The sequence below is a fragment of the Streptomyces marianii genome (assembly GCF_005795905.1).
Lineage (GTDB): Bacteria > Actinomycetota > Actinomycetes > Streptomycetales > Streptomycetaceae > Streptomyces > Streptomyces marianii.
The window spans coordinates 2999804-3115146 of sequence record NZ_VAWE01000001.1; the positions used below are offsets into that span (position 1 = coordinate 2999804).

The window sequence follows — 115343 nt, forward strand, 5'->3', positions numbered from 1 at the left end:
TGGCGAGGCATCGCCACGCGGTACGACAAGACCCCCGACAGCTACCTCGCCGGCCTCCACCTCCGCGCCTCGATGATCTGGCTCAGAGAGCTCACCCGGACCACCTGATGATCACAACCACATACGCTCCCTAGTTCCAGGAGGGTGGTGCCGGGCAGGGGGCGTGGGTCGGGGTCGAAGGCGAGCCACAGCACCGCGCAGCCCGCCGCGCAAAGGGCCGTCATGCGCTCGCCGGCAGCGGCGGCCTCCTCGGGCCGGTAGTAGCCGTCGGAGGCGATCACCAGCAGGCGGCCCGCCCCGGGCATGCTGAGGTCGAGGCCGGCGGTCAGGGCGTCGATGGCCTCGGCGAGGCTGTGGCCGCCGCCGTCGGCGTCGAACTCGGTCACCCGTGTGGGGGTGCGTCCGGGCATGGTGATCGCGGTCAGGGACCGGCGGTAGGCGATGGTGGCGCTGCGTGAGTCGGGGTCGGTGAGGGCTGCGGCCTTGGCGACGATCCAGGCGGCCGAGGCGATCGGCGCGGCGGCGGCGCGCATCGAGCCGGAGACGTCCACCGCGATGCCGCCCCGCAGCGGTGGGGTGGGGCCTTGGCGGCGCTGGGTACGGACCCAGGGCTGGGCGGTGGGGATGGCGCCCGCCGCTTTCTGCGCGTCCCGGGCCAGGGCGCCGCGCATGTTCAGCCGTCCGGGCGGGGCGGCGGAGGCCGTGACGGTGACCGTGCGTTCCCGGTAGGCCGCTGCCCTGAGTGCCCGTGCGAGTTGCCCGGCGGCCGACTTCTCGGCCGGGGTGGGCGCCCGTGTTCCGGTCACCGGGGAAGCGGCCCGGCGGCCCGTGGCGCGTTCGCGCTGGCTCTCGGGGATGAAAGGTCGTGCCCCGGGTGCGAAGACCCGCTCGGCGGTCTGCGCTGCCTGCCGGGCGTGGGCGGCCTGTGCGGCTTTCGCCCGTGTCCTGGCCGTACGGGCCGCCTCGATGCGGACCTGGGCCGTCGCCTGCGCGGCCTCGTTGACCGCCACGGCACCGACCACCTTGCCGATGATGTCGGCCAGTTCGCCCCTCTGGGCGGTGGGGTCGGGGGCGGGTTCCGGGCCTGTGGGCTCGGCTCCGAGTGCCTGGCACCAGGCTGTGGCGTGCCCCAGCATCGCCTGCTCGTCCTGATCGGCTGTGGCGTGGGCGGCCGTCCAGATCCCCGCGAGGATAGCCAGCAGGTCGTGGCCGAGGATGCCGCTGACCATCTGCTCCAGAGGTGCGGTCTCGTCCGGGTCGAGGATTCCGGCGTCCCGGCGGGCCAGGATGAGCCCGGCCGCAGCCGCTGCCTGCCACCGGTCGGTGGGGGTCTGGTCGGTGAAATCGGCCATCACCAGGGTTTGCACGGCGGCCCGCAAGAATCGGCGGTCGCCGGGGCGGCGGCCGAGATGGGCGTGCTCGGCTCGGGACTCCTCCAGCAGCTGGGCGGCCGCGTCCAGGGCCGTGCCGCGGAGCGGTGACGGCATGGTCCAGGCGCTGTGTGCGGCGTGCGCGGCTTCGTGGGTGAACGCGCCCCAGGCGACTGGGTAGTTCTCCTCGTCGCCGACCCGTATCGGGTCGATGGTGGCCGGGTTCAGCGGGGAGAAGAGGCCTGCGTCGATCTCCAGTTGGGCGGTCACGGGGTAGAAGGCGGCCGGGGCGCCGGAGCGGGTGCCGTGCTCGCAGGTGACGATCACGTCTTCGCGTTCGGCGAGTTCCGGGAGCCGCTCACCCAGGGCGGCGGCGATCCGCAGCCACTGTTCGGCCTGCGGGCCGGGGCGGGGCTCGTAGGCGGGGCCGCCGTCGTCCTCCCAGCAGGCCAGGGCCTGTTCGGTCTCGGTCAGGGCGGGCGGGGTGTGCTGGACGTGGGCTTGGGTGTGCGTGGGCATGGCGGATCGATCCCTTCAGGGGGCATGAGCGGGGGTGGTGGCCTGGGGCCGGGTGGGGGCGGGCGGCGTGGCCGCCCGCCGGTGGCGCTCAGAGCTGGCGGCCCAGGGCGAGGGCGGTGACCGGGCGGCCGATGGCCTTGGTGACGATCTCCGCGACCGTGTCGCGGTCCTCCAGCGGGGCGATGCCGACCAGGTTGGCGAAGGCCGCTTCGGTGCCGAGTACGTCGGCGATCTTCTGGAAGGCGATCAGTTCGCGCAGTTGCGGCGCCCATCCGACGTCTCCGGCCTGCTGGCTGGTGGCGAGGTGGCGGGCGATCCGCACCGCCGTGCGGTTGATCTTCAAGGCGGCGGCGAGGTCGTAGTCGGAGCCGACCTGGATCTGCACGCTGAACCGGGAGGCGAGGGCCTCGGTCAGTACCGCCCCGTGCACGCCGGGGTTGTGTCCGGCGATCACGTAGAACCCGTCGGCTGCGGTGACGGTCTCGCCCTTGTGGGCCTTGACCTGGATCTGCCTTCGTCCGTCCATGGCCGGATACAGGGCGGCCAGCACCTTCGGTGAGATCAGGGTTGCGTCGTCCAGGAGGAGGGCGCGGCCTTCCTGCATGGCGGTGACAAGGGGGCCGTAGATGAACTCGTAGCCACCGCTGGCGTCCTGGGTGTACTCGCCGATCAGATCGCCGACCGTCGTGTCCCCGTCCCCGGCGACCGTGATCAGGTCCGGGAAGGCAGCCTCGATCAGCGAGGTCTTTCCGGTTCCCGGCGGCCCATACAACAACACCGCCACTTGTGCCTCCCGCAGCTTGCGCAGTGCCTCCACATCGGGGAGGTTCGCCAGCGCCCTGGGGTGGTACTGCTGCCCGTTGGGCCGGGTGATCGGCGAGGGCTTACCTCTTGGCGGCGGGGGTGCCGCAGACGCCGGAGGTGTGGTCGGGCGCGGCACCGGGGGTGCCTGCCTCGGTCCGGGGAGGGGCGCCGTTGCGCGCTGGGCTGCGGTCGCCGTTGCGGAGGTTGCCCGGTACGTGCGCGGATTCGTGCCGACCCGCTCTGCCTCGCTCCTGCACACCAGCGTCTCGCAGGCGTTGCCGACCGCCCCGCCCGAGTGCCTCAGCATCCTTGCCAGTTCCGTGACGCTGAAGCTCGCCGCCGCATTCGCGGCCAGGACCTGCGCGATCCTCGCGCGCAACTCGCCCGGGCGGGCCTTTCCCGGCCCGGGCGAAGGTGCGGGGGTCCGCAGTGGCGGGGTCGTCGTCGGTCAGCAGCTTGCGGGTGCGGGCGAGTAGGACGCGGACGGGCAGGTGGCAGTGGCCCTGGCCGCCGGCCTGGTCCAGCTCGTGCAGCAGCGCGGCCTGAAGCCGTTCCTCGCTGTGCTTGGGGACGCCGACGGCGAGGGCGATCTTGTCTGCGTTGACGAAGCCGACCCCGTGCACATCCCGGCACAGCCGGTAGGGGCTGCGGCGGACGATATCGATCGGGTCGTCGTCTGTGTCGGCATACGTGGTGTAGATCTTCACCGCGAGCCCGGGCGTGATCCCGAGTTGCTGCAGGAACATCATGATCTCGGCGATGGCCTTCTGTTCCTGCCAGGCCGCCGTGATCCGCCCGAGCCGGATCTCACCGATGTTGTGGACCTCCAGCAGCCGCTCCGGTTCGGCGTCGATGACCTTCAAGGTCTGATCGCGGAAGGTGTCCACGATCGCCGCGGCCAGCGCGGGACCGATGCCGCGGATCATGCCCGAGGCAAGGTAGAGGCGGATCGCCCGCTCATCGGCGGGTACCGTGCGCTCACATCTTCCGGCCTTGAACTGCCGGCCGTAGCGTGGATGGTGACTCCACGAGCCGCGCAAGCGCAGGCTTTCTCCAGGCTTTGCCCCGAAGAGTGCCTTGCCGACCACAGTGATGCTCTCCTCACCGTCCCCCGTCGACGTCAGCCGCAGCACCGTACGCTCGTCGTAACTGACATGCAGCAGGTGATCGACGACGCCCTCGATCACCTCGTCGACTTCAGGGGGAACGTGATGGGCCACGCGCTTATCTCCCAAGGCCAGGGCAGGTACGAAGTCGGAGCACGCCGTGTCGTGGTGCAGCGAGGCCAGCATGAGCCTCAACACGGCAGTCTGTCGTGCAGCGCAAGGTTCTGCTCACCGAAACGAGCGACCGACCTGCACGAGAGGCAGATCAAGGTCCTCGAGCTGATGCGCTTTGCTGGGATCGGCGGAACCCTACGTACGGAGCCGAGCCTTCGTCCGATCCGGGCCCGTATGACGTGGACGTGCTGTGATGCAGTCGCCGGTCGCAGCGTCCTACGCCTTGCCACCCCCGCCCCGCAGGGATGACAGGACCAGGCGCCCATACCGTGTGGTGAGGACTGCGGCTGTGGCGGCGACCGACAGTGCGAGCGCGATGAGCAGGTGTGTCGTGGAGTCGTCATCGAGAACTTGCAGGATGCTGAGGGCCGTGCCGAGTGGCAGGCCGAGAATGGTGAGAACGCCCAGGGCCCCACTGATCTGCTGGCTCTCCTGATTCTGTACGAGCCTGCTGTAGTCGGCCGCTTCGGCCAGGATCTCATCGAAACGTGCGGGCAGCCGGTGCTGGTTCTGGAATGTGAGCAGGAGGTCGTTCGCCGGGCCGTGTGCCGTGAGGTGCTGTCGCCAGTAGGTGCTGCGGAAGACGGCGATGTTCCGCTCCAGCGCGGCGACTCGGCGCGCGAGGCGTGACGAGTTGAACACCTCGGAGAGTTCGTCGGTGAGCTCGTCGATGTGATCTCGCTGGAGCGAGCCCAGGAGCAGGGCGTCGAGATAGACCGTACGGGAGTGCAACGCACCGAACTCGAAGAAGTCGCCCGCACCGGTGTCGGGCCGGTGGCCGAGGAAGGCGGCCCCTTGGCGCAGCACCAGGGCGCTCCAGTCCGCCGAGATTCTTACAGCGTCCTTGAGTTGTTCGCCGGCGGTCTCCGGAGGCAGGGGAAAGTCCTCCGGCGTGGAGCGCGACGCCAGCTGCCACAGCCAACGGTCCGCGGAGGCGGGCAATGCCCCCTCAGCGCCGGCTCGCAGGGCGGGGGCATGCCGCGCAGTGGGCGTCATGAAGGCGATGGTGTAGGGCCGGGCTATGGCGAATGGCGTGTCGGGGCCACGGACGTCGGCGATGCCCGCGAGAAGTCCGGCTGGGTCGAAGGGCCCGGTGAGTGGTTCGTCGGCGGGATTCGGCTGCCGCCCGGCCAGGGCCCGCAGTAGGGGCAGCAGCGGTCTTTCCACGCTGAAGTGCAGGACCACGAGGGCGTGCTCGGGATTGCGAGCGGTGGCCGCGCGGAGAAGTTCCATGCCCAGCAGGTGCAGCCCGTCGTGCTTGACGTCCAGCGGCAGGTGCCAGCGACGCGGCCGTCCGGGCGCCCCGTAGAGTGCGCGTGCGGAGGCAGGGGCGAAGTAGGTGGACCGAGTCTGGGCGTCGGTGCGACGGCTGCCCAGCTCGAACGGAAATGGGCCTTCGGGCCAGTCCGGGACGCGTAGCAACCGCACCGGGAGGACGACGGTCAGCTCCTGGCGTGCCCCTGTGACGTTCTCGAGCAACGGAACTCCATGGATGGTCACCGGTAGTACTCGGCTGGGTCGGGCTGGTCGAGGCGAATGACGAACTCCGCCCGGTCGGGGCTCTCAGCGCTGATGTGAAAGCGGACGCGTTCGCCCGTGCGGATGGTCCGGAATCCCTCGGTCACGATCTGCCGGTAGTCGAAGCCGTAGTACCGATCGTCCTCGTCGTCCCGGACGACATAGGTGCCGAGCGCGCCGCTCAGCCCGCCACCATGCGGACGCCTGTCCACGATGGTTCCGTAACGCGGCCCGCCGCCGCTCATGCCGGCGCCTCCTCCGTCCCTGATGTGTCGAGGTCTTCCACGCACCGGAAGCCGACCGCGTTGCTCCCGCCGCGCTTGCGGTAGATGCCCTTGCTACTGGTCTGCACCGCACGCATCGGGTTGTCGTAGCTGCCACCGCAGATGACGGCCTCGCCGGGGTCGTCCAGGATGGTGGATGTCCATTCCCAGCAGTTGCCCACCATGTCGAGGACGCCGAACGGGGAACGGTTGCCCGGCCGTTCGTCGACGGGTGTCGCCCCGGCCCGCCGAACGGTGTTGCCTGCGAAGTCCCGGTACCACGCCTGATACGTCACGACAGGTCGACCCACCCATGTGTCGGCACAGTTGACACGCATGCTGTCCGGCGTGTCGCCCCAGGGGAAAAGGCGTCCGTCGGTGCCACGGGCGGCGGCCTCCCACTCGAGGGAGGTCGGCAGCCGCTTGCCCTCGAACGCGGCGAAGGCGTATGCGCTCCACCAGTTGACGCAGATGGCAGGGTGAGCGTCGTAGCGCGGATTCTCGTAGTAGTCGGGCCGGCGCAGCCGGTCGGTCCAGGGGCGGTGTGTGGCGTTGGCCGGCTGGTCGGGGTGGTCCCACTCCGAGGTGCCGTCCGTGTCGAGGGCGTCGAGGAAGCGGCGGTAGCGTGCGACGGTCACGGCATGGCCGTCGAAGCGTACGGGACGCTCGACGCGGCGGATCAGCAGCCGTTCGACCGGCCCGACCAGGTACGCCCCGGCGGGCAGCACGCAGTCGTCCGTCTCCGGACTGCCGGGCATACCGGCGAGGAATGCGCGCACCTGCTCGGTGAGGAAGGCACCGCCGGGAAGGTCCGCTGCCAGGTCCTGGTTCGCCGGCTCAGCGAGAAACCTGGCAGCCAGTAGTTCCTGGTACGCCGTGTGCACGAAGGCAACGTGATCGGGGCCGGCGGGCCGCAGCAGCGGAGCGAGGACACAGGCGTCGCGATCGAGGCGCCCGTCCGTGAATGCGTTGGCTCCCAGCTGCCGGTGGATGTCGAGAAGGGAGAACACGGTGCGGTCGGTGAGGAAGGCATGTCCGAACGCGGCGGGCAGCCGCTGCTCCAGGTCGGGCTGCCCACGCTCGGCCAGCGTCCGCGTGATGTGAGCGCCGAGGATGTCCGCGAGCGGCTTCCCCGCGGGAAGATTCAGCGCCGTGGTGAGGCGCGTCTCGAGAGGGGTTGCCTCGGGTTCGGCCAGCCGTACGACGTGGAAGTGCGGCACGCGTGACGGGTCGACGCCGTTCGCGTACATCTGCTCGACCAGCTGCTCGGAGCGGCCCGCGCCGCTGTCCAGCAGCTGACGTACCTGGGGTGAGTCCGCGAGGAAGGACACCCGTGAACTCATGACCACCGCCGATTCGGCGGACAGCACGGCCGCGAGATCGGTGAAGAGCCGCAGGAAACCGGCAGGGCTTGGTACCTCGACGCCCTCGTCGACGGCATCGAGCACGCACAGTGCGGTCCCGGAACGGATGAGGTAGAGGAAGAGTTCGTAGGCACGTGAGCGGTCCGACGTCATGGCCGGGGCGAGAAGGCGGGCCGCGTACTCGGGGAACGGTTCGTCCTTCGGTTTGAGACCGAGGTCGAAGTAGAAGCGGAAGCGGCGGATCTCCGGGTTGACGGCCAGCGAGCGCAAGAGCGTGCTCTTGCCGCTCCCCGGACGACCGGTGACCAGGACGTTCGCACTGCCGCGCACCAGACGCGTCAAGACCTCCGCCGCGTCGCCGCACTGCTCCGTCCTCGACTCACCGGTGCGCGGGTCGGTGGTCAACGCCGCCGCGGCGACAGCGGCCCTCGGATCCTCCGGGTTCACCGCGGAGGTGAGTTCGGCGAGGTGGATGTCGAGATTGACGATGGTGTCGACAAAGCCGTCGTAACGCACGATACGGAAGTCGAGCCCCAAGATATGATGGAGGGCGCCGGGTGCCGCACCGCCGTCTTCGTCCAGGACGACGAATCGGGTGAGCTTGGGCAGCCGGGTGCGTAACAGCTCGCCACCACTGGAGGCCAGGACGGTGCTCAGGTCGTCGGCGTCCCGGGAGAGCATCAACTCCACGTATTCCAGCCGCATCCCCGACTCACGGCAGAACAACTGGTACACCGTGTCCGGGCTGAGGACGAACCGCTTCGCCTGCCGGTAGCCGAGCGTGACGTACAACCCGGCAAGAAACTCGCAGCGGCGCGCCACCTCGGGCGCCACGTCGGGCTCGCCCCCGAGCAGGGCCGCGCTCCCTGTATTGGTGAACCAGACCAGCACGTCCACGAGCCTGCGGACCGCCAGCAGCCCGTCCTCGTCACCTATGTCGTACCCGTCGTGTGTGGACCGGTTGCGCAGCCGACGAATGTCCTCGAGCGCATCCAGAACCGTGCTGCTGCGAATGTACGGCCGGCAGCGCTTGACCAGATCGTTCAAGGCCTTCGTCGAAGGATCGCCCTCGACGCCATGATGGCGCCACAGCTCCTTGAGCAGCTTCTCGGTCAGTTTCCCGACCAGGGCAACCGCGTTCTCGGGATAGCCGTCATTGAGCGACCGTAACGGCCGCTCCAGATCAAGCCCCAACCGATCGGCGATCCGCGAGTGGTCGTCGAGTTCACTCCGTAGGCGCCGCAGCCGTTCATCGACCATGGTGCTCACGCCGACTCCCCACCTCGCCGGCCGAGGATGAACGCGAACCGGTCCGGAAACACGAGCACAGGCTCCGGATGAGCGACCCGCATCTCCTCGATGCCCTTCTCGATCTCGCTGTCGCTGAAGGTGGACAGCAGGGACATATAGCGGGCACGCACCATGCCGAGGTACTTGTCCCGATCGATGCGCAGCTCATGCTCGACATGGCTGAGACCGGCCGACAGCCCGACAGCTCGCAAGTGCCCCTCGATAACGGCCGGGTCCGGCTGCAGTTCCTCGAAGCGCGCGAGGGCCGCCTCGAACAGCGGGTACTGGATGGTGGCCGGAAGCATCACCACCAGCAGCCGGCCTCCGGGCGCCAGCCGGTCGGCCAGGCCGCGAAGCGTGTGCGCCGGATCGGCCACATGATGCACCGACTCTTTCAGCCACATCGCATCGAGCTGCTCGTATGGCAGTCGTGTACGCCCTTCTGCGATGTCCTCGGCAGAAGCAACGATTGGTGTCAGGTCGGCCGGAGGCGGCATTCCGAGCTGACCGAGCATCGCCTCGGAAGGATCGACGCACAGAACGGGACGGTGAGGCTGGAGCCGCTTGGCCACTTCCCTAGCGAACAGGCCCGTACCGGAGCCGATGTCGGCGATCCGGTCCGTGGGGCCGAGCCGCAGCGCCTCAGCGATCCGGCCGGACATCCAGGGAATGTAGTCCGGACCATAGACCCAGTGCTCGTCGTATTCGGCTGCCAACTCCTCGTAGTGCCCTCGCGCGTCGCGCCCCTCCACGATCCCCCTCGCGTGCCGCCGATTGTGCCGTACAGGGCACAGGACAGGCTATCGCGGGTACTTGATCGGCAACAGGCTGTAACTGGACGTTCTGGCCAACATCAGCTCTGACCCCCACGGCCTGTTCTCCCGGCTGCCGGCCACCCGTCACGACGGGCCGCGCGGCAGCCCGGATCGACGATATTGCGGGAAAGAGCGCGCCACGCCACCCCAGTCACCGCCCCAGCCGCCCCGCAGTGGCCCTCTGGCTACAGGTTTCACCGGACCCCGGCCGATCCCACTGACGCCCCGTCAGTCACATCCAGCGCCGATCCAGCAACGGTACGGATGACCAGGGATGACGACAGGTGACGAGACGTCAGGAAATCCAGCACGGATCCAGCACCGGATACAACGACGGGGCCGACCCCGAATGGGACCAACCCCGTCTGACCTGCACGTTTGCCAGATCGCTACATCGATGCTATGGCAGACACTAAACGTTGAAGCGGAACTCCACCACGTCCCCGTCCTGCATCACGTAGTCCTTGCCCTCCATGCGCGCCTTCCCCGCCGCGCGGGCGTCGGCGACCGAGCCGGTGTCGACCAGGTCGGCGAAGGAGACGACCTCGGCCTTGATGAAGCCCTTCTGGAAGTCGGTGTGGATCACACCGGCCGCCTCGGGGGCCGTGGCGCCCTTCTTGATCGTCCAGGCGCGGGACTCCTTGGGGCCCGCCGTGAGGTAGGTCTGCAGGCCCAGCGTGTTGAAGCCGACGCGGGCCAGCGTGGCGAGGCCGGGCTCCTCCGCGCCGACGGACTGGAGGAGTTCCATGGCGTCCTCCTCGTCGAGCTCGGCGAGGTCCGCCTCCAGCTTGGCGTTGAGGAAGATCGCCTCGGCCGGGGCGACCAGTGCGCGCTGCTCGTCCTTGAAGGCGTCGTCCGTCAGCTCGTCCTCGTCGACGTTGAAGACGTAGAGGAACGGCTTGGTGGTGAGCAGGTGCAGGTCGTGCAGGAGTTCCGCGTTCTCCGAGCCCTGGACGATGCCCTGGGAGAAGAGGGTGTCGCCCTTCTCGAGCATCTCCTTGGCCGCCTCGACCGCCGCGACCTTCGGCGCCACGTCCTTCTTGATCCGGGACTCCTTCTGGAGTCGCGGCAGGACCTTCTCGATGGTCTGGAGGTCGGCCAGGATCAGCTCGGTGTTGATCGTCTCGATGTCGTCCTTGGGCGAGACCTTGCCGTCGACGTGGACCACGTTCTCGTCCTCGAAGGCCCGGATGACCTGGCAGATCGCGTCGGACTCGCGGATGTTCGCCAGGAACTTGTTGCCCAGACCCTCGCCCTCGCTGGCGCCCCGGACGATGCCGGCGATGTCGACGAAGTCGACCGTCGCGGGCAGGACCCGCTGCGAGCCGAAGATCTCGGCCAGCTTGCCGAGCCGGGCGTCGGGGACACCGACCACGCCCACATTGGGCTCGATGGTGGCGAACGGGTAGTTGGCCGCCAGCACGTCGTTCTTGGTCAGGGCGTTGAACAGGGTCGACTTGCCGACATTCGGCAGACCGACGATTCCGATCGTGAGCGACACGTTGGCGACTTCCTGGAGTGAGGACTGGCTGGTGGCCGGACCCGGGAGTGGGCCGATCCCCCAGTTTACGGGCGGCCCGACGGAGTACGTCACGCGTGCGATGTCTCGAACTCTTGACCAAGCTCACCCAAAGGGCGTGTCCCGTGACGTACTGATCGCCCATCGCGACCTACGTTTGGTCACGTGGAGCAGCAAAGGACTGGTACCTCGTCGAGGCGGCTGCGGCCGCAGGCCCCTCTTTCGCAGCAGGCCCCCCTCTCCAAGGAAGCCCTCATCGAGGGTGCCTCGGTGTACCGGGTCACTGCCCGGCCCGGCGGGGCGGGGCAGCCGGAAACCCCGCAACGGCCCGGCAAGCGGCCGGGCGCACGGCCCGCGCGCCAGGGCCCCCCGCTGGTGGCCGCCCTGCGCAGACTGCCGAACCCGCGGCTGACCGGGCTCGGCGCCGGACTGTTCGTCTGCGTCCTCATGCTGGTGATCGGCTCGCTCGACCAGCTGCTGTTCGACGGCTCGGCCGTCGTGTACGGGGTGCTGTTCCTGCCGGTGAGCGCCCTGACCGCGTTCTGGGTACGGAGCGCGGACCTGGTCACCGCGCCGATCAGCGTGCCGATCGCCTTCGCCGTGGGGCTGCTACCGATCACGGGAGGTTCGGAGGGGACCGGCGGGTCCGGGGGCATCGGCGTCCAGATCATGGCCGTGGTCACCGCGCTGGCCGTGCAGGCGGGCTGGCTGTACGGGGGCACGCTCGTCGCCGGGCTGATCGCGACCGTGCGGAAGATCCGGCTGATGACGACCCGGCGCCGTTCCCGCCGGCCGTCCGGGCCGCCGCGCCGGGCCTGAGGAGCCGCCGCGCCGGATCTGAGGACCCCGGGCACCGCGCCGGGCCTGAGGGGACGCCCGCGGCACCTCACGGCACCCGACGACGAGGCGCCCGTCACCTGAGTGACGGGCGCCTCCCCGCGTGTGCCGTGCCGTTCGGCCGGATCGCCGGTCGGCGGGCGCGGACCGGCCGTGCTCGTCAGCCGTGCACGGCCGCCGCCGTCATCGCCGCTCCGACGATCCCCGCGTTGTTCTGCAGCTGGGCCGGGACGATCTCCGCCCGGATGTGGTGGAGCAGCGGGATGAACTTGTCCGCCTTGCGGCTCACGCCGCCGCCGATGATGAACAACTCGGGCGAGAACAGCATCTCCAGGTGGGCCAGGTACTTCTGGACCCGGCGGGCCCAGTGCTCCCAGCTCAGCCCCTCGTCCTCCTTGACCTTGGTCGACGCCCGCTTCTCGGCCTCGTGGTGGTTCAGCTCCAGATGGCCGAGCTCCGTGTTCGGCACGAGCCTGCCGTCGAGGAAGAGCGCGCTGCCGATGCCCGTGCCGAGGGTCAGCAGCATCACCGTGCCCTTGCGACCCTTGCCCGCGCCGAAGGTCATCTCGGCCACTCCGGCCGCGTCCGCGTCGTTGAGCACGGTCACCGGCAGGCCGATCCGCTCGCGCAGCAGTCCGACTGCGTCGACGTCGATCCAGTTCTTGTCGACGTTGGCGGCCGTACGGATGACCGAGCCGGTGACCACTCCGGGGAAGGTGACCCCCACGGGGCCCGACCAGCCGAAGTGCCGCACCACCTCCGCGACGCAGTCGGCCACCGGTTCGGGCGCGGCCGGGTGGGGGGTGAGTACCTTGTGGCGGGGCTCGGCGAGGTCGCCGCGGTCCAGGTCCACGGGGGCGCCTTTGATCCCCGATCCGCCGATGTCCACTCCGAAGACGTTCATGGACACAACGTTACGAGGAAGGGCTGACCGTCACTCCCCGACGAGGGGACCTTCTCCGGACTTCCCCAGGTCGCACCGGGGCCCTGCGGAGGGCCCGGCCTCCCGCTCCCGGCCCGGGCCGTCAGTCCTCGACGAGCGACGACGCCTCGGCGCGCAGGTCGCGGCGGAGCTCCTTCGGCAGCGAGAACGTGATCGACTCCTCGGCCGCCTTGACGATCTCGACGTCCTCGAAGCCGCGCCGTGTCAGCCACTCCAGGACCTCCTCGACGAGCACCTCGGGCACCGACGCGCCCGAGGTGACGCCCACGGTCGAGACGCCGTCCAGCCAGGTCTCGTCGATCTCGTGCGCGTAGTCCACGAGGTGGGCGTCGCGGGCGCCCGCGCCCAGGGCGACCTCGACGAGCCGCTTGGAGTTGGAGGAGTTCTGCGAGCCGACGACGATCACCAGGTCAGCCTCGGCACCCATCTGCTTGACCGCGATCTGGCGGTTCTGCGTGGCGTAGCAGATGTCGTCGCTCGGCGGGGAGACCAGCAGCGGGAACTTGGTCTTCAGCCGGTCGACGGTCTCCATCGTCTCGTCGACGGAGAGCGTGGTCTGGGACAGCCAGACCACCCGGGACGGGTCGCGGACCTCGACCCTGTCCACGTCCTGGGGGCCGTCGACCAGGGTGATGTGGTCCGGGGCCTCGCCGGTGGTGCCGATGACCTCCTCGTGGCCCTCGTGGCCGATGAGGAGGATGTCGAAGTCGTCCTTCGCGTACCGCACGGCCTCCTTGTGGACCTTCGTCACCAGGGGGCAGGTCGCGTCGATGGTGGCCAGCTTCCGCTCGGCGGCCTCCTCGTGGACGACCGGGGCCACACCGTGCGCCGAGAACATGACGATGGAGCCCTCGGGGACCTCCTCCGTCGTCTCGACGAAGATCGCGCCCTTCTTCTCCAGGGTCTGCACGACGTACTTGTTGTGGACGATCTCGTGGCGGACGTAGATCGGCGCGCCGTACTGCTCGAGGGCCTTCTCCACGGCGATCACGGCACGGTCCACGCCCGCACAGTAGCCACGGGGTGCGGCGAGCAGGACGCGGCGGGCGTTCGTTGCAGTCATGCCCCCATCGTAAGGGCGCGCCCGACGGCCCAACGATCGCCCACAGGCTGAGGACCGGTACGGGTCCGCGACCACGCCTCGTGATCCCTTCCGAGGGGCGGGACGTACGAGGACGGAGGCTCCCATGACGGACGCCGGTACCGACGCCGGCGCCGACGCCTGTGCCGGGAAGGGCGGGACGCGGGGCGCGGGGACCGGGCCGCACGGGACGTCTCCGGGGCTCGGGACCGGGCCGCACGGGACGTGGCGGTCACGGCCCGGACACGGCCGGGCGCGCTGCCGCCGACCCGGGAGGGGAGGAAGCGGAGCCGTCGCCCCCGGCGCAGTGGGCGCGGTGCCGTCGGCCCGGGCGTGTCGGAGGCTGCCGCTACGCTCGCGGGCATGGGTCTCACTACGTCAGCCGAAGCCCCCCTGCCCGTCGGCGAGGTGTCACGGCTCATCGGGGGGTGGATCGACCGGCTAGGCGCGGTCTGGGTCGAGGGGCAGATCACCCAGCTGTCGCGCCGTCCGGGCGCCGGAGTGGTCTTCCTGACGCTGCGCGACCCCGCGTACGACATCTCGGTCAGCGTCACCTGCTACCGGCAGGTGTTCGACGCGGTCGCGGACGCCGTCGCCGAGGGCGCGCGGGTGGTCGTCCACGCGAAGCCGGAGTGGTACGCCCCGCGCGGGCAGCTCTCGCTCCGGGCCGCCGAGATAAGGCCGGTCGGTATCGGAGAGCTGCTGGCTCGACTGGAGCGGCTGAAGCGCTCCCTGGGCGCCGAGGGGCTCTTCGCACCGGACCGCAAGAAGCCGCTGCCGTTCCTGCCTCAGCTGATCGGCCTGGTCTGCGGCCGGGCCTCGGCGGCCGAGAGGGACGTGCTGGAGAACGCCCGGCGGCGTTGGCCCGCCGTCCGCTTCGAGGTGCGCAACGTCGCCGTGCAGGGCGTGCGTGCGGTGCCCCAGGTGATCCAGGCGGTGAAGGAGCTGGACGAACACGCCGGGGTGGACGTGATCGTCGTGGCGCGCGGCGGTGGCAGCGTGGAGGACCTGCTGCCGTTCTCGGACGAGCAGCTGGTGCGCGCGGTCGCCGACTGCCGTACGCCCGTGGTGTCCGCGATCGGGCACGAGCCGGACTCCCCGCTGCTCGATCTGGTGGCCGATCTGCGGGCCTCGACGCCGACCGACGCCGCGAAGAAGGTCGTCCCCGACGTCGGCGAGGAGCTGGACCGGGTGCAGGCGCTGCGGGACCGCGCGCTGCGGACGGTCCGCGGCCTGCTGGAGCGCGAGGAACGCGGCCTGCAGCACTGTCTGCACCGGCGGGTCATGGAACATCCGCACCGGATGGTGGAGGAGCGCGAACACGAGACGGACGCCCTGGCCGCCCGCAGCCGACGGGTTCTGGGGCACCTGCTGGACCGCGCGGACTCCGAGCTGTCCCACACCCACGCGCGCGTCGTCGCGCTGTCGCCGGCGGCGACGCTGGAGCGGGGGTACGCGGTGCTGCAACGCGAGGACGGCACGGTGGTGCGCGCGGCCGCCGAGGTGGCGGCGGACGAGGAGCTGCGGGCGCGGGTCGCCGAGGGCGAGTTCCGGGTCCGGGTGACGGGCGGCTGAGCGGCACGGTGGGACGTGGCGCGGCCTCCGGCCCCGGGGGAAGCGGCCTGCGCGCGCAGGGCCGGACGACAACAGGCGGAATCGAGGGTGGATCACATGACGGCCAGCACCGACGAGGGCGCGCTCGGCTACGAGCAGGCGCGGGACGAGCTGATCGAGGTCGTACGCCAGCTTGAGGCGGGCGGCACGACGCTGGAGGAGTCCCTGGCGCTGTGGGAGCGCGGCGAGGAGCTGGCGAAGGTGTGCCGCCGCTGGCTCGACGGCGCCCGCGCGCGGCTGGACGCGGCATTGGCGGAGCGGGGCCGACCCCAGGACGGGGCGGCGGGCGCCCCCGGGGCGGGTGCCGGTGGCGGCCGGGACGAGAGCGACGCGGCCGGCTGAGACGCCGACCGGCCACCGCTGGGGCACCTCGCAGGCAGCGGACGCGCCGGACGGCGGGGCGCTGCGGGCTTCACGTCCAGGGGCGGGCATAAGCGCGAACCCGTTTTAGTTGAATGTTGAGTTATTGAAAGTTGAGTGACTTGGCTCACCCGAAGGCCTGAATAGTTGAATCTTAATCTATTCCGGTCCTACGGTGAGGGCTCAGCTTGATCCTCTTTGCTCATCGGAAGGTAAGCAGCATGTCCCTCGTTCTCGACCCCGCCGCCCAGGACCTCCTCTTCCGCGAGGCCCGCACCGCGAACACCTTCACCGACGAGCCGGTGACCGAGGAGCAGGTCCAGGCGATCTACGACCTGGTCAAGTACGGCCCCACCGCCTTCAACCAGTCGCCGCTGCGGGTCGTTCTGGTCCGTACCGCCGAGGCCCGCGCGCGCCTGGTGAAGCACATGGCCGAGGGCAACCGGCCGAAGACCGCCACCGCTCCGCTGGTCGCGATCCTCGCCGCCGACAACGAGTTCCACGAGAAGCTGCCGGAGCTGTTCCCGCACTTCCCGCAGGCCAAGGACGCGTTCTTCGCCGAGCGGCCGGTCCGTGAGCGGTCCGCCGTACTGAACGCCGCGCTCCAGGCCGCGTACTTCATCGTCGGCGTCCGCGCCGCCGGCCTGGCGGCCGGCCCCATGACCGGCCTCGACTTCGCCGGCGTGCAGAAGGAGTTCCTGGACGACGACCACACCCCGCTGATGGTCGTCAACATCGGCAAGCCCGGCGAGGGCGCCTGGTTCCCGCGTTCGCCGCGGCTGGCGTTCGACGAGGTCGTCACCACCGTCTGACCGTCGCGCCGCGCCCGGCGGGACCGTCCGCCGCCACCGGGACACACCGCGGCACCAGGCCGCCGCACCGCTTCGGTGCGGCGGCCTCGCCATGCCCGGGGGACCGGTGCGCGGCCCGAGGAAACCGTGCGCGGCCGGAGCGACCGGTGTCGAGCGGTCCGGGCGGGCGAACCGCCCAGGGGGCGACCCGGGGCCGGGGCGAACGGCGCCCGCGGTCCGGGGCCGGCCCGGTCACCACCGTGCCGATCGGGCCGGCGGCCGCCGTGCGTCCCGGATCACCGGATCAGGAGGCCGGCGGAGTGGGCGACGGCGAGGCGCCGGTCCGCGAGTCGAGCGCCGCGGCCATCTGCGCGAGCCGCTCGTACGAGGCCGTGCCCGTCACCACGGTCGTGGAGCCCTTGTCGGTGCGGACCAGCGCGTCGTACTTGGGGCCCTCCCAGCGCTGCCAGGACTCCCCGCCCACCTGCTGGGTGCGCTCGGTCAGGGCCGCCTGCCGGGTGACCCTCGGGACGTACTTCCGCGGCGGTTCCGTGGACTGCTCGACCGCCACGTACTGCCCGTCCGGGTCCAGGAACCCGATGTGCCAGGCATGGCCGTCCTCCCGCCGGAAGGTCACCGAGGTCGGCTTCCACCCCGCGGGCAGCCCGGCCGGTGCCGCAACCGGGTAGGGTGCCGCCCGGCGTGCCGTCGTGAGCTCCACGCCGTAGTCGACGGGCTGGATCGGGTCCAGGGAGTCGTCGTGCGGAATGAAGAAGTAGATGACGCCTGCGAAGGCGCAGATGACCGTCATCGACTGGATCATTCCGCGCACTGTCTGGTTGCCTCGCTTGCCTGCCACCGCACTATGGTCGCATCAAGGTTGACTGCTCAAACGTGGGCCCCTCTGCTCATTTTGTCGACGTACCGATAGAGTCGCAGCACCCTCTTCAACCGGCCGTCGTCGTACAGAAAGGTGCGCTCCGATGACCGAGAATCATCTTCCGTCCCAGCTCGAGGTCTCGCCCGAGGCCCCGGACCGCAACCTCGCCCTGGAGCTCGTCCGGGTCACCGAGGCCGCCGCCATGGCCGCCGGCCGCTGGGTCGGCCGCGGCGACAAGAACGGCGCGGACGGCGCGGCCGTCAAAGCCATGCGGACCCTCGTCAGCACCGTGTCGATGAACGGTGTCGTCGTGATCGGCGAGGGCGAGAAGGACGAAGCCCCGATGCTGTTCAACGGCGAGCGGATCGGCGACGGGACCGGCGCCGAGTGCGACATCGCCGTGGACCCGATCGACGGCACGACGCTCACCGCCAAGGGCATGCCGAACGCGATCGCGGTGCTCGCGGCCGCCGACCGCGGCACCATGTTCGACCCGTCCGCGGTCTTCTACATGGACAAGCTGGTCACCGGTCCCGAGGCCGCCGACTTCGTCGACATCAACGCCCCGGTCTCGGTGAACATCCGCCGGGTCGCCAAGGCGAAGAACTCCTCCCCCGAGGACGTCACCGTCGTCATCCTCGACCGCCCCCGCCACGAGGGCATCGTCAAGGAGATCCGCGAGACGGGCGCGCGGATCAAGTTCATCTCGGACGGCGACGTCGCCGGCGCGATCATGGCCGTGCGCGAGGGCACCGGCGTCGACATGCTGATGGGCATCGGCGGCACGCCGGAGGGCATCATCACCGCGTGCGCGATCAAGTGCCTCGGCGGCACGATCCAGGGCAAGCTGTGGCCGAAGGACGAGGAGGAGCGGCAGCGCGCCCTCGACGCCGGACACGACCTGGACCGCGTGCTCCTCATGGACGACCTGGTCAGCGGGGACAACGTGTTCTTCGTCGCGACCGGCATCACGGACGGCGAACTGCTGCGCGGCGTGCGCTACCGCTCCGCGACCGCGACCACGCAGTCGTTGGTCATGCGCTCCAAGTCGGGCACGATCCGGCAGATCGACTCGACCCACCGGCTGTCGAAGCTGCGCGCCTACAGCGCCATCGACTTCGACCGCGCCAAGTAGGCCGCGCCCGGGAGGACACCGGACGCGGACACGACGCACGGAGAGGGGTGCCCCCGTTGTGCGGTGGGAGCACCCCTCTCCGCGTGTGCCCGGGTGCCGCGGTCTCCGTCAGGCGGCCGACGCCGCCTTCTTGGTCTCCGTCTCGCGCCGCCGGCGACGGGCCAGGACGACCCTGCGCTCGGCCGCGGTCAGGCCGCCCCACACGCCGTACGGCTCGGGCTGGAGCAGCGCGTGCTCCCGGCACTCGACCATGACCGGGCAGCGGGCGCAGACCCGCTTGGCGGCGTCCTCTCGCGAGAGCCGCGCGGCCGTCGGTTCCTTGGAAGGCGCGAAGAACAGCCCGGCTTCGTCCCGGCGGCACACCGCCTCCGAGTGCCACGGCGCGTCCTGGTCTTCCCGAGCGGCAGAACGCTGGGGCGGAACGGCTACCTGCAGGGACTGATGCGGCAGTTGCAGCACGGTCTACTCCTGACGACGGCTTCGCGAGCGAGAGACGATGCAGCAAGGCCTACCCGCTGTGCGCGCTCCTATGCACTGAGTGGCGCCGGGTTCCGAACGCCGGAACTACGGACGGCCGTTCCCGCCCACCCGCCGGTCAGTGCCCCAGATGCTTGCGCAGCCGGTCGTGGAGGTCCGCGATGCGTTTGCCGCGCTTCGGCTTGGCCTCCACATTGCCGAAAACGGAATAGCCGTTGACGACCACCACCGGGGCCTCCGGGTCGGCCGCCTCCAGGGTGACGACCTCGAAGTTGCCGAAGACGCCCGTGCCGCTGCCGCGCAGCGAGATGTTCTCGGGAACGCGCACCTCCACATTGCCGAAGATCGAGGTCGCGTTGATGACGGTGAGCCGCTGGCCGAACATGGCCTCGGTCAGGTCGATCTCGATGTTGCCGAAGAGCGAGAACGCCTGGGTCCGGGCGCCGACGCGCCAGCGGCCCTTGCGGGTGGAGCTGGAGAAGACGGCGACGAGGTTCTCGGCGGGGCCGGCGGAGGCGTCGGGGTCGTACGCGTACGGGGCGGGCTCCTGACGGGGCGGCCGGTTCGCGGGGAGGTCGCGGACGATCGGCTCCAGCTCGCCGACGGTCTTGGCACGGTAGACCGCGTCGATCCGCTCGGCGTGCTCCTCGGCGTCGAGCCGGCCCTCGGCCAGGGCCTCCCTGAGGATGTCCGCGGTCCTGTCGCGATCCGCGTCGGAGGCGCGGATCGCCCCGGCGGGGTCCGCGGGCTCGGCGGGCACGACCGGTTTCTGGGGCTGTCCGCGACCGGGGGCCGCTGAATCATGCTTGTCGAGGTCCACGGCAACACCCTAGCGAAACGCGATAGATCGCGACTAGTGGCCGCGCGCGGCACCCTCGCGTCCCGTCGCCCGGACCGTCGCCCGGACCGTCGCAGCCGCGCCGGTGCCGGCGTCCGCGCGCCCGCCGTGCATGATCCCGGACCGGGCACCCCGGACCGAGGGCACGGGCCCGGGCGCCGCCGGAGCGGACTGAGCCCTACCTCACAATCCCGGACGGCGGGGGGCGTCTTACGCTTGTGGGCGCGCTGCCAATGGATGCCAGCCGCCGTCTGCCGAGTGAGGAATGGCCGCAATGCCCCCTGTCTCCCGTCCGACCCGCCCTGCGTTCGAGTACACCGATCTGCTCCCGCTGGGCGAGGACACCACGCCCTACCGCCTGGTGACCGCCGAAGGCGTCTCCACCTTCGAGGCCGACGGACGTACGTTCCTCAAGGTCGAACCGGAGGCGTTGCGCAAGCTCGCCGAGGAGGCCGTCCACGACATCCAGCACTACCTCCGCCCGGCGCACCTCGCCCAGCTGCGCAAGATCATCGACGACCCCGAGGCCTCGTCGAACGACAAGTTCGTCGCGCTGGACCTGCTCAAGAACGCGAACATCGCGGCCGCCGGCGTGCTCCCCATGTGCCAGGACACCGGCACGGCGATCGTCATGGGCAAGCGCGGGCAGAACGTACTGACCGAGGGCGGCGACGCGGAGGCGCTGAGCCGCGGCATCTTCGACGCCTACACCGAGCTCAACCTGCGCTACTCGCAGATGGCCCCGCTCACCATGTGGGAGGAGAAGAACACCGGCTCGAACCTGCCCGCGCAGATCGAGCTGTACGCCACCGACGGCGGCGCGTACAAGTTCCTCTTCATGGCCAAGGGCGGCGGCTCCGCCAACAAGTCCTTCCTCTACCAGGAGACCAAGGCGGTCCTGAACGAAGCCTCCATGATGAAGTTCCTGGAGGAGAAGATCCGCTCGCTGGGCACCTCCGCGTGCCCCCCGTACCACCTGGCCGTCGTCGTCGGCGGCACGTCGGCCGAGCACGCGCTCAAGACCGCGAAGTACGCCTCCGCGCACTACCTGGACGAGTTGCCGGAGGAGGGTTCGGCCCTCGGCCACGGCTTCCGGGACAAGGACCTGGAGGAGAAGGTCTTCGAGCTGACCCAGAAGATCGGCATCGGCGCGCAGTTCGGCGGCAAGTACTTCTGCCACGACGTGCGGGTGGTGCGGCTCCCGCGGCACGGCGCCTCCTGCCCCGTGGCGATCGCCGTGTCCTGCTCCGCCGACCGCCAGGCCGTGGCGAAGATCACCGCCGAGGGCGTCTTCCTGGAGCAGCTGGAGACGGACCCGGCGCGCTTCCTGCCGGAGACGACGGACGAGCACCTCGACGAGGGCGGCGACGTCGTGAAGATCGACCTCAACCAGCCGATGGACGAGATCCTCGCCGAGCTGACCAAGTACCCGGTCAAGACCCGGCTTTCGCTCACCGGTCCGCTCGTCGTGGCCCGCGACATCGCGCACGCCAAGATCAAGGAGCGGCTGGACGCGGGCGAGGCGATGCCCCGGTACCTCAAGGACCACCCGGTCTACTACGCCGGTCCCGCCAAGACCCCGGACGGTTACGCGTCCGGCTCCTTCGGCCCGACGACGGCCGGGCGCATGGACTCCTACGTCGAGCAGTTCCAGGCGGCGGGCGGCTCCAAGGTCATGCTGGCCAAGGGCAACCGCAGCAAGCAGGTCACGGACGCCTGCAAGGAGCACGGCGGCTTCTACCTCGGCTCGATCGGCGGCCCCGCGGCGCGCCTCGCGCAGGACTGCATCAAGAAGGTCGAGGTCGTCGAGTACGAGGAGCTCGGTATGGAGGCCGTCTGGAAGATCGAGGTCGAGGACTTCCCCGCCTTCATCGTCGTCGACGACAAGGGCGGCGACTTCTTCCAGGACCCCGCGCCCGCGCCGACCTTCACCACCATCCCGGTCCGCGGCCCCGGCCTGGCCTGAGCCCGGGTCCGGCCCGGTCCGGTCCGGTCCGGTCCGGTCCGGGTTCGGACGACCGGAACCGGAGGGTCCCCGGACCCGCACCACAGCACCCGAGAGGGCCGCGCCGCTCCGCTGCGGCGGGGCCCTCTTCCGTGTCCCGCCCCGCCTCCGGGCCGCTGAGACGCGGCTCCCCGGCGGTGCCGCCTCCCCGGTCCGGTGCCGTCGAGGCCTTCTACTGGCCGGGTGCACGCTCGGGAATACCCGGAACCAGGGGCGTGCTGACCGTGTTCAGGAGGTTTGAGGATGTCCGACGCGAGCGAGACCGCAGGCCGTCACCGGATCGAGTACGACTCCATGGGGGAGGTGCGGGTGCCGGAAGCCGCCAAGTGGCGGGCCCAGACCCAGCGGGCCGTGGAGAACTTCCCGATCTCCGGACAACGGCTGGAACGCGCCCATGTGGAGGCGCTGGCCCGGATCAAGGCAGGCGCCGCCAAGGTCAACGCGGAGCTCGGCGTGCTGGACGAGGACATCGCCCGGGCCGTCCAGGACGCGGCCACGGAGGTCGCCGAGGGCCGCTGGGACGACCACTTCCCCGTCGACGTCTTCCAGACCGGCTCGGGGACGTCGTCCAACATGAACATGAACGAGGTCCTGGCCACCCTGGCGAGCGAGCGCCTCGGCCGCGACGTGCACCCCAACGACCACGTCAACGCCTCGCAGTCGTCCAACGACGTCTTCCCCTCCTCGATCCACATCGCCGCGACGGCGGCCGTGACGAGGGACCTGGTTCCCGCGCTGGAGCAACTGGCGTTGGCGCTGGAGCGCAAGGCCGGGGAGTTCGCCGGCGTGGTGAAGTCCGGCCGTACGCACCTGATGGACGCGACACCGGTGACTCTCGGCCAGGAGTTCGGCGGCTACGCGGCGCAGATCCGGTACGGGATCGAACGGCTGAACGCGTCGCTGCCGCGGCTGGCCGAACTCCCGCTCGGCGGTACGGCGGTGGGCACGGGCATCAACACACCTCCCGGGTTCCCGGCAGCGGTCATCGCCGAGGTGGCGCGGACGACCGGGCTGCCGCTGACCGAGGCGCGCAACCACTTCGAGGCACAGGGCGCCAGGGACGGGCTGGTCGAGACGAGCGGCCAGCTGCGGACGATCGCCGTCTCGCTCACCAAGATCTCGAACGATCTGTGCTGGATGGCGAGCGGGCCGCGCACCGGGCTCGCCGAGATCCGGCTGCCCGACCTCCAGCCGGGTTCCTCGATCATGCCGGGCAAGGTCAACCCGGTCGTCCCCGAGGCCGTCCTCATGGTGGCAGCCCAGGTCATGGGCAACGACACGACGGTCGCGGTGGCGGGCGCGGCGGGCAACTTCGAGCTGAACGTGATGCTCCCGGTGATGGCCAAGAACCTGCTGGAGTCGGTGCGGTTGCTCGCGAGCGCGTCCCGGCTGCTCGCCGGGCGCACCGTGGACGGCATCACGGCGGACGAGGAGCGGGCCCGCGAGTACGCCGAGTCGTCCCCCTCCGTCGTCACCCCGCTCAACAAGTACATCGGGTACGAGGAGGCCGCGAAGGTCGCCAAGAGGTCGCTGGCCGAGCGGAAGACGATCCGTGAAGTGGTCCTGGAGGGCGGGTACGTGGAGCGCGGCGCGCTCACGCTCGAGCAGTTGGACGAGGCGCTCGACGTGCTGCGGATGACCCGCCCCTGAGGTGCTCGCCGGGGCGAACGTTGCCTGACGCGGCACTAGGATCTCTGCATGACGGGATCGGCGGGCTCTGAGCACTGGGCGCCGGGGGAGCAGATCCTCTGGCGGTATCGCGGCAACGGCTCCTCCGACGTGCACATCTGCAGACCCGTGACCGTGGTCCGGGACACCGACGAGTTGCTGGCGGTGTGGATGGCCCCGGGCACCGAGTGCGTGAAACCGGTGCTCGCCGACGGGACGCCCGTGCACCACGAACCGCTCGCCACGCGGTACACGTCGCCCCGGACGACCGTGCGCGCCCGCTGGTCCGGAGCGGGCGTGCTGAAGCTGGCCAGACCCGGCGACGCGTGGTCGGTGTGGCTCTTCTGGGAACAGGGCTGGCAGTTCAGGAACTGGTACGTGAACCTGGAGGAACCGCATCTGCGTTGGTCCGGCGGGATCGACTCCGAGGATCATTTTCTGGACATCGCCGTGCAGCCGGACCGCAACTGGCAGTGGCTGGACGAGGACGAGCTCGAACAGGCGTGCACGGCCGGACTGATGGGCGAGGAAAAGGCGCGGCTGGTGCGTGCGGCCGGGCTGGAGGCGGTCGAGGTGATCGGCGACTGGGGCCCGCCGTACTGCGACGGCTGGGAGGGGTGGCGGCCCGACCCGAGCTGGCCTGTACCGAAGCTTCCGGCCGACTGGAATCGGACCCCCGCACCCACGTCCGCATGACGACGCCGTGAGACCCTTGATGCGCCCCCGGGGTTGAAACGTAGGATCGTCCTCCGCAAGGCCACATGGCATCAACGATTGAGCGCAGTACAAAAACTGACCGTAAGTCATCACAAGGGGGACTGAACCGTGCCGGATGTGCGCCCGGATCTCCCCCGATCTGTCGACGCCCCGCCCGGATTGGGTATGGGCTATATCGACCTTCCAGGGGCGTTGCCGCCCCGGGCCCGGGGCGTGTTGGCCCGATGGTCCCGGGAACCGCGGCGCAGCCAAGATCGTCACCGCCCCCGGAGGCGCACAGCGGCACCCGAGGCGCCGGGACCCGCCGTGCCGGTCATGCCGGTCGTGCCGTGCCCGGCAGGATCGGCAGGACGGTTCCCAGCCTCGCACCACCGGCCCGGACGGACGGAATCCCAGGCGTGACGGAGCACCCCACCTCCCACGAAGGCCGGCAGCCCGTGGCTGCCCGGCCGCAGGAGCGCACCCGGCCGCGGCAGGAGGCCGCCGCCGACGCCCCCCTGCCGGCCGCGGCCACCGCGGTCCCGCCGCAGCCGACCGCGCCCCCGGAGCCGCCGCAGGATCCCGCCGGCCTGGCGCGCCGCGAGGGCGACCGGCTGCGTTTCGTCGGGGCGGCGACCCGGCGGATCGCCCGCGGAATAGACCTGGACGAGATCGTGCTCGGGCTGTGCCGGGCCACGGTGCCCACGTTCTCCGACGCGATCCTGGTGTACCTGCGGGACCCGCTGCCCGTGGGCGACGAGCGGCCGGTGGCGCCGTTCGTGCTGAGGCTCCGCCGGACCGACAGGTTGCGCTTGACCGACGAGGACACCGACGGCGCTCTGATCGGCGGCGCCCAGGTGCCGGTGCTCGGCACCCCGGCGGACGTGGCTCCGGCCGCCGAACTGTGCGAGGTGATCTCCGGCGGTGCGCTCGCGGAGGTGCTGCGGGGTGTGCGCCCGGTCTTCGGCGACTCGGCCGCGGCCCGGGCCGCGCTGCCCGAACTGCTGGGCGACGGCAAGACCCTGCCCGCGGGGCAGCGGGCGATCCTGGCCCCGCTGCGCGGCCGGCGCCGGGTCACCGGCGCCGCGATCTTCCTGCGGCGTCCGGACCGGCCGGCCTTCGAGCCGGACGATCTGCTCGTGGCCGCCCAGCTGGCGACGCACACCGCGCTCGGCATCGACAAGGCGGTCCTGTACGGCCGTGAGGCGTACATCGCGGACGAGCTGCAGCGCACGATGCTGCCCGAGGGGCTGCCGCAGCCGACCGGCGTAAGGCTGGCCTCGCGCTATCTCCCGGCCGCGGAGACGGCCCGGGTCGGCGGCGACTGGTACGACGCCATCCCGCTGCCCGGCAGCCGGGTCGCGCTGGTCGTCGGCGACGTCATGGGCCACTCGATGACCTCGGCCGCGATCATGGGCCAGCTGCGGACGACGGCCCAGACCCTCGCCGGTCTGGACCTGCCGCCGCAGGAGGTGCTGCACCACCTCGACGAGCAGGCACAGCGGCTCGGCACCGACCGCATGGCGACCTGCCTGTACGCGGTCTACGACCCTGTGTCGCACCGGATCACGATCGCCAACGCCGGCCATCCGCCGCCGATACTGCTGCACCTCGGCGGCCGGGCGGAGGTCCTGCGGGTGCCGCCGGGCGCCCCCATCGGCGTGGGCGGGGTGGACTTCGAGGCCGTGGAGCTGGACGCGCCCGCCGGGGCGACGCTGCTGCTGTACACGGACGGGCTGGTGGAGTCGCGGCTGCGGGACGTGTGGACCGGGATCGAGCAGCTGAGGGAGCGGCTGGCCGCGACGGCGCAGCTCACCGGCCCCGACCACCCGCCGCCGCTGGAGGCGCTCTGCGACGACGTGCTGGACATGCTCGGCCCGGGCGACCGGGACGACGACATCGCGCTGCTCGCGGCACGTTTCGACGGGATCGCTCCGAGTGACGTCGCCTACTGGTTCCTGGAGCCGGAGGACTCCGCCCCCGGCCGGGCCCGCCGACTGGCCCGCAGGGCGCTGGCACGTTGGGGCCTGGAGGAACTGTCCGACTCGGTGGAACTGCTGGTCAGCGAGGTGGTGACCAATGCCGTTCGGTACGCGGAGCGGCCGGTGACCCTGCGGCTCCTGCGCACCGAGGTGCTGCGGTGCGAGGTCGGCGACGACTCCCCGCAGCTGCCCCGCCAGCGGCGGGCCCGGGACACGGACGAGGGCGGCCGCGGGCTGTTCCTGGTGAACCGGCTGGCCAGACGGTGGGGGGCGACGCGGCTCTCCACGGGCAAGGTCGTCTGGTTCGAGCTGTCCACTCAGGCGTGACTCTATGGGGACCAATCCTGGATCCGGTCCAAATGTTGCCGACTTCGCATGTGAGGAGTTGACTGGGGCACACGGCCGAAGCGACCACATTCCCCTCGATGGACGGGAGGACGCTCGTGACCGAGTCACCCCCCAAGGCTTCGTACACGACGAGCAACCACGGCATTCCCGTGGAGAGCGACGAGCACTCGCTGACCGTGGGGCCGGACGGCCCGATCCTTCTGCAGGACCACTACCTGATCGAGAAGATGGCCCAGTTCAACCGGGAACGGGTCCCCGAGCGGGTGGTGCACGCCAAGGGCTCCGGCGCGTACGGCTTCTTCGAAGTCACCAACGACGTCAGCCAGTTCACCAAGGCCGACCTGTTCCAGCCGGGCAGGCGCACCGAGATGCTGGCCCGGTTCTCCACGGTCGCCGGTGAGCAGGGTTCCCCGGACACCTGGCGCGACCCGCGCGGCTTCGCGCTGAAGTTCTACACCGGGCAGGGCAACTACGATCTGGTCGGCAACAACACGCCGGTCTTCTTCGTACGCGACACGATCAAGTTCCAGGACTTCATCAGGTCGCAGAAGCGCCACCCGGCCACCGGGTTGCGCGACAACGACATGCAGTGGGACTTCTGGACCCTCTCCCCCGAGTCGGCGCACCAGGTCACCTGGCTGATGGGCGACCGGGGCATCCCCAAGACCTACCGCCACATGAACGGCTACGGATCACACACCTACATGTGGATCAACGGTGCCGGTGAGCGGTTCTGGGTGAAGTACCACTTCAAGACCGACCAGGGCATCGACTTCCTCACCCAGGAGGAGGCCGACGAACTCGCCGGTTCCGACGCGGACCGGCACCGGCGCGATCTGTACGACTCGATCGAGGCCGGGAACGCGCCCTCATGGACCCTGAAGGTCCAGATCATGCCGTTCGAGGACGCCGCGGACTACCGGTTCAACCCCTTCGACCTGACGAAGGTGTGGCCGCACGGGGACTACCCGCTGATCGACGTGGGCCGGATGACACTGAACCGGAACCCGGAGGACTACTTCATCCATATCGAGCAGGCCGCCTTCGAACCGTCGAACATGGTTCCGGGCATCGGCCCCTCGCCGGACAAGATGCTGCTCGGCCGGCTGTTCTCGTACCCGGACACCCACCGGTACAGGATCGGCCCCAACTACGCGCAACTGCCGCCCAACCGGCCGCACGCGCCGGTGAACTCGTACGCCAAGGACGGCCCGATGCGCTACGCGCCGTCCTACGCCGCGCGGCCCTACGCCCCGAACTCCTACGGCGGCCCGGCCGCCGACTTCGCGCGCTTCGGCGACCCCGCGGGGTGGGCGACGGCCGGTGAGATGGTGCGTGAGGCGTACAAGTTGCACCGCGAGGACGACGACTGGGGCCAGGCGGGGACGATGGTCCGCAACGTCCTGAACGACGCCGCCCGTTCACGGCTGGTGTCGAACGTCAGCGGCCATCTGAAGCAGGGCGTCTCACGACCGGTGCTGGACCGGGCGGTGCAGTACTGGCGCAACATCGACAAGGAGATCGGCGACCGGATCTCCAAGGAGGTCAACGGAGGCTGACCGCCCGCCTCCGTGCGACCACACGGAAGGCCCGGCGCTCCGGCGCCGGGCCTTCCCGGGTCTGGCGGCCCCCGTGTCCCGAGGGCTGTCCCACGGTTCCCCCGGGGGACAGCCCTCAGGTGTTCTGGGGCCGGGGCGGCCGCGCGCCGGACGTCGTCCCCGCCGTCGTCCCGTCCGTGGTGCCGGAATCGGTTCCGCCGTCGCTCTCGCCGCCCTCCGTGGTGCCGGAGTCGGTCCCGCCGCCCTCGGTGGTACCGCTGTCGGTGCCCTCCGTGGTGCCCGTCGAGTCGCCCGGCCCCGTGGACTCGTCGCCCGACTGCGACGGATCGGGTGAGTTGCTCGGCCGGTCGTCCGGCTGCTCCGACTGCGACGGCTCGTCCGAGGGCTCCTCCGGCTCCTCGCTCTCGGAGGGCGACCCGCTCGGACTCGCCGGGAGCTCCTCCTGCACCGGCTCCAGGAGATCCAGGTCGAACCGCTCGTCCGAGCCGCCGCCGAGCGCACCGGTCGTGTACTGCTGCCAGATCATGGCCGGCACGCCACCGCCGTTGGCGCGGCCCTCGTTGACGGTATCGGTCAGAGTGACCTGACGACCCTTGGCGTCCTCTCCGAACAGGCCGACGGCGGTCACCAGTTCGGGCGTGTACCCCACGAACCAGGCCGAGCGGTTGTTCTCCGAGGTGCCGGTCTTGCCGGCCGCGGAGTAGTCGCCCTGGGCGTTGCGCCCGGAGCCGTTCCGCACCACGCCGGTCATGGCCTGGGTCACGGTGTCGGCGGCCTCCCGGCTGATGACCCGGTCACCGCCCTCGGGCGCGGCTCCCGCCTCGCGGGTCCGGTGCTTGACGTCCTTCACGATCGACGGCACGACCTGCTCGCCGTGGTTGTCGAGGGTCGCGTAGACCGCTGCCATGTCCCAGGTCGAGGCGCCCATCGTGCCGAGCGACATCGCCGGCCGCACCGGCCAGCCCTCGCCGTCGTGCATCCCGAGGCCGACCGCGGTCTCCTTCACGTCGCCGGGGCCGACGTCCACGATCATCTGGGCGTACACCGAGTTGATCGAGCTGTTGGTGGCTCTCTGAACGGTGACGGGGCCGTAGCTGCGGTCGTCCTCGTTCTCCGGCGCGAAGGGCGTGTCGCTGCCCTCCACCGGGCGCTTGCTGTTGCCGTCGTAGATCGTGCTGAGGCCGATCCGCCGGCCGTCCTGGGTCTCGGCCCCGTTCTCCAGTGCGGAGGCGAGCACGACGGGCTTGAACGTGGACGCGGGCTGGTAGTCGCGCCGGGTGGCGTTGGAGATCCAGTGCTCGGTCGCGCCGACCCCGCCGTACAGGGCGACGACCTTGCCGGTCTTCGGGTCGACGGAGGTCGCCCCCGCCTGGACGGTCGCGTCGCGCGTGTCGCCCTCGCGGTCGAGCTTCTCCTCCAACTGCTCGCCGACGGCCTCGACGAGGGCGTCCTGGCGCTTCTTCTCGATGCTGAGCGTGATCGTCCAGCCGCCGGCCTCGATCTGGTCCTCGCTGACGCCGCGCCTGGCGAGTTCGGCGTTGGCCGCCTTGACGAGGTATCCGGTCTGCCCCTCCATGCCCGGGGCCGCCTTCGGCTTCTTCGGCACGGGGAACGTGAGGGCCGAACGCGCCGACGCGTCCAGCCAGTTCTCCCCGACCATGTTGTCCAGGACGTAGTTCCAGCGCTCGGTCACCAGCTTCCTGCCGGCCGGGGACGCCACCGCCCAGTCGTACTGACTGGGGGCCTGGAGCAGGGCGGCGAGATAGGCGCCCTCGGCGACGGTCAGCTTCTGGGCGTCCTTGCGGTAGTACGCCTGGGCCGCGGCCTGGATGCCGTAGGCGCCGCGCCCGTAGTAGCTGGTGTTCAGGTAGCCGGCGAGGATCTCGTCCTTGTCCTTCTGCTGGTCCACCTTCAGCGAGATCACCAGCTCCTTGAGCTTGCGGGTGACCGTCTGGTCCTGGTTCAGGTAGTAGTTCTTGACGTACTGCTGGGTGATCGTGGAGCCACCCTGCTTGCCCCCGCCGGTCAGGGTGTTGAAGACACCACGCGCGGTTCCCTTCAGGTCGACGCCGGAGTCCTTGTAGAAGGTCTTGTTCTCGGCGGCGACGAAGGCCTTCTCGACCTCGTCCGGGATCTTGTCCAGGCCGACGATCTCGCGGTTGACGGAGCCGGTACGGGCCAGGATGGAGCCGTCGCTGTACTTGTAGACGTTGCTCTCCTTCTCGGCCTGCGCGTTGGCCGTGGGGACCGGCACCAGCAGGTAGACGATGAAGAGCGCGCCCATGCCCAGCAGGCAGAGGGTGAAGAAGGTGCCCAGCAGCTTCCGCCAGGTGAAGAAGCGCCGTATCCCCCCGGCCTTGCCCGCCCGGCGCGCGTCGCGCTGCCGGGTTCTCCGCGCTTCCGCTCGGCCCATCGCTTCTTTACTCCGCTCTCTGTTCCGCGCTCGTCGTCGGTCGTTGGTCGTGCCGTACCCCGGCGTTCTTCGCCAGACCAGCTCAGAAAGCTAACACCGGTCGCACAGACAAAGGACTACCGATCCGGTCTTTTCCGGACGTGACAATCAGCACCCGTCTCACAAGGAACCGACTCATGAGGGGTGCACAGGGTTGCCGGTTGAGATAATGTGTAATCACATTGCTAGCTAGTCGGGCCGCCGGTGCGGCCCGCGGAACGGGGGACGAGAATGCCTGCGACCAGCACATCCCTGCGCCACGACGACGTACCCGAGATGCCCGCGCCGAAGGTCAGGGAGTTCGCCGCGCACAGCATCAGCGGCGGCCTGGCACTGCTGCTCGTGCTGGCCGGACTCGCGGCCGGCGTCGCACTGATCGCGACGGGCCCCACAGCGACGGCGACGGCCGCCGCGGCCGCACTGGTCGTGCTCGGAGTCGTCGTGGTGGGCGCCTCCGCCCTCTCGATGTGCGGACTCAACATGATCGCGCCGGGCGAGGCGCGGGTGGTGCAGCTCTTCGGCCGCTACCGGGGCACGATCCGCACGGACGGACTGCGCTGGGTCAACCCGCTGACCACCCGGACGAAGATCTCGACCCGGATCCGCAACCACGAGACCGCGGTGCTCAAGGTCAACGACGCCTACGGCAACCCGATCGAACTCGCCGCGGTGGTCGTGTGGAAGGTCGAGGACACCGCACAGGCGATGTTCGAGGTGGACGACTTCCGGGAGTTCGTCTCCACCCAGACCGAGGCGGCGGTGCGGCACATCGCGATCGAGTACCCGTACGACGCCCACGACGAGGACGGCCTGTCGCTGCGCGGCAACGCCGAGGAGATCACCGAGAAGCTCGCCCTGGAACTGCGCGCACGGGTCGAGGCCGCGGGCGTCCACATCGTCGAGTCCCGCTTCACCCACCTCGCGTACGCACCCGAGATCGCCTCGGCCATGCTCCAGCGCCAGCAGGCGGGGGCCGTGGTCGCCGCCCGCCGGGAGATCGTGGACGGCGCGGTCGGCATGGTGGAGACCGCGCTGTCGAGGATCGCCGAGGAGGGCCTCGTGGAGCTGGACGACGAGCGCAAGGCCGCGATGGTGTCGAACCTGATGGTGGTGCTCTGCGGGGACCGTGCCGCACAGCCCGTCCTGAACACGGGCACGCTCTACCAGTGACCCCTCCCGAACGGAAGCAGGTGCTTCTGCGGCTCGACCCGGCGGTGTACGAGGCGCTGGCGCGCTGGGCGTCGGACGAACTGCGCAGCGCCAACGCGCAGATCGAGTTCCTGCTGCGCCGGGCACTGTCGGAGTCGGGCCGGCTGCCCGGCGGCGTCAGGCCCATCCCCCGCCGCGGACGGCCGCCGAAGGCACCGCCCGAGGAGTAGCCGGGGCCGTCCGCGGAGGGGGCCCGCCGTTCGGAGACCACCGGCCGGCGAGGCGGCCGCGCGGGAGCCGAGCCCCGGGACGGAAGAGGGGGACGGCACCGGCGGCCGTCGACCGGGCCGCGGCCGCGGCCGCGCCATGACGGGCGTCGGCGCCGTCGTGGTGCTCCCGATGACGCTCCTCAGCCTGCCGTCGCCGCTCCGGCCGATGCGACCTGAAGGCCTGCGGAGGCGGCGAGCCCGCCGTCGTGGACCACGCGCACCGGAAGGTCACCCAGCGCTTCCCGGAGCGCGCCCGCGAACTGCTCGAACTCGCCCTGGCGGGCCGCCCCCGTGCGCATCGCCAGGGCGACGCGGCGGGCCGGGGCCGGGTTCGCGAAGTAGCCGGTGGCCAGGGCCGGATTGCGGCCGGTCTCGACCTGGACTGCGGTGTGCGGGAGGAGGGTGACGCCCAGTCCTCCCGCGACCAGCTGGACCAGCGTGGACAGCCCGGCGGCGGTGGTGGTGACCGGCGCCCCCTCGGCGCGGCCCGCCTCCCGGCAGATGTCGAGGGCCTGGTCGCGCAGGCAGTGACCCTCGTCGAGCAGCAGTAGCGGGAGCTCCCGGAGCGCGTCGCGCGGAATGCCCTCGCGGCCGCCGAGCCAGTGGTCGTCATACGTCACCAGCACGAAGTCCTCGTCGAACAGCGGCAGTTCCGTCACCCCGGGCACCCCGAGGGGGACGGCGAGGAGCAGCAGGTCGAGCCGGCCCGCCGAGAGCCCCTCCAGCAGCGACGACGTCTGCTCCTCGTGGACCTGGAGTTCCAGTTCCGGATAGCGCTCGTGGACCAGCCGCAGCACGTTCGGCAGCAGGTAGGGCGCGACGGTCGGGATCACCCCGAGCCGGAGCACCCCGGTGAACGGCGCGCGTACCGCCTCGGCCTCCTCAAGCAGTTCGCCGACGGCGTCGAGGACCGCCTTGGCCCGGACCGCCAGCCGCTCACCCGCGGACGACAGGAGGACCTTCCGCGTCGTACGCTCCAGCAGCTGGACACCCAGTGCCTCCTCCAGCGCCGACACGGCCCCGGACAGCGCGGGCTGACTCATCCCGATTGCGGCGGCCGCGTCCCGGAAGTGCAGATGCTCGGCGACGGCGGCGAAGGCTCGAAGCTGAGCGAGGCTGGGCTGCTTACCCCGATTTGACCCATTCATCGCCACCACTGATAAGTACCTCCGATCACGGCGACCCAGTCTAGCTATTTCTTTGATCAATGCACTCTGTGCCAGGGTGGGGATCCGTCCAACCCCCCGGAGGCCCTCACGAGGGGCTTCCTGTTGCAAGGAGAGCGCGTGCTCACTGTCGGTGACCAGTTCCCCACCTTCGAACTGACCGCCTGCGTCTCGCTGGAGAGCGGCCAGGAGTTCGAGCAGATCACCCACAAGTCCTACGAGGGCAAGTGGAAGGTCGTCTTCGCGTGGCCCAAGGACTTCACCTTCGTCTGCCCCACCGAGATCGCCGCGTTCGGCAAGCTGAACGACGAGTTCGCCGACCGCGACACCCAGGTCCTCGGCTTCTCCGGCGACTCCGAGTTCGTCCACCACGCCTGGCGCAAGGACCACGACGACCTGCGTGACCTGCCCTTCCCGATGATGGCCGACTCCAGGCACGAGCTGATGCGCGACCTCGGCATCGAGGGCGAGGACGGCTTCGCCCAGCGCGCCGTCTTCATCGTCGACCCGAACAACGAGATCCAGTTCACGATGGTCACCGCCGGCTCCGTCGGCCGTAACCCCAAGGAGGTCCTGCGGGTCCTCGACGCCCTGCAGACCGACGAGCTCTGCCCCTGCAACTGGACCAAGGGCGAGAACACCCTCGACCCGGTCAAGCTGCTGGCCGGTGAGTGAGCATGGCGCTCGATGAGCTGAAGTCCGCCCTGCCGGACTACGCCAAGGACCTGAAGCTGAACCTCGGTTCGGTGATCGGCAACAGCGACCTCCCGCAGCAGCAGCTGTGGGGCACCGTCCTGGCCTGCGCGATCGCCTCCCGCTCGCCGATCGTGCTGCGCGAGCTCGAGCCCGAGGCCAAGGCCAACCTGTCCGACGAGGCGTACACCGCCGCCAAGTCGGCCGCCGCGATCATGGCGATGAACAACGTCTTCTACCGGACCAGGCACCTGCTGTCGGACCCCGAGTACGGGACGCTGCGCGCCGGTCTGCGGATGAACGTCATCGGCAACCCCGGTGTCGAGAAGACCGACTTCGAGCTGTGGTCGCTGGCCGTCTCCGCGATCAACGGCTGCGGCCAGTGCCTGGACTCCCACGAGCAGGTGCTCCGCAAGGCGGGCGTCGAACGCGCCGTCGTCCAGGAGGCCTTCAAGATCGCCTCGGTGATCCAGGCCGTCGGGACCACGCTGGACGCGGAAGCCGTTCTGGCCGAGTAGTCACGTCCCGGCCGGACGGCCGGACGTGAGGAGGGCGCCCCGCCCGGCTGCGTGCCGGGCGGGGCGCCCTCACCGTACGCGGGGTCCCGCAGACCGCAGGCCCGGACCGCGGACACCCCCGTCGCGCCGCCGAACGCCCGCAGCCACGGCCGCCGGGGCAGCCGACGCTCGTCACCGGACGGTCCCGCCCGCACGGCGACCGTCTCACCCGAACCGGTGCGCGGGGCCGGGAGGCCGGCCCCGCGCACCGGTTCGGGCGGGATATCACGTGCGTTCCTCGTCCTCGGGGGGCGAGGACTCGGGCTTCGGCGCGGGCGGGGACGGGGAGGGGGCGAGGTCCATCACCGTCGCCCCGTGCGGAGCGGGACCGATCCGGCTCACCTGGCCCCGGCCGTACGCACGCAGATAGGTGACCACCGTGTTCGTGACCGCGACCAGCGGCACCGCGACCACCGCGCCGCCGATTCCGGCCGTCAGACCGCCGGTGGCGACGGCGAGGACCACGGCCAGCGGATGGACGCGGACCGCGCGGCCGAGGATGAACGGCTGCAGCACGTGCCCCTCGATCTGCTGCACGGCGAGCACCACCAGCAGCACCATGAGGGCGGTGACCACGCCCTGGGTGACCAGTGCGACGACGACCGCGAGGGCCCCCGACACGACCGCACCCACGAGGGGGATGAAGGAGAACAGGAAGATGAAGACGGCGAGCGGAACGGCCAGCGGCACATCGAGGAAGTAGATGCCCAGTCCGATGAAGATCGCGTCGATGAGGGCGACCACCACCGTGCCCCGCACGTACGCCGTCAGCGTCCGCCAGGCGCGCGGGCCGGCACCGGCGACACCCGGGCGGGCCGCCCAGGGCACCAGCTTCAGGGACCACTGCCAGATCCGCTTCCCGTCGTAGAGCAGGAAAAGGGTCGAGAACAGCGCCAGCAGCATCCCGGTGAGGATCTCCACCATCACGCTCACGCCCTCGAGCCCGGCGGAGGTGATCTCCTGTGTGTTGGTGCCGATGGTGTCCTGGAGGTTGTTCGCGATGTCGTTGATCTGGCGCTCGGTCACATGGAACGGGCTGTTGAGCAGCCAGCGCTTGAGCTCCTCGATACCGTCCTTGACCCGGTCGGCGACGTTGTCGAGGTTGTCCATCACCTGCCAGACGACGAACCAGCCGACGAGGCCGATGACGACGAAGCCCAGGATCGCCGTGACGGCCGTGGCGAGCCCGCGCGGCAGGCCGAACCCCCGCAGACGGGCCACGGTCGGCTGCAGCAGCGCGGTGACCAGCAGGGCCGCGACGAAGGCGAGCACGACGAGCTGGACCGCGCTGATGACACGCATCAGCACCCAGAGCGTTCCGGCCAGGACCAGCAGCCGCCAGCCCGCCTCGGCCGCGACCCTCATGCCCCAGGGGATGGCCTCGACCGGATGGGGCCTCACCGGAACGGCCGGGGCGTACGCGGGCGGCGGCGGGACGTGCTCGGGCGGGTTCACGGCGCCGAGATCGCCGTCGCCCATGCCGTTGCCGTTGCCGTTACCCGCGGCCGCGGCCCGGCGCTCCTCCAACCGTGCCCCGAGCCGGGACAGTCCGGCCCCCAGCCGGCCCAGCCAAGCTGGCGTCTTCGACATCTCGCGCTTCCCTCTCCCCCCAAGGTCCGTCCCGACCGTACACGCACCGAGCCCCCCACCGTCGGACGGTGAGGGGCTCAGCGGAGTCGAGCAGCCGGAACTCCCGGGAATCCGGGGCCCGGTCGGTACCGGTTGCCGCCTGGTACCGGCCGTCGGGCCGGTACCGATGGTCGGCCTAGTACCAGTTGTTGGCCTGCCAGAACGACCAGGCACCGCAGGGGCTGCCGTAGCGGTCGTTCATGTAGTTGAGACCCCACTTGATCTGGGTCGCGGGGTTCGTCTGCCAGTCCGCGCCGGCGGACGCCATCTTGGTGCCCGGCAGCGCCTGGACGAGGCCGTAGGCACCGGAGGACGGGTTCTGGGCCCGGTAGTTCCAGCTGGACTCGTGGTCCACGATGTTGCTGAAGCACTGGAACTGGTCGCCGGGGACCATCTGGCGGGCCATCGCCTGGACTTCGGAGATGCTGTACGAGGACTGCGTCGTGAAGCTCGAGGCGTCGCGGACGGCGGACCGGCTGGCGCGCTCCTCGGCCTCCTTGGCCTCGGCCTCGCGCTGGGTCTTCTCCTCGGCGGCTTCCTTCTTCGCCTCGGCGTCCTTGGCGGCCTGGACGCGAGCCGCCTCCTCGGCGGACTTCCTCGCGGCCGCGTCGGCGGCGGCCGCCTGCGCGTCGGCCTGCTGGGTCAGGGATGCGACCTGAACCTGGGCCTGCTCACCGACGGGGATGTCCGCGAGGAGCGTCGCGTCTGCCGCGGTCGTCTCCAGGTTGTCGCCGTTCGCGGGCACGGCGTTGCCCGAGGCAACACCCACGACAGCGCCGACAGTGGTGACTGCGGTGGCGGACGCCACTGCGAATCCCCGGACCGAGATCCGGCTCACACGGTTTCCTTCCAGCATCGCCCGCACAGGTGACCTCGCGGGCGCAATCGTGCCCCTGGCACTGGCACTCCCTCTTGCTAGGTCACGGGAGGCACGGGCCCGGTGGGCGCTCCCTTGCGGGAGTGCCGCGTGGTGCTCGGGCGGCATACGGCGGCGTCTGTGGAGTTGTGTGCTGCCGCACCCCTGAGGGTGCAGCTGTGCCGTATGCGGGGCCTGACGGAACCCAGACTCTGCCGGAAGCCGATGCCGCAAGGCAATTCACGGCTGCGTGTGAAAGCTCACACCTCGTTTGTCCCAGGAGTTTCCTGGAAAGGGCGGCACGACACGACGCCGCCCGGCTAAGCTCCTTCGCTTCGCCGGGCGGCATCAACTCCCAAGCCGGACAGGTCCTATCAGATCGGTCCGTCCTCCAGCATTTCGGTCACCAGCGCGGCGATCTGCGAGCGCTCGGACCGGGTGAGCGTGACGTGCGCGAAGAGCGGATGCCCCTTCAGCTTCTCCACGACGGCGACGACCCCGTCGTACCGCCCGACACGCAGATTGTCCCGTTGTGCCACGTCATGAGTCAGAACGACCCGCGAGTTGGCCCCGATACGGGACAGAACGGTCAGGAGGACGTTCCGCTCCAGGGACTGGGCCTCGTCGACGATGACGAACGCGTCGTGCAGCGAGCGCCCGCGGATGTGGGTCAGCGGCAGCACCTCGAGCATGCCCCGGCCCAGGACCTCCTCGATGACCTCGCGACCCGCCACCGCGGAGAGCGTGTCGAAGACCGCCTGCGCCCAGGGGCTCATCTTCTCGGCCTCGGTACCCGGGAGATAGCCCAGTTCCTGCCCGCCGACCGCGTACAGCGGCCGGAAGACCATCACCTTCTGGTGCTGCCTGCGCTCCAGGACGGCCTCCAGACCGGCACAGAGCGCGAGCGCGGACTTGCCGGTGCCCGCCCGGCCGCCCAGGGAGACGATGCCGACGTCCGGGTCGAGCAGCAGATCGAGGGCGATGCGCTGCTCGGCGCTGCGGCCGCGGATCCCGAAGGCCTCGCGGTCGCCGCGGACCAGCCGGACGTTTCCGTCGGAGGCGACCCTGCCGAGGGCCTTGCCCCGCTCCGACTGGAGGACGAGCCCGGTGTGGACGGGCAGATCGGGCGCCTCCGGAACGTACAGGCGCTCCTCCTCGAAGAGGATGTCCACCTGTTCCGCGGACAGTGCCAGTTCGGACATACCGGTCCAACCGGAATCCGTGACCGCGAGCTCCGCGCGGTACTCCTCGGCGAGGAGACCGACGGAGGACGCCTTGATGCGCAGCGGCAGGTCCTTGGACACGACGGTGACGTCGTACCCCTCCGCCTGGAGGTTCCGTGCCACCGCGAGGATCCGTGAGTCGTTGTCACCCAGCCGGTAGCCGGCGGGAAGCACCCCGGGGTCCGAGTGGTTGAGCTCGACGCGCAGCGTGCCGCCGAGGTCGCCCAACGGGAGAGGCGCGTCCAGGCGGCCGTACCGGACCCGGTAGTCGTCGAGCAGGCGCAGCGCCTGCCGGGCGAAGTAACCGAGCTCCGGGTGGTGCCTCTTGGCCTCCAACTCCGTCACGACGACGATCGGGAGCACGACCTCGTGCTCGTCGAAACGCGAGACGGCATTGGGGTCGGCCAGCAGGACGCTGGTGTCGAGAACGTAGGTGCGCCTGTCGGACATGCGGCGCTTTGTGCTGTTCACCACGGAAGGACGTACCCCCTCGGCTGAGATCGGGGTGCGACGGCGTCGCGTACTTGGGGTCTCCCCGCCGAACGGCAGGGGACAGGACCGGTCTCCGGCCACGATGCACGGGCCGGGCACCGGCCCCCCGTTCCTTCCGTGCTGGTCGCACGGTCGTCCTGGCGCAAAGGGCCTCCCGGGCGAGCGGCTCGGTGCCGCGCGCTGCAGAACGGCATCCGGAGCGGGTGTCCGGATGTCGACCTGTCAGGGATATTCCCTCGAACAAGCAAGGCCATGCCATGGCATATGACGACGCGTCGATGAACATGCGGTGACCACGCCCGGGACCGCACCCACGGACACGCGAACGCCACCCGATCGGCCCCTCGCTCCAGGACCGAACGTGCGACCGGTCGTCAAGATCCCGCCACCCCGCCCGCGGAACCCACCGCGGTGCGGGCCCGCACGTGCGCGAACGGGGACGCCACCCCGGACCCCGGCCGCGAAGGGGGGTGCACCACCGTCGGACGGCGGTGCGGCCGGGCGCGGACCGCTTTCGGACGGGCCCTGGCGGGGCGGCCCGCCCTCAGGCTCCGTAGCGGCGGTGGCGTGCCGCGTAGTCGCGGAGGGCGCGGAGGAAGTCGACCTTGCGGAAGGCCGGCCAGAAGACCTCGCAGAAGTAGTACTCGGAGTGGGCGCTCTGCCAGAGCATGAAACCCGACAGGCGCTGCTCGCCACTCGTGCGGATCACCAGGTCGGGGTCGGGCTGTCCGCGTGTGTAGAGGTGGGACGCGATCATGTCGGTGTCGACGATCTCCGCGAGCTCCTCGAAAGTCGTCCCCTTGGCCGCGTGCTCGTTCAGCAGGGAGCGCACCGCGTCCGCGATCTCCTGGCGGCCGCCGTAGCCGACCGCTACGTTGACCAGTATCCCGTCGACACCGACCGTCGACTGCTCCGCCTCCTTGAGGACGGACTGGGTCCTGGCGGGAAGCAGGTCCATGGTCCCCACGTGGTGCACCCGCCACCGGCCGTCGGCGGCCAGATTGTGCACGGTGTTCTCGATGATGCCGAGCAGCGGGCGCAGCTCCTCCTCCGGACGGTCGAAGTTGTCCGTGGACAGCATCCAGAGCGTGACGACCTCGACGTCGGTCTCGGCGCACCAGCCCAGCAGCTCGGAGATCTTGTCGGCCCCGGCCTGGTGTCCCTCCGCGGCCGTGCCGCCCGACGCCTTCGCCCAGCGGCGGTTGCCGTCGAGGATGACGCCGATGTGCTTGGGCACCTGGGCGTGGTCGAGGCGGCCTTCCACCCGGCGTGCGTAGAGCCCGTACACCAGGTCGCGCAGGTTCACAGTCCTAAACCCCTCCGTGCTGTGGCTGACCCCCGACGCCCGTCACACTACTGCGGAGCGGCCGAACCCACCCAACCCGGTCTGTCACAAGTCCGTGATAGGGAGGGAAGCGTGAACGACTCCCCCTATTACCGTGCAGCCGAGAGCCGCTACGACTCGATGGAGTACCGCCGCACCGGCCGCAGCGGGCTCAAGCTCCCCGCGATCTCCCTCGGCCTCTGGCACAACTTCGGCGACGACCGCACGCTCGCCTCGCAGCGGGCGATTCTGCGCCGCGCCTTCGACCTCGGCGTGACGCACTTCGACCTGGCGAACAACTACGGGCCTCCCCCCGGGTCCGCCGAGCTGAACTTCGGCAAGCTGTTCGCCCGGGACTTCGCCCCGTACCGGGACGAACTCATCGTTTCCACCAAGGCCGGCTATCTGATGCACCCCGGCCCCTACGGCGAATGGGGCTCCCGCAAGTACCTGATGTCCTCGCTGGACGCCTCCCTGAAGAGGATGGGTCTGGACTACGTCGACATCTTCTACTCGCACCGCTTCGACCCGCACACCCCGCTGGAGGAGACGATGGGCGCGCTGGCGTCCGCCGTCCAGCAGGGCAAGGCGCTCTACGCGGGCGTGTCCTCTTACAACGCCGAGCAGACCGCCGAGGCGACCGGGCTGCTGAAGGAGATGGGCGTCCCGGCCCTCATCCACCAGCCGTCCTACTCGATGATCAACCGCTGGATCGAGGACGACGGGCTCCTCGACACGCTCGAGGCGGCCGGCATGGGCTGCATCTCCTTCGCGCCGCTCGCCCAGGGGCTGCTCACCGGCAAGTACCTCACCGGCATCCCGGAGGGCTCGCGGGCGACGCAGGGCAAGTCCCTCGACCCGCACCTGCTCTCCGACGACGTGCTGCGCCGGCTGCGGGGCCTGAACGAGATCGCCCAGCGGCGCGGCCAGTCCCTGGCCCAGCTGGCGCTCAGCTGGGTGCTGCGCGACGACCGGATGACGTCGGCTCTGATCGGCGCGAGCAGCGTCAGGCAGCTGGAGGAGAACGTGGCCGCGCTGCAGGCCGCACCGCTCACCGGCGAGGAGTTGAAGGAGATCGACGTCTTCGCGGTGGACACCGCCGGGACGAACATCTGGGCCGGTCGCAGCTGACCCGGCGCCGCCGGTCACCGCGGCCAGAAGAAAACGGGCCGGTCCGTGGGGGGATACGGACCGGCCCGAGGGGGGGTTTCCACCATAACCCTTCGTGAGGGCAGACGCGTGCCGCGGCATGCCGCCACTACTCTCCGAACTCACATGACTGCGGTGCGGAAGGGGAAAGGGCCTGGGCAGGGGCCTTGTCAGGCCGCCGCGCCCGGCCCCGCCCGTACTCCCCACGGGGGACCCGGGGCGTGGGGCGCCCGGTTGACGCGGCCGGGAGAGGACCGGGTGCTCGGGCGGCGAACCCGGCAAGGGGGGCGGCGAGCGGACGGCGTCCCGGCGGTGGGCGGCGCCCGGCAGTGGATCCTGGCCCTGCAGCGGACGGCGATGGACGCGCCAGGCGGTGGACGGCGCCAGGCGGTGGATCCTCGCCGCCGGCCTCACCGCGTGCGCCTCAGCAGCGTGATGCCGTCGCGCGCCGCGACGCGCTCGTAGCCGTACGCCCGTTGCGCCGCGTCGAGTTCGGCCTGCTGCTGCTCCGGCGGATACGGCCAGTGGCCCGTCTTGTACGGCCACGCCTCCGGGGCCTTGCCGTCGTGGATGATCCATTCCGCGGTGGGCCTGGGCAGCCGCTTCCGGTCGTACTCGTACAGATGCCCTTCGACGGGCCAGGTCGGGAAGAGCACGACGTCGCACCGGGAGGTGAGCTGGGGGACGAGCCGGTTGGAGGCGGCCACCGTCGCCCCGTCCGGGATCCGCTGGAGGAGCGCGCGGGCGGCCTCGACGTGCGGGGTCGTGCGCCAGGTGGCCCGCTGCGCCAGCTGGGCCAGCGGGAAGGACGGCAGCATGACCACGGTCACGGCCAGGACCGTGGCCAGGGAGGCACGGACATGGCGCGCCGCGAGCGGATCACCGGACTGCCGGCAGCGGCCGAGGACGTCGATGAGCCCGGCGAAGACGACCGGCATCAGGACGGCGCTGTAGTGGAAGGCGGTCCCCCAGTGGAAGGCGTTCTCCGACAGCATCCGCCAGGCGAGTGTCGGCGCGGCGATCAGCGACAGCGGTGACCTCAGGGCGAGCAGGGCGCTCGGGGCGAAGACGAGTACGAGCGTCATGGCCTTCACGTCCGGGCGGAGCGCGTCGAGCGGCGCGAAGGCCATCGTGGCGAGGAGCGAGCCGTGCCCGTCGGTGAGGTTGCCCCCGTGCGCGTACCCGCCGCCGGGGTTGAAGGCGGGCAGCAGCAGCTTGATCTCGATCGCGCTGCCGACGAGCCCGGCCGCGGCCGTCGCGATCCCCAACTTCCGGGGCCCCCTCCACGCCACGTACGCGCCGACCGCCGCGAGGGTCAGCCCCAGGTCTTCCTTGATCAGCAGCAGGGGGGCGGCCCAGGCGACGGCCCGCCCCCAGCGTCGCCGGCCGAGCGCCTCGAGGGCGAAGGCAAGGAACGGTACGGCGAGGGCCACTTCGTGGAAGTCGAAGGCGGCCGCCGAGGCGATGCCCCAGCTCGCGCCGTAACCGAAGGCGACGATGTGCGCGGCGCGGCGGCCGAGCGTCCGGACCGCCCAGCGGGCGAGCGGCACGACGGCCACGGCGAGGAGGACGGACTGGGCCAGGAGCAGACACAACGGGGACGGCCAGAGCCCGTAGAGCGGGGCGAGCACGGCGACCAGCGGGTGGAAGTGGTCGCCGAGCAGATTGAAGCCGTCGCCGCGCAACGGGACGACGGGGGCCTGGAGTTGGGCGTAGGCGCGTACGGCCTGCTCGAAGATGCCGAGGTCGTACCCCGTGGTGCGCAGGAGTTGGTGACGGCGCACGGCGACGGTCGCGTAGAGCAGGGACAGGACCGCCGCCCAGCCCCAGGGGAGGAGGGCGACGGCGGGACCTTCCGCCGGTCGGGCGTCCGCGGAAGCCGGAAGCGGCTTCTGCGTATGCAAGACCGTTAGATTGTCAAAGAATGTCCGCATACGTCGGCATGCTAGAGGGCACCGTCCGCGGCTCCGTCCACATGACCTGGGATCTCCCCCTCGTGGCGGTCACCCACGGACCTCGTGACGGGCGGCGCCAACGTCGGGACCTCCCCCGGACGACGACGGCTGGTCTCCGGGCGTCCCGGCACGACGGACGTGCCCCCGCGCATGGCGCCCGAGCGGGGACCGGCCATCGCCCGGTGCCGTCCGCAGCGCGCCTCGCGACGCCGTGGCGGCCGCGTCGGGGGCCGCTCGGCCCCGTTGGCCGGGGCCGAACAGGCCGAGGCCGAACAGGCCGAGGCCGAACAGGCCGAGGCCGAACAGGCAGGGGCCGAACAGGCAGGGCTATACGGACAACGCCCCCAGCAGCAGCCCGATCAGGGTTCCCGAGATCATGAACGGCCCGAAGGGGATCGCCGTCCCTCGCCCCGCCCCACGGAGGAGCACGAGACCGAGCCCGTAGAAGGCGCCCAGCAGGAACCCCGCGAAGGCGCCGACGAACAGCACCTCCCACCCGTACCAGCCGAGCGCCACACCGAGCGACAGGGCCAGCTTCACATCGCCGAAGCCCATGCCGTTCGGATTGACGAGGAAGAGCACGAGGTACGCGGCACCGAGCACAAGTCCGCCGAGCAGCGCGGCCGGCCACGCCCCCCCGGCACCGGGGAGCAGTGCCGCACCACCCAGCAGTACGGCCGCCGCGGCGGCCAGCGGCAGCGTCAACCGGTCCGGGAGCCGGTGGACATTGCGGTCGACGAGGGCGAGCAGTACGGCGACGGGCGCGAGCAGCAGCCACACGGCCAGCTCCGGGCGCGGCCCGACGGCCGCGGCCAGCGCGGCGCAGGCGAGGGCGGTGGCCGCGGGCACGACGGGCGACAGCCGGTACGGGGCGGGCTCCCGGACGACGGCGACAGGCTCTCCCGCGCCGCCTCGCTCGGCCATGGCCGGCCGATCCGCTGCCCTCCGCTCGCCCGGCACTTCGAGCGCGCCGGTCCCGGGCGCCGCCCCTGCGGCGACGGGCGCGGGGGGTACGGGCGGCACGGGCACGGGCGGCACCGCGCAGCCGGCACAGCGCGCGGTCCCCAGCCAGCCCTGCGCGGGCCCGGTGATCGGATGGCCGGCGGGACAGGCGTCCCGCCACGCCTCCTCCGGCTCGACGGACATCCGGTAGGCGGGGCGCGGCACGAGGACCCCGGCCGCGGCCCCCCACAGGGCGGCGGCGGCGATCAGCGTGACGTACGCGTACTCCACGGTCCGACCCTAGGGCCGCGAGGTACCGGGGTCATGGGCCCACGGACCCACTCTCCGGCATCCGGGGCCCACGGCCGCCCGACTCCCGCTACGGTCTGGGCACATGGGCGGATGGCAGGACGGCAAGGGCACGCTGACGGTCCCCGGCCGGGAGGAACCGGTCGAGCTGCTGGTCGCCGCGTCGTACGGGGCGCGGTACCGGGGCCTGCTGGGCCGTGACGGCCTGGACGGCGCGCTCATGCTGACGCCGTGCACGAGTGTGCACACCTTCCGGATGCGCTTCGCCATCGACGTGGCGTACCTCGACAGGGAGCTGCGCGTCCTCGACGTCCACACGATGCGCCCGGGGCGGCTCGGGCTGCCGAGGCTGCGCAGCCGCCATGTCCTGGAGGCCGAGGCGGGGGCGATGGCGCAGTGGGGTGTGCGGCCGGGGATCCGGCTCGCGATCGGCGGGCCGAGGCACGGAGCACCCTGACCCCGGGGCGTCACTCCGGGCCCTGAGCCCGGGCTCAGGGCGGTCCCGAACCGAGCAGCGTGAACGCCCCGTACGCCCCCGAGGCGACGGCGAGCAGCGCCACCACCAGCGCGGCCGTCGTCCGGCGGGCCGGACGCGCGAGGGCGACCGCCGCGGGCAGCAACAACGGGAAGGCGGGCATGATCAGCCGTGGGCGGGAGCCGAAGTACGCGGCGCCGATCAGTGAGATGACGACGATCCCCGCTCCGTACACCAGCAGCGGCAGCGGCTGGCGCTGCTTCACGCACAGCCACACCACCCAGAAGAGCAGCCCGATCGCGGTGACGAGGCCGATGCCGGCGAACGGGACGGGGCCGGTCAGCTGCGCGCCGACGAAGCGGGCGAGTGCCACCCCGCCGTCGATGTTGTTGCCCCAGGCGGCCTGGACCTCGAAGTAGGCCGTGGGGCTGCCCTGGCGCACGGCCACGAAGACGACGTACCCCAGCCATCCGAGCGGTGCGACGACCACGCCCACGACCGTCCGCCAGGTCAGGTCCCTTCTGAACAGCCGTACGAGCCCGGTGACCCCGAGGGCGGCGACGAGCGCGGCGGCCGAGGGCCGGGTGAGCCCGGCCAGCGCGCAGAGCGTCCCCGCCGTGATCCAGCGATCGGTCAGCACGGCGTACAGCGACCAGGCGGCCAGCGCGGTGAACAGCGTCTCGGTGTACGCCATCGACTGCACGAAAGCGGTCGGGTACACGCCCCACAGCACCGCCAGCAGCACCCCGGCCCGCCGCCCCGCCACATGCGCGCCGACGGCGTAGACGCCCCAGGCGGCGGCGAACGCCGCGATCCAGCCGATCACCAGTCCCGCCGTGGCGGCGCCGACCGGCAGCACCTCGGAGGCCGCCCGCTCCAGTGCGGGCAGCAGCGGGAAGAAGGCCAGATCGGAGTGGACGCTGCCGTCGGGCAGCGTCACCTCGTACCCGTATCCGTTCTCCGCGATCCGGACGTACCAGACGGAGTCCCAGCGCCCGTTCAACCGGTGGAGGGCGTCCTTGCCCTGCACCGCGGCGGCCACCGCGAGGATCACCGTCCCCAGCGCCCGGACGGCCGCGTAGCCCAGGAGTGCGGGGGCGGCGCCGCGGAGCCCGGGCGGGACGGGCGCTCTGCGCGGACGGGTGCCCCGCGGCTCGGACTCGGGCTGGTCAGACATGCGTCCGATTATCGCCGCGGGGCGGGGCGATGCGGACGTTGAGGCCGTTCTCCGCGAACGTCTGGGCCGGGGTGCCTGGCGGGGCGTCACCGCTTCTGGGCTTCTGGTAACCCGTCAAAGATCTTGTGCCAGTCCCTCTGCTGCTCGATTTCGTAGCGGGCCACCGTCGGCGGGGTCGCGCCGTCCTCCTTGGCCCAGCCTGCGAGCCGCTTGGCCTGGGCGGGCGTCGTCGAGTTCGTCCAGCGCGGCGGCCAGTTCCTCCTTGCTGTACTCGCCCTTGCTGTACTCGCCCTTGCTGTAGTCCGGGTCGTCGTTTCAGTCCTCGTCCGGGTCCGGAGTGGCAACGGAGCTGACGGTGCCGAGCATGATGTGCGGTGCATCCTCATCACACTGGCGACGCTGATCGCCCCCACCGAGGCCCGTCGGGTGTGTCCAGGGGGTCCCAAACGTGCAGTTCACCGTAGTGGCCGAGTTCGATGATCTGGCGATGAGCGGAATGATCGGCTCTTCTCCTCGGCGAGCGAGGCGAGGGACGCTCTGGACTCCTCCTGCGCGGCGTCCCACTCGGATCCGGGTACGTCGAAGTGGGACCGGCTCTGCCACAGCGGAACAAGCCGGAAGCCCGCGCCATGGCCACCTGTCCAACCGGTGTCGTCGTCCGCCTCCCGATGCGTCGGCCCATCCACCGGCACCGGTCCGGTGAGCAGGTCGTCGACGGCACTGACCGCCCCCCGCAGGCTGAACGCCTCGTCCGTCGGCCTCACCACTTGGACCTGTCCAAGGGCTCGGGGAGTGGCTCCAGTGCGCCGGCTGCACGCAGTTGCCGGTTGGCGTCGAGGATCGTCTCGATGTCGGGCTCCTCAGCTCCGCCCCGAGTGAGATCGATGATCAGCCCGCCGTGTGCCGTGCGTGCACAAGTACCGGGAAATCCCTCCGGAGCCAGGCCCGCGCGTTTCGCTGACAAGTACACCGATCGGCCGCAGCGGGGGGCTGAATTATCGAGACCGAACTCGTCTCGCACCGCATCGTACTGGGCACGGCCGTAGGCCTGTCCCGTGTCGATGTCCCAGGCGTCGGCGAGAATTCGCAGCACATCCGAGGAGCGACCCACAGCCGGCACGGATTCATCCAGCTTGCGCGACCGGAACGACACTGCAACGGAATTCGTCACCCACTCCGAAGTACCACCTGCATGAATCGAGAATGTCACACGAGGCATCCCGGGATTGGCTGTCAGCAGGGATGCCGTGTAGCCAATACGGTCCACGTCGGACTCCGGGTTCTCCCTCTTCAGGTACTCGGAGAGCGCAGCCACCGACAGCGGCATACGCGGCGCAGTGGAAATATCATCGACTGCCTCGAGCCAGCCGGTGAAAGCCGCATCATTCAAATCACCCAAGGCCGACAGGCTTTCCACCCAGCGCTCAGCGATCCGAACAACGCTCTCCTGCCGCCTCCCCCATCCCCCGTTGACCACGACGTACAGCACCTTCGCTCTCCCTCTTCCCTCAGCTTGAGCCAACAACGTCATCCGCCGTGTGCTCAACCGTAACCTTGATACGCCTCTCCTCAAACATCGTCCGTGCGGCCTCAGCCACCTCCGGATCGGAAAAGTGCCATACAACCGGTTTCCCTCGGGCCGCGTCCACCTGCCGCTGCGCCTGCTTGGCCCAGCGGTTGGCGATGTCGAGCTTGAGCTCCCCCGCCTCGGCGTCGTAGTACTTCGGATTGCGGTAGCCGTACTTCGCCTCGAGATAGGTCCCCTTCACGGAGTCCCACCCGTCGAAATTTACGGGCTTGCCGTCGAGTTCGTCGAGGGGAACCTGGTACTCCTTGCCGCGGTTCACTCCGGAGATCTGCTCCTGGTAGCGCGCACCCATCTCGGATTCGTAGCTGAAAAGGGCGGGCTTGATGCGCTCCCATTTCCCGCCGCCGCCGTCCTTGGTGCCGGCACGCGGGTTCTTCAGGTTCTCGTACCACGGCGGCTTCGGCTGCTGCTGCGCCCGCTCCAGACCGGCCTTGCGCCTGGCCGCCTCGGCCGCCTTGCGTGCCTCCTCCGCCTGCTTGGCGGCGTCCTCGGCGGCCTGCTTCTTGTCCGGGTCGACCTCGTCGCACTTGCCCGCGAACAGCGCGACCGGTGCGGCGGTGCGCCCGCCCGCGACGACTCCGGTACCGCTGCCGGGAACACCCGGCCCGCCGCCGTACGGGATGCGCGTTCGCGCGCCCATCCCGATCGTGCAGCCGGTGAGCCCCGCGTCCCGGGCGGCGTCGTCGGCGTGCTGCTGCGCTTCCCTGGCGGCCTGCTCGGCGCCCTCGACATCGCCGGCCCTGGCCGCCTTGCGTGCCTTCGCCGCGGCCTCGGACGCCTTCTGCGCGAGCTCGCCGACCTTGCCGAGTTTCCCGAGCTTGCCCAGTTTCCCGAGCTTGCCGACGAGCTTCGCCTCGCCGTAGCCCGGGATGAAGAGGGAGCCGACGTTCCAGAAGACCGTGCCGATGGCCTGGCCCTCGTCGCCCCGGTTCCACATGTCGCGGACCTCGTCGCCGACGAACACGTCGTCGAGAACGGTCACTCCGGTGTTGACGGACGCCGAGCCCCAGTCCCAGAGGGCTCCCAGGTAGTCCCCCTCGGACCACTTGTCGCCCGCCCCCGCGCTGTCCTCGAGCCACTGGTCGCCGAGCTGGGATCCGTAGTCCTTGATGCCCTCCCAGGCCTTGCCGGGGTTGAGGATCGTCTCGAACGTGCCGGTGATGTCGCCCCAGAGGCCGTCCACGACGACGCCCTCGAAGAAGCCGCCGACCTGCTCGGCACCACAGGAGAGGAAGGCGCCGATCCCGGAGGTGCAGCTCTCGCCGGCGTCCTCACCGTCTCCGGCGTCCCCACCGTCGTCGACGTCGTCGAGGCCGTCGAGGCCCTCGTCCGGCACGCCCGGCTCGCCCGTCTCCTCGGTCTCGTCGTCCTCGTCGTAGACGGCTTCGTCGGCCGTCCCGGTCCCGCCGGTGCCGTCCTGGGGCCGACCGGTTCCGCCCGAACCGCCCGTACCGCTGGTGCCTCCGGTACCGCCCGTGGCACCCGCACCGCCGCCCGTGCCCGCGCTGTCGTCGCCGGTGCCAGTGCCGTCGCCGCTGCCGTCGCCGGCCTCGACGTCCGCCGGCCCGCCGTCGCCACCCCCGCACGCCGTGCCGGTGATCTCGCAGACCGCGGACCGGAGCCCTCCGGCGATCTGGCCGCCGACCCCGGTCGCGACCAGGCCGACGACGACGGCCGCGACGAGCACGATCAGTCCGACGTACTCGGTGGCCGTCTGGCCGCCGTCCCTGCGCCACTTGATGAGGCGGGCGAGCTTCGGGGGGCGCCGCTCGACCCGGCTCGTACCGGGCACGAGGAACCACTGGCGCGCCGACGGCCTGAACAGCAGGATGATCACGGCGACGGGGACGAGCAGTTGGGTCAGCCCCCGGCCGCTGCCGTCGACGAGTGCGCTCAACGCCCCGAAGAGCAGCCACGCCTGCACCGCGAGCAGCGCCCGCCGCACCCACTCACCACCGGTCCACACCCGCAGCGCGAGCAGGAATCCGGCCACGCCCGGAGCGGCGGCGTACACCAGAAGGCCGAGGAGCTCCCCGTCGACCCCGTCCACGGCCGCGGCCGTCACGAGCAGACCGAAAGCCCCCAGCAGCGTGAGCCCGAACAGCGCGTGCAGCAGTACGAGCACGGCCCGCACGGCCCGCGGCATGGGCTGCCGGCCGTCCCCCCGGACGGGCGGCAACGTCCCCGCACCCATCCCTCCGGAAGCGCCCGCAGGCCCAACTCCCGCTGTTCCCCCACCGGTTGCAGCCATACTTCGGAGGCTAGGGGCGCCGGAGGGAACGGTCATGGGCCCGTGGACCCAAAGTCCGCAAGCACGTCCGACTGGGCCCGGCACCCACCCGAAGCGGCGGACCGGTGCGTGGGCTCGGCCGACATGCGCGTCGTCGCGACCCTCGCCTCGACGGCGTCTCCGCGTCCGCCCCGCCATCCCCTGCCGGGTGTTCACCGTCGCGCAGCAGCCCGGCGGGACGCCCGCCCACGAGGTGAAGGTCCGCACCGAGCGGACCGTCACCGCGACGGCCGGCACCCTGGAGCGTTCCGGATCACCTCCGGCCACGGGCCGGAAGACGCGCGCGGGGCAGACACGGTGACCGCCGCCGCTGTCTCACCCGAACCCGTCCCGGACCCGCACCCCCCGCCTGCCCCGGGCACGGTGGAGATCCTGCGTGCCGTGGGTCAGACTTCCCGGCGCGGCCAGTCGAGCAGACGTGCTCCGATGACCGCCGTCTGCAGGGTGTAGCGGTGCACGGGATCGCCCGGATCCGCGCCGGTGAGCCTGTGGATGCGGTCGAGCCGGTACGTCAGCGCCCGCACGCTGAGGTTGAGCCGGCGGGCCGCCTCGGCCGCCACACAACCCGCGTCGAAGTACGCCGAGAGCGTGTCGAGCAACGGCAGGGCTCCGCCGCGGGCGTCCCTGAGCGGGCCGAGGACGCTGAGCACGAGGTCGGCCATGGCCTGCCGGTCACGGGTCAGCACCGGATACACCAGCAGGTCCGAGGCCAGCAGCACCGGATCGTCCAGGCCCATGCGATCGGCCAGGTCCAGGGCGTTCAGCGCCTCCTCGTAGGAGTGGACCACCCCGCCTGCGCCCGGGTGGGGGCGTCCGATGGCCACCCTGCCGCCGCCCGTCGCCCCGTACGCCTGCTTCGCGAAGTGGTTGAGCACATCGGACTGGTCGCCCGGTGCGATGCAGATCAACCGGCCGTCCTTCGTGGTCAGGAGGATGCGGCGGTCTCCGAAGCGGGCGACGAGCGAGGACTCGATCCGGCGGATGAGGGGATGGCCGTCGTCGTACGGCTCCGGCCCCTGGGCGACGGCCACCGCGTGGGCGTGGGAAAGCAGCAGTCCGAAGCGTACGGCCCGCTCGGCCAGCCGGCCGAGGTCGCTGCGCCCGTAGAGCAGGTCGTCTACGAACTCACGGCGGGCCGCCTCCTCCTGGCGAACCGCGAGACGCTGCGCCCTCTCGTGACCCTCGGCGAAGGCGTCCACGGCCTGCTCGACCGCGGCGAGAAGGTGGTCGGCCGCGGCCCCCGTGAGTCCCGGCCGTATCGCACGGGCGGCGGCGAGGTGGGCGTGCACCATGGTGCGCAGTCCGAGACCCACCTCCGCGGCCCGTTCCCCCTGGCCGCGGAGTGACGCCAGTTCGTCGCGAGTGAGCCTCCGGCCGGTGGCACAGGCACCCGTCAGCGCCTCGGCGTACCCCTCCAGATACGGCGTGGTCTCCTGCAGCGTCATGATCGATTCCCCTGCTTCCCGGAACGCCGACGACGGTTTTCTGCTGCCGGAGATCAGAGACGGCTGACGTCCGGCGAACGACGTCCGGCATCAAGGATACGTAAATATTGCCGATGGTCGGCAATGCGAAGGCGGCCACGAGACTGGGAGGATCGGATCGCGCGGGGGAGGGCGAGGAAGACCGAGACGCTGCCTGCCGGAACCGGGAAACGGGGAACGGGGGGAACGCCTGGTTCGGTTGCCGTGCCGCGGCTGACGGCCGTGGGCCGGCCGGCAGCGGGGGGCTCGGTCCTCCTCGCCCGTGCTGTCCCGTCCGGTCCTCGCCTGCCGCTGCTTCGCGGCTTCTGCCTCGCGGCGTCCGACGCAGGAAGTCCCGTGGGGAACGTCATGTACGACGCCCTCCACGGGACTTCGGGGCGCTGCGGGGGAATGCTGCGCGTCGGGACCCGGGCTCACCCCTGCGAGGTGCCACCCTCGCCGCGCGGGAAGGAGACCTCCACCCGGCGGTTCTTCTTGCGGCCTTCCTCACTGCTGTTGTCGGCGATCGGGTACTGCTCGCCGTAGCCACGGATCTCGTAACTGATCCCCGAGTTCGCCAACTGCCGCGAGAGCACGTTGTGCACGGCGTCCGCCCGCTGCTTGGACAGCACGTCACCGTGCGCGGCCGAGCCGAGGTTGTCGGTGAAGCCGAAGACGCGGACCTTCTTGGCCCCCTGCTTGCGGATCTCGGACGCGATCTCGGCGATACGGGCGTTGGCGGCGCCGGACAGCTTGGCGCTGTCCTTGCCGAAGAGCACCTCCGCCTGAAGCGCGAACTTCAGGTTGGAGCTGGTCTCCTCACGGCGCTCCTCACCACCCTCGGACTCGACGACGGAGACGATGTCGAGCACCCGGGCGGGCGCGAGGGTCGCACCGTCGCGGAGCTTCAGGCCCGGCGAGTTCCCGTCGACCTCGGGCGGCGGCGAGGTCGACTCGGTACCCGGCGGCGTGCCCGGGGCGGGGGTCTCGTCGGCCCAGGCACCGCCGGCGGCGGTGAACTGCATTCCGACGACGAGCACGGCCGAGAGAAGGGTTGATGCCGCGGCCCTGCGGGGGCGGGACGTGGTGGCGGTCATCAGGAGATCTCAATCGTGGCGGTGGGCATGGCCGGCACCTGGATATCGACCTGAGAGGCCGAGTCAGGCGGTGACGGGAACTGGGCGAAGAAGGCGACCGACGCAGCAGCTTCGACGTTGAAGATCCCAGTGGTCGTCAGCGGATAGCCCTCTGTGTCGCGCAGCACGTAGTAGCGCTTCTTCCCGACCTTGTCGATCAACGTGATCCCACCGAGCGACCGCCCCGTGCGACGCACCTGATTCTCCTGACCGTTCCACTCGATCGGAGCGACCGCCCGTTTTCCGCTGGTGTTCTTGATGGTTCCTGTCACGGTCAGGAAGCCGCCGTCCTCACGGGTTGCGGTGTGGACGACGATCTGAAAGCCGTTACTGCCGTTGATGGTTGCCAGAGTCTGACTGGTATCCGGCACGGTGTTGCCGCCGTCGTCCTGGGGCTTGCCGTTCCCCGTGGCGGCAGGCGCCGAACTGCTCCCCTCGTCCTTCGCCGACCCTCCGTCGTCCCCGCCACAGGCGGTGAGCGAAAGGGTCAGCGCTGTCGCGAGGAGAGCGGCGGTCGCCGCCCTGCGCGTGGTCACTCCGTGCCGGATACTCATGCCTGTCATTCCTTCTGCGTTCGTTTCGCGGTCAGTTCTCGGTCAGCCGGATGTCGAAGAGGTCCGGCCCGTCCGGCGGAGGGCCTTCGCCCACCAACCAGGGAACCGTCCCCTCGCACGTCAACGTCCCCAGCGGCTTGGGGACCGGCTTGTAGAGGCATCGGGACGTGAGTTCGGCCGTGGCCTCGGCCGTCGCCTTCTTCGTCTCGGTCCCCGGCAGGACGGTGTCCCCGACCGGCTTCTTCGTCTCGACCTCGACGGTGAAGGCCCAACCGCCGTTGAAAGCCGGGCTGCAGCCACCCGGCTTCACGACGGTGCCGTTCCGCTGTGCCATGGGGTAGGCCGCCTCGCAGCCCCGGAAGCTTCCGAACTGACCCAGATTGAAGATCGCCGTCAGTAGCGCCGGGTTGGGGTTGGCCAGCAGCTCCAGCTCGAACTGGTCCCGAGACTGCTTGGCCGCCGCAAGCGCGGCGGCGTCGGCGCCGGTCTGCGCGCCATTGCGGGTGGCGCCGGCCTGGCCGACCGCGAAGAACGCAAGCGCGAGAAAGAGCAGGCTCGCTACCACCACCACGTAGGCGGGGGCGACCTGCCCTTTCTCGCCAACATCGAGCTGCATCAGCCGCCGATAATCTCGTTGACCTTGTTCGACAGGCCGGAAGCGATGGACTCCGCCACGCCCGAGCCCACCAGCGCCGCGATGATCAGCGCGACCAGCACGATCACACCCACGTACTCGACGGCGCCCTGGCCCTTGTCGCCGCGGCGCTGGATCGCCTCGACGGTCGTCTTCGCCCAGCTGCCGACGTAGACGCGGGCGTTGGTCGTGGCCTTGAGAGTGATGTTCGACATGGTGTTCCCCTCCTGGTCCGGCCGGCCGCTTGCCGGCCGACTCGTACGAGTCCTCGGCGCCGCTCGCGCTTCCGGCTTCCTCCTGGCCGGTCTCGCTGGCGACATGAGAAACGTACGGGGGGAGAACGCGCCTCGGCATGGGCCTCAGGGCCCAGCCGCGGGCCCATTCCGCGGATTGGGCCCTCGAGCGTCCGGGCGCCCCGGTCGTGCCCGCGGTTCCGGTCACGCTGATCGTGCCCGTCGTCCCGGTGGTGTCAGCCATGGCTCGCCGGTCCCCCTCGGGCCAGACCGTGCCAGATGGCGATGGCCTCGCCCCGGCTGCCGGCGTTGAGCTTGGCGAAGATGCGGTTGATGTGGTTCTTGACGGTCTTCTGGCTGATGAAGCAGGTGGCGGCGATCTGCTGATTCGTCATGCCCGACGCGATCAGGTCCATCACTTCCACCTCCCGTTGGCTCAGCTCGGTCAGCAGACCCCCGGAACCTGGCCCCGGGGCGACCCCGGAGGGGGCCGATCCTGCAGAAGAATGTGCCACATTCGCTTGCGAAAGCGAAGAGGATGCATCGACTTGTTGCGAAGGGGACCAATGTGTAACCGAGCCCACCTGCTGATTTGTTGATGATGTGTAGACAGATGACTGACTCGTGTCGTGTGCGGTTGCAGAGGTAGAGATCCGATGCCCCGGGCCGCCGAACGCCGCACCCAGACCGTCCGGCAGAGGTGACGCCGGCGGCTCCGGAGGCGCGGTGGTGCCACGCACCGCCGCGAGCAGGGCGCTGGAGGCCGAGGTCGTGAACGAGGCCCTGCCCTCCTTGATGTCGCGGACCGCGGCGACGAGCTGGTCCGCCGTGAACTCGCCGTGGACCAGATAGCCGCCCGCGCCGCGGCGCAGGGCCTCGTGGACGATCTCGCTCTCACGGCTGTACGTCATCATCAGCACCGGCGCGAGGCGGACCAGGTGCGGAAGGGCGGAGATGCCGTCGACACCGGGCATGCGCACGTCGAGCAGCACGACGTCCGGCCGGTGCCGGACGGCCGCTTCGTAGGCCTGGCGTCCGTCGGCGGCCTCCGCGACGACATGGATGTCCTGGCGGCCTTGGAGCAGCACGGTCAGGCCGGCTCGTACGACCGGGTTGTCGTCGGCGACGACGACCCGGAGCGTCGGGGCGGAGGCGGCGGGGGCGGGCAGGTCCGGGTAGTCACCGGATGCCGCCTCCGCCGGTCCTTGGGGAGCGGGGAAGGCGGACGGTCCGGAGGAATGGTGGGAAGTGAGCGGTGCGGCATGCGAGGACGTGTGCTGTGACACGTGCGGTTGCTGTGTCCACTGCTGGCCCGATGTACGGGAGATGTCGTCCGGCATCGTTGCGGCCTCCTCTCGGAGTGGGGCGGTTGTCGGGGAGGGTCGGGTCCTCGGGACGGGGACGGGGACGGGGCGGGGACGGGGACGGGGCGGGGACGGGGGCGGACGGTCAGTCGGTCAGTCGGTCAGTCGGTCAGTCGGACGGTCGGACGGTCGGACGGTCGACGGAACGCGTACGCCCCTCAGTTCAGGAGCGGAGTCGCCCGCTGCTGTCTCGGGAGCGCGCCCAGTGGCGCCGGGGCGATGGCCGTCAGCGGAAGTTCGAGCCGTACCTCCGTCCCTCTGGCGTGGCGTCCGCGCCCGATGCGGATACGGGCCCCGATGGACGCGGCGCGCTCGACCATGCCCACGAGGCCGAAGTGGCCCGCTCGGCGGAGGTCGTCGAGTGTCGTGCCCGGCGGCAGTCCCCTGCCGTCGTCGTAGACGCTGATACGCAGGACGTCGCCCACCACACCGGCCGAGACGTCGAGGTACGTGGGCCGCCCGTGGCGGTGGGCGTTCTCCATGGCCTCCGAGGCGACGGTGAGCGCCTGGCGGGCGACGATCTGGGGCACGGCCGGTACGGACGCCAGGCCGAGCCTGCGGAAGCGGGCCTCTACGTCGTGCCTCCGGGCGAAGTCCGCGGTACGGGCGCTCAGTTCGGACAGCAGGTCGACACCGCCGTCGAGGCCTGACTGTCGCCGGAGGTCGGAGAGCAGTTCGCGGGACTCGGCGGCGGCCCGGCGTGCCGAGCGGGCGACGAGTTCCGCCTGGTGCTTGACGGTGAGCGGGTCCATGCGGTCCGCGGACCCGGCCAGGCCGTCCGCGGCCAGTGCCAGCCCGTGGAGCGTCTTGGCCACCGAGTCGTGCATCTCCCGGGCGAGGCGGGCGCGCTCCCCCTCCACCGCCTCGTTGACGGCGAGACGGGCGCGGGCCTCGGTGAGTGCCTGGGTGGCGGTGCCGAAGCCGAGCATGAGGTTGCGCAGGGTGCTGCCGACCGCGCCCGCGATGACGCACAGCCCGGGGAGCAGCAGATCGCCGAGCCCGGCCTTCACGTCCGGGTTGACGGCGAACGCGCCGCCGATGATGAGCGACTGGAGCACGGCGAAGACCGCCGCCCCGCGCCAGCCGTAGACAAGCCCGGCGAGCAGCGGGGTGCAGAGGGTGACGTACGCGAGGATCGACTCGGGTGAGGCGGTGGCCAGGAGCAGCGCACCGAACAGCGAGTCGACCGCGAGGAGCGCGGGATGCCGGAGCAGGAACGGCCCGAAGCGTTCCCAGTCCCGCAGGGGGATGTACGACACCATGAAGGTCACGATCACGGCCGAGCCGACGAGCCACGTTCCGAGACCCGGTCGGGTGTTGTCCAGGGCGAACGGCGTGGCCAGCGCGATCGTCGCCAGCCGGAAGCCGAAGACCTGACGGCAGAGGGCCTGGAGGGCGTTGACCTGGATGGGCAGCGACGGCACGTGCCGGGACGCCGCGGCGGCGGCCTGCGCCGGTAGTCCCCCGTCGAGGCTTCCGCCGATTCCGCCCCGGATCTCGTCGGCGGCGGCGCCGGGCGGGCCGTCGCCGGTCCCGCCGCGGGAGGCTCCGGTGCCGCCGCGGCCTCCTGGGACGGGGATCCTCAGGCCCATGTGGGTCACCTCCTGTTCCGGTCGCTCGCGCTGTCGTGTCGGTGGTGCTCTGCCGGTACGGTCTCGCCGTCGTGTCAGTGGTGCTCTGCCGGTCGCTCGCGCTGTCGTGTCGGTGGTGCTTCGCCGGTACGGTCTCGCCGTCGTGCTCGTGCTCGTCCCGCGTCGCCCGGTACGGTCCGGGGGCGGCCCCGGTGTACCGCCGACCCCCGTCGCGCAGGCCCGGTCAGGTGCCGCTCAGGATGTCGGCGAAGTCGACGCCGGAGCCGTAGTAGAAGCTCATGACGATGAGGATCATGGTCGCGGGGAGCATGACCATCGTGACCACGAGCGTCGTCTTGGGGACGGCCTTGGAGGCGGCGCGCCTGGCGTTCTGCGCGTCCGTCCGCCGCATGTCCGTCGCGATCTGGATGAGCGTGTCGACGATGGGGGCGCCGAGCTCCTCTCCCTGCTGGAGCGCGGTGACGAACATCGACACCTGCTCGGACGAGTTCCGCTTGCGCAGTTGCTCGAACGCCTCGCGCCGGCTGACGCCCATGTCCATCTGGCGCAGGGTGATCCGCAGTTCGTCGGCCCACGGGCCCTTGTACTTCTCGGCGACCCGCTCCAGCGCCTGCCGGAAGCCGAGTCCCGCGGAGACGACGACGGCGAGCACGTCGAGGAAGTCGGGCAGGGTGCGTTCGATGTCGTTGCGGCGACGGCGGATGGCGGCGCGCAGGACGACATCGGTCCAGACGAGTCCGTACACCAGCGCGAGCAGGCCGATGACCGCCTGCCCGCGCAGGACGAGGGAGAAGGCGGCGGCCGCGCCGAGCATGCCGTAGACGGCGCGGCGGGCGGCGTAGCGGTCGACGGTCATACCGCCGGGGTTGCCCGCCATGTCGAGCCTGCGGCGCAGGGCGTCGACGCGCTTCGACCCCATCATGGAGAGCACGGTCGGGGCGAAGCGCATGCCCATGCGGTCGATTCCGGAACCGACCGCGGTGGTGCGGGTCGAGCCGACCTCGAGTGCCACCGCGAGGTCGCCGGGCAGTTTGGCGTCGGCCCGGTACATCCGGATGCCGTGGAAGGCCCCGTACACCGCGAGGCCGACGACGGCCGCCAGCAGAAGTCCCATGGCTAGTACCCCTGTTCCCTTCGTCCGTTCCTCAGACCCGGATCCGGGACATACGGCGGATGAGGAAGAAGCCGACGGCGTACATGCCGAAGGCGATGACGACGGCGAACTGGCCGACGACCGAGGCGGTCATCTTGTCCAGGGCGCCCGGACGTATGGCGTTGATCATCAGCAGGAAGCTGAGGCCGAGGAGCGGAACGGCGAGCGCGGTCACCTTCACCTGCGAGAGCAGGGTCGTGACCTCGCGCCGGGTCTCCTTGCGTTCCTCCAGCGTCTCGGTCAGGTTGCGCAGCGAGCTGACGACCTGGCCGCCCGCCCGGTTGGAAAGGACGAGGGTCGTGACGAGGACGACCAGCTCGCGGGAGGGCAGTCGCTCGGCGAGCTCGCCCAGGGCGTCGTCCAGGGTGTGGCCCACGGCGAGCTGGTCGGCGACGCGCATCAGCTCCTCGCCGGCCGGGTTGTCCAACTCCTCGGCGGCCATGGCGAGCGCGGTACGCATGGCGAGTCCGGCGTGGGTGGCGTTGGCGAGGACGCGGGTGAATTCGGGGAGCTGGTTGATGAACGCCTCGGTCCGCTTGGCACGCTGCCAGTTGAGGAAGGCGTTGGCGCCCCAGAGGCCGATGACGGCGGCCAGGATGCCGAAGAACGGTGCGAAGACGGCCCCGACGGTGAAGTAGACGGCGAGCAGGGCACCGATCACGTAGACGACGTACTCGCCCGGGGTGAGGTCCAGGCCGGTCGTGGCGATCTTGTGCTCGATCCGCTTGCCGAGTCCGGTGCCGCGCAGCCGCCGGTCCACCCCGCGGAACCGGCGCTGCCGGCCCGCGGGTAGGGCGATCTGCCCGGTCTGGGACATCCGGTCGACGAGCGCCTGGCGCTGGGCCTTGCCCGCGGAGTAGACGTGCACGCCGATGACGCCGAGGACGCAGGCGAGCAGGGTGACGCCGATCGTCAGGAGCGGGAGATTAGCCACGGGCTGTACCTTCTGTCGCGGTCGGGGACGGCACAGGGCTCGTGCGGCGTGCCTGGCTCGGCGGGTGCGCCGGGCCCGGAAGCGTCAGGCCCGGCGGATACGTCAAGCCCGGTGAAAGCGTCAGGCCCAGCGGACACGTCAAACCCGGTGAAAGCGTCAGGCCCAGCGGACACGTCAAACCCGGTGAAAGCGTCAGGCCCAGCGGACACGTCAAGCCCGGTGGAAGCGTCAGGCCCAGCGGACACGTCAAGCCCGGTGGATACGTCAAGCCCGGTGGAAGCGTCGGGCCGAGCGGATGCATCAGGCTCGGGGAACTCATGCGACCGCCCCGCGCAGCGTGAGCTGGTCCTCCGAGTCGGCGACGCCGAAGGCCGGTGGGATCGGCTCGTTCTTCATGTACAGCCGCTCGGCGACCCGTCGCGGCAGCGGCAGGTACTCGAACGAACCGTGGACCAGACCGTCGGCGGACATCGGCCGGGCGTTGAACCGGCAGACCGAGACGATGCGGTACTCCTCCCGGCCGTGGGAGTCCAGGATGGCGATCTCGGTGATCCTGCGGGAGCCGTCGGCGTGCCGGGTGAGCTGGACGATCACGTCGACCGCGCTGTTGATCTGGTCCTTGATCGCCACGAACGGGACCTCGATCTCGGACATGGAGCCCAGGGTCTGCAGCCGCATCAGCGCGTCCTCCGCGCTGTTGGCGTGGACGGTGGCGAGGGAGCCGTCGTGACCCGTCGACATTGCCTGGAGCATGTCAAGCGTTTCGCCGCCGCGGACCTCGCCGACGATGATGCGGTCCGGGCGCATGCGCAGCGAGTTGCGGACCAGGTCACGGATGGTGATCCGCCCCTTGCCCTCGACGTTGGGGGGCCGGCTCTCCAGCGTGATCACATGGTTCTGCTGGAGCTGGAGTTCCGCCGAGTCCTCGATGGTGACGATCCGCTCCCCGTCGGGGATGAGCCCCGACAACGCGTTGAGCAGCGTGGTCTTGCCCGTGCCGGTCGCCCCGGAGACGATCACGTTGAACTTCGCCCGGACGAGGCCCGACAGCAACATCGTCATCTGGTCGTCGAGGGAACCGAGCTCGATCATCTCGCGGAGTGTGAACGCGCGGGGGAAGCGCCGGATCGTGAGGATCGGGCCGCTGAGCGACAGCGGCGGAATGATCACGTTGACGCGCTCCCCGCTGGGCAGCCGCGCGTCCACCATCGGATTGGCCTCGTCCACGCGGCGGTTGACGGTCGAGACGATGCGCTCGATGGTCTGCATCAGCTGTTCGTTCGAGCTGAACCTCATGGGCAGCAGTTCCAGCCGGCCGCGGCGCTCGACGAAGACCTGCTCGGGTCCGTTCACCATGATCTCGCTGATGGAGGCGTCCTCCAGCAGGGGTTCCAGGATGCCCAGGCCGAGGGCTTCGTCCACGACCCGGCGGATCAGCTGCGAACGCTCGACCGAGGACAGCACCGGCCCCTCGCGGCTGATGATGTGGCCCAGCACGCGCTCCAGCCGCGCGCGCCGCTCGGCGGCCTGCAGCGTGGACATCTCCGCGAGGTCGATCTCCTCCAGGAGCTTGGCGCGGTAGATCCCGACGAGCCGGCTGTCCGACCCCTGCCCGGGGCCCGGTTCGGGATTGCTCATGCGCGCCCGAAGGCTCATAGGTGCTCGACTCCTTCGAAGGGTTGACCGACGGCGTGCCCGGTGGCGCCGGAGGGCGGTGGGTCAGCGGTCGGTGACGGGCATGGTCGCGGAACGGGTGGCCCGGTCGAACGCGAACACGGGGATGAGGGAGGGGATCTCGACGTACGCGGTGGCGGTCACCTCGTCACCGGCCATGCTGACGTCGACGTCCGTCCCGTCGGCCAGCCAGTCGCTCATCGCCGCCTTCCCCGCCTGCACTCCGCTCCCGTTGTCGATCGACGCGGTCCGCGCCGCCGCCCGTGCCGCCGTTCCCGCCTGCTGGACCGCGTACACGGCGATGCCGAGTTGGATCGCGGCGAGTGCGACCAGCAGCAGGATCGGGATCCAGCCGAGGTACTCGATCGCGGTCTGCCCCCGGTCGCGGCGCCCGTGTGCACCGAACCGCCGTCCACGGGTGTGTTTCTGCATGGTCAGCCCTCCCACACGGCGGATGCCCGCCCGGGTGCGGTGAACGAGAAGTCGATGAATCCGGGGTAGAGGACCGGGACGACGACGTTGACCTCCACGTCGTACAGGTCTCCACCGCCCGGCGGACAGCTGATCTCGGCCTCCCAGGAGTCCGGCAGGTTCTTCCGCGCCGCCCGCTCGCACGCCTGGGCCGCGCCCCAGTCCGCCGCCGCGCCCGCCCGGGCGCCCTCGTCCGCCGAGTTCCCCGCGAGCGAGAACGAGTACCCGACGAGGGCCGCCTGCCAGAGCAGGACCAGCGTCGCCAGGACGATCGGCACCATCCCGGTGAACTCCACCGCGGTCTGCCCGCGGTCGTCCCCCACCACGGTCCGGCTCCGAAGGGCACGCCTCCGGGCGGCCGGCCCGGTACCCATGTGCCTCCGGCCCGTCACCCGACCCCCGACGGTCCGCACACCGGCGCGACGCCGGTCGGCGGGACGCCCGTCGGTAACCCTCCGGTCCGTGCCTGCCACGATGTGCATCGCTTCAACTCGCCCCCTCGGTCTCCGGCCCCTCAGGACCTTCTCCGGATGCCCAGGGCACCCCGGTCGCTCCTCAACTTTCCCTGTTTCTGCGGTGCTTCATTCGCCTTCACCAGCCCCAGCTCCCCCGCCAGTCCCCACAGCGCCTGCTTGACGGTGGACTTGGCCTCGAGGTCCTGCATCCGGCCGGCGTCCACGAGGGCCTGCAGTTCCTTGAAGTTGGCGGGGATGACGACCCGGGAGACCCGGGTGGAGGTGATCCGCTCGACGAGCGGGGGCTGTATCTCCGTGTTGCGCACATAGCGGTTGACGACGGTCACGGTCTCCTCCGCCTTGCGGATCTGGAGCCTGTCCCAGAGCCTGACCATGCGCTTGGCCGCGCGTACGCTGACCACGTCCGGTGTCGTGACGAGCAGCGTCGTGTCGGCCATCTCGATCGCCGCCGCGTTGGCGCCGTTCATATGGCTGCCGCAGTCGACGACCACGACCTCGTAGCGGTTCCGCAGGGCGCTGACGATCTGGCGCACCGAGCGCTCGGTGACCTCCTCACCGCGCTCGCCCTCGCCGGGGGCGAGCAGCAGCCCGACCCCGGTCTCGTGGGCGTAGACCGCGTCCTGCAGGACGCGCGGCGAGATGTCCTGGATGCCCGCGAGGTCGACGATCGAGCGCCGGAACTGGACGTCCAGGTACGAGGCGACGTCGCCCGACTGCAGATCGAGGTCGGCGAGGGCGACGGTCATCCCGCCGGCCCTTGCGGCGAGGGCGAGCTGGACGGCGGTGAGCGTGGTACCGACGCCGCCCTTGGCGCCGCTGACGGTGACGACCGTACCGCCGGGGCCGGTGAACACATCACCGCCGGAGCCCAGATGGCGCCGTACGCCGACCGACCACGCGGCCGCCGCCTGCACTCGCTGGACGAGTTCCTCGTAGGAGAGGGGCAGGCCCACCAGGCCGCGGGCACCGGAGTCCATCGCGGCCGAGTACAGGCCGGGGCTCGCGTCGGCGGTGACCAGGATGACCCCGACCGCGGGGAAGCGCAGGGCCACCTCCCGGATCAGTTCGAGTGCGGGCACCGGGCCGACCCGCTCGTGGACCAGGACGACCTCCGGGAGCTCGTCCACGGACTCCGCGGCGAGCCGCGCCAGGGTGTCGATCAGCGATGTAGAGTCACCGACCGGCGCCGCCGGCTCCGCTTCCGGGAGCTGGCTGAGCAGGGTGGTGATGGACCGGGCGGCGTCGGCGTCACCGACGGCCGGGAGGATTCTGGTCGTCATCCGTCTCTCACTTGTCCCCTTCGAGGGTGTAGGTACCCTCCCCCGGGCGCAGTTGGGTCGAACCACCGTCCGCGAGCAGCGCCAGCCGCACGTTCACGGCGAACGACTCGGCGTATGCGACGCGCTGGACGTCCTTGGTGTTGAGCGCGAAGGTGATCGGGACTGCCTCGCGCAGCGCGCCCCGTCTGTCGTCCCCCTTGGGCTCGAGCGCGGTGAGCCGGCCGACGTCGATGACCCGGGCGTTGGGAACGATGACGCGGGACTGCGCCTTCGCACCCCCCTGGTCGTCGGCGGCGAAGGTGGCGTAGATGTTGACGGAGTCGCCGGCCCTGATCTTGCCCGCCACGCCCGTCGCGGCGTCGATCATGATGGCTATCTCCTGCTCGTCGCGGTCGAGGGCCGGGCGCTTGACGAACATGTCGTCCTGGAGCAGCGAGCCCTTCTTGAGCTGGGTGACGGCCACCTTCCCGTCGACGACCGAGACGTCGGTCACCGCGTTCTCGGAGAGCCAGCGCTTCGGCATGGTGATCTTCTCGAACTGGTTCGGCTGAAGTGCCTGGTACGGGGCGACGTCGGACTTGACCCGGTACGCGGCGACCTCGGGCCCGACCTTGGAATTCACGTCGCTGATCACCGAGAGCACACCGGCGAACGCGCCGAAGGCACACAGGACCGAGAGGAGCAGCAGGATGACGCCGCGGCGTTGGCGTGAATTCATGAGCGGGGCAACCTCGATGGAAGACGTGGGCTGATGAGCGGACTGGTACGTGCGGTGGGGCGCGCATACGGCGGAGCCGCCATCGGTCCGCGCCCACCGCACCGGCGGCGCATTACGACCCGTGGTGCATCGGTGTTCCTTCGCCTAGGACACGCGTGGGATGCGTTCGGTTCTCGGCCGGGGGGAGTGGGGCCGAACAGAAGCCGCAGCGGTCACCGATGAGTTCGATGCCGCACCAGGTGCACACCTCCCGCCGTACCGAGGAAACCAGCTGGTAGATCACGGAGATGTCGGGGAGGAAGGCGGCGAATTCGATCATCCGTGGGGTGCCCCACCATCTCGGGGAATCGGCCGGCAGCGCGGTCTCCTGGATTCCCTGGACCTGCCATGCGGGCGCCAGCGTCGCATTCACCCATTCCGACTGCAGCTGCCCTCTCGCCACCAGAAGCCGGGTGGCGAACTCGGGTCCGGTCAGCTCTCCGTGGCCGATTCTGACCAGCTGTGGACCGGGGTTGGCCACGACACCGAACTGCGAGCCGGGGACCCACGACTTGGCGTGGGACTTGAGGCTCACGGGGACGCGGTCGAGCTTGGCGACCGAGTTGAGCAGGGCGCCCGCGTGGATGTAGTGGGAGAGCAGCCGGGCGGCGGAGGCGACCACTCCGGCACTGAAGTCGCAGACGGACAGCTGGCGCAGCTGCCGGACCAGCACGGACACCCCGAGCGGCGGCAGATCGAGCTTCAGCAGCGCGATCCGGTCGCTCTCCAGGACCGAGCGGACCGTGTGCAGTCTGCGCTCGTGGGCGGCGGGGATGGAGGCGGGGTAGAGGGCGATCACATAGCCGTTCTGCTCCACCAGGACCTGCATGTCGGCGAGAGCCGCGTCCAGCGGCTGGGTGTCCGGCGCGTGCAGCAGCGCGGCGGTGGGCGTATGGGTGTCCGTCGGCGGCAGCACCAGGTCGGCGCTGGTCACAGCAATCGCGGTCGGCACGCTGATTCCCCGTTCGGCTCCGGACGCCGCAGCGGCGGCGACCGCAGTTCCCCTGCTCTTCGTGCTTCTCCTGCATCAGCACTTTATCCACGTCCAACAGGTTCAGAGAACAGCTTTCGGAACCCGGTGACCCGACCCTCACGCAATGCTCACCGCTCAAAGCGGACGAAGCCGCCAGAGGTTAACTCCTGTATCAGCGAGGGGATTTCAGGAATCGTTTCCTCGCAATCGGGGACCTCGGCGCTTCGCGTCCCGCGCCGCTCGTCGCCACATGTCCCGTGCCCCGCGCTCCGATCGGCCCGGCCGGGGCCCAACTCACCGTCTGGGCCCGGAATGGGGCCCCAGGGCCCACGCCCCTGGCGCCCGGCATCCGTACCGTCCGATTCCGGTCGGTGAGAGCAGCGGTCCTGCGGCCGGGGGCCTGAGGTCAGTGGGTCGGCGGGGCGAAGGGGCCGTCCGCGAGCCGGAGGGTCAGAGGGCCCGTGGGCCGCAAGGTCCGTGGGCCGCAAAGCCAGTGAGCCGGAAGGCCAGTGAGCCGGAAGGTCCGTGAGCCACAAAGCCAGTGAGCCCCAAGGCCATTGAGCCGGAAGGTCCGTGAGCCGCAAAGCCAGTGGGCCCCCAGGCCAGTGAGCCGCAAAGCCAGTGGGCCGCAAAGCCAGTGGGCCCCAAGGCCACTGAGCCACAAGGCCAGTGAGCCGCAAGGACGGAGAGGCCGTCCGCGAGCCGGAGGGTCAGAGGGCCCGCGGGCCGCAAAGCCAGTGAGCCGGAGGGGGAAGGGCATGCGACGGGAAAGGCACATGACTCCGCCGCGCAGACGCGGCCGGGGCCCGCGCGACCGGGGCGCGGCCGCCTCGGAGTACGTGGGGGCGATCGTCGTCTCCGCCGCTGTGGTCGGGGCCCTTGTCGGCACGGGCGTCGACAGGACCATCGCCGACACGCTGCGCTGTCTCGTCACCTTCGGCGGATCCTGCGGTACTCCGGGAGGGGACGATGCGGCCCCCAGGACCGACGCCGGCTACGAACCCGCGCTCTGCCAGATCTCCTCGGTCAGCGACAAGGCCGGCGCCAAGGGGAAGCTGCTGTTCATCGAGTGGGGCGAGGAGTACGGCTTCCAGCAGCAGACGTTCCGGTCGAAGACGGACGTCAACAGGGACGGCACGGTCGACGAGAACGACCAGCAGGTGCTGATGACCTTCACGGACGCCGCCTCCATCGCCGCCAAGAAGGACTGGAAGCCGGGCGCCAAGGTCGGGCGGTTCGGCTCGGACAAGGTCGAGCTGGGCGCCGGGATCAAGGTCACCAACGGGGACACCTGGGTGTTCGACAGCGAGGCGGAGGCGAAGGCGTTCCGCGACGACCTCGAGAGCCTGAAGACGTACGAGCTGGCCAACCGGCACTCCAACGCCCGGGGCGGCGGTCTGGGCAACAGCATCCTCTATCTCTTCGGCAAGGGCCCCATGGCCGAGGAGGAGAGGCTGCGCGACCGGATCGACGAGCAGCCGGGCGACCGGCACATCAGCCACGGCAAGGTCGGCATCGAGGCGAGCGCCGCGGGCGGCCTGAAGCTGTCGCCCGGCGACGAGAGGAGGCTGAGCGCCACACTGGGCGGGAACTTCAGGTTCTCCCCCGAGGCGACGTGGACCGACAACGACTTCAAGGGCACCAAGTCCTACACCTACAGCGCGTCTATCGAGTACGGCACGAAGGTCGGGTACGAGGCCGGGCCCCTCGGCGGTGAGGCATCCGCGTCCACCACGCAGACCGGGACCATCACCGTCACCCACGACAAGGAGACCGGTGAGCTGCTGCGCATCGACATGACGCGCACGGTCGAGAAGGGCGCCACGAAGGACGGGGTGAAGATCGGCGGCGACAACGGCCGGGACGGCGACGACAAGCGCGGCGGAAGCGGTTCGGTCAAGGGCACCGACCAGGAGACGGGCATCGAGGTCATCACCGACTCGATCGTCATCCCACCCGGAGCCGAAGGGGCGAAGCAGCGCGCGGTCGCGCAGCAGTGGCTGGACGGGAACGGCCGGTACGCGGCGCCGTTCCGCTACATGTTCGACCATCACGCCCCGACGACGCGGCCGGGCGCGGACGACCCGTTCGGACAGCTGCTCTTCGACGAGGGTCTGTCGAGCCGCACGACGTACACGGGTCTGACCGACGCGGCGGAGTACGGCTTCGAACTGAACCTGGGACTGAGTCTGGGCTTCTCGGTCTCGACGGAGACGAAGGAGGAGATCCTCGATGACGCGGAGTTCCTGGGGGCGCCGCAGGGAGGCAGCCGGAGCTACGTCCCGTACAGCTACTGTGCGAACTGATCACGGCGGCAGGAGCACCGAGGCCATGGGCACACAGGGCATGGGCGGCAGGCCCGGCGCCGGCATGGGCGGGCGGGCCGGACACACGACCGAGCGGGCCGAGGGTACGCCGGCCGTGGCCGCGCGCGCCCCCGGCGGCGCGCGACGAGTCGGCCTGCGGCTGGTCGCGGCCGTCGCCCTGCTGGCCCTCGCCGGGTGCGGATCGGACCAGGCAGCGTCGGTCGCTCCGAAGGGGTGGGGGACGCTGGAGACGCCGTCCGTCACGGTCGCGCATCCCCCCGCGTTCAAGGAGCAGGGCGAGGCCGAGCGCAGCAGGTTCAACGCCGCCGCGGCGACACTGACCGAGGACGGCCGGGCGGTCGGCACGATCACGGTGCAGCTCGGCTTCACCGAGGCCGACTCGGCGGAGGAGGCGGCGATCGGTGCCGAGGCGGGGATCGCCCTCGGTTCAACGCTCAAGGGTCAGAAGGAGATCACCGTCGCGGGTCCGGAGGGCCGGCGCGAGGCACGGCGGATCGACTTCGAGTTCACCAGAGGGCCGGACCGGGTCCGGGGTGTGATCGTCGCGGGACTGGACACGGCCAGGAAGGCGTACGCCGTGCGTGTCGACGCGGTGAAGGGACGGCTCGGCGACGACGATCTGAAGAAGATCGTCGAGTCGGTCGCGGTCAGGTAGGTCCGGCAGGACCGGTGTCCGGCGCACCGAGCGGTGGGCTGCTGACGGGAGGCGGAGGACGATGACGAGGTACGGTTCCACCGGGGCGTCCGCCCGGGAGGACGAGGGGCCCGGAGCTGCGCTGTTCGCGCTGGCACGGGCCTGGGCGGCCGGGGTCGTCGTCCTGCTCTTCACGGAGTACGTGCAGGCGACGGTGGTCTACGAGCACGTGGCGACCGCCGCGCGGATGGGGACGTTCGGCGGACGGCTGCTGCTGGTCCATCTGCCGAACGCGCTGTGCGTCGCGCTCGCCGTCTGGGCGGCGGCGCGGATCCACCGTGCTCCCTTCCGGGACTCGGTGCCGCGGCATCTGACGGCGGCGCTCGCCGTGCCGGTCGCGGCCCAGCTGCTGAACATGGGGCTGCAGTGGGAGCGGCTGTCCGTCGAGGGGCTGCTGATGTCGAACGCCGTACTGGTACTGGGGTGTGTCGCGGGTTGTGCGGCGGACCGGCTGCAGGAGGACGCCTGAGGGGCGGTCGGAGGTCGGAGGGATGGGCCCGGTCCTGTGGGGACCGGGCCGCTTTCGTATACGGGGTTCCGCCAGAGGCCTTGACAACCTGATTGGTCTGGACCAACTTGGGGCCAGCGGTGGCCACCGTTCCGTACCTCCTCCCCAACTCCCCCACGGAGGCAGCAAAGTGGACCGCACCACACGCAGACGCAGATGGCTCGGCGGAGTGCTGGCGCTGGCCGTCGGCGCCGGGCTCGGGCTGACCGGTGGGGCCGGCACAGCGCTGGCCGCCGACGTCAACAACGCCAGGAACGCCGGGTTCGAGTCGGGACTCACGAACTGGACGTGCTCCGGCGGGAGCGGAGCCGTGGTGTCGTCGCCGGTCCACGGCGGGGCCTCGGCGCTCAGGGGCACGCCCTCCGGACAGGACAACGCGAAGTGCTCGCAGACCGTGTCCGTGAAGCCCGACTCGACGTACCGGCTCAGCGCCTGGGTGCAGGGCTCGTACGTGTACCTGGGCGCGAGCGGGACGGGAACGACCGACGTGTCGGTCTGGACGCCGGGCGGCTCGGGCTGGTCCCAGCTGAGCACCACGTTCACGACGGGCTCGGCCACCACGTCCGTGACGGTGTACACCCACGGCTGGTACGGGCAGCCGGCCTACTTCGCCGACGACGTCTCGGTGTTCGGGCCCGACGGGGGCGGCGGCGGTGACCCCGACCCGGTGGTGCCCCCGGCTCCGGGCGGGCTCACCGCGGGTGCGGTGACCTCGTCCTCCGTGGCGCTGAGCTGGTCCGGCTCGTCCGGCGCGACCGGCTACCACGTGTACCGGAACGGCACCAGGGTCCAGTCGGTCACCGGAACCTCGACCACGGTGACCGGGCTGGCCGCCTCGACGTCCTACCAGTTCCGGGTGTCCGCCGCGAACGCCGCCGGAGAGTCGGCGAAGTCGGCGCCGGTGACCGCGACGACCTCGGGCGGCGGCGACCCGGGCAACCCCTCGGTGCCGAAGCACGCGGTGACCGGCTACTGGCAGAACTTCGACAACGGCGCGACCGCGCAGAAGCTGCGGGACGTGCCGTCGCAGTACGACATCATCGCGGTCTCGTTCGCCGACTCGACCGCGACCGCCGGCCAGATCGTGTTCAACCTCGACCCGGCCGTCGGTTACGGATCCGTGGACGAGTTCAAGAGCGACATCGCCGCCAAGAAGAGCGCCGGGAAGTCGGTCATCCTCTCCGTCGGCGGTGAACGCGGCAACGTCACCATCAACAGCGACGCGTCCGCGACGGCCTTCGCCGACAGCGCGTACGCCCTGATGCAGAGCTACGGCTTCAGCGGGATCGACATCGACCTCGAGCACGGCATCAACTCGGCGTATCTGACGAAGGCCCTGCGCCAACTGTCGACGAAGGCGGGCTCCTCGCTGGTCCTGACGATGGCTCCGCAGACCATCGACATGCAGAACACCGGGACGGAGTACTTCAGGACCGCCCTCGCCGTGAAGGACATCCTCACCGTCGTCAACATGCAGTACTACAACAGCGGTTCGATGCTCGGCTGCGACCAGAAGGTCTACTCCCAGGGTTCGGTCGACTTCCTCACCGCGCTCGCCTGCATCCAGCTCGAGGGCGGCCTCGACCCGTCCCAGGTGGGGATCGGCGTTCCGGCCTCCACCCGGGGTGCCGGGAGCGGCTACGTCGACCCGCAGATCGTGAAGAACGCGCTGGACTGCCTCACCCGGGGCACCAACTGCGGCTCGTTCAAGCCCTCGCGGGCGTACCCCACCCTGCGCGGTGCGATGACCTGGTCGACGAACTGGGACGCGACGGCCGGCAACGCCTGGTCCAACGCGGTCGGACCGCACGTGCACAACCTGCCCTGACCACGGGCGCGGCCGCGGACACCACACGCGGTCCTCCCGTCCACGCCGTCCTCCCCGTCCTCCCCGGACAGGCAGCGCCACCGCCCCACCGGTGGCGCTGCCGCCGTCCGGGCGTTCAGTACACCGGTCCGCCGTACGTCATGCCCCGCCAGTAAGACGCCACCCTCACCAGGGGAGTTCACGCACCTGCTGCACGCACAGCACGACGAAGAGCAGCCCCGCCACACCCAGCATCGCGTTGCTCAGCATGCCGTTGCGCCACTCCCGCGGGGTGCGCGAGGAGTTGAGCAGCCACACCAGGGTCAGCGCCAGGAACGGCATGAAGAACGCCCCGATCACTCCGTACACGATGACGAGACCGAACGGCTGGTCCAGGAACAGCAGCGAGATCGGCGGGAAGGTGAGCCACAGCAGATAGGCGCGGAACGCCGGCGACTTCTCGCGCGGTGTCCCGGCCGGCGCGAGCCTCGGCCGATAGTGGGCGACGAAGTCCGCGAACAGCAGGCTGACGCCGTGCCAGACGCCGATCAGCGAGGTGAACGACGTGGCGAAGAAGCCGACGAGGAAGAGTTTGGCCGTGGCGGCGCCGTAGCGGTCCTCCAGGATCGTGCCGAGGTCCAGCAGGCCCTTGTCCCCCTTGGTGATCGCGATCCCCGAGGAGTGCAGCAGCTCGGCGCCGACGAAGAGCATCGCGACGACGAAGATCCCCGTGGTGAGGTAGGCGACGCGGTTGTCGAGCCGCATGACCTTCATCCAGCCGGTGTTGTTCCAGCCCTTGGCGTTGACCCAGTAGCCGTACGCGGCGAGCGTGATGGTGCCGCCGACGCCGCCGATCAGACCGAGCGTGTAGACGAGGGAGCCCTCCGGGAGGACGGGCACGAGCCCGGCGAACGCGTCGCCCAGGTTCGGCGCGACACGTACCGCCAGATAGACCGTGACCAGGAACATCACGCCCACCAGGACCGTCATGACCTTCTCGAAGACGGCGTACCGGTTGAACCAGACGAAGACGAGCCCGACGAGGCCGCAGAGGATGCCCCACCACTTGAGGCCCATCGCGTCGGGGAAGAGCGCACCGAGCGGCAGCGCGCTGGAGGACATCGCGGCCGCTCCGTAGACGAAGCCCCAGACGACGACGTAACCGACGAAGTAGACCGTGGTCCAGCGGCCGAGGCTGCGCCAGCCGTCGAAGAGGGTGCGGCCGGTGGCGAGGTGCCAGCGCCCCGCCGCCTCCGCGAGTGAGATCTTCACCAGGCAGCCGACGACCGCGGCCCACAGGAGCGCGTAGCCGAACTTGCTGCCCGCGATCAGGGTGGCGACGAGGTCCCCCGCGCCGACGCCGGTCGCTGCGACGACGATGCCCGGACCGATGTGACGCCAACTCGCCTGGCGCATCACCGGGGCAGCCGCCCGTCCTTCTCGGTCTTCCGTCATGTCCGCCATGCGTGTGGTCCTGCCTTCCCGTTCGTGCCGTGCGTCCCGTGCCTCGGTCAACCGGTGTCCGACGTGTGCTATTGACCGGGGCATGCCATACCCCGACCATGTGCCCGACACACCAGAACCACCGTCAGCACATCCGCACGTCGCATCCAGCCACCCCCACACTCCCCACCCAGGAGACAGCATGCGACTTCGCACACGCGGCATCGGCACTCCCGGCCGCACCGGCAGACGCCGCGGCCGGAGGTCCACCACCCGGTCCGCCACCCTCGCAGGCCTGCTGGCACTCGCCGTGGCGGTGCCCTTCACGGCGACCGCATCCCCGGCACCGGAGCCCGCGGGCTCCGCGACCGCCGCGGCCGACGGGCAGACCCGCCAGTACGAGATCCACGGCCCGTCGACCGTCGCCGAGCGCACGGCCGTCGCGGCCACCGGCGTCTCGATCGACGAGGTCCACGACCACACGGTCGTCGTCAGCGCCGACGCCGGCCAGGCCGAGCGGCTCCGCGCGCTCGGCCACGACCTCGAAGCGCTGCCCGCGCCACCGTCCCGCAGGGCGGCGGGCGCCTCGGCCGAGCCGTTCGACTTCCCCTCCGCGGACTCCCGGTACCACAACTACGCCGAGATGAACGCGGAGATCGACCAGCGCATCGCGGCCCACCCGGACATCATGAGCAAGCGGGTGATCGGCAAGTCCTACCAGGGCCGCGACATCATCGCCGTCAAGATCAGCGACAACGTCGGCAGCGACGAGGACGAGCCCGAGGTCCTCTTCACCCACCACCAGCACGCCCGTGAGCACCTCACGGTGGAGATGGCCCTCTACCTGCTGCGTGAGCTCGGCGACGACTACGGCTCGGACTCCCGGATCACCAACGCCGTCAACAGCCGGGAGATCTGGATCGTGCCGGACCTCAACCCGGACGGCGGCGAGTACGACATCGCCACCGGTTCCTACCGCAGCTGGCGCAAGAACCGCCAGCCCAACTCAGGGTCGTCGGCCGTCGGTACGGACCTGAACCGCAACTGGGACTACAAGTTCGGCTGCTGCGGCGGCTCCTCCGGCTCCCCCGGCTCGGAGACCTACCGCGGCCGGGCCGCCGAGTCGGCCCCCGAGGTGAAGGTCGTCGCCGACTTCGTGCGCTCCCGCGTCGTCGGGGGCAAGCAGCAGATCACGGCGGGCATCGACTTCCACACCTACAGCGAACTGGTGCTCTGGCCGTACGGCTACACCAAGGCCGACACGGCCCCCGGCATGACCCAGGACGACCACGACGCCTTCGCCACCGTCGGCCGGAAGATGGCCGCGAGCAACGGCTACACCCCCGAGCAGTCGAGCGACCTGTACATCACGGACGGGTCGATCGACGACTGGCTGTGGGGCAGCCAGAAGATCTTCGGCTACACCTTCGAGCTGTACCCGAGGAGCTTCATCGGCGGCGGTTTCTACCCGCCCGACGAGGTGATCGAGCGGGAGACGAGCCGCAACCGCGACGCGGTGCTGCAACTGGTGGAGAACGCGGACTGTATGTACCGGTCGATCGGCAAGGAACAGCAGTACTGCTCCTGAACCGTGCGGTGCCGTCCGAGCGGGCGGCACCGGCGCAGGCCCGGCGGTTCCCGCCGGGCCTGCGCCCGTTCCCCCTCCTGGACGCCGCGGCCCCGGCGCCCCGCCGAGCCCGGTCGGCGTACCCGCCTCTTCCACGGCCCGCGCGGCTGCCGTCCGGCCGGACGGGGGATGACATGTCCGCCGGCCGTCGCCGTCGAGGACGTGCGTCGAGGCGGTTTGCGTACGGCCGCGTGCGCTCCGGGCGCGGACCTCGTACGCGAGGGCGGGTACGCGACGAGGGGCCCGCCGGCGGGACCGCTCACACGACACCACCGGCCGCTGCGGCTGCCCGGTCACCCTGACGCGCCCACGGCGATCGCGGCCTGGTCTGATGGGTCCACCACCCCGGCACCGGCCGGGATGCCGGACAGTCCGAGCGTGCTGGGCGACGCAGCGTGGCCCAGCACGCGACAGCATGCCGAGGAGGCACGCCATGCCCGCCGACAACACCGTCGAAGGCCTCGACCGGCTCGCCCGCGAGACCGTCGACCACCGCTTCAAGGCGCTCCCCCCGGACGCCGAGGGCCTCACGGTCGGCGAGCTGGCCGCCCAGCGGCGCAACCTCTTCACCGGTGGCTTCACCACTCCCGTACTCGCCCTCTCCGCGGAGTCCCTGGAGCACAACCTCGCGCTGCTGGAGAGCTACGCCGAGCGCCACGGCCTCGCGTTCGCCCCGCACGGCAAGACCTCCATGTCGCCGCAGCTGTTCGCCCGCCAGCTGGAGCGCGGGGCCTGGGGCATCACCGCCGCCGTCCCGCACCAGCTCCGCGTCTACCGCGCCCACGGGATCCGGCGCGTCTTCCTCGCCAACGAACTCGTCGACCCGGTGGCGCTGCGCTGGCTCGCCGGTGAGCTGGAGCGGGACCCGGACTTCCGGTTCATCTGCTACGTCGACTCCGTGCGCGGCGTGGAGCTGATGGACGAGGCGCTGCGCGGCGCCGCCAGGCCCGTGGACGTCGTGGTCGAACTCGGCGCCGGCGAGGGCGCGCGCACCGGTGCCCGCAGCGACGCCGACTGCACCGCCGTCGCCGGGGCGGTCGCCGCAGCGACGAACCTGCGGCTGGTCGGTGTCGCGGGCTACGAGGGCGAGGTCCCGGACGCGACGCCCGAGCGGGTGCGCGACTGGCTGCACCGGCTCGTCTCACTGGCCGTCACCCTCGACCGGGACGGCCGCTTCGCGGCCACGGACGAGATCGTGGTCAGCGCCGGGGGCAGCGCCTGGTTCGACACGGTCGCCGAGGTGTTCGCGGAGCTTCCCGAACTGTCCCGCCCGGTGCTCAGGCTGCTGCGCTCCGGTGCGTACGTCTCCCACGACGACGGCCACTACAGGCAGCTGACGCCGTTCAACCGGGTGCCCGAAGAGGGCGCGCTGGAGCCCGCGTTCCGGCTCTGGGCCCAGGTCGTTTCCCGGCCCACCGGGCAGCAGGCGTTCGCCAACGCGGGCAAGCGCGACGCCGCGTACGACCTCGACCTCCCCGAGGCCCAGGTCGTCCGGGACGCCCGCGACGGGTCGGTGCGCCCGGCCGCCGGCATCACCGTCACCGGGCTGTCGGACCAGCACGCCTGGCTGCGGACGGACGAGGACGCGGACCTGGAGGTCGGGGACTGGGTCGGGATGGGCCTGTCCCACCCGTGCACGTCGTTCGACAAGTGGCAGCTGATCCCGGTCGCCGAGGCGGACGGCACGGTCACCGACTACATCCGCACCTTCTTCTGATCCACCTTACGAACCACCCGCCGGCCCTTCGGCCTGCGTCCCGCACGCGCTGATCGACGGCACGTTCCGGCATGGCGAACGACCCCCTCACACGTGCGGGAGCTCCCGACGCAGGACACCCGCGCCCTCGTCGACGCGCGACGGGCAAGGCAGAAGGGGCACGTTCGCCGCCCCGGACCCGACAGGCGCGGTGCCGGGGCGGCCGTGCCGGGCGGCTACTTGAGGTAGACGAGGCCGTCGGTGGTGATGGTGGGACGGCCGCTGGTGCCGACGACGATCTTGATGGTGTGTTTGGCGCTGGTGGTCCAGGTCTTGGTCCAGATCGCGTCTCGGTACTTGGTGGTGGACGACTTCAGGTCGACCGTGGCGGCCTTGACGCCGTCGACGTAGACGTACGCCTGTCCGGAGCCGGAGGCACGGGAGACCACCCAGGCCGCGGACCGGCCGGTGAAGGTCCAGGTCAGGCTCGCGTTCTTGGCGGAGCTGGAGTAGGACTTGCCGCCCAGGTAGCTGGTGGACGACTTGGCGGCCCAAGTGCCGGACCGGGTGGCGGAGGTCTCCTGGAGGATCACCGGTGTTCCCGCGACGGAGGCGGCGGTGGTGTTGCCGGCCTGGTCGTAGGCGGTCACGGACCAGGTGGTCGCCGCACCCGACTTCGCCGTCCTGATTCTGGGCAGCAGACTCCGGATTCCTGTCACAGGTCGATATCGATCATGGAATGCCGGGCTCAAAACTGCCTGGACATAGGTCAGTTGGGACAGTTTGGGACCTTTCTTGATCTCTGTACGGTGGCAACGTCACGATCGGCTACTACGCCAACGACCTCGCCCACCAGCAGACCGCGAACGGCAAACGCCAGACCTGGCAGCTCGACGCCGCCATGCGCTTCCGCTCCTGGAAGGTCGAAACCGGCAGCGGCAGCAACTGGACGCAGGAGCAGTCCAAGCTCAACCACTACGACGGCGACGGCGACAACCCCCGCTGGATCGTCGAGGACACCACCACCGGCGCCCTGACCCGCAACGTCGAGTCCGCCACCGGTGACCTCGCCGCGACCACCGGCAAGACCGGCGACACCGTCCTCCAACTCACCGCCATCCACGGCGACGTGGCCCTCCAGCTTCCGCTGGACACCAGCAAGGCCCCCGTCGCCCTCGACAACGACGAGTACGGCGACCCCCGTGCCGGCCAGGCGGCCACCCGCTACAACCGGCTCGGCGCCAAGCAGCGCTCCACCGAGACCCTCACCGGCCTCACCCTCATGGGCGTCCGCCTCTACAACCCGGCCACCGGCCGCTTCCTCTCCATGGACCCGGTCTACGGAGGTAACGCAAACGCCTACGAGTACGTAAACGCCGACCCCATCAACCGCTACGACCTCGACGGCAAGTGGGGCTGGTTCAAGAAGAAGTGGAAGGGATTCAGGAAGAGTAGGGTCGGACGCTGGGTCCATCGCCACCGCGTGGGACTCGCAGCAGGCGCAGCGGGCATCGGCTGCGGACTCATCTCGATGGGGCTGGCCGGCACTGCCTGCGCCGTGGCTGCAGGCATGATCGCAGCCGGGGCCGCCAAGAAGCTGGGAAACCGCCGGGCTTCCTGGGGCTCGGTGGACCGGGCAGCACTCTATGGCGGCGGCGTGGCCTCCCTGGGCTGGGGCCTCAGCGCGGGAACGCGCTACGGGGCTGGCCGGGCGCTGGTTCGCTGGGCTCCTCTTGGCGGTCGGCACACCAAGCGGTGGACCTCGCATCGAAGATCACGTTCGTGGCGCTGGTGACCGCACTGTCAAGTAGCTACTCCACGCTCGGCGTACGCATTCAGAAGGAATGCGGATGATCGGTGGCGGTGTGTGAGATGTGCTGATCAGGCGGGCTGTGCGATGGGGGGGCATCCAGAGGTTGCCTGTGAAGGCGCGGTGGATGGCCTCGAAGGCGCTCAGCCCGTGCTTGCGGGCGGAGTCAAGGTAGGAGCGCACGGCGAGCCAGGCCGTGGCGCCGTCGGCGGACTGATGACAGCCGGAGATCTTCAGCTGGTCTTGACCGGACGCAGGGCCCGTTCGCCGCAGTTGTTGGTGAAGGGGACCTGCCGGGGGTCGTCGGCGAACCGGAGCACAGCGTGCGCCTGGTCCCGCAGACGTTCCAGAAGGTTGCGGGCGGTGGACTGTTCTCGTTCCTCGGCGCGTGGGTGCTGAGAGAGGCCGACCGTGATGCCGTGGTGGAACGCTTTGAGATGCAGCAGCAGGGCGTCGGGGGTGATCTCGTCGGTCTGTCCGGAGCGCACGCGCAGGGCCTGGGTGTTCAGTCCGGCCAGGGCCCAGCGGATCTGCTGGTGCCACTTCTGGTCGGGGAAGTCCTCTTCGGTGGCGGTCAGTTCGCGGATCAGGTGGGTTCCGCACAGCTGATGGGTGCAGGAGCCGTATCCGGCGTACAGGGACAGTGAGTCGTGGACCAGGACGCCCCGGTAGTGCGGGAGCACGCCGCCGGCATCGGCTCCGGCACGCGAGCGCGGGGCGAGGTGAAACGGGGTGAGGAAGTCGGTGCAGGCCACGTGGAGCCAGCGCCGGGTGGTGCCGATGCGGGTGGTGGTCTCATCCGCATGGAGCACGTGTCCCATGATCAGCAGGGCACGGATCAGGTTCAGGGAGTCTTCGACCAGGCTGGCGGCCTCGGGCAGCAGAGAGCCGACCCAGCCGGTGGAGACCCCGGCACCGGTCACGTCCCGGATCAGCTGGGCGGTCCGCTCGACGGGAATGTGCTGGAAGACCAGCAGGTAGACGGCCAGGGCAGGCAGGTTGGGGCCGTAGGAGGAGGGCGATCCCGCGAGCTGTTCGGGCATCGGCGAGGCGGTCACCGTCCCGCACGTGCACCGGCAGCGATGGGCCCGGTGCTCGGTCACCTTCACCGTGGTCAGCGGGGTGTCACGGACCTGACGGCGCTCGAAGCCGATGCTGTCGTCCTCGCCCAGCGCCCGGCCGCACCCGGTGCAGGCCGCTGGAATGCGGTCCTCGGTGGCATCGGGGTCAGCGACCATGCACAGCCCGGATCCGTCGGCACCCGGCTGGCGTCCCCGCTTGCGGCCGCTCTTCGGTACCGGCTTCTTCTCCGGCCGGCCGAAGGTGTCCGAGGACGGTGGCATCGAGGAGTTCCCCGAGTTCCGGCCAAGCCGCCGCTCCAGCTCCGCCACCCGCGCCGTCAGCCGCTCATTCGCCGCGGCCAGCTCCTCGTTCTGTCGCTGGAGCAGCCCGATCACCGTGAGGAGGTCCTCACGCGATGCAGACTCCCACCCCGACGACATGACCACGGATCCTGCCGCACCCACCCGCAACCTGTCACATCGTCAGACAGCGAAGCCCATCACGACCTGCTGAATGCTTACTCTCAATGACCAGAGTGGGCACGTTCGCGGGCTTGATCCAGCTCTCGCCGTTGATCCAACCGCCGCCTTCCGGCCTCCACATGGGCTGCTGAAGATCGGCCCATCGGCCACCGCCAACTCACATCACCCGAGTTACACCGCTGGCTGGACAGACGCTGGTGGAGGCGCCTGGGAGGGCGTCCCCACCAGCTGCCCATGGCAGTGAAGCTGTCAGGCCCAGGGGTCGAAGGGGATTCCGCTGGGCTTCCCACCGGCGAGAGTGTTCCGGAAGCGATCGTCCTTGTCGCTGATCTTGATGCTCGGACCTCCGAAGTCGGAATTCATGAGTTTCGTGCGCAGCTCGTTGCTGGGCCAATCGTCGTAGCCGAGGAGCGTGGGCAACTGCCACTGGTGGTAGTCGTTCTCTGGTGGATCGTCATTGACGGTGGCGAGCCGGAAGAAGTGTGTCAGCGCACCGTCCTTGTGGTAGACGACCTTGGGATGTGTCCCTACGAAGAGAACCTGCGAACGCGGGTAGGTTACGACCTTTCCGTGCTGGGTCGTCGAGACGTACTCCACCCGAAGGGTCGACTGACTCACCCAGACGATGACGTCCTCCCAGTCGTGCCGGTGCCCTCCGAGGGCGCTGCCCCACACAGCCTGGTCCTTCTCGAAGTAGCTTGAGTACATGATGGCGCACCAGCCGTTGTTGCACTTCGAGCGGGAGTAGGTTTGGGCGTTGTCAAGGTCGGACTTGTCGTGGCAGTTGCTGCTGATCGTACCCATGGGCCGCAAACCGGGATTGAGGTTTCCGTCCTTATCAATGGCGGTGGCGGCGTAGCAGCCGTCGCCATCGTAGTCGTAAGCCGGCTGGTACCGGTATTCTTCGTATGACCCGCTCATGTCCAGGGGCTGCAGCTGATCAGCAGAGGCTGACGACGCGGGAAGCAGGACTGCTAGGGCCGTGGCACCAAGTACGGCTGCGATGCGGGAGTTCCTTCGGCGCTTGGAGCGCTTACGTGCCGGGGAAGGAACCACAGACTGTATCGACCTTGGATTCCTGTTGGCCTTGCGGTTACTCATACTTGCGACCCATTCCTTCTCTCTTGTGACTTGCCCTCGCTCGTAGGGCCCGACAACGCATCAGATAGGTTGGCTGGTAGCGATTCGGCACAACGGACGGAGTTTGGTTGCTGCCCCCTCAGACCGGGCGCACCGTTCCCGATGCGTATCGGCTGAACTGGAGGCTCGATCGTGCCATTACTTGCCCTTGATCGTCGCCGGTGTCCTCTGAGTTGGCCGATTGTCTTCCTGGCTGCCTTCGCTGCCAAGGCCGAAGCAAGATAGGCATCGCGGATCACTTATTGAAGGTTCTTTATTTTTGATTCGCCGGTGAGAGTACTGGTTCAGGTCATGTCCCGATCGGCGGCGCATTGAAGCACCGCGCCGCCAGATGGACATGGTTGACTCAAAAGCGTCGGTGAGTGGTCTTGAGAAGCCGCTGTCTTAGACGCGAGGGTCGAGCAGGGTAAGCATTCAGCAGGTCGTGATGGGCTTCGCTGTCTGACGATGTGACAGGTTGCGGGTGGGTGCGGCAGGATCCGTGGTCATGTCGTCGGGGTGGGAGTCTGCATCGCGTGAGGACCTCCTCACGGTGATCGGGCTGCTCCAGCGACAGAACGAGGAGCTGGCCGCGGCGAATGAGCGGCTGACGGCGCGGGTGGCGGAGCTGGAGCGGCGGCTTGGCCGGAACTCGGGGAACTCCTCGATGCCACCGTCCTCGGACACCTTCGGCCGGCCGGAGAAGAAGCCGGTACCGAAGAGCGGCCGCAAGCGGGGACGCCAGCCGGGTGCCGACGGATCCGGGCTGTGCATGGTCGCTGACCCCGATGCCACCGAGGACCGCATTCCAGCGGCCTGCACCGGGTGCGGCCGGGCGCTGGGCGAGGACGACAGCATCGGCTTCGAGCGCCGTCAGGTCCGTGACACCCCGCTGACCACGGTGAAGGTGACCGAGCACCGGGCCCATCGCTGCCGGTGCACGTGCGGGACGGTGACCGCCTCGCCGATGCCCGAACAGCTCGCGGGATCGCCCTCCTCCTACGGCCCCAACCTGCCTGCCCTGGCCGTCTACCTGCTGGTCTTCCAGCACATTCCCGTCGAGCGGACCGCCCAGCTGATCCGGGACGTGACCGGTGCCGGGGTCTCCACCGGCTGGGTCGGCTCTCTGCTGCCCGAGGCCGCCAGCCTGGTCGAAGACTCCCTGAACCTGATCCGTGCCCTGCTGATCATGGGACACGTGCTCCATGCGGATGAGACCACCACCCGCATCGGCACCACCCGGCGCTGGCTCCACGTGGCCTGCACCGACTTCCTCACCCCGTTTCACCTCGCCCCGCGCTCGCGTGCCGGAGCCGATGCCGGCGGCGTGCTCCCGCACTACCGGGGCGTCCTGGTCCACGACTCACTGTCCCTGTACGCCGGATACGGCTCCTGCACCCATCAGCTGTGCGGAACCCACCTGATCCGCGAACTGACCGCCACCGAAGAGGACTTCCCCGACCAGAAGTGGCACCAGCAGATCCGCTGGGCCCTGGCCGGACTGAACACCCAGGCCCTGCGCGTGCGCTCCGGACAGACCGACGAGATCACCCCCGACGCCCTGCTGCTGCATCTCAAAGCGTTCCACCACGGCATCACGGTCGGCCTCTCTCAGCACCCACGCGCCGAGGAACGAGAACAGTCCACCGCCCGCAACCTTCTGGAACGTCTGCGGGACCAGGCGCACGCTGTGCTCCGGTTCGCCGACGACCCCCGGCAGGTCCCCTTCACCAACAACTGCGGCGAACGGGCCCTGCGTCCGGTCAAGACCAGCTGAAGATCTCCGGCTGTCATCAGTCCGCCGACGGCGCCACGGCCTGGCTCGCCGTGCGCTCCTACCTTGACTCCGCCCGCAAGCACGGGCTGAGCGCCTTCGAGGCCATCCACCGCGCCTTCACAGGCAACCTCTGGATGCCCCCCCATCGCACAGCCCGCCTGATCAGCACATCTCACACACCGCCACCGATCATCCGCATTCCTTCTGAATGCGTACCGCTCGGCAGGACTGGCCGCCCGACAAGGGCGGCCAGTCCAAGATTGGAGAATCATGAAGAATCAAGCGAAACGAACTTCACGAGCCGCATTCTGGTCCGGCGTGATCGTGTTCGGACTTGGGGTCGCAGCGTCCTTGCTGTACGGACATCAGGACGGTGAGCGACTCTTCTTCTGCTCCACCATAATCCTCGCGATTGCCTGGCAGATCGAGCGGAGGTCGGATGACTGATCCGATCAGGCGTGCTCGCGCAGCCATCAGAACTCTTGACCGAATTGCCGGAGGCGACCTACCGCCGACCGCAGTGCAGCGATTCGCAGCACAACATCTCCTGCTCATCGGGCTTTTCGTGTCCGGACTTTTCCTCCCGCTCGCCATCCTGGTTTCCTCAGGAGATGTTGCGACTGACACGCTGCTGACGTCGATTCTCTTCAGCGTCGCCATGGGAGGGGTATTCACAGCCACCGCTTACGCGGAGAGGAATCGCCAGCGAGGCTTGAAGAGCACCCGCTGAACGAACGGCACCCACAAGGCCACAGTATCGGCGAGTATCCGCCCGGCGTCCGACGAGTTCAACGCTGACCGAAGGGGTTCGCCGTCCGCGCCCCATCTATGCGGTCGAATGCCTGCCTCGATTCGCCGGCGGCTCCGCCCACCTGACCGGGGACGCCCTGCTCTGTGCCAACCTCGTCGATCGACTGAGAGAGGAGAGTCAGCGCCATGTGGGATGGCTGTACCCCGGTCCTGGGCGCGGAGCCCGACCCGCCCCGACGGGAGATCACCGGCTGGGAGCTTCCGGGCATCGGGGAGATGGACCTCGAGTCGGAGGGCTACCGCATGTCGGTGCTTCCCGCGGACGGCTCCCTGCGTATCGAGCTGGCGTTCTCCGCTGCCTACGCGGAGTCCGAGTCGGCGCCGTACCGGCCGCTCGGGCCCGTGTCGCTGATCCTGCACGGCGTGCACTCCATCAGCATGGACACCCCCGGAGCCCCGGCCGACCCGCTGTGGAAGCGGGTACTGCGCGGCGACTCCCAGGACGAGTTGCTCCGCATGGCCTGGGACGAGCAGGAGGACGTCCTGTACATGAGCGACGGCGGCACGGTCCTGACCTGCCGGGGCGGCACCTGGCACTGGCAGTTCGCCGGCCGGGCCGCGGACCGGTAGGGGCTGTACCGTCAGGTCGGTCCGCCGGAGCCGGTGAGCCGGGGCCGACGGTGGTACCGCGAGCCGGACAGCACCGATCGGGTGAACGCCGCGCGGATTCGACGCCCTGCACCGTCTCGCCGGGTTTAGCTTTCGCTAAACTCGGCGAGAGGCGGCACATACGTGGCGGAGCACTGGGACGTCTATCTGACGAGCGAGGTGGATCAATGGCTCAACGACCTGGAGAAGGCGGATCCCACGTCGTACGTGCAGGTCAACCAAGCCATCTGGGTCCTCGCCTGCAACGGGCCCGCCGAAGGGCGGCCGCTGGTGGACCGGGTCAAGGGATCCGTTCTGCACAATCTCAAGGAGCTGCGCCCCGGCTCGGCGGGTCGCAGCGAAGTCCGCATCCTGTTCATGTTCGATCCCTGGCGCTCGTCGGTCCTGCTGGTCGCAGGCGACAAGGCAGGTGACTGGAACGCCTGGTACGCCAGGACGATCCCCTTGGCAGAACGCCTGTACGCGGAGTACGTAACCGCCCGCACGGAGGAGCTGGAACGGTGACCGGACGGATCAAGTGGTCGGCGAGTGGACACCGCGAGCGTGCCGAAGAGCTCGCGGGCGGCCACGACGCCTTCGCACGAGGGGCCGAGCGGCTGCTGGCGGAGGCCCGCGCATGGCGGCTCACCGAGATGCGGGAGGAACGCGGCTACACCCAGGCGCAGGTCGCCGAGCGCATGGGCGTGAGCAAGGGACGCGTGTCGCAGATCGAGAGCGGACAGGTGTCTGGGACCGACATCATGGCGCGCTACATCCAGGCGCTCGGAGGCAGCCTGATGCTGGTGGCGGTCTTCGACGACGGCGACCTGCGCAAGGTCGGGTGAAGACGGGCGGGCGCACGCCACAGCGGCACCACCGGCAGGGCGCCCCCGTGTCCACGCCCTGATCGACGGCACCTTGGTTCATCGAGGACGGGAAACGGACGGACATCCTGGCGGGACGATCGCCCCGCCGGGGCCGGGGAGTACCGGACTCGCGGGGCGTCGGCGCAGGGCGACGAGCGCCACCGCGCAGGCGAGCGCCCCCAGCACGAAGCCGTACGGCGGGGTGTGCCCCGAGGGCGCGGTCTCGTACACCAGCCCGGCGGAGAGCACCATCAGCACCCGGACGACCGGGGAGTTCCGAGCGGGTACCGTCGCGGCGACGGCCACCGTACCCCACAGCAGGTACCACGGCTGCACCATCGGTGAGAGCGCCACCAGCGCCAGCAGCGACAGCCCCAGGCCGTACACGGGATCGAGGGGCCGGCGGTCGCGCCACGGGAGCACCGTCCGGAAGGCGAGGAAGACGATCAGCGCGAGCGCGGCGGCGAGGCCGATCGTCTGCACCGCGCCCTTCACGGCGCCGAGTTCGGCACCCGCGAGGGCCCGCGCGGCGAGCCCCGCGCCCTGGCCCAGGTCACTGGTGATCGACAGGGGTGTGTGTATGGTCCCGGCGACGCTCTGCGTCCGCAGCCAGCCGAAGCCGGTGCCGCCGAGCAGCGAGGCGGCGGCCACGACGGCGGCGGCCACCAGCCCGGGGCCGGGCATGGCCTTCACCACGCGCCGCACCAGGGGCCCTTCGCCCCGGCGCACCGCGATCAGCCCGATGAAGAGCAGGGCGAGCGCCGCCGGGGACTTGATCATCACGGCGAGGGCGACGACCGCACTGCCCGTCAGCGGCCTCCCGCGCAACGCCAGCAGGACCCCGGTCAGCATGAGGCCGATCATCAGGCCGTCGTTGTGCGCGCCGCCGACGACGTGCAGCAGCAGGAGCGGGTTGAGGACGGCCAGCCACAGCGCCCGGCGCTCGTCCGCCCCGCACTCGACGGCCAGACCGCGCACCGCCCACACGATGAGGAGGAGCGCGGCGACGGCGACCAGCCGCATCCCGAGCACGGCGGGCACGACGGTGCCGCCCGTACCCCACACCACGGCCTTCGCCAGCAGCAGGAACACCGGACCGTACGGCGCCGGGGTGTCCGTCCAGTGACCTCCGACGCTCGCCGCCGCGTCGGCGCCGAGCGAGTCCGGGCCGAGCACCGACGGCCCGTGGCTGTACACGTCGTGGCCCTCGAGGACCATCGCTCCCTGGGCGATGTAGCTGTAGACGTCGGCACTGTGGAGCGGTGGCGCGAGGACGAACGGCGCGGCCCACCAGCCGAGGGTGACGAGGGCGTGCCGGACACCGGGCCCCTTGCCGCCGTCGCCGTCGCCGTCCCTGGCCCTGTCGCCGTCGCCGTCGCCGTCGCGCAGCCTGCCGTACGCCCACCAGGCCAGCACCAGCAGCGTCAGCCCGGCGTACGCGAGGACGGCGCCCGCCGTGGTCACCGCGGATCCGTACGTACCCCACAGCCCCCACGGCTCGCGCACCGGAAGGGCTCCGGCGACCGTGCCCCCGGCCGCCACGGCCAGCGCCCCGGCCGTTCCCAGCCGGCGCGCGCCGGCCGCACTCCGCATCCACATGAGCAGCAGGTCCGTCCCCACCAGGTCTGCCGGCCGGCGCCGGGTCGCAGCCGGGTCACGCAGCCGGGTCACAAGGACTGCCGAGCCTACAGCGCCCTTCCCCGCAGGGTCGGCTGGCCGTTCACGGGCCGTTCGCGGGGCCGCTCAGCGGGCGTGGAGCATGTACGTGTTCTCCAGCTCGTCCTGCACGACGGTGGCCTTCTTGTCCGCCGTCCGCACGTGCATGTCCTCGTCCGGCGTGTGGGTGCGGAACCGCCAGCCGTCCGGCAACCGCAACCGCTCGCCGAGGGAGGCCAGGGAGTCCATCGTCTGGCCCGGGTCCACGGTGTGCGAGTACGCCTGCAGCACGAACGTCCGGCCGTCGGAGTCCTCGAGCGCGTACACGGGCCTGCCGGCCTTCAGCACGTACTCGGTGTCCCGGTCCACGGTGGTGGTCACGTAGTGCTTCCTGCCCGCACCGGCGGAGACGTCGACGTCCGGCGGGATACGGACATCGGCGGCCCAGCGGGCCTGAAGGCCGTCGAACTTCTCGACGTCGCCCCAGTTGTAGGTGGTGACCTCGTCGATCGTCCAGAACCGGGGGCCGTTCAGGAGGACGGCGGGGACGCCGAACCGCGCGGCCAAGGCTCCGGCGTCCAGCGCGTTCCACTTGTCGGGGGGGCAGTCGTTGAGGCCGTAGGTGTTGTAGACGGCGCCCTTGAGGCCGCCGTTCCCGTCCGGCGAGATCAGCACGACCTCGCCGTACCGCTCGTCGCGCATGCCGCTCAGGTGCCGGGAACGCTTCGCCGGGTCGGACATGGCTCCTCCTTGTCACGGCCCGTCGTCCACGGCTGCGGGAACCGTGGCGGCGGGCCGGGGCCCGCCGAGAGGCGGGCCCGGGTCGTGACGCGCGTCGTCCACTCCCTCCAGATCAGCACACCCGGAACGCCCCCGCACGCCGTCGCCGATCTCGAACCACACCGTCTTCCCGATGCCGCATGCCCGCGGGTGGGCACCCCAGGCGTCCGCGAGCGCCGCGACCAGCGCGAGTCCGCGCCCCGACTCGTCGTCGGGTGCGGCGGTACGCGGGCACGGCAGCACATCGCTCGCGTCCGACACCTCGACCCGCAGCACGCCGTCGCCGCCCAGCACGCACCGGGCCCGCACCTCACGGCCCGGCGGGACGCGGGCGTGCCGGCAGGCGTTCGTCACCAGCTCACCGAGCAGCAGCACGGCCGTCTCGGTCAGGTCGTCGGGGAGCTTCCACTCCCGCGACTGCTCGGCCAGGAACGCACGAGCCCGGCCCGCGCTCCGCGGGCTGCGGGGCAGCCGCCACTCGATGTGCTGATTCATGGCTCATACGCTGCTGGCGCCGCCAGGGCCTGATGAAGTAACGACATGAGTACGCACGGTGGTTGTACCCGACGCGTACACCTGGGACGGGGAGGGCGACCATGACGGAGACCTGGCGGTACTGCGGCAACCAGATCAAACTGTGGCGGACGGAGGCGGGCGTCAGCCGCGAGGAGCTCGGCAAGGAGGCGAACTACGAGTACGAGACGGTCAAGTCGATGGAACAGGGGCGCCGCAAGCCGAGCGCCAGGCTGCTCCAGGTCGCGGACCAGATGTGCGGGGCGCAGGGGAAGCTGCTGGCGGCGCTGGAGTTCCTGAAGCCGGAGCCGTTTCCGGCACGGGCCAAGGAGTTCATGGCCATCGAGGCGGAGGCGGTCTCCAGGCACGCTTACGACGCGCTCCTGATCCCGGGGCTGCTCCAGACCGAGGAGTACGCGCGGGCGTTGATCCGCGAGAGCCATCCGCCGCTGGACGACGAGACGGTCGAGGAGCGGGTGCGCGCACGACTGCAACGCCAGGAGGCGCTGACGCGGAGGTCCGGCACGGTCTTCGGTTTCGTGCTCAACGAAGCGAGTCTGCGGACGATGGTCGGAGGTGAGAAGGCGATGAAGGGGCAGCTGGAGCACATCCTGGAGGCGGGCGAACCGCGCAACGTATCGGTGCAGGTCCTGCCCCGCGGCAGATGCAACGGCCTGGCGCTCAACGGCTCGATGGTCCTGCTGGAGACCGCCGAGCACGACCGCTACGCCTATGTCGAGGCGCCGAAGACCAGCGCGCTCCACTCGGATCCCTGCACCGTCAGTGCGCTGACCGAGGCGCATGGAATGATCCGCATGCAGGCCCTCGGCAGCGGGGAGTCGGCGGACTTCATCAGGCAAGTGGCGGAGGAGCTATGAGCGACATACTCACGTGGTTCAAATCCAGCTACAGCGACAGCGAGGGCGGCGACTGCGTCGAGGTCGCCCTGGAATGGCGCAAGTCCAGCCACAGCGATGACCAGGGCGGCGCCTGCGTCGAAGTCGCCCTCGATTGGCGCAAGTCCAGTCACAGCGACAGCCAGGGCGGCGACTGCGTCGAGATGGCCGCCTGCCCCCACAGCGTCCACGTCCGTGACTCCAAGCTCGGCGAGGACGGCCCGCGCTTCGCCGTCGCCGGTGCCGCGTGGACCCGCTTCCTCGGCGGTGTCTCCGCATGACGACGAGCGCACGCGTGCCCGGCCCGGCCGGCCTGCCCTTATTAGGGTCGATGTTCGACCTCAAGCGGGACTCCCTCGGCACGTACCTCGCCGCCCGCCGGGCGCACGGCGACGTCGTCCGCTTCACCGCCGGGCCCCCGGGGCTGCGGATGGAGCTGTACGCGGTGTTCTCGGCGGAGGGCGCCCAGCAGGTGCTGGCGACCGACTCGGCCAACTTCCGCAAGGACAACGCCTTCTACCAGGAGGTCCGGGAGTCCTTCGGCAACGGACTGCTGACCAGCCAGGACGAGGACTACCTGCGGCAGCGGCGGCTCATGCAGCCGCTTTTCACCCGCCGCCGCGTGGACGGCTACGCCTCCGCCGTCACCGAGGAGACCGCCGGGCTCCTCGACCGCTGGGCCTCGGCCCCGGACGGCACGGTCGACGTCGTCGACGAGATGACGCGGCTGGCACTGCGGGCGGTGGCGCGCATCCTGTTCGGCACGGACGTCGAGGCGGCGGTTCCCGTCGTCGAGCGCTGCTTCCCGGTCATCGGCGACTACACGCTCCGGCGCGGGTACTCCCCCGTCAACCCGCCGCGCAGCTGGCCCACTCCGGACAACCGCCGGGCCGCGTCCGCGACGGAAGAGCTGTACGGGGTGTGCGACCGGATCATCGAGGAGCGCCGCGCGGAGGGGGACGCGGCGAAGGGCGACGACCTGCTGACCCTGCTCGCCCGGGCGGAGAGCTCCGAGGACGGGGCCCTGGACGCCTCCGAGATCCGGGACCAGGTGCTGATCTTCCTGCTCGCCGGGCACGAGACGACGGCCACCTCGCTGGCGTTCGCGCTCCATCTGCTCGCCCGGCACCCGGAGCAGCAGTCCCGGGCCCGTGCCGAGGCCGTGCGCATCCTGGGGGACCGCAGGCCCGAGGCGTACGACCTCGACGCGCTGCCGTACCTCACGCAGGTGCTGAAGGAGGCGATGCGGCTCTACCCGGCCGCTCCGGTCATCGGCCGCCGCGCGGTCGCGGACGCGGTGGTCGGCGGGCACACGATCCCGGCCGGTGCGGACGTGGTCGTGGCGCCGTGGGTGACGCACCGGCACCCCCGCTACTGGGAGGACCCGGACCGCTTCGACCCGGAGCGGTTCGCCCCGGGCGCGGACAAGGACCGTCCGCGCTACGCCTGGTTCCCGTTCGGCGGAGGGCCGCGCGCCTGCATCGGCCAGCACTTCTCGATGCTGGAGTCCGTGCTCGCGCTCGCCATGATCCTGCGCGGGTACGAACTGGAGGCGGTGGACGAGCGGGTCCCGGTCGACGCGGCGATCACCCTGCGCGCCAAGGGCCCGGCGCGCTGCCGGCTGCGGCCCACCGGGGGCGGGTGACGCCGGCGGGCCGAGGTCTGCCCGCCGGGCCGGCGGGTGTCCCGCTCCCTCGGTTTCGGACACGCCCGTCCGACGGAGTTCCGGGAGCGGCTCGGCCGGACGACGGGCGGCGGTGGAGGACGCGTCAGGGGCCGGTCGCTCGATGCGAGCGACCGGCCCCTGGTACGTCGCGTACCCGGCGAGCCGCAGCGGCGCGGTCTCCATGCCACCGGAGCCGGCCAGGGCACGGGAGACAGACCGGCTGCGCGGGAGACGGACCGGCTGTGCGGGGCCACGACGGCCCGGGCCCCTCAGTTCACCCCGCGCGGCCGGAACTGGACGCTGATCCTGGCGCCCACCGCCCGGCTGGTCTTGGGCACGGCGTGTTCCCACGTCCGCTGGCAGGAGCCGCCCATGACGACGAGGTCGCCGTGGCCGAGGGTTTTGCGGACCGTGGGGCCGTGGCCGGTCCTGGGCCGGAGCGCGAGGTCGCGCGGGGTGCCGACGGAGAGGATGGCGACCATCGTGTCCTCGCGGGCCCCCCGGCCGATGCGGTCGCCGTGCCAGGCGACGCTGTCGTGGCCGTCGCGGTAGTAGCAGAGCCCGGCCGTCACGAAGAGCTCGCCGAGTTCGTTCGCGTAGTGCGTGCCGAGCGCGTCGCGGGCCTCGGCCAGGACGGGGTGGGGCAGCGTCTCGCCCTCGCGGTAGTACGCGAGCAGCCGGGGCACGTCGACCTCGCGCTCGTACATCCGCCGCCGCTCCGCGCGCCAGGGGACACCGTCCGCCAGTTCCCGGAACAGCGCGTCGGCGCCGCTCAGCCAGCCGGGCAGGACGTCGAGCCAGGCGCCCTGGCCGAGCACCGTGCGGCGGACGTCCGTCAGCGGGCCGAGGCGGACCTCGTCGGTCTGGTCGAAGAGCGAAGCCTGGAGATGGACTGACGGCATGCCTCTAGAGTACCCGGGAAACCGAACAAGTGAGCTATTCGCTCGCTCGGACGGCGCGCCACGGAGCGCGGCCGCGCATCCGGGCGTTCAGGCGGACATGGAGCGTGCGCATGCCTCCGGGCCCAGATCACCGCGCGTGTGTGCGCCGGCGGCTTCAGACCGCAGTGGTGCGCCGGTCCGACAGCTCGTCCGTCGCCGAGCCGGTCCGGTCCGTCCGCTGCCACCGGAGGCGGTTGCCCATGAGGGCCGTGACCACCGACTGGACGACCACCAGGTACATCAGCTGGCGGTAGACGAAGATCTGGAGCGGCAGGCTCCACAGGGGCTCGAACCGCTCGCGGTCCAGCCTCAGCGCGTACACCGCGCCGAGCACCTGAACCGCGGTGAACGCGAGCCAGATCGCCGCCGCCCGCCCGGCTCCCTGGAACAGCAGACCGTACAGCGCGAGCACGTCCACGAGCGGGGCGAGCAGGGGCAGGACCGTCTGGAAGAGCAGGAGGTACAGGAGGCCGCGGCGCCCCAGCTTTCCGGCGGCTCCGCGCCCCACCACGGCACCGCGGTGCTTCCACATGGCCTGGAGAGTGCCGTAGCACCAGCGGTAACGCTGCTTCCAGAGCTGGCGGACCGTCGCCGGGGCCTCCGTCCAGGCAACGGCGGACTCCTCGTAGACGACCCGCCAGCCCGCCCGGCAGAGGGCCATGGTGAGGTCGGTGTCCTCCGCGAGGGTGTCGTCGCTGACGCCCCCCACACCCAGCAGCGCCTCACGGCGGAACGCACCGATGGCCCCGGGAACGGTCGGCATGCACTCCAGGACGTCGAACATACGGCGGTCGAGGTTGAAGCCGATGACGTATTCGAGGTGCTGCCAGCGGCCGAGGACACCCTGCCGGTTACCGACCTTGGTGTTGCCGCTCACGGCGCCCACTCGCGGGTCCGCGAGCGGCTGGATCAGGTTGCCGACCGCGTCGGGCTCGAAGACGGTGTCGCCGTCGATCATCACGATGATGTCGAAGTGGGCCCAGGCCAGCCCCGCGTTGAGGGCGGCGGCCTTGCCCGCGTTCGGCTGGCGGATCACCATCACACGGCGGTCCTCGATGGAGTCGGCGATCCGGAAGGTCCGGTCGGTCGAGCCGTCGTCGACGACGACGATCTGGACGGCCTCGTGCGAGGAGGCGAGCAGCGAACGCACGGTCGCCTCGATGCCCGCCTCCTCGTTGTACGCCGGGACGATCACCGAGACCGGGTCGGTGACGGGGGGCACCACGGGTCCGCCGCGACGGCGGGACCGGCGCGGACGCCCGGCGCGGACGCGGCGCTTCACATGGACCCTCGCCACGGTGAAGAGCATCACGAGGCGAGCGGCGGTGATCACGCCGGCGACGACCAGAAGCCAGGTCATGACGTCGGCGAAGGCCCGGGACCCCTGCTGGGCGCGGACCACCGCGACCCCTCTCCACTCCGCCGCGGTGGACACGCCGTAGGTGGTGCCCGACAGCCCGAGGCCGCGGCCGACGGTGGTGAACCGGACGTCGTCGCCGCCGGCGGCCAGCAGCCGCTCGGTCTCCCCGACGGCCGCCGGCGAGCCCGTGAGCCTGCGTACCGCCCCCTGGCCGGAGGTCCGCCCCGGGGGATCGGCGGTGATCACGACATAGCCGTCGTCGAGGGCGCGGTACGCCGCCGCGCCCATGGCTCCGCAGAGCGTGGCGGGTCCGGCGGTGTGCGGCAGCCGCAGGAGATGGGTACCGATGCCCGCGGTCCCGGCGAGGACGTTCTGTGTGAGGGCGAGTTCGAGCCGGGTGCGGGGCCCGGAAAGACCGGCGAGACTGGCGTCCGTATAGGTGTGCGATCCGATCTCGTGACCGTCGCCCTTGATCCTGCGCACCAGCTCGGGATGGGCGGCGGCCTGGGTGCCGGTGAGAAAGAACGTCGCCTTCGCGCCGGCCCGCCCGAGCACGTCGAGCAGCGCCGGAGTCCAGGCGGGGTCGGGGCCGCCGTCGTAGGTGAGCGCGACGGTGCCGGCGGGCATCCGGGCCGCGACCACACCGCTGGACGCCGGATCCTTCCTCAGCACCGGCCCGCCCGAGAACGCGGTGTCCGCCGTGGCCGCGCACGGGCCCGAAGGGGCGGCGGTCGGGGCTATCTCGTGCCGCCCGTAGCCGCTGAAGACCAGAGCCGTGGCCAGCACCGCCAGGGTGAGAGTCAGCAGTACCCAGTGGGCGCGCGGGTCGCGGCGCGCAGCGTGCCGGGTCACTTCGGCCCCTTGCCTTCCGCGTCCGGACCGCGCCGGGGAGCATTGCCCGAGTTGCCGGGCGCACCCGTCGCGTCGCTCGACCCGGAAGACTCCGAGGTGGCGGCCGGCGATTCCGGCGTGCCGCCGCCCGGGCCCGCGGGGACGGGAGTCGGGGCGATCGGACCGGAGGCCCCGGGCGACGGCTCCGCGGCGGGCTCGCGCTCCACCCCACCGGCCCCGGCGGACTCCTCCTCGGCCGGCTCCCGCGACGGGGACGGCTCACCTGCCGCAGGCTCCCGGTCCTGGCGGCTCTGGCTCCACGGGAGCGGCCCTCCGGCCGGGCCGGCGCCGAAGGCACCGAACGCCACGACGGCGAGGAAACAGACACACAGGGCGCCCAGGGCGACCGATACGAACGTCATGAGCCGACGTCGACGCCCGGAGGCGTCGACGAACACTGCGTTCCGCTGGCGAGTCACAGCCGCGCATTGTAAACAACGTGATGTCGGCCGCGACAGCCTCCTCACAAATGGGACTTTTCCCTAAGAGAGACCCCATAGAAGGCCCGTCCATCGCAGGAATTCGGCCACCCACCGGGCGAAGCCCCCACCCTGCCCACCCCCGGGTCACCCGGAACGTCCCGGCTCGCGCCCCGCCCTCACCCCCAAGGGCTGTCCCGTCATCACCGGTGGATCAGCGCGCGGCGTCGGATGCGGTGCATCGCAAGGCGGAGGGCCGTCCTCATACTGGGCGTAACACGTGGGCGCATTCGGGCGATCCGGCCATCGCAGCGAGGTGCCGCAGCCGTCGTCGTGCGCCCGCTGGGGATTACGGGACAGCCCTCAGGGTGTCCCAAAACACGGAGCGCGTCCCTCGGCGGGCCCGTAAGCTCGCGTCATGCAGGTGATCCAGTCGACCAAGCTCGCCAACGTCTGTTACGAGATCCGCGGCCCGGTGCTCGAGGAGGCGATGCGACTGGAGGCCGCCGGGCACCGCATCCTCAAGCTGAACACGGGAAACCCCGCCGCCTTCGGGTTCGAGTGCCCGCCGGCGATCCTCGAGGACGTACTGCGGAACGTGGGGGGCGCCCACGGCTACGGCGACGCGAAGGGCCTCCTCAGCGCGCGCCGCGCGATCATGAGCCACTACGAGACCAAGGGCATCCCGCTCTCCGTCGAGGACATCTACCTCGGCAACGGCGTCTCCGAGCTGATCCAGATGGCGATGCAGGCCCTGCTCGACGACGGCGACGAGGTCCTGGTCCCGGCGCCGGACTATCCGCTCTGGACGGCCGCCGTGTCGCTCTCCGGCGGGACGGCCGTGCACTACCGGTGCGACGAGCAGTCCGACTGGATGCCGGACCTCGCGGACATCGAGCGGAAGATCACCGACCGCACCAAGGCGATCGTGATCATCAATCCGAACAACCCCACCGGCGCCGTCTACGACGACGAGATGCTGCGCCGGCTCGCGGACATCGCCCGCCGGCACAAGCTGGTGGTGTGCTCGGACGAGATCTACGACAAGATCCTCTACGACGGCGCCACGCACACCCCGACGGCCGCGATCGCCCCGGACCTGCTGGTCCTCACCTTCAACGGCATGTCGAAGAACTACCGGGTCGCGGGCTACCGCAGTGGCTGGCTCGCGGTCTGCGGCCCCAAGGCGCACGCCGCCTCGTACATCGAGGGCCTGACGATCCTGGCGAACATGCGCCTGTGCGCCAACATGCCCGCCCAGCACGCGGTGGCCGCCGCCCTCCAGGGACGGCAGTCGATCGAGGACCTGGTACTGCCGGGCGGACGACTGCTGGAGCAGCGCGACGCGGCGCACGACCTCCTGACCCAGATCCCGGGCGTGACGTGCGTGAAGCCCAAGGGCGCGCTCTACCTCTTCCCCCGGCTCGACCCGCAGGTCTACAAGATCAAGGACGACCGGCAGATGGTGCTGGACCTGCTGCGAGCCGAGAAGATCATGGTCGTCCACGGGACGGGCTTCAACTGGCACGAGCCGGACCATTTCCGGATCGTCACCCTGCCGAACGCGACGGACCTGGCGGACGCGGTCACCCGGATCGGGAACTTCCTGGACGGCTACAGCCAGCCCTGACGCGGGGGGCCTCCGGAGCGTGAGCGGGCCCGGACCCCCAGCTTTAGGACGCCACTCAACTTTAGACGCAATCTAAGCTAGGATGGCTCCAGAGCTACCGCAGGAGGCCGTCCCATGTACGAACCGATCCACTCGAAGTCGGTGCACTCGACGGCCGGCGAGTCCGACTTCCCCCACCGCACCCGTGAGGAGGAGCTGGACATCCAGCTCGCGGGGCATCTCGCCGCTCTCCTCGCCGTCACCGACGAACTCGGCCTCGGCGCCGAGGCCGAGCGCATCGCCGAGCAGATCGCCCGGCTGCGCGGGACGCCGCCCGTGCGCCATGCCGGACTCACCGGCGCCGACCCGGCCGCCCTGCACCGCCGCGCCCTGGCCCTCGCCGGGCGCGCCCTGGTGGTCGCCGCGTCGCGCGCCGACACCGCCGCCGCGATCCTCGCAGCCGAGCGGATGGACGCGCACACCGCCGCCCTGCGCGACACGCGGTTGGTCGGCGCCCCCTGACGGCCCCGGTCCGCGTGCCACGAGACGCGCGGACCGGGCGCCATACGGAGTCCCGGCGCTTCGCCCGCTGCCGTCGCCCCGGCGCATCAGGCGTCGACAAGCTCCTTCGAGCCCAGCTTGCGCTGGGCGAACTCGAGGTTGCGCATCACACGGTCACGATGTTCGGAGGGCAGCTTGCCCCCCTCGAGGAGCCGCTCGCAGCAGCTCCTCGACTCCTCGTACTCCCCCATCCAGTATGCGGAGACGGCGAGTTCGTCAAGTGCCCGCCACTCGTACCAGGCGTGCTCGACGAAGAGGATGTCCTTCGAGTACGGGATCCGCGCCGCCTGCCGCGCGAACAGGTGGGCCAGCGGCCAGCGCGGGCCGCTCTGGCGGCACAGGCGCGCGAGCTCGCCCAGGGCCTCGGCCCGGGTGGGCCGGCATTCGTGCGCGCGGAGGAGCCGGTCGATCAGCTCGGCCTGCGGCCGCCCGAGCCGTGCCGCGAGCCGTGCGGCGTAGAGGTGGGAGCAGAACACCTCTTCGGGCCAGCCGCCCATGGCCGCGCGGCGGTCGTAGGCCTCGAGCGACTTCTCCGGTTCTCCGGCGTCACGCCAGCTCTGGGCCAGGTAGAAGACGTAGCGGGTGTTGTCGGGTTCCTTGAGGAGGCCCTGCTGAAGGGTCTCGGCATCACGCAGGTACTTGTTGCGCTGCCCCTCTCCCTTCATGCGGGCACCGCCGCCGAGCGAGAGGATGTTGAAGCCGTCGATCATCCCGATGCTGTGCCGTCTGCCGCACTCGATGTACTCGTGGAGCACGCCGACGTACCGCCAGGGCAGCCGGGTCGAGACCATGGCCTGACGGTAGTGCTTCATGCTCACGGTGTGCAGGGCGATCCGGTAGGCGTCATGGGTCAGCTGCGGCATCCGGAAGCCGGGCCGGATCTCCATCACGTCGTCGGCGTCGATGAACAACAGGTAGTCGGCCTTGTCACGGGCCAGTTCGATCGCCTCGGTGCGGCTCCCGTCGTATCCCTTCCAGGGACTTTCGTGCAGTTCGCCGGGCAGGTCCCGGTAGACCTCGCGGATGACGTCCTGGGTCCCGTCGGTCGAGCCGGTGTCCAGGATCACCCATGTGTCGATCAAAGGGCGCACGGATTCGAGGCAGCGCTCGATGACGTGGGCCTCGTTCTTGACAATCATGTTCAGGCAGACCGTTTGCTTCACTGGTCCCATTCACCTCAGCGATGTAGACGACCGAACAGGGGAACTCCCGCGCGGGGTGCGGATGTCGCCGCGACCCGTGGGAGGGTAGGGAGATCAGGTCTTGGCCGTGGGCCTGCGCTCGAGAAGTGTCACGGTCAGTCCACTGAGGTACACGGAATCCTCGATGGCGTAGTGCATGCGCAGGGGCACGGCCTGGATCACGGGGACCGAAGCCAGCGGGTCCTCCGGTCTTCCGGCGACCACCACCCAGATCCGCTTCTCGCCCCTGAGGCATGCGGACGGCCTCGCACAGGACTTCGGATAGAGCTCGTGGTTCTCGGCCGCCGTCTTCTCGACGAAGACCTCGCGCAGCTTCAGATCGCGCGGAAGGTAGTAGCGGACCCCCTCGTCGAGCATCCATGGTCCGCCTTTGACCAGGATCATCGCGTCCCCGGGCCGGTGGTGCTTCTCGATGGTCCGGGCGGCTCCCGCGTAGTCGGCGCTGTGCGGGACGTCGTGCTGGTAAGCCTCTCTCATCCTGCGCTGGTCGGGCAGCACGAGCAGGGCGAGCACGCCCAGGCCCACGGTGACCGGCAGCCAGGAGCGCGTCGCCGCCGCGATTCCGGCGCCGGCGAGCACTGCCCAGGCCGACACGGTGAACATGGCGTACTGGTAACGGAAGTAGGAGGTCTCCCCGTGCGAGGCCATCCACAGCACGAGCGGGGGCAGCACGGCCATCGAGGCGCACAGCAGCAGGCCTTCCCCGCGTTCCTTCCACGCCATGGCGGCGAGTGCGATCACCACTCCGGCGCACAGGGCGGAGGCGAACAGCTGGGGCCAGATCTCGACGAGACCCCATACGTCTGGCTCGGCGACCCAGAAGAGCTGCCGTTGCGCCTGCGAGCCGCCCAGTACGAACAGCGGGGCGACACAGGCCGTGCCGGCCAGAGCCGCAGCACAGAAGGACCAGAAGACACGGGAGCCTTCGCGGCGGGCGCGGCGGGCGACCACGATCAGGTGCGCCGTCAGGCCGCTCAGCGCGACCAGGTGCAGCAAGCCGGTAAAGGCCACGCAAACGGCGTACGCGGCCCAGCGTCCCCAGCTCCGCGGCCTGTCCATCGCCCGGATCAGCAGGTACGTGGCCAACGTTGCCACCATGACCACCAGCGCGTAACTGCGGGCCTCCTGGCCGAACCGGCTCACGACGGGGATGAGCGCGAACAGCAGTCCGCCGCACAGCCCGGCACGCCGGCTGAAGAGCCGGTTCCCGATCAGGGCCACGAAGGCCGCCGCCGCGCTCATGGCCAGCGCCGAGGGCATACGCAGGGCGGTGTGTGAGTCCCCGAAGACGGCCATCCACCCGTGCATCAGGAGGTAGTAGGTGGAGTGCACCGCGTCGACGTGGTGCAGCAGACCCAGGAGCTGGTCCAGGCTGCGCCGGCCAACGTTCCGGGTGACCAGTTCGTCGGTGCCCAGCTGTGGGAAGCCGATCGAGTGCATCGCGAGGGCCAGGGTGGCCAGCGACGGCCACAACCACAGACCGTCCGGTCTCCTGAACCTTCGTCGCCCGGCTTCTTCGGGGCGGACTTCTTCGTCGTGCTCGCGAGGACGGGTAAGAGTCGTCACGGCACAGTCTTAGCTCCGCCGTGATCGCCCCGGAGTCCGCCACGGACGGTCGAAGCCGTCATTCGCCTGATCGGTCCCGGGCAGGACGTTTATCAACCGAACCTTTCAGCCGATCACCCTCCGAGCGCAGCCCGTTCATACGCACTCACACCTTGCCGCTTTTCGACTTCTCTCCCGTCAGGCCTCTGAGGAGCCGGGCCCGCTGCCCCGGCAGGGCAGATCACGTCCGCTGGAGTGGTGCATCGACGGCCACTCGATGATCTCCTGGTCCCGGTGTGGCCAGAGGTCCGTCAGCTGTGCGGGGCTCGCGGCAGTCGCCCTGCCCGCCTGACTGTCCGTCATTCAAGCGGAAGTGCGTGCGGACCGATCGCGGCCGTGAACAGCGGTTTCCGCCAAGGTCCCGCAGCACCACATGAGGGGACATGACCGGGACTGGGGCTGTCCGAGGCCCTCAGGACGCCGGCAAGCTCCGGGGGCCTTGCTCCGAGCCAAGCCCTGTGTGCCGGGAATCCTTCACACAGCGGAACGCCTGCAGGCTCGCCGCCGGCAAAGAGATCATCCGTGCGTTCATGCTGGTGAGCTCTCAGCCCCGGGACGGAGCACCGCGGGCAGGGCTGCGCATCGTGCCAACGGACTGTTCTTGCTGGGCCAATGTGTTGATCTCGCCGTGTGTCACCCAAGGTCACGGCCGGGTTGAGCGAAGTATGCGTCGGGGAGGTCATCTGGGCTTCCCGATGCAATCACCCCATCGGTTCCACAAGGAGCAATTCATGAGTCCTGAGCACAGGACCCCTTCCGGCCTTGGCCCGCTTCCGCAGCGGGGCGGATTGGTCGCCCGTAGCGCGATGACATCGCTGGCTCTCCTGATGCTGGGCTTCGCCGTTCCTGCGGTGGCAGTCGGCCAGACGCCCGCGGCCCCGGCGGGCCCGGCGGCGGCAGACACCTGCTACGAGGTCCACAGCGACCCCAGCGGTACCAGCGTCACCACGCTGGCCGACGACTGCGACAGGGACAGGGACAGGGACAAGAAGAAGGTCGGTCCGACCGGGCCCACGGGGGACACCGGAGCCACGGGGGACACCGGAGCCACCGGAGACACGGGAGCCACAGGGGACACCGGAGACACGGGAGCCACCGGAGACACGGGAGCCACAGGGGACACCGGAGCCACAGGGGACACCGGAGCCACAGGGGACACCGGAGCCACCGGAGACACGGGAGCCGGCGCGTGCGTCGACATCGACTCGTACGCGACCAGCAACGCCAAGGAGTTCAGCGTCGCGCTCCTGCCCGACGGGTCGACGTGGGTCGGGCAGCGGCCGCACGACGGTGGCGTCGACCTCGACGGTGACGGCTTGATCTTCGAGCCCGTCGGGGACTACTCGTGGGAGGACCTGACCGACAACGAGGGCTACCCGGCGGACGAGATCCCGTGTGCCGTGTCCTTCACCGCACAGGGCAACACCGCCTACGCGAAGGTCCTCACCCTCGAGGGCAACGTGTGGGAGACCCAGGGCGAGATCAACTCCGGTGCGGGACTCGCCCCCTTCAACTGGGAAGACGACTGGGACCTGATCGACGCCCAGCCGGGGACGATCCTGAACTTCCAGGCGGAGAAGGCCCTCGACAGGGCACCGAGCGCCCCGAAGAACGCCAAGAAGTAAGCGCTCTGCGCGCCGGTCCGCCGTCCGACGGCCGACCATGACCCTCCAGTGAAGCACCCTGCCGTGCCCGGGACCTCCCGGGCACGGCACATGTGCGTCTGCGGGCCGCGCCGCAGGGCGTGGCGGAGACGGAGAAAAGGCCGGGGCCCGCTCCGTACGCCGTTGTACGGTGCGGGCCCCGGTCTCAGCTCCGAGTGGGGGTTCAGCCCAGTCGGGCCACCAGTGCGCGGTACTCGTCCCACAACTCCTTCGGGGTGTGGTCACCGAAGGTGTTGAGGTGCTCGGGGACCAGCGCGGCCTCCTCGCGCCAGACGTCCGCGTCGACCTTGAGCAGGAAGTCCAGGTCCTCGTCGGCCAGCTCCAGGCCGTCGGTGTCCAGGGACTCCCGGGTGGGGAGGATGCCGATCGCGGTCTCGACGCCCTCGGCCCTGCCCTCCAGGCGCTCTACGATCCACTTCAGAACGCGGCTGTTCTCGCCGAAGCCCGGCCACACGAACTTGCCGGCGTCGTTCTTGCGGAACCAGTTCACGTAGTAGATCTTCGGGAGCCTGGACTGGTCGCCCCGCGCCGAGGCGGCCTGGCCGACCTTGATCCAGTGGGCCATGTAGTCGCCCATGTTGTACCCGCAGAAGGGCAGCATCGCGAACGGGTCGCGGCGCAGCTCGCCGACCTTGCCCTCGGCGGCGGCGGTCTTCTCGGAGGCGACGTTCGCACCCAGGAAGACACCGTGCTGCCAGTCGAAGGACTCCGTCACCAGCGGGACGGCGGAGGCGCGGCGGCCGCCGAAGAGGATCGCCGAGATCGGCACACCCCTCGGGTCCTCCCACTCCGGCGCGATGATCGGGCACTGCGCGGCCGGGACGGTGAAGCGGGCGTTCGGGTGCGCGGCCGGGACGCCGGACTCCGGCGTCCAGTCGTTGCCCTTCCAGTCGGTCAGATGGGCCGGAGTGTCCTCCGTCATGCCCTCCCACCAGATGTCGTTGTCGTCGGTGAGCGCGACGTTGGTGAAGACCGCGTTGCCCCACAGGGTCTTCATGGCGTTGGCGTTGGTGTGCTCGCCGGTGCCGGGCGCGACGCCGAAGAAACCGGCCTCGGGGTTGATCGCGTAGAGCCGGCCGTCCTCGCCGAACCGCATCCAGGCGATGTCGTCGCCGATGGTCTCCACCGTCCAGCCGGAGATCGTGGGCTCCAGCATGGCCAGGTTGGTCTTGCCGCAGGCCGACGGGAAGGCGGCGGCCACGTACTTCGACTCGCCCTGCGGCGGGGTCAGCTTGAGGATGAGCATGTGCTCGGCGAGCCAGCCCTCGTCGCGGGCCATGACGGACGCGATGCGCAGGGCGTAGCACTTCTTGCCGAGGAGGGCGTTGCCGCCGTAGCCGGAGCCGTAGGACCAGATCTCACGGGTCTCGGGGAAGTGCGAGATGTACTTCGTGGAGTTGCACGGCCACGGCACGTCCTCCTGGCCGGGCTCGAGCGGGGCGCCGAGGGTGTGGACGGCCTTCACGAAGAATCCGTCGGTGCCCAGCTCGTCCAGGACGGCCTGGCCCATCCGGGTCATGGTGCGCATGGCGACGGCGACGTAGGCGGAGTCGGTGATCTCGACGCCCAGCGCGGAGAGCGGCGAACCGAGGGGGCCCATGCAGAAGGGCACGACGTACATCGTCCGGCCCTTCATCGAGCCGCGGAAGACGCCCTTCTCACCGGTGAAGACGTCCCGCATCTCGGCGGGGGCCTTCCAGTGGTTGGTCGGGCCGGCGTCCTCCTCCTTCTCGGAGCAGATGAACGTCCGGTCCTCGACGCGCGCCACGTCCGTGGGGTCGGAGGCGGCGTAGTAGGAGTTCGGGCGCTTGATCGGGTCCAGCTTGCGGAACGTGCCCTTGGCGACCAGTTCCTCGGCCAGGCGGTCGTACTCGGCCTCGGAACCGTCGCACCAGACCACCCTGTCCGGCTGCGTCAGAGCTGCGATCTCGTCGACCCAGGCGATCAGTTCCTGGTGGTCGGTGGGTGCGTTGCCGGGAGCCGCGATGTCGCGCGCCACGATTGCTCCTAAAAGAGGGGTTTGAGGTTGTTGCCCCGTGGGGGCTGCGACCCGGATGCTTCGTAGCTGCTCATCCGGTGCCGACCGCACTCATCTGATCATCCGCGCCCGGTGCCCATATGTCCAGAGGACCTCTCACGTGAGCATTGCCACTCGGGGTCCGTCACCTACGGCCCCGTAGGTAGCATGCCGCCATGACTGCAGCTCCGCCCGACGTGCACGAGATCGATCCGCCGCCGGTGAAGCCGCGGTTGCGGGGCTGGCTGCACGCGGGGATGTTTCCCGCAGTGCTGATCGCGGGCATCGTGCTGACGGCACTCGCGGACTCGACCCGCGGCAGGATCGCCTGCGGCATCTACGTACTCACCGCCTGTCTTCTCTTCGGTGTGAGCGCGCTCTACCACCGGGGAACCTGGGGCCCCCGCGCGACGGCCGTCCTCCGCCGGCTCGACCACGCGAACATCTTCCTGATCATCGCCGGTACGTATACCCCGCTGACGCTGCTGCTCCTGCCGGACTCCACCGGGCGGGTGCTGTTGTGGGCGGTCTGGGCGGCAGCGGTTGCCGGAATCGCCTTCCGGGTGTTCTGGGTCGGCGCGCCTCGGTGGCTCTACACGCCCTGCTACATCGCGATGGGCTGGGCCGCGGTCTTCTTCCTGCCCGACTTCATGCGCAAGGGCGGCATCGCCGTCCTCGTGCTCGTGATCGTCGGCGGGCTGCTGTACAGCGTCGGCGGCGTCATCTACGGCATGAAGCGGCCGAATCCGTCGCCGCGCTGGTTCGGCTTCCACGAGGTCTTCCACTCCTTCACCCTGGCCGCCTTCGTCGTCCACTACGTGGGGATCTCCCTGGTCGCCTACCAGCACGCCTGAGCGGCCCGGAAGCGCTGAACGGTTCACGGCCGTGGTCGCGGCTCCGGCCGGTGGCCGGCAATGACGGCCACCGGCCCCTCCGCGCACCGTCCGCCCGCCGTGCCCCGGCCCCCGACGGGTCTGCGCGAGCGCGAGAAGCTCAGGACCCTTGCGGCGATGCTCAAGACCCGTGCGGCGATCCGGGGCGCCATGTACCTGCTGATCGCCGAGCAGGGCTACGAGGCGACCACCATGCGTCCCTGGCGTTGGCGTCCGCGGTCATCGCGGTGCGGTCGCCGTCGTACCAGCGCGGCACGACGTACACGGCCGCGGCGAGGGCGAGCGCGGCGGCCGCCGACCGGCGGCAAGGGTGAGCATCCGCCCCTCTCCGGGACGCCGCCACCGGCTCAGCACCGTGTGCCTGACGCTCGCTGCCCCGCCGGCCAGCACCAGCGCCAGGAACGGCAGCGCCTGGATGACGTACATCGCGGGCAGACAGCCCGACGGGCGCATGGCGACGGCGGCCAGGATCGCCACGGCGAGCGCGGGACCGGCGAGCGCCCGCGCGGTCACCGACCAGCGCGGTGTGAGGAGCAGCAGCGCGGCGCCGGCGAGCCCGCCCACCGGCAGCACCCGGTCGTAGTAGAGCCAGGAGAGGAATATGTGACCGTCGTACGCCTGTTTCGATGAATGACGCGTTTCGGGCAGGTCACCGAAAACGTACGTCGGCGGTCATCCTCGAGGCGCCAACTCCCGCCGCAGCGACTCCACTTCGGTGACCGGTGCGGCACAGACGAAATGCCGGCAGACATAGGCCGCCGGCTTCCCGTCGACCAGCGGGCGGTCCGCGAGCAGTGGGAACTCGTCACCGCCCGGCCCACCGGCGGCGACCACGGCACCCGGCGCCGTCCCCAGCAGCGCGGCCTTGTGCAGATTCCGCATCCCGGCGTCACCGGGCGCTCCGACGACCGCCACCTCCCGCGGACCGTCGAGCAGCGCCTCCGCGACGGCGAGCCCCCATCCGATGAACCGGGGGGCTCGCGGTCCGAGCGCCTTCACCATGCCCAACGCCCTCTCCGCCTCGACGCGGTGGGCCTCCGAGCCGGTGTGCGCGGCATAGGAGAGCAGTGCTCCGGCCGCGGCCGTCCAGCCGGAGGGAGAGGCGTTGTCCGTGGGGTCCTGGGGCCGCCGGATCAGCCGCTCGGCGTCGCGGGCCGTGTCGTACAACTGTCCCCCGGGGCCCGTGAACCGCTCCAGGACGCCGTCCAGCAGGAAGCCCGCGAACTCCAGCCACGCGCCCTCGCCGCTGACGGAGGCAAGAGCCAGGAAGCCCTCGGCGACATCGGCGTAGTCCTCCAGCACCCCGGCGTTGGCGCCCGCACGGCCGTCCCTGGAGGTACGGGCCAGCCGCGCGCCGTCGTCCATGTGGAGCCGGACGAGCAGATCGGCGGCCTCCGTGGCACGCTCGACGAGGTCCGGCCGGTCGAAGTAACCGCCCGCTTCCGCCAGTGCGGCGATCGCGAGACCGTTCCACGCGGCGACGATCTTGTCGTCGCGGCCCGGCCGCGGCCGCCGCTCACGCGCGGCCAGCAGCCGCTCCCGCACGGACGCGGCCCTCCCGGAGTCGGCGACAGCCGCGTCCTGAGGGAGCCGGAGCACAGAGGAGCCGTGCTCGAAGGTGCCCTCCTCGGTCACGCCGAAGTACCGCATGGCGAACTCCGCGTCGTCCTCGCCCAGCACGTCCCTCAGCCCACCGGGCGTCCAGACGTAGTAGGCGCCCTCGGCGTGCTCACCGGAACCGTCGGGAAGAGCGCTGTCGGCGTCGAGGGCGGAGGCGAAGCCGCCCTCCGGCGTCCTCAGTTCCCGCACCATGAAGTCGGCGGTCTCCAGGGCGACCCGGCGGGCCAGATCGCTGCCGGTGACCCGCCACAGATGGGCGTACACCCGGCAGAGCAGGGCGTTGTCGTAGAGCATCTTCTCGAAGTGGGGTACCAAAGGTCCACCTGCCCTCGGCGTGAGCACGTACCGGTGGAACCCGCCTCCCACCTGGTCGTACAGGCTCGAACGGGCCATCGCACCGCACAGCCCTTCCGCCATCTCCAGCGCCGCCACGGAACCGGCCCGCGCGTGGTGGCGCAACAGAAACTCGATCACCATCGACTGCGGGAATTTGGTGTCTCCCTTGAACCAGCCACTCGCGGGGTCAATGTCCCGAGTCAACTGGAGGAGCGCAAGGGCCTGGGTCTCCTCGGTGGGCATCCCGGCATCCCCGGTGCTCAGTTCCCGCCCGGCAAGGTCCCGAGTGATCTTCCCCGCGACTTCCCCCACCTCGTCCCGGCGGCTCGTCCAGGCGTTGCGCACGCCTTCGAGCACCTGGCGGAAGGACGGCATGCCGTGGCGAACCTCGGGCGGGAAGTAGGTGCCGAAGTAGAAGGGCTCCCCGTCCGGCGTCATGAACACGGACATGGGCCAGCCGCCCTGCCCAGTGGCGGCTTGCACAGCCTCCATGTAGACGGCGTCCACGTCGGGCCGCTCCTCACGGTCCACCTTGACGGACACGAAGTGATCGTTCATGTACGCAGCGGTGTCGTCGTGCTCGAAGGACTCGTGCGCCATGACGTGACACCAGTGGCAAGCGCTGTAGCCGACGCTCAGGAACACGGGGACGTCGCGCCGCCGGGCTTCTTCGAACGCGTCCATCTCCCAGGGCCACCAGTCAACGGGGTTGTCCGCGTGCTGGAGGAGGTACGGGGACGTGGCCTGCGCGAGTCGGTTGGGCATACCCCCATCCTTGCGCACCCGCCTCCGCCCCGCCCATGCGCCACGGGGCAGCACGCGAACGGGACGGAGGGGTGCCGGCTCAGTGCTCGCGCGGCCGGACCGGCTGACGAGTGGCGGCACTGCGCCACCACCACAGACCCCGGCAGGCGGGCAGGGAGAGCCCGAAGAACGCCCCGCACCGCGCGCACCACGGCAACCCGTTCTCCGGATCCGAGGGGCACTCGGCATCACACCGGGGGCACTTCGGCACGGGACCTACTCTCAGGCGATCACGTCGTACTCTCCGGCCTTCACAGCGGCCGTCAGGTCCGCCCACTGTGCCGCCGTCATCGTGACGATGGTGTCCGGCCGGTCACTGTCACGCAAGGCGACGATGCCGGGAACGTTGATCGCGACCTCAGGGCAGTTGTTCACGCGGGCGTCACGGCACGCGGCCGTCTTGACGAATTCGAACTCGGGCAGTGGAGCGGGCACGGGACCATTCCTCTCGCAGCACGTCGCGGGGAAACGGTCCCCGCGCCGCCTAGCTGACCGTCCCGGCCACCTGCCCTTTCGTAGCTCAGCGACCGGGACGGGGCCTGTCCTCCCACCCCGGCCGCCCCGCGCCGCCGCGATCACGGAAGGGATGGGAAACCTAGATGTGCAGCGCGAGCACCAGGCCCACGAGGACCCACGCCAGGAACTCGGCGAGGCCGGCACCAGGGCGCGCGTCCGCCTCACGTGTGCTCGCTGCGGAACGGGGATGGGGGCGGGTTGCTGCCGGGCGGGAAGTAGACCACCCCGGAGACCGGATCTTGAGCCCCGCCCCGCTCCGTCCACCAACCCTCGGGAGAGTCCCTGTACGGGCCGTCAGGGTCCTGCGTGAGATCAAATGAGGGTTGACCAGTTCCGGGGCCGGTAAAGGGCGCGCAGGACGTCTCTGGAGGCTCGCGGGCGTCACTGCCTGACCGTCCGCCGGTACCGCTTGGCGCACTCGCTGTGCCGGTAGACCACAGCGGGCGGGCCGAACTGTCGTTCCACGGTGCCACGGCGGCAGGGCTCAAAGGCCCCGATCGGCTGGGAGCACTCCGGGCACGTCTCCCCCTGCGGGGCGAACGTCGCGTACTCGTCCCTGCCTGCGTCGTTGTCGCTGGTCGTTCTCGCCATCGTCGCTGTCCCCTCACGTGGTCCGATGCCGACCACGCTAGGGAAAACGGAACGCCAACTCCCAGGCGATTGCATGAGGTTGCACGCGAGTTACCCGAGGGCATCCATGGCCGATGTGATCAGCGCACGAGCGGGGGCCCGTAGACCGCCAGCGCTGCCAGCTCCGCGAACGTATCGGCGTACATGGCTACCTCGCTCGGCTGCGTGATCGTGAGGTAGCCGGAGATCAACTCAACGTTGACCTGTGCCGCGCCATAGATCCAGAACCCCTCAGCCGGCCAGCGCTCCCGATCCGGCGTCATAGGCACAACTCCCAGGCTGACATTGGGAAGTGAGGCAATCGAAATCAGGTGGCCAAGCTGCCCGGACATGACCTCAGCACCGCCTATCCCTGCCCGCAACACCGACTCCTCAACGAGGAACGCGAAGCGCCGGTCACCCTCGTACAACACCCGCTGACGCTCCATGCGGGCGGCCACCGCTTCGGCCACGTCGTCCACCAGGCCGCGCCGTCGCTGGATCGCTCGCAACGCTGCTGTGGTGTACGGCTGCGTCTGGATCATGCCGGGCACGAGCCACGATGAGTAGGACCGGAAACGGCGGGTCCGCTGGTATAGCGGTAGGCGGGCCTCCTGAGCCTGTTTGAGCCCGGCCCGCTCCATGCGCCGCCAGCCAACCCACATGCCCTCGGCCGTCCGCAGCGAGGCAATCAGATCCCCGGTCTGGTCCTCGGCCCCGCACGCCTCGCACCATGCCCGAATGTCGTCAGCGGACGGGGGCGTACGGGCGTTCATAATCCGGGACGACTTGGACCGGCTCCACCCACAGCGTTCGGCGAGATCAGCCCCCGTCAGGCCAGCATCCCGGCAGATGTCCTCAAGGCGTTTCGCGAGGGCCTGCCGGGCCTGCTGGGCGCTGGAAGATGCAGAGACAGCCATGGTGCGTGATCAGCTCGGCCGGTACTCCGCGTGAGGAATCGCGCGCTCCCACGCTGCCTCGTACGCCCTGACGTACTGAGCGGCCAACGCCGGGTCGTGGTGGACTTCCATGCGCGGGCCGGTCCACTGACCCTCGCCGCTGAAGTGGTGGAGGATCACGGTTTCCTCATCCATGACCCACCCGTCCAGCGTGGGGAGGAGCAGGTCACGGGCGCGCGAGCGGGGCAACCAACGCACGTCCTCTCCCGCTGCGACGTTCGTAAAGGTGCCGTCGTACTCGTACCGCACGTAGTCGCTCAGCGGCTCGGAGACGACGCGCAACCGCCGCATGACCACACCCCGGCCCGTCGTCTCGGCCACCACGTCCAGCCACGAGCGCCACCACGACTCGCGGTCGGCCGGGTCGTATCGGTGTCCTTCCCGCCAGCGGATGAACTCCGGGTCATCCCGCATGTAGCTGTCTCGCATTTCCAGGTGCATCGCTGAGCGCTGCGCCTTTGCGAGGCATTCACGTACCGCTGTTGCCACCGTTGACCTCACTGTCCGGGCGGGGGATGAACTGAAGCATGTTGGCGGGCAGCCGGATCACGGTCTCGTGCTCCGGAACGTCCGTGGAGTGACCCGGCACCGAGCCGGCTTCCTGAGCCTGCCGGAGGGTCTCCTCGTCCGCCTTCCATGACTGGATGATCAGGTCTCCCGTCTCCTCCTCCAGCCAGATCGTGGGCGAGCCGTCGTCCGGTGTGTTGGGCCAAATCCCCAGGAACTTTAGGGCCATTGGCCTCACCGAGCACGGCCCGGAGAACATGGCCACCCTGCGCAGCTTCGCGATCAACTGCCTCCGTGCCGCCGGCCACCACAACATCGCCGCTGGACTCCGCGAGATGTCCTACGAGCCCTTCACCCGTCCCCTGACACTCCTCGGACCCCGCTGACCAGCACAGACGCGCGAACAGCCAGACTTTGAAATCGCCCTGGACTCTGTTGCTGAATTGCCTGCAGAGGCACGGGCAGGTCGGCATGATCGTTGGTGCGGTCGTTCTGTCTGCTCCGGCCGCAGGGGGTTGGCGCGGTGTCCATGCGGCCGGGGGGATTGCCGTCCATTCCTGAACAGACGGCCAGAACGGCCCGTGCGGCCTTCCCTGGTGGGAGCCTGCCCATGCGCGTGCGTGACCACCTTGCCGAGGTTTTCGACGACGCGTTGTTCACCGATGCGTTTCCCGATCGTGGGGCTCCCGCCCAGTCTCCGGCCCTGCTCGCGCTGGTGACGGTGCTGCAGTTCACGGAGAACCTGACCGACCGGCAGGCGGCGGACGCGTCGCGGGATCGCCTGTCGTGGAAATACGCGCTGGGCGCGGAGCTCTCCGATGCAGGCTTCGACTTCTCCGCGCTGTCGAAGTTCCGTGCCCGGCTGGTCGGGCACGGCCTGGAGCGGACACTCTTCGACAGGCTCGTCGAGCACTGCCGCGAGGCCGGGCTGATCAAGGCCGGTGGCAAGCAGCGCACGGACTCCACCCATGTGATCAGCGCGGTCCGTGACCTGAACCGGACCGAGCTGGCCGGGGAGAGTGTGCGGGCCGCTCTGGAGGCGCTGGCGGTGGCGGCGCCGTCCTGGCTGGCCGGCGTGATCGACGTCGCCGAGTTCGCCGAACGCTACGGGCCGCGCGTGGATGGCTGGACGATGCCGGGCTCGAAGACCAAGCGGGACCGGCTTGCCCAGGTCTTCGGCCAGGACGCGCTGGTCCTGTGCCGGGCGGCCTGGTCCGATACCGCGCCGGTGTGGGTCCGCGAGATCGAGGCGGTGGCCCTCCTGCGGCAGGTCATGGTGCAGACCTACATCATCCGTACCGATGGCCGGGGACGGGAGGTGATCAAGAAGCGGGACGCCGACGACAGCGGGGTCCCGCCCGGCCATATCCGCCTGGCCTCCCCGTACGACCCCGACGCCCGCTGGTCGGCCAAGGGCGACGACCTGTTCTGGCTCGGATACAAGGTCCACCTCACCGAGACCTGCGACACCCTCCCCGAAGCCGAAGCCGAAGCCGAAGCCGTGAGGCTTCCATTACGGCTGATCACGGATGTCCACACCACCGAGGCGACCGTTCCGGACGTCAAGGCCACCGCGCCCATCCAGCAGAACCTGGCCGAGCGGCAGGTCGCACCGGGCGAGCACTACCTCGACTCCGGATACCCCTCCGTCGACCTGGTCGTGGAAGCGGCGGGCCGGGGCATCGGCATGGTCACCCCGCTCCTGGCCGACCACTCCCCGCAGGCCAAGGCCGCCGAGGGCTTCGCCAAGAGCGCCTTCCGCGTCGCCTGGAAGGCCCGCCAGGTCCACTGTCCCCAGGGGGCCACCAGCGCCGGCTGGTACCCGGTCACCCAGCACCGACGAGACGCCATCGTGATCGAATTCGCCCGAGCCGACTGCCGTCCCTGTCCCTCCCGGACCAACTGCACCAGCTCGGTCCGCGGTACCCGCATGCTCACCCTGCGTCCCCGTGAACTCCACGAACGCACCACCACAGCCAGAACCGAACAGGACACCGAGTCCTGGAGGGCCAAGTACGCCCTCCGCGCCGGCATCGAGAGCACCGTCAACCAGGCCCTCGACGTCACCGGCATCCGCCAGGCCCGCTACCGCGGGCTACCGAAAGTCACCCTCCAACACGCCTTCTCCGCCACCGCCCTCAACATCGTCCGCCTCGACGCCTGGTGGACCACCAACCCACTACGCAAGCCCCGCACCAGCCGACTGCAGCGCCTCAGCCACCAACTCGCCGGCTGAAGGATTCAGCAACAGAGTCGCCCTGTCGAACGCAGCGAAGGTCGCTGCCGGACTGTGGGACGATTTCACTTACGAGGTGCCCTCTTGCTCGGGTCTGACGGAAGCGTAGGAACTCCCATCATCCCAGGTCAGCGGGCACCTCTCCCCATTTCTCCGTCCACAGCTCCGCCACTACGCGGTGGACCGAGGCTGAATGCTTACACGAGAACAGCGAAAGTCGAGTGAAGAAGTTCATTGACCCATTTGCGCGCACGCTTGAGTGACCTCTCGTCGCAACCGCGCGCTCTTGCATACCGCACGGCATCTGTCGTCGACGATTAAGCGCTGTCCTGTAATCCTCGGTGGGGCGGCGTGCGGCGTCGGATGAGGGGCATCGCAAGACGGAGCGTCCTCGTACTGGGCGCATTCGGGCGTTTCGGCAACGCAGCGAGGCCCCGTGACTGCCGTCGCCCGCCCGCTGTGGATTACTGGGCAGCCCATAGCTCATGCCTGCCCTGGTGGAGGTGGAAACGCCGTCATGCCCAACGAGTCAGATCGAGAATTGGACGCTCTGTCCGTATTGGATCAGCGAGCGCTCACGGGCTTTTATTGGCGCCTCGCGCTGCTGGCGACAATCGGCGGGTTTCTGTTTGGGTACGACACAGCCAATATCGGCGCAGCTCTCAATTTCATCCCCTATCGCTTGGGGGATTTCGCATTGGGCTATCTCGTCGCCGGTACGTCCGTAGGCGCGGCGGCGGGAGCACTACTTGCCGGCCCGCTTACTGACCGCTTCGGCAGGAAGTCGTTGCTCATCGCGGATGCCGGGATCTATATGGCCGGGGCCGTGCTGGCTGCCGTCAGCTGGCACGAGTGGGTGCTCCTCATCGCTCGTACGCTGGTCGGTCTGGCCATTGGCGCAGACTCGGCCATTGCCACCGCCTACATCGCCGAGTATGCACCTCAAGACCGACGCGGTGCACTCAGCATGTTGCAGCAATGGATGATCACTGTAGGAATTCTGGTCTCCTACCTCGTTGCACTGGTTATTCTGACGACGATGCCCGACAAAGCATATGATCTAGACTGGCGGCTTATTTTTGGGTTGGGAGCACTACCTGCGGCAATCGGTTTTGCGCTTCGCACTCGGATGCCTGAGTCACCGCGCTGGCTTCTAGAAAAAAGCCGCTACAGAGACGTGCAACGCGCGCTAAATCGGCTGGGCATTCATGTGACAATGAATCAAGTCGAGCGCAGTGCTGAGCTAGCGGCAGAGCAGCAGCGCCGCGATGCCGGCAAGCAGCAAGTCAGTCCATGGTCCGCCGGGGTTAAACGGGCGCTCGTGATGGTCTGCGTGTTTTTCATCTTCCAGCAAATCAGCGGTATCAACGTGCCGCTCTACTACGGGCCCCGCATTCTAGCGCCGCTGTTTGAAGCAAGCGACTCGGTACTGGACTCGGCCATCGCAGGTGTCCAAGTCACGGTGATCATGTCAGCTGTCAACGTGGCAGCCACTTACTTCGCCTTCAGGTACATTGACCGCCTAGGGCGGCGCAAACTGTCGATGAGTGGTTTTGCTGGTATGGCTGTGTCTGCCCTGGTGGCCGCCAGCGGTCTGGCTATTTTCGCGGGGACGGCAGAGATCGTCGTAGTCATGATCGGCCTGAACCTGTTCATCTCCTTCTTTGCTATTGGAGTCGGCGGCACAGGCTGGCTTATTCAAGGAGAATCGTTCCCCACCGCAGTCCGTGGCCGGGCGGCAGCCGTTGCGGCAGCAGTGAACTGGCTGGCGAACTTTGCCGTTGTGCAGGCTTTCCCGGTCTGGCAAAGAGCCATTGGACTGGCCTGGGTATTTGCATGCTTCGCCGCCTTGTGCCTGTTTGCAATTGCCTTCATTGGCCGATTCTTGCCTGAAACCAAGAGGCTCTCCGTTGATGAGATCGTTGACGTATACGAGCGCAAAGCTCTTCGCTGACCAGGGTCCCGGCAAAGTCGTTCTGCAGCCCTGTGACATGGGGTTTTGCGGGGCGGAAGAGATGCGCGGGCGTGGTCCGGTCCGGTTGGATGGAGGTTCCTACGCCTTACCGTCCGACCAGGGGATCACGCCCGCGCCATGCCATCGTCTCTCATCCCTGCGCCTGTTCGCACCCCTGCCCCGGCTCATGAGCTCCTCGTCCAACTGCTTGCCGGGATACCTGATCCGCGCCGTCGACGCGGTGTCCGGCACCCGGTGGGTGCTCTGATCGCGGTGGCGGTGTGCGCGGTGGTGGCCGGAGCCCGGGGGTTCACCGCGATCGGGGAGTGGGCCCGGGACGCGGGACGTGTCGCGCTGGAACGGCTGGGCCTGGAGCGGGGCGGGGTGGACGAATCAACGCTGCGGCGCCTGTTCGCCCGCCTCGACGCGGACCGTCTCGATGCGGTGCTGGGAGTCTGGGCCCTGACCAGGACCGCACGTGTCGCGGGCCGCAGGGTGATCGCCATCGACGGCAAGACGGTCCGGGGCGCACGCGGCGGCAGCTCCACGGCCCCGCATCTGGTCGCCGCCCTCGCGCACGGGTCCGGCGCGGTGCTCGGTCAGGTCGCGGTGGGCGAGAAGAGCAACGAGATCCCCGCCGCCCGGGAACTGCTTCAACTCCTGGACCTGGACGGCGTCGTCGTCACGATGGACGCACTGCACACCCAGCACGACACCGCGACTCTGGTGACCAGGGGCGGAGGAGACTACGTCCTGACCGTGAAGGCGAATCAGAAGTCGTTGTACGCACAGCTCAAGGCGCTCCCCTGGACTTCGATACCCGCCGTCACCAGGACGGACCGAGGACACGGACGCCGCGCCACTCGCACGATCAAGGTCGTCGACGTGCCGGCATGGGTCGAGTTCGCCGGGGCCGAGCAAGTCGCCCAACTGCGGCGCACCGTCACCCGCAAGGGCCGACGGACCGTCGAGATCGTCTACCTGATCACCAGCGCGGACGCCCGCACCGCACCGCCCGCCGTCCTGGCCGCATGGACGCAGTCGCACTGGGAGATCGAGAACCGCCTGCACTGGGTCCGCGACGTCACCTTCGACGAAGACCGCTCCCAGATCCGCACCGGCAACGCACCCCGCGTCATGGCCGCCCTGCGCAACACGGCGATCACGCTGCTGCGCTTGGACGGACACCAGAACATCGCCGCCGCCCTACGGCATCACGCACGCGCCACCGACCGCCCCATCAACCTGCTCCTGACAGCCTGATCAACAACTTTGCCGGAGCCCTGCTTCGCTGACCCTTCAGCCTCGGTCCACCGCGTAGTGGCGGAGCTGTGGACGGAGAAATGGGGAGAGGTGCCCGCTGACCTGGGATGATGGGAGTTCCTACGCTTCCGTCAGACCCGAGCAAGAGGGCACCTCGTAAGTGAAATCGTCCCACAGTCCGGCAGCGACCTTCGCTGCGTTCGACAGGGCGATTTCAAAGTCTGGCTGTTCGCGCGTCTGTGCTGGTCAGCGGAGTCCGAGGAGTGTCAGGGGACGGGTGAAGGGCTCGTAGGACATCTCGCGGAGTCCAGCGGCGATGTTGTGGTGGCCGGCGGCACGGAGGCAGTTGATCGCGAAGCTGCGCAGGGTGGCCATGTTCTCCGGGCCGTGCTCGGTGTGGGCCTTGGAGGCGTCCTCGCGGAATGCGGTGTCGCGGACGAAGTGGAGCCGGATTTCGATGACCCACTGCGAACGAATGATCTTCGCGAGCCGCTGAGGGGAGGCTTCCCGGCTGGTCAGATCTGTGATCACGTACGCCGTCTCGCGGCTGCGCCTGCCGGTCTTCAGGCAGGTGCGGTGGCGTACGACCGGGCGACCTGTGCGGCGTACGGGAAGTCGAGGTCATCGACGGTCAGGACCTGCACCACGCGGGTCTCCTTGCGGCCGTGCCCCTCGGTGCGGTCGTAGAACTTCGCGGTCACTTCCCTCCAGGGCAGCGTGTGCAGCCGCTCGTGGAGACCGGCCTGGTTCTTCTTCACGCACAGCGCGTAGTGCGCGTTCTTGTCCTCGACGAGGAAGCGGGCGTGGCCGCGTTGGGCGTGCAGGGCATCGGCGGTCACGGTCACCCCGGTCAGGTCGAACGGTGCCAACAGGCTGGCGAAGCAGGTGATTTCATTCGTCTTGTCCGGGACTCGCAGTTGCGTGACGGTCAGCCCGCCACCGGTCATGGCGGCGAGCAGATGCGCGGCCGGGGTGTCACCGTGGCGGGAGCCGCGAGCGCTCTTGCCGTCCACCGCGAGGGTGTCGGACCCGGCCGGGTCCGTGCCGAGCAGGTCGGCAAGCCCGCCGGGACAGGTGCGGTTGATGATCCGGCGGATGGTCGCCGAGCTTGGCGCGACGCGGACGGCGAACACGCTGGTGGTGCGGGCACCGAGCCGGGCGAGAGCCTCCTGCGGGGCATTCCTGGCCCACGGGCCGATCGCGGCGAACGAACGCGCTCCGCTCAGCACGGCCGAACACGCGATCAGCAGCACGCTCACGAACGGGTGACGCTTCCCGCGCCGGTGCCGCGGATCGGCCAGCGTGGCCAGCCGCTGCGGCAGTCCCGGCAGTGCGCGGTGCTGACGCGAGGGCGACTTGATCAGGCAGACGCTGGCAGACTGACGGCACATCGAAGCTCCGGTTCGGCAGGGCGACTTGAGAGGTCACCCACTCCAACCGGAGCTTCGATGTGTGCGAGACGGGTCGACCGACAGTCGTCACGCCGCCGTGACCTGCGACTTCGCACCATCACTCGGACTTTGAAACAGCCCTGGACTCTGCTGCGCAATTCGCTGCGGGGGTGGGGCCGGGTCGGTGATGATCGTCTCTGGGTCGCTTTCGTGCCGTGCGGCCGTGGAGGTGGGGCGGGTGTCGATGCGGCCGGTGGGGCTGCCGGAGATCCCGGAGCAGACGGTGAGGGTGGCTCGGGCGGCGTTCCCGAAGGGGAGCCTGGCGATACGGGCCCGGGACCGTCTGGCGGGGATTTTCGCTGATGAGCCGTTCGCGGGGGCGTTCGGGGTGCGGGGTGCTCCGGGGCTGTCGCCGGGGGTGTTGTCGCTGGTCACGGTGCTGCAGTACTGCGAGGACCTCACCGACCGGCAGGCCGCGGCGATGATGGTGCGGGCGATCGACTGGAAGTACGCGCTCGGGATGGAGCTGACGGACACCGGTTTCGACGCGAGTGTGCTGTCCAGGTTCCGGGCCCGGCTCGCGGACAACGGCATGGAACGGGTGGTCTTCGACCGGCTCCTTGAGCACTGCAAGGACGCCGGCCTGGTGGGGGACGGAGGCAGGCAGCGTACTGATTCCACCCATGTGATCAGTGCGGTGCGGGACTTGAACCGTCTTGAGCTGGCAGGGGAGAGCGTGCGGGCGGCCCTGGAGGCCCTCGCGACTGCGGCGCCGTCGTGGCTGGCCGGCCGGATCGATGTGGCGGAGTTCGCCCAGCGGTACGGGCCCCGGGTGGATGGCTGGCGGATGCCGTCCTCGCAGACCAAGCGCGACCGCCTCGCCCAGGTCTTCGGTCAGGACGCCCTCGCTTTATGCCGGGCGGCCTGGGCCGCCGATACCCCGGTATGGATCCGTGAGATCGAGGCCGTGGGCCTGCTGCGGCAGGTCCTCGTGCAGACCTACACCATCCGCAGCGACACGCGGGGACGGCAGGTGATCAGGAAGCGGGACGCCGACGACGGCGTCCCGCCCGGCCAACTCCGCCTGGCCTCCCCCTACGACACCGACGCACGCTGGGCTGCCAAAGGCGAGGACCTGTTTTGGCTGGGCTACAAGGTCCACCTCACCGAAACATGCGGCACACTCCCCGAAGCCGAAGCCGAAGCCGAAGCGGTAGCAGGGGTGCAGCCGAATCTGATTACCGACGTGCACACGACCGACGCGACCGTGCCGGACGTGAAGGCGACCGCGCCGATCCAGCGCAAGCTCGCCGGGCACGGCGTGAAGCCGGCCGAGCACTACCTCGATTCCGGCTACCCGTCGGCCGACCTGATCACCAAGGCCATGAAGGACGGTATCCGCATGGTCACCCCGGTCCTTCTGGACCACTCCGCGCAGGCCAAGGCCGCGGAAGGCTTCGCCAAGAACGCCTTCACCATCGACTGGAAGACCCGCCAGGTCCGCTGCCCCGCCG

Annotated in this window: 97 protein-coding genes and 6 pseudogenes (2 of these 103 running past the window's edge); 41 read left to right on the forward strand and 62 right to left on the reverse strand. The window is 70.1% G+C overall.

What is annotated here, in order from left to right:
* Nucleotides 1-108: pseudogene (locus tag FEF34_RS13360) on the forward strand (IS5 family transposase) (it extends 893 nt beyond the left edge of the window).
* Here the strand turns inward: FEF34_RS13360 and FEF34_RS13365 are convergent.
* From FEF34_RS13365 to ychF, 8 genes and pseudogenes are all read right to left on the reverse strand, one after another.
* The gene (locus tag FEF34_RS13365; RefSeq protein ID WP_234042381.1) at nucleotides 42-1889 is read right to left on the reverse strand and encodes a hypothetical protein; all 1848 of its coding nucleotides are present in this window, start codon (nucleotides 1887-1889) and stop codon (nucleotides 42-44) included. The pseudogene FEF34_RS13360 and the gene FEF34_RS13365 overlap by 67 nt on opposite strands.
* A gap of 88 nt (nucleotides 1890-1977) precedes the next feature.
* Entirely contained in the window at nucleotides 1978-3060 is a 1083-nt protein-coding gene (locus tag FEF34_RS13370) for an AAA family ATPase (protein ID WP_138057459.1), read from the reverse strand.
* A gap of 139 nt (nucleotides 3061-3199) precedes the next feature.
* Nucleotides 3200-3985 (reverse strand): annotated as a pseudogene (locus tag FEF34_RS43910) (helix-hairpin-helix domain-containing protein); the annotation flags it as partial.
* Nucleotides 3986-4189: 204 nt separating this feature from the next.
* Nucleotides 4190-5452 carry a hypothetical protein gene (locus FEF34_RS13380; protein WP_234042382.1) on the reverse strand — a complete coding sequence of 421 codons (1263 nt, stop codon included), beginning with the start codon at nucleotides 5450-5452 and terminating at the stop codon, nucleotides 4190-4192.
* A gap of 17 nt (nucleotides 5453-5469) precedes the next feature.
* Nucleotides 5470-5736, reverse strand: a complete 267-nt coding sequence (locus FEF34_RS13385) for a hypothetical protein (RefSeq protein WP_138053394.1) — start codon at nucleotides 5734-5736, stop codon at nucleotides 5470-5472.
* Entirely contained in the window at nucleotides 5733-8378 is a 2646-nt protein-coding gene (locus FEF34_RS13390) for an SUMF1/EgtB/PvdO family nonheme iron enzyme (RefSeq protein WP_234043080.1), read from the reverse strand. The genes FEF34_RS13385 and FEF34_RS13390 overlap by 4 nt, the downstream gene beginning before the upstream one ends.
* Nucleotides 8379-8383: 5 nt before the next feature.
* Nucleotides 8384-9160: a class I SAM-dependent methyltransferase gene (locus FEF34_RS13395; protein WP_138053396.1), complete on the reverse strand. Its 777-nt coding sequence runs from the start codon at nucleotides 9158-9160 to the stop codon at nucleotides 8384-8386.
* Nucleotides 9161-9635: 475 nt separating this feature from the next.
* Nucleotides 9636-10724, reverse strand: a complete 1089-nt coding sequence (gene ychF, locus FEF34_RS13400; RefSeq protein ID WP_138053397.1) for a redox-regulated ATPase YchF — start codon at nucleotides 10722-10724, stop codon at nucleotides 9636-9638.
* A gap of 183 nt (nucleotides 10725-10907) precedes the next feature.
* On the opposite strand from ychF, the gene FEF34_RS13405 reads away from it, so the two are divergent.
* The gene (locus FEF34_RS13405; RefSeq protein WP_138053398.1) at nucleotides 10908-11561 is read left to right on the forward strand and encodes a DUF6542 domain-containing protein; all 654 of its coding nucleotides are present in this window, start codon (nucleotides 10908-10910) and stop codon (nucleotides 11559-11561) included.
* A 178-nt stretch (nucleotides 11562-11739) separates the two neighbouring features.
* Here the strand turns inward: FEF34_RS13405 and ppgK are convergent, their stop codons facing one another.
* Nucleotides 11740-12483, reverse strand: a complete 744-nt coding sequence (gene ppgK / locus FEF34_RS13410; protein WP_138053399.1) for a polyphosphate--glucose phosphotransferase — start codon at nucleotides 12481-12483, stop codon at nucleotides 11740-11742.
* Nucleotides 12484-12604: 121 nt separating this feature from the next.
* Nucleotides 12605-13585 carry a 4-hydroxy-3-methylbut-2-enyl diphosphate reductase gene (locus FEF34_RS13415; protein ID WP_138053400.1) on the reverse strand — a complete coding sequence of 327 codons (981 nt, stop codon included), beginning with the start codon at nucleotides 13583-13585 and terminating at the stop codon, nucleotides 12605-12607.
* 381 nt (nucleotides 13586-13966) lie between these two features.
* Here FEF34_RS13415 and xseA point away from each other — a divergent pair, with 381 nt between their 5' ends.
* The 3 genes from xseA (at nucleotide 13967) to FEF34_RS13430 (ending at nucleotide 16389) form a co-directional block, all read left to right on the forward strand.
* The gene (xseA, locus tag FEF34_RS13420; RefSeq protein ID WP_138053401.1) at nucleotides 13967-15178 is read left to right on the forward strand and encodes an exodeoxyribonuclease VII large subunit; all 1212 of its coding nucleotides are present in this window, start codon (nucleotides 13967-13969) and stop codon (nucleotides 15176-15178) included.
* Between the two features lie 96 nt (nucleotides 15179-15274).
* A complete protein-coding gene (locus tag FEF34_RS13425; protein WP_138053402.1) occupies nucleotides 15275-15559 on the forward strand; it encodes an exodeoxyribonuclease VII small subunit in 285 nt (94 codons plus the stop codon).
* A 239-nt stretch (nucleotides 15560-15798) separates the two neighbouring features.
* Nucleotides 15799-16389 (forward strand): malonic semialdehyde reductase, encoded by a 591-nt coding sequence (locus FEF34_RS13430; RefSeq protein WP_138053403.1) that lies wholly within the window; start codon nucleotides 15799-15801, stop codon nucleotides 16387-16389.
* A gap of 283 nt (nucleotides 16390-16672) precedes the next feature.
* On the opposite strand, the gene FEF34_RS13435 is transcribed toward FEF34_RS13430, so the two are convergent.
* Entirely contained in the window at nucleotides 16673-17227 is a 555-nt protein-coding gene (locus tag FEF34_RS13435) for a DUF4245 domain-containing protein (protein ID WP_138053404.1), read from the reverse strand.
* Between the two features lie 124 nt (nucleotides 17228-17351).
* Here FEF34_RS13435 and glpX point away from each other — a divergent pair, with 124 nt between their 5' ends.
* Nucleotides 17352-18383 (forward strand): class II fructose-bisphosphatase, encoded by a 1032-nt coding sequence (gene glpX / locus FEF34_RS13440; protein ID WP_138053405.1) that lies wholly within the window; start codon nucleotides 17352-17354, stop codon nucleotides 18381-18383.
* Between the two features lie 108 nt (nucleotides 18384-18491).
* Here glpX and FEF34_RS13445 read toward each other — a convergent pair whose 3' ends face one another.
* Nucleotides 18492-18842, reverse strand: a complete 351-nt coding sequence (locus tag FEF34_RS13445) for a WhiB family transcriptional regulator (protein ID WP_138053406.1) — start codon at nucleotides 18840-18842, stop codon at nucleotides 18492-18494.
* Between the two features lie 136 nt (nucleotides 18843-18978).
* Nucleotides 18979-19680 (reverse strand): DUF1707 SHOCT-like domain-containing protein, encoded by a 702-nt coding sequence (locus FEF34_RS13450; protein ID WP_407698276.1) that lies wholly within the window; start codon nucleotides 19678-19680, stop codon nucleotides 18979-18981.
* A 292-nt stretch (nucleotides 19681-19972) separates the two neighbouring features.
* On the opposite strand from FEF34_RS13450, the gene FEF34_RS13455 reads away from it, so the two are divergent.
* The 5 genes from FEF34_RS13455 (at nucleotide 19973) to FEF34_RS13475 (ending at nucleotide 27956) form a co-directional block, all read left to right on the forward strand.
* Nucleotides 19973-21664 carry a fumarate hydratase gene (locus tag FEF34_RS13455; protein ID WP_138053407.1) on the forward strand — a complete coding sequence of 564 codons (1692 nt, stop codon included), beginning with the start codon at nucleotides 19973-19975 and terminating at the stop codon, nucleotides 21662-21664.
* A gap of 282 nt (nucleotides 21665-21946) precedes the next feature.
* Entirely contained in the window at nucleotides 21947-23353 is a 1407-nt protein-coding gene (locus FEF34_RS13460) for a class II fumarate hydratase (RefSeq protein WP_138053408.1), read from the forward strand.
* Between the two features lie 48 nt (nucleotides 23354-23401).
* Nucleotides 23402-24067: a cytidylyl-2-hydroxypropylphosphonate hydrolase gene (gene fomD, locus FEF34_RS13465; RefSeq protein ID WP_138053409.1), complete on the forward strand. Its 666-nt coding sequence runs from the start codon at nucleotides 23402-23404 to the stop codon at nucleotides 24065-24067.
* 419 nt (nucleotides 24068-24486) lie between these two features.
* Nucleotides 24487-26376, forward strand: a complete 1890-nt coding sequence (locus FEF34_RS13470) for an ATP-binding SpoIIE family protein phosphatase (protein ID WP_138053410.1) — start codon at nucleotides 24487-24489, stop codon at nucleotides 26374-26376.
* A 98-nt stretch (nucleotides 26377-26474) separates the two neighbouring features.
* Complete coding sequence (locus FEF34_RS13475; RefSeq protein ID WP_234042383.1) at nucleotides 26475-27956, forward strand: catalase; 1482 nt, start codon at nucleotides 26475-26477, stop codon at nucleotides 27954-27956.
* Nucleotides 27957-28071: 115 nt separating this feature from the next.
* On the opposite strand, the gene FEF34_RS13480 is transcribed toward FEF34_RS13475, so the two are convergent.
* Nucleotides 28072-30369 carry a transglycosylase domain-containing protein gene (locus FEF34_RS13480; protein WP_138053412.1) on the reverse strand — a complete coding sequence of 766 codons (2298 nt, stop codon included), beginning with the start codon at nucleotides 30367-30369 and terminating at the stop codon, nucleotides 28072-28074.
* Nucleotides 30370-30639: 270 nt separating this feature from the next.
* Between FEF34_RS13480 and FEF34_RS13485 the strand changes: the two genes are divergently transcribed.
* Nucleotides 30640-31578: an SPFH domain-containing protein gene (locus FEF34_RS13485; RefSeq protein ID WP_234042384.1), complete on the forward strand. Its 939-nt coding sequence runs from the start codon at nucleotides 30640-30642 to the stop codon at nucleotides 31576-31578.
* Nucleotides 31575-31787, forward strand: coding sequence for a hypothetical protein (locus tag FEF34_RS13490; protein ID WP_138053413.1), 213 nt, complete (start codon nucleotides 31575-31577; stop codon nucleotides 31785-31787). The genes FEF34_RS13485 and FEF34_RS13490 overlap by 4 nt, the downstream gene beginning before the upstream one ends.
* A 179-nt stretch (nucleotides 31788-31966) precedes the next feature.
* On the opposite strand, the gene FEF34_RS13495 is transcribed toward FEF34_RS13490, so the two are convergent.
* Nucleotides 31967-32974 carry a LysR substrate-binding domain-containing protein gene (locus tag FEF34_RS13495; RefSeq protein WP_138057462.1) on the reverse strand — a complete coding sequence of 336 codons (1008 nt, stop codon included), beginning with the start codon at nucleotides 32972-32974 and terminating at the stop codon, nucleotides 31967-31969.
* A 138-nt stretch (nucleotides 32975-33112) separates the two neighbouring features.
* Between FEF34_RS13495 and FEF34_RS13500 the strand changes: the two genes are divergently transcribed.
* Complete coding sequence (locus FEF34_RS13500; RefSeq protein ID WP_138053414.1) at nucleotides 33113-33667, forward strand: peroxiredoxin; 555 nt, start codon at nucleotides 33113-33115, stop codon at nucleotides 33665-33667.
* Between the two features lie 2 nt (nucleotides 33668-33669).
* Nucleotides 33670-34203 (forward strand): alkyl hydroperoxide reductase, encoded by a 534-nt coding sequence (locus FEF34_RS13505; protein WP_138053415.1) that lies wholly within the window; start codon nucleotides 33670-33672, stop codon nucleotides 34201-34203.
* Between the two features lie 264 nt (nucleotides 34204-34467).
* Here FEF34_RS13505 and FEF34_RS13510 read toward each other — a convergent pair whose 3' ends face one another.
* The 4 genes from FEF34_RS13510 to FEF34_RS13525 form a co-directional block, all read right to left on the reverse strand.
* Nucleotides 34468-35832 (reverse strand): AI-2E family transporter, encoded by a 1365-nt coding sequence (locus FEF34_RS13510; protein ID WP_138053416.1) that lies wholly within the window; start codon nucleotides 35830-35832, stop codon nucleotides 34468-34470.
* 175 nt (nucleotides 35833-36007) lie between these two features.
* Nucleotides 36008-36709 carry an aggregation-promoting factor C-terminal-like domain-containing protein gene (locus FEF34_RS13515; protein ID WP_138053417.1) on the reverse strand — a complete coding sequence of 234 codons (702 nt, stop codon included), beginning with the start codon at nucleotides 36707-36709 and terminating at the stop codon, nucleotides 36008-36010.
* A gap of 392 nt (nucleotides 36710-37101) precedes the next feature.
* Entirely contained in the window at nucleotides 37102-38424 is a 1323-nt protein-coding gene (locus FEF34_RS13520) for a PhoH family protein (RefSeq protein ID WP_171052943.1), read from the reverse strand.
* A 562-nt stretch (nucleotides 38425-38986) separates the two neighbouring features.
* The gene (locus FEF34_RS13525) at nucleotides 38987-39748 is read right to left on the reverse strand and encodes an isoprenyl transferase (RefSeq protein ID WP_138053419.1); all 762 of its coding nucleotides are present in this window, start codon (nucleotides 39746-39748) and stop codon (nucleotides 38987-38989) included.
* A 111-nt stretch (nucleotides 39749-39859) separates the two neighbouring features.
* On the opposite strand from FEF34_RS13525, the gene mgrA reads away from it, so the two are divergent.
* Nucleotides 39860-40897: an L-glyceraldehyde 3-phosphate reductase gene (gene mgrA, locus FEF34_RS13530; protein WP_138053420.1), complete on the forward strand. Its 1038-nt coding sequence runs from the start codon at nucleotides 39860-39862 to the stop codon at nucleotides 40895-40897.
* A 428-nt stretch (nucleotides 40898-41325) separates the two neighbouring features.
* On the opposite strand, the gene FEF34_RS13535 is transcribed toward mgrA, so the two are convergent.
* A complete protein-coding gene (locus FEF34_RS13535; protein ID WP_407698277.1) occupies nucleotides 41326-42849 on the reverse strand; it encodes a DUF2079 domain-containing protein in 1524 nt (507 codons plus the stop codon).
* 348 nt (nucleotides 42850-43197) lie between these two features.
* Nucleotides 43198-44103, reverse strand: a complete 906-nt coding sequence (locus tag FEF34_RS13540) for a prepilin peptidase (protein ID WP_138053421.1) — start codon at nucleotides 44101-44103, stop codon at nucleotides 43198-43200.
* Nucleotides 44104-44206: 103 nt separating this feature from the next.
* Between FEF34_RS13540 and FEF34_RS13545 the strand changes: the two genes are divergently transcribed.
* Complete coding sequence (locus FEF34_RS13545; RefSeq protein ID WP_138053422.1) at nucleotides 44207-44578, forward strand: DUF192 domain-containing protein; 372 nt, start codon at nucleotides 44207-44209, stop codon at nucleotides 44576-44578.
* A 34-nt stretch (nucleotides 44579-44612) separates the two neighbouring features.
* Here the strand turns inward: FEF34_RS13545 and FEF34_RS13550 are convergent, their stop codons facing one another.
* The 4 genes from FEF34_RS13550 to FEF34_RS13560 all read right to left on the reverse strand — a co-directional run bounded on the left by FEF34_RS13550 (nucleotide 44613) and on the right by FEF34_RS13560 (nucleotide 49507).
* Entirely contained in the window at nucleotides 44613-45773 is a 1161-nt protein-coding gene (locus FEF34_RS13550) for a mannosyltransferase family protein (protein ID WP_138053423.1), read from the reverse strand.
* A 455-nt stretch (nucleotides 45774-46228) separates the two neighbouring features.
* Nucleotides 46229-46537 carry a hypothetical protein gene (locus tag FEF34_RS42825; RefSeq protein WP_234042386.1) on the reverse strand — a complete coding sequence of 103 codons (309 nt, stop codon included), beginning with the start codon at nucleotides 46535-46537 and terminating at the stop codon, nucleotides 46229-46231.
* A complete protein-coding gene (locus FEF34_RS13555; RefSeq protein ID WP_138053424.1) occupies nucleotides 46534-47262 on the reverse strand; it encodes an Imm52 family immunity protein in 729 nt (242 codons plus the stop codon). The genes FEF34_RS42825 and FEF34_RS13555 overlap by 4 nt, the downstream gene beginning before the upstream one ends.
* 19 nt (nucleotides 47263-47281) lie before the next feature.
* A complete protein-coding gene (locus tag FEF34_RS13560; protein WP_138053425.1) occupies nucleotides 47282-49507 on the reverse strand; it encodes a Tox-REase-5 domain-containing protein in 2226 nt (741 codons plus the stop codon).
* Nucleotides 49508-49799: 292 nt separating this feature from the next.
* Between FEF34_RS13560 and FEF34_RS41230 the strand changes: the two genes are divergently transcribed.
* Nucleotides 49800-49952, forward strand: coding sequence for a hypothetical protein (locus FEF34_RS41230; RefSeq protein ID WP_171052944.1), 153 nt, complete (start codon nucleotides 49800-49802; stop codon nucleotides 49950-49952).
* An 85-nt stretch (nucleotides 49953-50037) separates the two neighbouring features.
* Here FEF34_RS41230 and FEF34_RS13565 read toward each other — a convergent pair whose 3' ends face one another.
* The 15 genes from FEF34_RS13565 to FEF34_RS13640 form a co-directional block, all read right to left on the reverse strand.
* Nucleotides 50038-51096, reverse strand: coding sequence for a PucR family transcriptional regulator (locus FEF34_RS13565; RefSeq protein ID WP_138053426.1), 1059 nt, complete (start codon nucleotides 51094-51096; stop codon nucleotides 50038-50040).
* A gap of 452 nt (nucleotides 51097-51548) precedes the next feature.
* Nucleotides 51549-52211 (reverse strand): OmpA family protein, encoded by a 663-nt coding sequence (locus tag FEF34_RS13570; RefSeq protein WP_138053427.1) that lies wholly within the window; start codon nucleotides 52209-52211, stop codon nucleotides 51549-51551.
* The gene (locus FEF34_RS13575; protein ID WP_138053428.1) at nucleotides 52211-52804 is read right to left on the reverse strand and encodes a hypothetical protein; all 594 of its coding nucleotides are present in this window, start codon (nucleotides 52802-52804) and stop codon (nucleotides 52211-52213) included. The genes FEF34_RS13570 and FEF34_RS13575 overlap by 1 nt, the downstream gene beginning before the upstream one ends.
* A gap of 31 nt (nucleotides 52805-52835) precedes the next feature.
* The gene (locus FEF34_RS13580; RefSeq protein ID WP_138053429.1) at nucleotides 52836-53420 is read right to left on the reverse strand and encodes a pilus assembly protein TadG-related protein; all 585 of its coding nucleotides are present in this window, start codon (nucleotides 53418-53420) and stop codon (nucleotides 52836-52838) included.
* Nucleotides 53420-53653, reverse strand: a complete 234-nt coding sequence (locus tag FEF34_RS13585; RefSeq protein WP_138053430.1) for a hypothetical protein — start codon at nucleotides 53651-53653, stop codon at nucleotides 53420-53422. Before FEF34_RS13585 ends, FEF34_RS13580 begins: the two co-directional genes overlap by 1 nt.
* A gap of 254 nt (nucleotides 53654-53907) precedes the next feature.
* Nucleotides 53908-55011: a response regulator transcription factor gene (locus tag FEF34_RS13590; RefSeq protein WP_138053431.1), complete on the reverse strand. Its 1104-nt coding sequence runs from the start codon at nucleotides 55009-55011 to the stop codon at nucleotides 53908-53910.
* A 182-nt stretch (nucleotides 55012-55193) separates the two neighbouring features.
* A complete protein-coding gene (locus FEF34_RS13595) occupies nucleotides 55194-56627 on the reverse strand; it encodes a sensor histidine kinase (RefSeq protein ID WP_138053432.1) in 1434 nt (477 codons plus the stop codon).
* A 223-nt stretch (nucleotides 56628-56850) separates the two neighbouring features.
* Nucleotides 56851-57741 carry a DUF5936 domain-containing protein gene (locus tag FEF34_RS13600; protein WP_138053433.1) on the reverse strand — a complete coding sequence of 297 codons (891 nt, stop codon included), beginning with the start codon at nucleotides 57739-57741 and terminating at the stop codon, nucleotides 56851-56853.
* Between the two features lie 31 nt (nucleotides 57742-57772).
* Nucleotides 57773-58714, reverse strand: coding sequence for a type II secretion system F family protein (locus FEF34_RS13605; protein ID WP_138053434.1), 942 nt, complete (start codon nucleotides 58712-58714; stop codon nucleotides 57773-57775).
* Nucleotides 58715-59029: 315 nt separating this feature from the next.
* Nucleotides 59030-60370 (reverse strand): CpaF family protein, encoded by a 1341-nt coding sequence (locus tag FEF34_RS13615; RefSeq protein ID WP_138053436.1) that lies wholly within the window; start codon nucleotides 60368-60370, stop codon nucleotides 59030-59032.
* A gap of 63 nt (nucleotides 60371-60433) precedes the next feature.
* Nucleotides 60434-60820, reverse strand: coding sequence for a TadE/TadG family type IV pilus assembly protein (locus FEF34_RS13620; RefSeq protein ID WP_138053437.1), 387 nt, complete (start codon nucleotides 60818-60820; stop codon nucleotides 60434-60436).
* Nucleotides 60821-60822: 2 nt separating this feature from the next.
* Nucleotides 60823-61185 (reverse strand): TadE/TadG family type IV pilus assembly protein, encoded by a 363-nt coding sequence (locus FEF34_RS13625; RefSeq protein ID WP_234042387.1) that lies wholly within the window; start codon nucleotides 61183-61185, stop codon nucleotides 60823-60825.
* 188 nt (nucleotides 61186-61373) lie between these two features.
* Nucleotides 61374-62615, reverse strand: coding sequence for an AAA family ATPase (locus FEF34_RS13630; RefSeq protein WP_138053438.1), 1242 nt, complete (start codon nucleotides 62613-62615; stop codon nucleotides 61374-61376).
* Between the two features lie 7 nt (nucleotides 62616-62622).
* A complete protein-coding gene (gene cpaB, locus FEF34_RS13635; RefSeq protein ID WP_138053439.1) occupies nucleotides 62623-63333 on the reverse strand; it encodes a Flp pilus assembly protein CpaB in 711 nt (236 codons plus the stop codon).
* A 112-nt stretch (nucleotides 63334-63445) separates the two neighbouring features.
* Nucleotides 63446-64306 (reverse strand): hypothetical protein, encoded by an 861-nt coding sequence (locus FEF34_RS13640; RefSeq protein WP_138057465.1) that lies wholly within the window; start codon nucleotides 64304-64306, stop codon nucleotides 63446-63448.
* A gap of 797 nt (nucleotides 64307-65103) precedes the next feature.
* On the opposite strand from FEF34_RS13640, the gene FEF34_RS13645 reads away from it, so the two are divergent.
* From FEF34_RS13645 to FEF34_RS13660, 4 genes are all read left to right on the forward strand, one after another.
* Nucleotides 65104-66651: a hypothetical protein gene (locus tag FEF34_RS13645; protein ID WP_234042388.1), complete on the forward strand. Its 1548-nt coding sequence runs from the start codon at nucleotides 65104-65106 to the stop codon at nucleotides 66649-66651.
* A 25-nt stretch (nucleotides 66652-66676) separates the two neighbouring features.
* Nucleotides 66677-67327 carry a hypothetical protein gene (locus FEF34_RS13650; protein ID WP_234042389.1) on the forward strand — a complete coding sequence of 217 codons (651 nt, stop codon included), beginning with the start codon at nucleotides 66677-66679 and terminating at the stop codon, nucleotides 67325-67327.
* Between the two features lie 61 nt (nucleotides 67328-67388).
* On the forward strand, nucleotides 67389-67835 hold the full coding sequence (locus tag FEF34_RS13655) for a hypothetical protein (RefSeq protein ID WP_138053440.1): 447 nt from the start codon (nucleotides 67389-67391) through the stop codon (nucleotides 67833-67835).
* A 169-nt stretch (nucleotides 67836-68004) separates the two neighbouring features.
* On the forward strand, nucleotides 68005-69702 hold the full coding sequence (locus FEF34_RS13660) for a chitinase (protein WP_138053441.1): 1698 nt from the start codon (nucleotides 68005-68007) through the stop codon (nucleotides 69700-69702).
* Between the two features lie 165 nt (nucleotides 69703-69867).
* Here FEF34_RS13660 and FEF34_RS13665 read toward each other — a convergent pair whose 3' ends face one another.
* Nucleotides 69868-71145, reverse strand: a complete 1278-nt coding sequence (locus FEF34_RS13665; protein WP_138053442.1) for an Nramp family divalent metal transporter — start codon at nucleotides 71143-71145, stop codon at nucleotides 69868-69870.
* Between the two features lie 181 nt (nucleotides 71146-71326).
* Here FEF34_RS13665 and FEF34_RS13670 point away from each other — a divergent pair, with 181 nt between their 5' ends.
* The gene (locus FEF34_RS13670) at nucleotides 71327-72712 is read left to right on the forward strand and encodes a M14 family metallopeptidase (protein ID WP_138053443.1); all 1386 of its coding nucleotides are present in this window, start codon (nucleotides 71327-71329) and stop codon (nucleotides 72710-72712) included.
* Nucleotides 72713-73184: 472 nt separating this feature from the next.
* Nucleotides 73185-74468 (forward strand): amino acid deaminase, encoded by a 1284-nt coding sequence (locus FEF34_RS13675; RefSeq protein WP_138053444.1) that lies wholly within the window; start codon nucleotides 73185-73187, stop codon nucleotides 74466-74468.
* 215 nt (nucleotides 74469-74683) lie between these two features.
* Here the strand turns inward: FEF34_RS13675 and FEF34_RS13680 are convergent.
* Nucleotides 74684-75133: pseudogene (locus tag FEF34_RS13680) on the reverse strand (N-acetylmuramoyl-L-alanine amidase); the annotation flags it as partial.
* A gap of 125 nt (nucleotides 75134-75258) precedes the next feature.
* On the opposite strand from FEF34_RS13680, the pseudogene FEF34_RS13685 reads away from it, so the two are divergent.
* A pseudogene (locus FEF34_RS13685) lies at nucleotides 75259-76242 on the forward strand (RHS repeat-associated core domain-containing protein); the annotation flags it as partial.
* Between the two features lie 248 nt (nucleotides 76243-76490).
* On the opposite strand, the gene tnpC (FEF34_RS13690) reads toward FEF34_RS13685, so the two are convergent.
* Both tnpC (FEF34_RS13690) and FEF34_RS13695 read right to left on the reverse strand, forming a co-directional pair.
* The gene (tnpC, locus tag FEF34_RS13690; protein ID WP_138053445.1) at nucleotides 76491-77759 is read right to left on the reverse strand and encodes an IS66 family transposase; all 1269 of its coding nucleotides are present in this window, start codon (nucleotides 77757-77759) and stop codon (nucleotides 76491-76493) included.
* 291 nt (nucleotides 77760-78050) lie between these two features.
* Nucleotides 78051-78902: an NPP1 family protein gene (locus FEF34_RS13695; RefSeq protein WP_138053446.1), complete on the reverse strand. Its 852-nt coding sequence runs from the start codon at nucleotides 78900-78902 to the stop codon at nucleotides 78051-78053.
* 526 nt (nucleotides 78903-79428) lie between these two features.
* Here FEF34_RS13695 and tnpC (FEF34_RS13700) point away from each other — a divergent pair.
* The 4 genes from tnpC (FEF34_RS13700) (at nucleotide 79429) to FEF34_RS13715 (ending at nucleotide 82940) form a co-directional block, all read left to right on the forward strand.
* Entirely contained in the window at nucleotides 79429-80697 is a 1269-nt protein-coding gene (gene tnpC, locus FEF34_RS13700) for an IS66 family transposase (protein WP_138053445.1), read from the forward strand.
* 936 nt (nucleotides 80698-81633) lie between these two features.
* On the forward strand, nucleotides 81634-82077 hold the full coding sequence (locus tag FEF34_RS13705) for a hypothetical protein (protein WP_138053447.1): 444 nt from the start codon (nucleotides 81634-81636) through the stop codon (nucleotides 82075-82077).
* Between the two features lie 162 nt (nucleotides 82078-82239).
* Nucleotides 82240-82620: a type II toxin-antitoxin system RelE/ParE family toxin gene (locus tag FEF34_RS13710; RefSeq protein ID WP_138053448.1), complete on the forward strand. Its 381-nt coding sequence runs from the start codon at nucleotides 82240-82242 to the stop codon at nucleotides 82618-82620.
* Nucleotides 82617-82940, forward strand: coding sequence for a helix-turn-helix domain-containing protein (locus FEF34_RS13715; RefSeq protein ID WP_138053449.1), 324 nt, complete (start codon nucleotides 82617-82619; stop codon nucleotides 82938-82940). Before FEF34_RS13710 ends, FEF34_RS13715 begins: the two co-directional genes overlap by 4 nt.
* Before the next feature lie 78 nt (nucleotides 82941-83018).
* Here the strand turns inward: FEF34_RS13715 and mptB are convergent, their stop codons facing one another.
* From mptB to FEF34_RS13730, 3 genes are all read right to left on the reverse strand, one after another.
* Nucleotides 83019-84560 carry a polyprenol phosphomannose-dependent alpha 1,6 mannosyltransferase MptB gene (gene mptB, locus FEF34_RS13720; protein ID WP_138057468.1) on the reverse strand — a complete coding sequence of 514 codons (1542 nt, stop codon included), beginning with the start codon at nucleotides 84558-84560 and terminating at the stop codon, nucleotides 83019-83021.
* A gap of 144 nt (nucleotides 84561-84704) precedes the next feature.
* Nucleotides 84705-85358 carry a hypothetical protein gene (locus FEF34_RS13725; RefSeq protein ID WP_138053450.1) on the reverse strand — a complete coding sequence of 218 codons (654 nt, stop codon included), beginning with the start codon at nucleotides 85356-85358 and terminating at the stop codon, nucleotides 84705-84707.
* A 12-nt stretch (nucleotides 85359-85370) separates the two neighbouring features.
* Nucleotides 85371-85892, reverse strand: a complete 522-nt coding sequence (locus FEF34_RS13730) for an ATP-binding protein (protein WP_138053451.1) — start codon at nucleotides 85890-85892, stop codon at nucleotides 85371-85373.
* Between the two features lie 101 nt (nucleotides 85893-85993).
* On the opposite strand from FEF34_RS13730, the gene FEF34_RS13735 reads away from it, so the two are divergent.
* The 3 genes from FEF34_RS13735 to FEF34_RS13745 are packed head-to-tail and all read left to right on the forward strand — an operon-like array spanning nucleotide 85994 to nucleotide 88451.
* Entirely contained in the window at nucleotides 85994-86788 is a 795-nt protein-coding gene (locus tag FEF34_RS13735; protein ID WP_138053452.1) for a helix-turn-helix domain-containing protein, read from the forward strand.
* Nucleotides 86785-87087 (forward strand): DUF397 domain-containing protein, encoded by a 303-nt coding sequence (locus tag FEF34_RS13740; protein WP_138053453.1) that lies wholly within the window; start codon nucleotides 86785-86787, stop codon nucleotides 87085-87087. The genes FEF34_RS13735 and FEF34_RS13740 overlap by 4 nt, the downstream gene beginning before the upstream one ends.
* Complete coding sequence (locus tag FEF34_RS13745; RefSeq protein ID WP_138053454.1) at nucleotides 87084-88451, forward strand: cytochrome P450; 1368 nt, start codon at nucleotides 87084-87086, stop codon at nucleotides 88449-88451. The genes FEF34_RS13740 and FEF34_RS13745 overlap by 4 nt, the downstream gene beginning before the upstream one ends.
* Before the next feature lie 290 nt (nucleotides 88452-88741).
* Here FEF34_RS13745 and FEF34_RS13750 read toward each other — a convergent pair whose 3' ends face one another.
* The 3 genes from FEF34_RS13750 to FEF34_RS13760 all read right to left on the reverse strand — a co-directional run bounded on the left by FEF34_RS13750 (nucleotide 88742) and on the right by FEF34_RS13760 (nucleotide 92026).
* Nucleotides 88742-89374, reverse strand: a complete 633-nt coding sequence (locus FEF34_RS13750) for an alpha-ketoglutarate-dependent dioxygenase AlkB (RefSeq protein ID WP_138053455.1) — start codon at nucleotides 89372-89374, stop codon at nucleotides 88742-88744.
* A 154-nt stretch (nucleotides 89375-89528) separates the two neighbouring features.
* Nucleotides 89529-91625 carry a bifunctional polysaccharide deacetylase/glycosyltransferase family 2 protein gene (locus tag FEF34_RS13755; RefSeq protein WP_234042390.1) on the reverse strand — a complete coding sequence of 699 codons (2097 nt, stop codon included), beginning with the start codon at nucleotides 91623-91625 and terminating at the stop codon, nucleotides 89529-89531.
* Nucleotides 91622-92026 carry a hypothetical protein gene (locus FEF34_RS13760; RefSeq protein WP_138053457.1) on the reverse strand — a complete coding sequence of 135 codons (405 nt, stop codon included), beginning with the start codon at nucleotides 92024-92026 and terminating at the stop codon, nucleotides 91622-91624. The genes FEF34_RS13755 and FEF34_RS13760 overlap by 4 nt, the downstream gene beginning before the upstream one ends.
* Nucleotides 92027-92501: 475 nt before the next feature.
* Here FEF34_RS13760 and FEF34_RS13765 point away from each other — a divergent pair, with 475 nt between their 5' ends.
* Complete coding sequence (locus FEF34_RS13765; RefSeq protein WP_138053458.1) at nucleotides 92502-93713, forward strand: pyridoxal phosphate-dependent aminotransferase; 1212 nt, start codon at nucleotides 92502-92504, stop codon at nucleotides 93711-93713.
* Between the two features lie 114 nt (nucleotides 93714-93827).
* Nucleotides 93828-94214, forward strand: coding sequence for an SCO4983 family protein (locus tag FEF34_RS13770; RefSeq protein WP_138053459.1), 387 nt, complete (start codon nucleotides 93828-93830; stop codon nucleotides 94212-94214).
* An 86-nt stretch (nucleotides 94215-94300) separates the two neighbouring features.
* Here the strand turns inward: FEF34_RS13770 and FEF34_RS13775 are convergent, their stop codons facing one another.
* Nucleotides 94301-95392, reverse strand: coding sequence for a tetratricopeptide repeat-containing glycosyltransferase (locus FEF34_RS13775; protein ID WP_138053460.1), 1092 nt, complete (start codon nucleotides 95390-95392; stop codon nucleotides 94301-94303).
* A gap of 117 nt (nucleotides 95393-95509) precedes the next feature.
* The gene (locus tag FEF34_RS13780) at nucleotides 95510-96928 is read right to left on the reverse strand and encodes a glycosyltransferase family 39 protein (protein WP_138053461.1); all 1419 of its coding nucleotides are present in this window, start codon (nucleotides 96926-96928) and stop codon (nucleotides 95510-95512) included.
* 863 nt (nucleotides 96929-97791) lie between these two features.
* Here FEF34_RS13780 and FEF34_RS42025 point away from each other — a divergent pair.
* Nucleotides 97792-98685 carry a collagen-like triple helix repeat-containing protein gene (locus tag FEF34_RS42025; RefSeq protein ID WP_199800666.1) on the forward strand — a complete coding sequence of 298 codons (894 nt, stop codon included), beginning with the start codon at nucleotides 97792-97794 and terminating at the stop codon, nucleotides 98683-98685.
* A 202-nt stretch (nucleotides 98686-98887) separates the two neighbouring features.
* Here the strand turns inward: FEF34_RS42025 and FEF34_RS13790 are convergent, their stop codons facing one another.
* Nucleotides 98888-100723, reverse strand: a complete 1836-nt coding sequence (locus FEF34_RS13790; protein WP_138053462.1) for a phosphoenolpyruvate carboxykinase (GTP) — start codon at nucleotides 100721-100723, stop codon at nucleotides 98888-98890.
* 194 nt (nucleotides 100724-100917) lie between these two features.
* Between FEF34_RS13790 and trhA the strand changes: the two genes are divergently transcribed.
* Nucleotides 100918-101595, forward strand: a complete 678-nt coding sequence (trhA, locus tag FEF34_RS13795; RefSeq protein WP_138053463.1) for a PAQR family membrane homeostasis protein TrhA — start codon at nucleotides 100918-100920, stop codon at nucleotides 101593-101595.
* A gap of 241 nt (nucleotides 101596-101836) precedes the next feature.
* Here trhA and FEF34_RS13800 read toward each other — a convergent pair.
* From FEF34_RS13800 to FEF34_RS13830, 7 genes and pseudogenes are all read right to left on the reverse strand, one after another.
* Nucleotides 101837-102237, reverse strand: a pseudogene (locus FEF34_RS13800) (glycosyltransferase); the annotation flags it as partial.
* A 69-nt stretch (nucleotides 102238-102306) separates the two neighbouring features.
* Entirely contained in the window at nucleotides 102307-104355 is a 2049-nt protein-coding gene (locus FEF34_RS13805) for a thioredoxin domain-containing protein (RefSeq protein WP_171052946.1), read from the reverse strand.
* Between the two features lie 261 nt (nucleotides 104356-104616).
* Nucleotides 104617-104829, reverse strand: coding sequence for a DUF397 domain-containing protein (locus FEF34_RS13810; protein WP_138053465.1), 213 nt, complete (start codon nucleotides 104827-104829; stop codon nucleotides 104617-104619).
* Nucleotides 104830-105291: 462 nt separating this feature from the next.
* Nucleotides 105292-105501 carry a hypothetical protein gene (locus FEF34_RS13815; protein ID WP_138053466.1) on the reverse strand — a complete coding sequence of 70 codons (210 nt, stop codon included), beginning with the start codon at nucleotides 105499-105501 and terminating at the stop codon, nucleotides 105292-105294.
* Nucleotides 105502-105591: 90 nt separating this feature from the next.
* Nucleotides 105592-106439, reverse strand: a pseudogene (locus tag FEF34_RS13820) (helix-turn-helix domain-containing protein).
* Nucleotides 106440-106448: 9 nt separating this feature from the next.
* Entirely contained in the window at nucleotides 106449-106967 is a 519-nt protein-coding gene (locus FEF34_RS13825) for a DUF6879 family protein (protein WP_407698278.1), read from the reverse strand.
* Nucleotides 106948-107214, reverse strand: a complete 267-nt coding sequence (locus tag FEF34_RS13830; protein ID WP_138053468.1) for a hypothetical protein — start codon at nucleotides 107212-107214, stop codon at nucleotides 106948-106950. The genes FEF34_RS13825 and FEF34_RS13830 overlap by 20 nt, the downstream gene beginning before the upstream one ends.
* A 28-nt stretch (nucleotides 107215-107242) precedes the next feature.
* Here FEF34_RS13830 and FEF34_RS43650 point away from each other — a divergent pair, with 28 nt between their 5' ends.
* The 4 genes from FEF34_RS43650 to FEF34_RS13850 all read left to right on the forward strand — a co-directional run bounded on the left by FEF34_RS43650 (nucleotide 107243) and on the right by FEF34_RS13850 (nucleotide 112438).
* A complete protein-coding gene (locus FEF34_RS43650; protein WP_267905217.1) occupies nucleotides 107243-107371 on the forward strand; it encodes a hypothetical protein in 129 nt (42 codons plus the stop codon).
* Between the two features lie 143 nt (nucleotides 107372-107514).
* Nucleotides 107515-109221 (forward strand): IS1182 family transposase, encoded by a 1707-nt coding sequence (locus FEF34_RS13840; RefSeq protein WP_138057469.1) that lies wholly within the window; start codon nucleotides 107515-107517, stop codon nucleotides 109219-109221.
* Nucleotides 109222-109738: 517 nt separating this feature from the next.
* Nucleotides 109739-111175: a sugar porter family MFS transporter gene (locus FEF34_RS13845; protein WP_138053470.1), complete on the forward strand. Its 1437-nt coding sequence runs from the start codon at nucleotides 109739-109741 to the stop codon at nucleotides 111173-111175.
* Nucleotides 111176-111313: 138 nt separating this feature from the next.
* Nucleotides 111314-112438, forward strand: a complete 1125-nt coding sequence (locus FEF34_RS13850; protein WP_267905181.1) for an ISAs1 family transposase — start codon at nucleotides 111314-111316, stop codon at nucleotides 112436-112438.
* Between the two features lie 246 nt (nucleotides 112439-112684).
* Here the strand turns inward: FEF34_RS13850 and FEF34_RS43655 are convergent, their stop codons facing one another.
* Nucleotides 112685-113005: a transposase gene (locus FEF34_RS43655; RefSeq protein ID WP_138053471.1), complete on the reverse strand. Its 321-nt coding sequence runs from the start codon at nucleotides 113003-113005 to the stop codon at nucleotides 112685-112687.
* Nucleotides 113002-113829 carry an ISAs1 family transposase gene (locus FEF34_RS13860; RefSeq protein WP_138053472.1) on the reverse strand — a complete coding sequence of 276 codons (828 nt, stop codon included), beginning with the start codon at nucleotides 113827-113829 and terminating at the stop codon, nucleotides 113002-113004. Before FEF34_RS13860 ends, FEF34_RS43655 begins: the two co-directional genes overlap by 4 nt.
* Before the next feature lie 244 nt (nucleotides 113830-114073).
* On the opposite strand from FEF34_RS13860, the gene FEF34_RS13865 reads away from it, so the two are divergent.
* Nucleotides 114074-115343, forward strand: partial view of an IS1182 family transposase gene (locus tag FEF34_RS13865; protein ID WP_138057288.1) — the 5' portion only. Its footprint extends 437 nt past the window's final position; 1270 of the gene's 1707 nt are visible here — the first part of the coding sequence; it begins with the start codon at nucleotides 114074-114076; its stop codon lies off the right edge, out of view.

Coding starts and splice junctions, on each gene's coding strand:
- FEF34_RS13455 (WP_138053407.1), top strand. CDS start 19,973: ATGCCCCCTGTCTCCCGTCCGACCCGCCCTGCGTTCGAGTACACCGAT.
- FEF34_RS13620 (WP_138053437.1), bottom strand. CDS start 60,820: ATGCAGAAACACACCCGTGGACGGCGGTTCGGTGCACACGGGCGCCGC.
- FEF34_RS13765 (WP_138053458.1), top strand. CDS start 92,502: ATGCAGGTGATCCAGTCGACCAAGCTCGCCAACGTCTGTTACGAGATC.
- FEF34_RS13615 (WP_138053436.1), bottom strand. CDS start 60,370: ATGAGCCTTCGGGCGCGCATGAGCAATCCCGAACCGGGCCCCGGGCAG.
- FEF34_RS13365 (WP_234042381.1), bottom strand. CDS start 1,889: ATGCCCACGCACACCCAAGCCCACGTCCAGCACACCCCGCCCGCCCTG.
- FEF34_RS13850 (WP_267905181.1), top strand. CDS start 111,314: ATGCCATCGTCTCTCATCCCTGCGCCTGTTCGCACCCCTGCCCCGGCT.
- FEF34_RS13805 (WP_171052946.1), bottom strand. CDS start 104,355: ATGCCCAACCGACTCGCGCAGGCCACGTCCCCGTACCTCCTCCAGCAC.
- mptB (WP_138057468.1), bottom strand. CDS start 84,560: ATGTGGATGCGGAGTGCGGCCGGCGCGCGCCGGCTGGGAACGGCCGGG.
- FEF34_RS13505 (WP_138053415.1), top strand. CDS start 33,670: ATGGCGCTCGATGAGCTGAAGTCCGCCCTGCCGGACTACGCCAAGGAC.
- FEF34_RS13485 (WP_234042384.1), top strand. CDS start 30,640: ATGCCTGCGACCAGCACATCCCTGCGCCACGACGACGTACCCGAGATG.
- xseA (WP_138053401.1), top strand. CDS start 13,967: ATGGGTCTCACTACGTCAGCCGAAGCCCCCCTGCCCGTCGGCGAGGTG.
- FEF34_RS13630 (WP_138053438.1), bottom strand. CDS start 62,615: ATGACGACCAGAATCCTCCCGGCCGTCGGTGACGCCGACGCCGCCCGG.
- FEF34_RS13575 (WP_138053428.1), bottom strand. CDS start 52,804: ATGAGTATCCGGCACGGAGTGACCACGCGCAGGGCGGCGACCGCCGCT.
- cpaB (WP_138053439.1), bottom strand. CDS start 63,333: ATGAATTCACGCCAACGCCGCGGCGTCATCCTGCTGCTCCTCTCGGTC.
- FEF34_RS13510 (WP_138053416.1), bottom strand. CDS start 35,832: ATGTCGAAGACGCCAGCTTGGCTGGGCCGGCTGGGGGCCGGACTGTCC.
- FEF34_RS13415 (WP_138053400.1), bottom strand. CDS start 13,585: ATGACTGCAACGAACGCCCGCCGCGTCCTGCTCGCCGCACCCCGTGGC.
- glpX (WP_138053405.1), top strand. CDS start 17,352: ATGACCGAGAATCATCTTCCGTCCCAGCTCGAGGTCTCGCCCGAGGCC.
- tnpC (WP_138053445.1), top strand. CDS start 79,429: ATGTCGTCGGGGTGGGAGTCTGCATCGCGTGAGGACCTCCTCACGGTG.
- FEF34_RS13775 (WP_138053460.1), bottom strand. CDS start 95,392: ATGATTGTCAAGAACGAGGCCCACGTCATCGAGCGCTGCCTCGAATCC.
- FEF34_RS13430 (WP_138053403.1), top strand. CDS start 15,799: ATGTCCCTCGTTCTCGACCCCGCCGCCCAGGACCTCCTCTTCCGCGAG.
- FEF34_RS13840 (WP_138057469.1), top strand. CDS start 107,515: ATGCGGCCGGGGGGATTGCCGTCCATTCCTGAACAGACGGCCAGAACG.
- FEF34_RS13535 (WP_407698277.1), bottom strand. CDS start 42,849: ATGCGGACATTCTTTGACAATCTAACGGTCTTGCATACGCAGAAGCCG.
- FEF34_RS13545 (WP_138053422.1), top strand. CDS start 44,207: ATGGGCGGATGGCAGGACGGCAAGGGCACGCTGACGGTCCCCGGCCGG.
- FEF34_RS13390 (WP_234043080.1), bottom strand. CDS start 8,378: ATGGTCGATGAACGGCTGCGGCGCCTACGGAGTGAACTCGACGACCAC.
- FEF34_RS13830 (WP_138053468.1), bottom strand. CDS start 107,214: ATGGCCCTAAAGTTCCTGGGGATTTGGCCCAACACACCGGACGACGGC.
- FEF34_RS13600 (WP_138053433.1), bottom strand. CDS start 57,741: ATGGGACTTCTGCTGGCGGCCGTCGTCGGCCTCGCGGTGTACGGGGCC.
- FEF34_RS13665 (WP_138053442.1), bottom strand. CDS start 71,145: ATGGCGGACATGACGGAAGACCGAGAAGGACGGGCGGCTGCCCCGGTG.
- FEF34_RS13590 (WP_138053431.1), bottom strand. CDS start 55,011: ATGCCGGACGACATCTCCCGTACATCGGGCCAGCAGTGGACACAGCAA.
- FEF34_RS13750 (WP_138053455.1), bottom strand. CDS start 89,374: ATGCCGTCAGTCCATCTCCAGGCTTCGCTCTTCGACCAGACCGACGAG.
- FEF34_RS13770 (WP_138053459.1), top strand. CDS start 93,828: ATGTACGAACCGATCCACTCGAAGTCGGTGCACTCGACGGCCGGCGAG.
- FEF34_RS13705 (WP_138053447.1), top strand. CDS start 81,634: ATGTGGGATGGCTGTACCCCGGTCCTGGGCGCGGAGCCCGACCCGCCC.
- FEF34_RS13670 (WP_138053443.1), top strand. CDS start 71,327: ATGCGACTTCGCACACGCGGCATCGGCACTCCCGGCCGCACCGGCAGA.
- FEF34_RS13560 (WP_138053425.1), bottom strand. CDS start 49,507: ATGCCGCGGGCCGTGCGGGCCGTGCTCGTACTGCTGCACGCGCTGTTC.
- tnpC (WP_138053445.1), bottom strand. CDS start 77,759: ATGTCGTCGGGGTGGGAGTCTGCATCGCGTGAGGACCTCCTCACGGTG.
- FEF34_RS42025 (WP_199800666.1), top strand. CDS start 97,792: ATGAGTCCTGAGCACAGGACCCCTTCCGGCCTTGGCCCGCTTCCGCAG.
- FEF34_RS13460 (WP_138053408.1), top strand. CDS start 21,947: ATGTCCGACGCGAGCGAGACCGCAGGCCGTCACCGGATCGAGTACGAC.
- FEF34_RS13655 (WP_138053440.1), top strand. CDS start 67,389: ATGACGAGGTACGGTTCCACCGGGGCGTCCGCCCGGGAGGACGAGGGG.
- ppgK (WP_138053399.1), bottom strand. CDS start 12,483: ATGAACGTCTTCGGAGTGGACATCGGCGGATCGGGGATCAAAGGCGCC.
- fomD (WP_138053409.1), top strand. CDS start 23,402: ATGACGGGATCGGCGGGCTCTGAGCACTGGGCGCCGGGGGAGCAGATC.
- FEF34_RS13735 (WP_138053452.1), top strand. CDS start 85,994: ATGACGGAGACCTGGCGGTACTGCGGCAACCAGATCAAACTGTGGCGG.
- FEF34_RS13550 (WP_138053423.1), bottom strand. CDS start 45,773: ATGTCTGACCAGCCCGAGTCCGAGCCGCGGGGCACCCGTCCGCGCAGA.
- FEF34_RS13585 (WP_138053430.1), bottom strand. CDS start 53,653: ATGTCGAACATCACTCTCAAGGCCACGACCAACGCCCGCGTCTACGTC.
- FEF34_RS43650 (WP_267905217.1), top strand. CDS start 107,243: ATGGCCACCCTGCGCAGCTTCGCGATCAACTGCCTCCGTGCCGCCGGC.
- FEF34_RS13570 (WP_138053427.1), bottom strand. CDS start 52,211: ATGACCGCCACCACGTCCCGCCCCCGCAGGGCCGCGGCATCAACCCTT.
- FEF34_RS13595 (WP_138053432.1), bottom strand. CDS start 56,627: ATGGGCCTGAGGATCCCCGTCCCAGGAGGCCGCGGCGGCACCGGAGCC.
- FEF34_RS13580 (WP_138053429.1), bottom strand. CDS start 53,420: ATGCAGCTCGATGTTGGCGAGAAAGGGCAGGTCGCCCCCGCCTACGTG.
- FEF34_RS13845 (WP_138053470.1), top strand. CDS start 109,739: ATGCCCAACGAGTCAGATCGAGAATTGGACGCTCTGTCCGTATTGGAT.
- FEF34_RS13860 (WP_138053472.1), bottom strand. CDS start 113,829: ATGTGCCGTCAGTCTGCCAGCGTCTGCCTGATCAAGTCGCCCTCGCGT.
- FEF34_RS13495 (WP_138057462.1), bottom strand. CDS start 32,974: ATGAATGGGTCAAATCGGGGTAAGCAGCCCAGCCTCGCTCAGCTTCGA.
- FEF34_RS13695 (WP_138053446.1), bottom strand. CDS start 78,902: ATGAGTAACCGCAAGGCCAACAGGAATCCAAGGTCGATACAGTCTGTG.
- FEF34_RS13385 (WP_138053394.1), bottom strand. CDS start 5,736: ATGAGCGGCGGCGGGCCGCGTTACGGAACCATCGTGGACAGGCGTCCG.
- FEF34_RS13565 (WP_138053426.1), bottom strand. CDS start 51,096: ATGACGCTGCAGGAGACCACGCCGTATCTGGAGGGGTACGCCGAGGCG.
- FEF34_RS13675 (WP_138053444.1), top strand. CDS start 73,185: ATGCCCGCCGACAACACCGTCGAAGGCCTCGACCGGCTCGCCCGCGAG.
- trhA (WP_138053463.1), top strand. CDS start 100,918: ATGACTGCAGCTCCGCCCGACGTGCACGAGATCGATCCGCCGCCGGTG.
- FEF34_RS13740 (WP_138053453.1), top strand. CDS start 86,785: ATGAGCGACATACTCACGTGGTTCAAATCCAGCTACAGCGACAGCGAG.
- FEF34_RS13480 (WP_138053412.1), bottom strand. CDS start 30,369: ATGGGCCGAGCGGAAGCGCGGAGAACCCGGCAGCGCGACGCGCGCCGG.
- FEF34_RS13475 (WP_234042383.1), top strand. CDS start 26,475: ATGGACGGGAGGACGCTCGTGACCGAGTCACCCCCCAAGGCTTCGTAC.
- FEF34_RS13645 (WP_234042388.1), top strand. CDS start 65,104: ATGCGACGGGAAAGGCACATGACTCCGCCGCGCAGACGCGGCCGGGGC.
- FEF34_RS13725 (WP_138053450.1), bottom strand. CDS start 85,358: ATGTCCGACCCGGCGAAGCGTTCCCGGCACCTGAGCGGCATGCGCGAC.
- FEF34_RS13815 (WP_138053466.1), bottom strand. CDS start 105,501: ATGGCGAGAACGACCAGCGACAACGACGCAGGCAGGGACGAGTACGCG.
- FEF34_RS13650 (WP_234042389.1), top strand. CDS start 66,677: ATGGGCACACAGGGCATGGGCGGCAGGCCCGGCGCCGGCATGGGCGGG.
- FEF34_RS13745 (WP_138053454.1), top strand. CDS start 87,084: ATGACGACGAGCGCACGCGTGCCCGGCCCGGCCGGCCTGCCCTTATTA.
- FEF34_RS13730 (WP_138053451.1), bottom strand. CDS start 85,892: ATGAATCAGCACATCGAGTGGCGGCTGCCCCGCAGCCCGCGGAGCGCG.
- FEF34_RS13760 (WP_138053457.1), bottom strand. CDS start 92,026: ATGACGTTCGTATCGGTCGCCCTGGGCGCCCTGTGTGTCTGTTTCCTC.
- FEF34_RS13425 (WP_138053402.1), top strand. CDS start 15,275: ATGACGGCCAGCACCGACGAGGGCGCGCTCGGCTACGAGCAGGCGCGG.